Origin of the sequence: Enterobacter cloacae complex sp. IR53030, from assembly GCF_049238365.1 — a bacterium.
Classification (GTDB): Bacteria; Pseudomonadota; Gammaproteobacteria; order Enterobacterales; family Enterobacteriaceae; genus Enterobacter; species Enterobacter kobei.
This window is the reverse complement of sequence record NZ_JBMKHA010000001.1, coordinates 1-114,557: the sequence shown is the minus strand read 5'-3', so window position 1 is coordinate 114,557 and position 114,557 is coordinate 1. Positions and strand designations below refer to the sequence as shown.

106 protein-coding genes, 8 tRNA genes and 3 pseudogenes (1 of these 117 running past the window's edge) are annotated in these 114,557 nt (G+C 55.5%); 70 read left to right on the top strand and 47 right to left on the bottom strand.

The window, feature by feature from the left end; genetic code table 11:
- The 4 genes from kdpE to potE all read left to right on the top strand — a co-directional run.
- A protein-coding gene (gene kdpE / locus ACOTXR_RS00585; protein ID WP_008501074.1) for a two-component system response regulator KdpE crosses the window boundary here: on the top strand, positions 1–654 show its 3' portion. It extends 24 nt beyond the left edge of the window; the window shows 654 of its 678 coding nt (coding positions 25–678); the start codon falls outside the window, past its left edge; its stop codon occupies positions 652–654.
- 279 nt (positions 655–933) lie between these two features.
- Positions 934–1,038, top strand: a complete 105-nt coding sequence (gene speFL, locus ACOTXR_RS00580) for a leader peptide SpeFL (RefSeq protein WP_003858645.1) — start codon at positions 934–936, stop codon at positions 1,036–1,038.
- Positions 1,039–1,292: 254 nt separating this feature from the next.
- The gene (gene speF, locus ACOTXR_RS00575; protein WP_014883022.1) at positions 1,293–3,491 is read left to right on the top strand and encodes an ornithine decarboxylase SpeF; all 2,199 of its coding nucleotides are present in this window, start codon (positions 1,293–1,295) and stop codon (positions 3,489–3,491) included.
- Positions 3,488–4,801 (top strand): putrescine-ornithine antiporter, encoded by a 1,314-nt coding sequence (potE, locus tag ACOTXR_RS00570; protein ID WP_022647448.1) that lies wholly within the window; start codon positions 3,488–3,490, stop codon positions 4,799–4,801. Before speF ends, potE begins: the two co-directional genes overlap by 4 nt.
- 104 nt (positions 4,802–4,905) lie before the next feature.
- Here potE and pgm read toward each other — a convergent pair whose 3' ends face one another.
- Complete coding sequence (gene pgm, locus ACOTXR_RS00565) at positions 4,906–6,546, bottom strand: phosphoglucomutase (alpha-D-glucose-1,6-bisphosphate-dependent) (protein WP_050862818.1); 1,641 nt, start codon at positions 6,544–6,546, stop codon at positions 4,906–4,908.
- Positions 6,547–6,570: 24 nt separating this feature from the next.
- Entirely contained in the window at positions 6,571–7,119 is a 549-nt protein-coding gene (seqA, locus tag ACOTXR_RS00560) for a replication initiation negative regulator SeqA (RefSeq protein ID WP_014883019.1), read from the bottom strand.
- A gap of 183 nt (positions 7,120–7,302) precedes the next feature.
- Here seqA and ybfF point away from each other — a divergent pair, with 183 nt between their 5' ends.
- The 4 genes from ybfF to fur all read left to right on the top strand — a co-directional run bounded on the left by ybfF (position 7,303) and on the right by fur (position 9,912).
- A complete protein-coding gene (gene ybfF / locus ACOTXR_RS00555; protein ID WP_032637188.1) occupies positions 7,303–8,076 on the top strand; it encodes an esterase in 774 nt (257 codons plus the stop codon).
- Positions 8,077–8,204: 128 nt separating this feature from the next.
- Entirely contained in the window at positions 8,205–8,492 is a 288-nt protein-coding gene (gene ybfE, locus ACOTXR_RS00550; RefSeq protein WP_014883017.1) for a LexA regulated protein, read from the top strand.
- 155 nt (positions 8,493–8,647) lie between these two features.
- On the top strand, positions 8,648–9,178 hold the full coding sequence (gene fldA, locus ACOTXR_RS00545) for a flavodoxin FldA (RefSeq protein WP_008501067.1): 531 nt from the start codon (positions 8,648–8,650) through the stop codon (positions 9,176–9,178).
- A 287-nt stretch (positions 9,179–9,465) separates the two neighbouring features.
- Positions 9,466–9,912 carry a ferric iron uptake transcriptional regulator gene (gene fur / locus ACOTXR_RS00540; protein ID WP_003858655.1) on the top strand — a complete coding sequence of 149 codons (447 nt, stop codon included), beginning with the start codon at positions 9,466–9,468 and terminating at the stop codon, positions 9,910–9,912.
- Positions 9,913–10,049: 137 nt separating this feature from the next.
- On the opposite strand, the gene chiQ is transcribed toward fur, so the two are convergent.
- The 4 genes from chiQ to nagE all read right to left on the bottom strand — a co-directional run bounded on the left by chiQ (position 10,050) and on the right by nagE (position 16,068).
- A complete protein-coding gene (chiQ, locus tag ACOTXR_RS00535; RefSeq protein WP_014883016.1) occupies positions 10,050–10,376 on the bottom strand; it encodes a ChiQ/YbfN family lipoprotein in 327 nt (108 codons plus the stop codon).
- A gap of 47 nt (positions 10,377–10,423) precedes the next feature.
- Positions 10,424–11,821, bottom strand: coding sequence for a chitoporin ChiP (gene chiP, locus ACOTXR_RS00530; protein WP_014883015.1), 1,398 nt, complete (start codon positions 11,819–11,821; stop codon positions 10,424–10,426).
- A gap of 447 nt (positions 11,822–12,268) precedes the next feature.
- A complete protein-coding gene (gene glnS / locus ACOTXR_RS00525) occupies positions 12,269–13,936 on the bottom strand; it encodes a glutamine--tRNA ligase (RefSeq protein ID WP_023332403.1) in 1,668 nt (555 codons plus the stop codon).
- A 179-nt stretch (positions 13,937–14,115) separates the two neighbouring features.
- A complete protein-coding gene (nagE, locus tag ACOTXR_RS00520; RefSeq protein ID WP_023332402.1) occupies positions 14,116–16,068 on the bottom strand; it encodes a PTS N-acetyl glucosamine transporter subunit IIABC in 1,953 nt (650 codons plus the stop codon).
- Positions 16,069–16,395: 327 nt separating this feature from the next.
- Here nagE and nagB point away from each other — a divergent pair, with 327 nt between their 5' ends.
- The 13 genes from nagB to ACOTXR_RS00455 all read left to right on the top strand — a co-directional run bounded on the left by nagB (position 16,396) and on the right by ACOTXR_RS00455 (position 23,366).
- Positions 16,396–17,196 carry a glucosamine-6-phosphate deaminase gene (gene nagB / locus ACOTXR_RS00515; RefSeq protein ID WP_008501061.1) on the top strand — a complete coding sequence of 267 codons (801 nt, stop codon included), beginning with the start codon at positions 16,396–16,398 and terminating at the stop codon, positions 17,194–17,196.
- Positions 17,197–17,251: 55 nt separating this feature from the next.
- Positions 17,252–18,400 carry an N-acetylglucosamine-6-phosphate deacetylase gene (nagA, locus tag ACOTXR_RS00510; protein ID WP_058689809.1) on the top strand — a complete coding sequence of 383 codons (1,149 nt, stop codon included), beginning with the start codon at positions 17,252–17,254 and terminating at the stop codon, positions 18,398–18,400.
- Positions 18,401–18,408: 8 nt separating this feature from the next.
- The gene (gene nagC / locus ACOTXR_RS00505; RefSeq protein ID WP_014883011.1) at positions 18,409–19,629 is read left to right on the top strand and encodes a DNA-binding transcriptional regulator NagC; all 1,221 of its coding nucleotides are present in this window, start codon (positions 18,409–18,411) and stop codon (positions 19,627–19,629) included.
- Between the two features lie 45 nt (positions 19,630–19,674).
- On the top strand, positions 19,675–20,427 hold the full coding sequence (nagD, locus tag ACOTXR_RS00500) for a ribonucleotide monophosphatase NagD (RefSeq protein WP_008501057.1): 753 nt from the start codon (positions 19,675–19,677) through the stop codon (positions 20,425–20,427).
- A 248-nt stretch (positions 20,428–20,675) separates the two neighbouring features.
- Positions 20,676–22,340 carry an asparagine synthase B gene (gene asnB, locus ACOTXR_RS00495; RefSeq protein ID WP_014883010.1) on the top strand — a complete coding sequence of 555 codons (1,665 nt, stop codon included), beginning with the start codon at positions 20,676–20,678 and terminating at the stop codon, positions 22,338–22,340.
- Positions 22,341–22,564: 224 nt separating this feature from the next.
- A tRNA-Met gene (locus tag ACOTXR_RS00490) sits at positions 22,565–22,641 on the top strand.
- Between the two features lie 8 nt (positions 22,642–22,649).
- Positions 22,650–22,734 (top strand) — tRNA-Leu (locus ACOTXR_RS00485).
- Between the two features lie 23 nt (positions 22,735–22,757).
- Positions 22,758–22,832: transfer RNA gene (locus ACOTXR_RS00480), tRNA-Gln, on the top strand.
- 32 nt (positions 22,833–22,864) lie between these two features.
- A tRNA-Gln gene (locus tag ACOTXR_RS00475) sits at positions 22,865–22,939 on the top strand.
- Between the two features lie 32 nt (positions 22,940–22,971).
- A tRNA-Gln gene (locus ACOTXR_RS00470) sits at positions 22,972–23,046 on the top strand.
- A 17-nt stretch (positions 23,047–23,063) separates the two neighbouring features.
- Positions 23,064–23,140: transfer RNA gene (locus ACOTXR_RS00465), tRNA-Met, on the top strand.
- 40 nt (positions 23,141–23,180) lie between these two features.
- Positions 23,181–23,255 (top strand) — tRNA-Gln (locus ACOTXR_RS00460).
- Positions 23,256–23,291: 36 nt separating this feature from the next.
- A tRNA-Gln gene (locus ACOTXR_RS00455) sits at positions 23,292–23,366 on the top strand.
- A gap of 116 nt (positions 23,367–23,482) precedes the next feature.
- On the opposite strand, the gene ubiF is transcribed toward ACOTXR_RS00455, so the two are convergent.
- A complete protein-coding gene (gene ubiF, locus ACOTXR_RS00450; RefSeq protein WP_058689808.1) occupies positions 23,483–24,658 on the bottom strand; it encodes a 3-demethoxyubiquinol 3-hydroxylase in 1,176 nt (391 codons plus the stop codon).
- 135 nt (positions 24,659–24,793) lie between these two features.
- Here ubiF and miaB point away from each other — a divergent pair, with 135 nt between their 5' ends.
- From miaB to rihA, 10 genes are all read left to right on the top strand, one after another.
- On the top strand, positions 24,794–26,218 hold the full coding sequence (gene miaB, locus ACOTXR_RS00445; RefSeq protein WP_014883008.1) for a tRNA (N6-isopentenyl adenosine(37)-C2)-methylthiotransferase MiaB: 1,425 nt from the start codon (positions 24,794–24,796) through the stop codon (positions 26,216–26,218).
- A gap of 163 nt (positions 26,219–26,381) precedes the next feature.
- Positions 26,382–27,428, top strand: coding sequence for a PhoH family protein (locus tag ACOTXR_RS00440; RefSeq protein ID WP_014883007.1), 1,047 nt, complete (start codon positions 26,382–26,384; stop codon positions 27,426–27,428).
- Positions 27,425–27,892, top strand: a complete 468-nt coding sequence (gene ybeY / locus ACOTXR_RS00435; RefSeq protein ID WP_008501052.1) for an rRNA maturation RNase YbeY — start codon at positions 27,425–27,427, stop codon at positions 27,890–27,892. Before ACOTXR_RS00440 ends, ybeY begins: the two co-directional genes overlap by 4 nt.
- 89 nt (positions 27,893–27,981) lie before the next feature.
- Positions 27,982–28,860 (top strand): CNNM family magnesium/cobalt transport protein CorC, encoded by an 879-nt coding sequence (gene corC, locus ACOTXR_RS00430; protein WP_014883006.1) that lies wholly within the window; start codon positions 27,982–27,984, stop codon positions 28,858–28,860.
- 5 nt (positions 28,861–28,865) lie between these two features.
- Positions 28,866–30,404: an apolipoprotein N-acyltransferase gene (gene lnt / locus ACOTXR_RS00425; protein WP_421766968.1), complete on the top strand. Its 1,539-nt coding sequence runs from the start codon at positions 28,866–28,868 to the stop codon at positions 30,402–30,404.
- A 401-nt stretch (positions 30,405–30,805) separates the two neighbouring features.
- A complete protein-coding gene (locus ACOTXR_RS00420) occupies positions 30,806–31,711 on the top strand; it encodes an amino acid ABC transporter substrate-binding protein (protein ID WP_014883004.1) in 906 nt (301 codons plus the stop codon).
- Between the two features lie 155 nt (positions 31,712–31,866).
- Positions 31,867–32,607: a glutamate/aspartate ABC transporter permease GltJ gene (gltJ, locus tag ACOTXR_RS00415; RefSeq protein ID WP_014883003.1), complete on the top strand. Its 741-nt coding sequence runs from the start codon at positions 31,867–31,869 to the stop codon at positions 32,605–32,607.
- Positions 32,607–33,281 carry a glutamate/aspartate ABC transporter permease GltK gene (gene gltK, locus ACOTXR_RS00410; protein ID WP_032637193.1) on the top strand — a complete coding sequence of 225 codons (675 nt, stop codon included), beginning with the start codon at positions 32,607–32,609 and terminating at the stop codon, positions 33,279–33,281. Before gltJ ends, gltK begins: the two co-directional genes overlap by 1 nt.
- On the top strand, positions 33,281–34,006 hold the full coding sequence (locus ACOTXR_RS00405) for an amino acid ABC transporter ATP-binding protein (protein ID WP_014883001.1): 726 nt from the start codon (positions 33,281–33,283) through the stop codon (positions 34,004–34,006). Before gltK ends, ACOTXR_RS00405 begins: the two co-directional genes overlap by 1 nt.
- Positions 34,007–34,126: 120 nt before the next feature.
- The gene (gene rihA, locus ACOTXR_RS00400) at positions 34,127–35,068 is read left to right on the top strand and encodes a pyrimidine-specific ribonucleoside hydrolase RihA (protein ID WP_058689806.1); all 942 of its coding nucleotides are present in this window, start codon (positions 34,127–34,129) and stop codon (positions 35,066–35,068) included.
- Between the two features lie 79 nt (positions 35,069–35,147).
- Here rihA and ACOTXR_RS00395 read toward each other — a convergent pair whose 3' ends face one another.
- A complete protein-coding gene (locus tag ACOTXR_RS00395) occupies positions 35,148–35,630 on the bottom strand; it encodes a zinc ribbon-containing protein (protein ID WP_014882999.1) in 483 nt (160 codons plus the stop codon).
- A gap of 214 nt (positions 35,631–35,844) precedes the next feature.
- Between ACOTXR_RS00395 and leuS the strand changes: the two genes are divergently transcribed.
- The 14 genes from leuS (at position 35,845) to lipA (ending at position 50,799) form a co-directional block, all read left to right on the top strand.
- The gene (leuS, locus tag ACOTXR_RS00390; protein ID WP_058689805.1) at positions 35,845–38,427 is read left to right on the top strand and encodes a leucine--tRNA ligase; all 2,583 of its coding nucleotides are present in this window, start codon (positions 35,845–35,847) and stop codon (positions 38,425–38,427) included.
- Positions 38,428–38,441: 14 nt separating this feature from the next.
- Positions 38,442–39,011 carry an LPS assembly lipoprotein LptE gene (lptE, locus tag ACOTXR_RS00385; protein ID WP_014882997.1) on the top strand — a complete coding sequence of 190 codons (570 nt, stop codon included), beginning with the start codon at positions 38,442–38,444 and terminating at the stop codon, positions 39,009–39,011.
- The gene (holA, locus tag ACOTXR_RS00380) at positions 39,011–40,042 is read left to right on the top strand and encodes a DNA polymerase III subunit delta (RefSeq protein ID WP_058689804.1); all 1,032 of its coding nucleotides are present in this window, start codon (positions 39,011–39,013) and stop codon (positions 40,040–40,042) included. The genes lptE and holA overlap by 1 nt, the downstream gene beginning before the upstream one ends.
- Positions 40,035–40,700, top strand: coding sequence for a nicotinate-nucleotide adenylyltransferase (gene nadD / locus ACOTXR_RS00375; RefSeq protein ID WP_041163044.1), 666 nt, complete (start codon positions 40,035–40,037; stop codon positions 40,698–40,700). Before holA ends, nadD begins: the two co-directional genes overlap by 8 nt.
- 268 nt (positions 40,701–40,968) lie before the next feature.
- Complete coding sequence (rsfS, locus tag ACOTXR_RS00370) at positions 40,969–41,286, top strand: ribosome silencing factor (RefSeq protein ID WP_003858696.1); 318 nt, start codon at positions 40,969–40,971, stop codon at positions 41,284–41,286.
- A 3-nt stretch (positions 41,287–41,289) separates the two neighbouring features.
- Positions 41,290–41,757 carry a 23S rRNA (pseudouridine(1915)-N(3))-methyltransferase RlmH gene (gene rlmH / locus ACOTXR_RS00365; RefSeq protein ID WP_003858701.1) on the top strand — a complete coding sequence of 156 codons (468 nt, stop codon included), beginning with the start codon at positions 41,290–41,292 and terminating at the stop codon, positions 41,755–41,757.
- Positions 41,758–41,785: 28 nt separating this feature from the next.
- The gene (mrdA, locus tag ACOTXR_RS00360; protein WP_421766967.1) at positions 41,786–43,687 is read left to right on the top strand and encodes a peptidoglycan DD-transpeptidase MrdA; all 1,902 of its coding nucleotides are present in this window, start codon (positions 41,786–41,788) and stop codon (positions 43,685–43,687) included.
- Between the two features lie 2 nt (positions 43,688–43,689).
- On the top strand, positions 43,690–44,802 hold the full coding sequence (mrdB, locus tag ACOTXR_RS00355) for a peptidoglycan glycosyltransferase MrdB (RefSeq protein WP_014882993.1): 1,113 nt from the start codon (positions 43,690–43,692) through the stop codon (positions 44,800–44,802).
- Between the two features lie 16 nt (positions 44,803–44,818).
- Positions 44,819–45,925 carry an endolytic peptidoglycan transglycosylase RlpA gene (rlpA, locus tag ACOTXR_RS00350; RefSeq protein ID WP_058689803.1) on the top strand — a complete coding sequence of 369 codons (1,107 nt, stop codon included), beginning with the start codon at positions 44,819–44,821 and terminating at the stop codon, positions 45,923–45,925.
- A gap of 139 nt (positions 45,926–46,064) precedes the next feature.
- On the top strand, positions 46,065–47,276 hold the full coding sequence (dacA, locus tag ACOTXR_RS00345) for a D-alanyl-D-alanine carboxypeptidase DacA (RefSeq protein ID WP_014882991.1): 1,212 nt from the start codon (positions 46,065–46,067) through the stop codon (positions 47,274–47,276).
- A gap of 105 nt (positions 47,277–47,381) precedes the next feature.
- A complete protein-coding gene (gene ybeD / locus ACOTXR_RS00340; protein ID WP_003858718.1) occupies positions 47,382–47,645 on the top strand; it encodes a DUF493 family protein YbeD in 264 nt (87 codons plus the stop codon).
- A 94-nt stretch (positions 47,646–47,739) separates the two neighbouring features.
- Positions 47,740–48,381: a lipoyl(octanoyl) transferase LipB gene (lipB, locus tag ACOTXR_RS00335; RefSeq protein WP_014882990.1), complete on the top strand. Its 642-nt coding sequence runs from the start codon at positions 47,740–47,742 to the stop codon at positions 48,379–48,381.
- Positions 48,382–48,672: 291 nt separating this feature from the next.
- Positions 48,673–49,626 (top strand): YbeF family transcriptional regulator, encoded by a 954-nt coding sequence (locus tag ACOTXR_RS00330; RefSeq protein WP_014882989.1) that lies wholly within the window; start codon positions 48,673–48,675, stop codon positions 49,624–49,626.
- Between the two features lie 207 nt (positions 49,627–49,833).
- Positions 49,834–50,799: a lipoyl synthase gene (gene lipA / locus ACOTXR_RS00325; RefSeq protein WP_050862827.1), complete on the top strand. Its 966-nt coding sequence runs from the start codon at positions 49,834–49,836 to the stop codon at positions 50,797–50,799.
- Positions 50,800–50,879: 80 nt separating this feature from the next.
- Here lipA and tatE read toward each other — a convergent pair whose 3' ends face one another.
- On the bottom strand, positions 50,880–51,080 hold the full coding sequence (tatE, locus tag ACOTXR_RS00320; protein WP_014882988.1) for a twin-arginine translocase subunit TatE: 201 nt from the start codon (positions 51,078–51,080) through the stop codon (positions 50,880–50,882).
- Positions 51,081–51,205: 125 nt separating this feature from the next.
- Entirely contained in the window at positions 51,206–51,994 is a 789-nt protein-coding gene (locus ACOTXR_RS00315; RefSeq protein ID WP_050862828.1) for a deaminated glutathione amidase, read from the bottom strand.
- Between the two features lie 67 nt (positions 51,995–52,061).
- On the opposite strand from ACOTXR_RS00315, the gene crcB reads away from it, so the two are divergent.
- A complete protein-coding gene (gene crcB / locus ACOTXR_RS00310) occupies positions 52,062–52,445 on the top strand; it encodes a fluoride efflux transporter CrcB (RefSeq protein WP_014882986.1) in 384 nt (127 codons plus the stop codon).
- Positions 52,446–52,664: 219 nt separating this feature from the next.
- Here the strand turns inward: crcB and cspE are convergent, their stop codons facing one another.
- Positions 52,665–52,874: a transcription antiterminator/RNA stability regulator CspE gene (gene cspE, locus ACOTXR_RS00305; protein WP_002439184.1), complete on the bottom strand. Its 210-nt coding sequence runs from the start codon at positions 52,872–52,874 to the stop codon at positions 52,665–52,667.
- Positions 52,875–53,064: 190 nt separating this feature from the next.
- Entirely contained in the window at positions 53,065–53,640 is a 576-nt protein-coding gene (gene pagP / locus ACOTXR_RS00300) for a lipid IV(A) palmitoyltransferase PagP (protein ID WP_014882985.1), read from the bottom strand.
- 432 nt (positions 53,641–54,072) lie between these two features.
- On the opposite strand from pagP, the gene dcuC reads away from it, so the two are divergent.
- Positions 54,073–55,440 (top strand): anaerobic C4-dicarboxylate transporter DcuC, encoded by a 1,368-nt coding sequence (gene dcuC / locus ACOTXR_RS00295; protein ID WP_058689802.1) that lies wholly within the window; start codon positions 54,073–54,075, stop codon positions 55,438–55,440.
- 94 nt (positions 55,441–55,534) lie between these two features.
- A complete protein-coding gene (rna, locus tag ACOTXR_RS00290; protein WP_032637201.1) occupies positions 55,535–56,344 on the top strand; it encodes a ribonuclease I in 810 nt (269 codons plus the stop codon).
- Here rna and ACOTXR_RS00285 read toward each other — a convergent pair.
- On the bottom strand, positions 56,338–56,955 hold the full coding sequence (locus ACOTXR_RS00285; RefSeq protein WP_023336911.1) for a flavin reductase family protein: 618 nt from the start codon (positions 56,953–56,955) through the stop codon (positions 56,338–56,340). The genes rna and ACOTXR_RS00285 overlap by 7 nt on opposite strands.
- Positions 56,956–57,224: 269 nt before the next feature.
- On the opposite strand from ACOTXR_RS00285, the gene rnk reads away from it, so the two are divergent.
- The 3 genes from rnk (at position 57,225) to uspG (ending at position 58,442) form a co-directional block, all read left to right on the top strand.
- Positions 57,225–57,635 (top strand): nucleoside diphosphate kinase regulator, encoded by a 411-nt coding sequence (rnk, locus tag ACOTXR_RS00280; RefSeq protein ID WP_014882981.1) that lies wholly within the window; start codon positions 57,225–57,227, stop codon positions 57,633–57,635.
- A 139-nt stretch (positions 57,636–57,774) separates the two neighbouring features.
- Positions 57,775–57,864: a small membrane protein YldA gene (gene yldA / locus ACOTXR_RS00275; RefSeq protein WP_350028918.1), complete on the top strand. Its 90-nt coding sequence runs from the start codon at positions 57,775–57,777 to the stop codon at positions 57,862–57,864.
- Positions 57,865–58,013: 149 nt separating this feature from the next.
- Positions 58,014–58,442 carry a universal stress protein UspG gene (gene uspG, locus ACOTXR_RS00270; RefSeq protein ID WP_014882980.1) on the top strand — a complete coding sequence of 143 codons (429 nt, stop codon included), beginning with the start codon at positions 58,014–58,016 and terminating at the stop codon, positions 58,440–58,442.
- Positions 58,443–58,481: 39 nt separating this feature from the next.
- Here uspG and ACOTXR_RS00265 read toward each other — a convergent pair whose 3' ends face one another.
- The 6 genes and pseudogenes from ACOTXR_RS00265 to ahpC all read right to left on the bottom strand — a co-directional run bounded on the left by ACOTXR_RS00265 (position 58,482) and on the right by ahpC (position 65,151).
- A complete protein-coding gene (locus tag ACOTXR_RS00265) occupies positions 58,482–59,249 on the bottom strand; it encodes a dimethyl sulfoxide reductase anchor subunit family protein (protein WP_058689801.1) in 768 nt (255 codons plus the stop codon).
- The gene (locus ACOTXR_RS00260) at positions 59,249–59,806 is read right to left on the bottom strand and encodes a 4Fe-4S dicluster domain-containing protein (protein WP_421766966.1); all 558 of its coding nucleotides are present in this window, start codon (positions 59,804–59,806) and stop codon (positions 59,249–59,251) included. Before ACOTXR_RS00260 ends, ACOTXR_RS00265 begins: the two co-directional genes overlap by 1 nt.
- Positions 59,803–62,078, bottom strand: a pseudogene (locus tag ACOTXR_RS00255) (molybdopterin-dependent oxidoreductase). The gene ACOTXR_RS00260 and the pseudogene ACOTXR_RS00255 overlap by 4 nt, the downstream one beginning before the upstream one ends.
- A complete protein-coding gene (locus ACOTXR_RS00250; protein ID WP_063433613.1) occupies positions 62,075–62,650 on the bottom strand; it encodes a TorD/DmsD family molecular chaperone in 576 nt (191 codons plus the stop codon). The pseudogene ACOTXR_RS00255 and the gene ACOTXR_RS00250 overlap by 4 nt, the downstream one beginning before the upstream one ends.
- Positions 62,651–62,836: 186 nt before the next feature.
- A complete protein-coding gene (ahpF, locus tag ACOTXR_RS00245; RefSeq protein WP_014882975.1) occupies positions 62,837–64,402 on the bottom strand; it encodes an alkyl hydroperoxide reductase subunit F in 1,566 nt (521 codons plus the stop codon).
- Between the two features lie 185 nt (positions 64,403–64,587).
- Complete coding sequence (gene ahpC / locus ACOTXR_RS00240) at positions 64,588–65,151, bottom strand: alkyl hydroperoxide reductase subunit C (RefSeq protein WP_014882974.1); 564 nt, start codon at positions 65,149–65,151, stop codon at positions 64,588–64,590.
- Between the two features lie 616 nt (positions 65,152–65,767).
- Between ahpC and citR the strand changes: the two genes are divergently transcribed.
- From citR to ACOTXR_RS00225, 3 genes are all read left to right on the top strand, one after another.
- A complete protein-coding gene (gene citR, locus ACOTXR_RS00235) occupies positions 65,768–66,670 on the top strand; it encodes a DNA-binding transcriptional repressor CitR (protein ID WP_023332380.1) in 903 nt (300 codons plus the stop codon).
- A 166-nt stretch (positions 66,671–66,836) separates the two neighbouring features.
- Positions 66,837–68,060, top strand: coding sequence for a phosphoadenosine phosphosulfate reductase (locus tag ACOTXR_RS00230; protein WP_023332379.1), 1,224 nt, complete (start codon positions 66,837–66,839; stop codon positions 68,058–68,060).
- Positions 68,045–68,671, top strand: coding sequence for an IbrB-like domain-containing protein (locus ACOTXR_RS00225; RefSeq protein ID WP_014882971.1), 627 nt, complete (start codon positions 68,045–68,047; stop codon positions 68,669–68,671). Before ACOTXR_RS00230 ends, ACOTXR_RS00225 begins: the two co-directional genes overlap by 16 nt.
- On the opposite strand, the gene ACOTXR_RS00220 is transcribed toward ACOTXR_RS00225, so the two are convergent.
- On the bottom strand, positions 68,672–69,832 hold the full coding sequence (locus tag ACOTXR_RS00220) for a pyridoxal phosphate-dependent aminotransferase (RefSeq protein ID WP_014882970.1): 1,161 nt from the start codon (positions 69,830–69,832) through the stop codon (positions 68,672–68,674).
- Positions 69,833–69,953: 121 nt separating this feature from the next.
- On the opposite strand from ACOTXR_RS00220, the gene ACOTXR_RS00215 reads away from it, so the two are divergent.
- The 3 genes from ACOTXR_RS00215 to ACOTXR_RS00205 are packed head-to-tail and all read left to right on the top strand — an operon-like array spanning position 69,954 to position 71,793.
- On the top strand, positions 69,954–70,568 hold the full coding sequence (locus ACOTXR_RS00215; protein WP_058690356.1) for a methylthioribulose 1-phosphate dehydratase: 615 nt from the start codon (positions 69,954–69,956) through the stop codon (positions 70,566–70,568).
- Complete coding sequence (mtnC, locus tag ACOTXR_RS00210; protein WP_014882968.1) at positions 70,565–71,254, top strand: acireductone synthase; 690 nt, start codon at positions 70,565–70,567, stop codon at positions 71,252–71,254. The genes ACOTXR_RS00215 and mtnC overlap by 4 nt, the downstream gene beginning before the upstream one ends.
- Positions 71,251–71,793, top strand: coding sequence for a 1,2-dihydroxy-3-keto-5-methylthiopentene dioxygenase (locus ACOTXR_RS00205; RefSeq protein ID WP_032637209.1), 543 nt, complete (start codon positions 71,251–71,253; stop codon positions 71,791–71,793). The genes mtnC and ACOTXR_RS00205 overlap by 4 nt, the downstream gene beginning before the upstream one ends.
- Positions 71,794–72,235: 442 nt before the next feature.
- On the opposite strand, the gene ACOTXR_RS00200 is transcribed toward ACOTXR_RS00205, so the two are convergent.
- A complete protein-coding gene (locus ACOTXR_RS00200) occupies positions 72,236–72,721 on the bottom strand; it encodes an SRPBCC family protein (protein ID WP_047344410.1) in 486 nt (161 codons plus the stop codon).
- Positions 72,722–72,763: 42 nt separating this feature from the next.
- A complete protein-coding gene (gene mtnA / locus ACOTXR_RS00195) occupies positions 72,764–73,780 on the bottom strand; it encodes an S-methyl-5-thioribose-1-phosphate isomerase (protein ID WP_023336906.1) in 1,017 nt (338 codons plus the stop codon).
- Between the two features lie 104 nt (positions 73,781–73,884).
- Here mtnA and mtnK point away from each other — a divergent pair, with 104 nt between their 5' ends.
- Entirely contained in the window at positions 73,885–75,084 is a 1,200-nt protein-coding gene (gene mtnK / locus ACOTXR_RS00190; protein WP_032637211.1) for an S-methyl-5-thioribose kinase, read from the top strand.
- Between the two features lie 62 nt (positions 75,085–75,146).
- On the opposite strand, the gene ACOTXR_RS00185 is transcribed toward mtnK, so the two are convergent.
- The 4 genes from ACOTXR_RS00185 to ACOTXR_RS00170 are packed head-to-tail and all read right to left on the bottom strand — an operon-like array spanning position 75,147 to position 79,963.
- Positions 75,147–76,388 (bottom strand): LVIVD repeat-containing protein, encoded by a 1,242-nt coding sequence (locus tag ACOTXR_RS00185; RefSeq protein WP_050863292.1) that lies wholly within the window; start codon positions 76,386–76,388, stop codon positions 75,147–75,149.
- Positions 76,385–77,449: a sugar ABC transporter substrate-binding protein gene (locus ACOTXR_RS00180; protein ID WP_058690357.1), complete on the bottom strand. Its 1,065-nt coding sequence runs from the start codon at positions 77,447–77,449 to the stop codon at positions 76,385–76,387. The genes ACOTXR_RS00185 and ACOTXR_RS00180 overlap by 4 nt, the downstream gene beginning before the upstream one ends.
- Positions 77,450–77,468: 19 nt before the next feature.
- Positions 77,469–78,464 carry an ABC transporter permease gene (locus ACOTXR_RS00175; protein WP_023332366.1) on the bottom strand — a complete coding sequence of 332 codons (996 nt, stop codon included), beginning with the start codon at positions 78,462–78,464 and terminating at the stop codon, positions 77,469–77,471.
- Entirely contained in the window at positions 78,461–79,963 is a 1,503-nt protein-coding gene (locus tag ACOTXR_RS00170; RefSeq protein ID WP_047624558.1) for a sugar ABC transporter ATP-binding protein, read from the bottom strand. Before ACOTXR_RS00170 ends, ACOTXR_RS00175 begins: the two co-directional genes overlap by 4 nt.
- Positions 79,964–80,122: 159 nt before the next feature.
- Between ACOTXR_RS00170 and ACOTXR_RS00165 the strand changes: the two genes are divergently transcribed.
- The 4 genes from ACOTXR_RS00165 to ACOTXR_RS00150 all read left to right on the top strand — a co-directional run bounded on the left by ACOTXR_RS00165 (position 80,123) and on the right by ACOTXR_RS00150 (position 82,879).
- The gene (locus ACOTXR_RS00165; protein ID WP_045281623.1) at positions 80,123–81,211 is read left to right on the top strand and encodes an oxidoreductase; all 1,089 of its coding nucleotides are present in this window, start codon (positions 80,123–80,125) and stop codon (positions 81,209–81,211) included.
- Positions 81,212–81,270: 59 nt separating this feature from the next.
- Positions 81,271–82,014 carry an SDR family NAD(P)-dependent oxidoreductase gene (locus ACOTXR_RS00160; RefSeq protein ID WP_014882958.1) on the top strand — a complete coding sequence of 248 codons (744 nt, stop codon included), beginning with the start codon at positions 81,271–81,273 and terminating at the stop codon, positions 82,012–82,014.
- 183 nt (positions 82,015–82,197) lie between these two features.
- Complete coding sequence (locus tag ACOTXR_RS00155; RefSeq protein ID WP_023336900.1) at positions 82,198–82,494, top strand: type II toxin-antitoxin system RelE family toxin; 297 nt, start codon at positions 82,198–82,200, stop codon at positions 82,492–82,494.
- Complete coding sequence (locus tag ACOTXR_RS00150; protein WP_023336899.1) at positions 82,475–82,879, top strand: helix-turn-helix domain-containing protein; 405 nt, start codon at positions 82,475–82,477, stop codon at positions 82,877–82,879. The genes ACOTXR_RS00155 and ACOTXR_RS00150 overlap by 20 nt, the downstream gene beginning before the upstream one ends.
- Here ACOTXR_RS00150 and ACOTXR_RS00145 read toward each other — a convergent pair.
- From ACOTXR_RS00145 to entC, 7 genes are all read right to left on the bottom strand, one after another.
- The gene (locus tag ACOTXR_RS00145) at positions 82,876–83,073 is read right to left on the bottom strand and encodes a YbdD/YjiX family protein (protein WP_014169079.1); all 198 of its coding nucleotides are present in this window, start codon (positions 83,071–83,073) and stop codon (positions 82,876–82,878) included. The genes ACOTXR_RS00150 and ACOTXR_RS00145 overlap by 4 nt on opposite strands.
- A 59-nt stretch (positions 83,074–83,132) precedes the next feature.
- A complete protein-coding gene (gene cstA / locus ACOTXR_RS00140; RefSeq protein WP_058690359.1) occupies positions 83,133–85,238 on the bottom strand; it encodes a pyruvate/proton symporter CstA in 2,106 nt (701 codons plus the stop codon).
- A 149-nt stretch (positions 85,239–85,387) separates the two neighbouring features.
- Positions 85,388–85,801, bottom strand: a complete 414-nt coding sequence (entH, locus tag ACOTXR_RS00135; RefSeq protein WP_023332361.1) for a proofreading thioesterase EntH — start codon at positions 85,799–85,801, stop codon at positions 85,388–85,390.
- On the bottom strand, positions 85,802–86,557 hold the full coding sequence (gene entA, locus ACOTXR_RS00130) for a 2,3-dihydro-2,3-dihydroxybenzoate dehydrogenase EntA (protein WP_045281625.1): 756 nt from the start codon (positions 86,555–86,557) through the stop codon (positions 85,802–85,804).
- A complete protein-coding gene (locus ACOTXR_RS00125) occupies positions 86,557–87,411 on the bottom strand; it encodes an isochorismatase (protein ID WP_014882952.1) in 855 nt (284 codons plus the stop codon). The genes entA and ACOTXR_RS00125 overlap by 1 nt, the downstream gene beginning before the upstream one ends.
- 10 nt (positions 87,412–87,421) lie before the next feature.
- A complete protein-coding gene (gene entE / locus ACOTXR_RS00120) occupies positions 87,422–89,032 on the bottom strand; it encodes a (2,3-dihydroxybenzoyl)adenylate synthase EntE (RefSeq protein WP_058690360.1) in 1,611 nt (536 codons plus the stop codon).
- 9 nt (positions 89,033–89,041) lie between these two features.
- Complete coding sequence (gene entC / locus ACOTXR_RS00115; protein ID WP_048997041.1) at positions 89,042–90,217, bottom strand: isochorismate synthase EntC; 1,176 nt, start codon at positions 90,215–90,217, stop codon at positions 89,042–89,044.
- A 187-nt stretch (positions 90,218–90,404) separates the two neighbouring features.
- On the opposite strand from entC, the gene fepB reads away from it, so the two are divergent.
- Positions 90,405–91,364 carry a Fe2+-enterobactin ABC transporter substrate-binding protein gene (fepB, locus tag ACOTXR_RS00110; RefSeq protein ID WP_421766965.1) on the top strand — a complete coding sequence of 320 codons (960 nt, stop codon included), beginning with the start codon at positions 90,405–90,407 and terminating at the stop codon, positions 91,362–91,364.
- 83 nt (positions 91,365–91,447) lie between these two features.
- Here fepB and entS read toward each other — a convergent pair whose 3' ends face one another.
- Positions 91,448–92,683: an enterobactin transporter EntS gene (gene entS, locus ACOTXR_RS00105; RefSeq protein WP_149410276.1), complete on the bottom strand. Its 1,236-nt coding sequence runs from the start codon at positions 92,681–92,683 to the stop codon at positions 91,448–91,450.
- A 108-nt stretch (positions 92,684–92,791) separates the two neighbouring features.
- On the opposite strand from entS, the gene fepD reads away from it, so the two are divergent.
- From fepD to fepC, 3 genes are read left to right on the top strand one after another with little or no spacing between them, the layout of a single operon-like run.
- Positions 92,792–93,796, top strand: a complete 1,005-nt coding sequence (gene fepD, locus ACOTXR_RS00100) for a Fe(3+)-siderophore ABC transporter permease (RefSeq protein ID WP_058690363.1) — start codon at positions 92,792–92,794, stop codon at positions 93,794–93,796.
- A complete protein-coding gene (gene fepG, locus ACOTXR_RS00095) occupies positions 93,793–94,785 on the top strand; it encodes an iron-enterobactin ABC transporter permease (protein WP_047027592.1) in 993 nt (330 codons plus the stop codon). Before fepD ends, fepG begins: the two co-directional genes overlap by 4 nt.
- Positions 94,782–95,576, top strand: a complete 795-nt coding sequence (fepC, locus tag ACOTXR_RS00090; RefSeq protein WP_047027593.1) for an iron-enterobactin ABC transporter ATP-binding protein — start codon at positions 94,782–94,784, stop codon at positions 95,574–95,576. The genes fepG and fepC overlap by 4 nt, the downstream gene beginning before the upstream one ends.
- An 82-nt stretch (positions 95,577–95,658) precedes the next feature.
- Here the strand turns inward: fepC and entF are convergent, their stop codons facing one another.
- Genes entF through fes form a run of 3 tightly spaced genes read right to left on the bottom strand, consistent with a single transcriptional unit; the run spans position 95,659 to position 100,932 of the window.
- The gene (entF, locus tag ACOTXR_RS00085; protein WP_058690364.1) at positions 95,659–99,516 is read right to left on the bottom strand and encodes an enterobactin non-ribosomal peptide synthetase EntF; all 3,858 of its coding nucleotides are present in this window, start codon (positions 99,514–99,516) and stop codon (positions 95,659–95,661) included.
- Positions 99,513–99,725, bottom strand: coding sequence for an MbtH family protein (locus tag ACOTXR_RS00080; protein WP_014882944.1), 213 nt, complete (start codon positions 99,723–99,725; stop codon positions 99,513–99,515). The genes entF and ACOTXR_RS00080 overlap by 4 nt, the downstream gene beginning before the upstream one ends.
- 10 nt (positions 99,726–99,735) lie before the next feature.
- Positions 99,736–100,932 carry an enterochelin esterase gene (gene fes, locus ACOTXR_RS00075; protein WP_058690381.1) on the bottom strand — a complete coding sequence of 399 codons (1,197 nt, stop codon included), beginning with the start codon at positions 100,930–100,932 and terminating at the stop codon, positions 99,736–99,738.
- Positions 100,933–101,077: 145 nt separating this feature from the next.
- Between fes and ACOTXR_RS00070 the strand changes: the two genes are divergently transcribed.
- Both ACOTXR_RS00070 and entD read left to right on the top strand, forming a co-directional pair.
- Positions 101,078–103,318: a TonB-dependent siderophore receptor gene (locus ACOTXR_RS00070; protein WP_047626522.1), complete on the top strand. Its 2,241-nt coding sequence runs from the start codon at positions 101,078–101,080 to the stop codon at positions 103,316–103,318.
- A 59-nt stretch (positions 103,319–103,377) separates the two neighbouring features.
- Positions 103,378–104,052 (top strand): enterobactin synthase subunit EntD, encoded by a 675-nt coding sequence (gene entD, locus ACOTXR_RS00065; protein ID WP_047626524.1) that lies wholly within the window; start codon positions 103,378–103,380, stop codon positions 104,050–104,052.
- On the opposite strand, the gene ACOTXR_RS00060 is transcribed toward entD, so the two are convergent.
- The 4 genes from ACOTXR_RS00060 to ACOTXR_RS00045 are packed head-to-tail and all read right to left on the bottom strand — an operon-like array spanning position 104,006 to position 107,416.
- Positions 104,006–104,845 carry a metal ABC transporter permease gene (locus ACOTXR_RS00060; RefSeq protein WP_014882940.1) on the bottom strand — a complete coding sequence of 280 codons (840 nt, stop codon included), beginning with the start codon at positions 104,843–104,845 and terminating at the stop codon, positions 104,006–104,008. The two genes, entD and ACOTXR_RS00060, sit on opposite strands and share 47 nt — an antisense overlap.
- Positions 104,842–105,699 carry an iron/manganese ABC transporter permease subunit SitC gene (gene sitC, locus ACOTXR_RS00055; RefSeq protein WP_032637232.1) on the bottom strand — a complete coding sequence of 286 codons (858 nt, stop codon included), beginning with the start codon at positions 105,697–105,699 and terminating at the stop codon, positions 104,842–104,844. The genes ACOTXR_RS00060 and sitC overlap by 4 nt, the downstream gene beginning before the upstream one ends.
- The gene (sitB, locus tag ACOTXR_RS00050) at positions 105,696–106,502 is read right to left on the bottom strand and encodes an iron/manganese ABC transporter ATP-binding protein SitB (protein ID WP_032637233.1); all 807 of its coding nucleotides are present in this window, start codon (positions 106,500–106,502) and stop codon (positions 105,696–105,698) included. Before sitB ends, sitC begins: the two co-directional genes overlap by 4 nt.
- 2 nt (positions 106,503–106,504) lie before the next feature.
- Positions 106,505–107,416 (bottom strand): metal ABC transporter substrate-binding protein, encoded by a 912-nt coding sequence (locus tag ACOTXR_RS00045; protein ID WP_058690366.1) that lies wholly within the window; start codon positions 107,414–107,416, stop codon positions 106,505–106,507.
- Positions 107,417–107,572: 156 nt separating this feature from the next.
- Between ACOTXR_RS00045 and ACOTXR_RS00040 the strand changes: the two are divergent.
- Positions 107,573–107,702, top strand: a pseudogene (locus tag ACOTXR_RS00040) (putative oxygenase MesX); the annotation flags it as partial.
- Positions 107,703–107,720: 18 nt separating this feature from the next.
- Positions 107,721–108,039: pseudogene (locus tag ACOTXR_RS00035) on the top strand (methionine synthase); the annotation flags it as partial.
- Positions 108,040–108,144: 105 nt separating this feature from the next.
- Here the strand turns inward: ACOTXR_RS00035 and ACOTXR_RS00030 are convergent.
- The 6 genes from ACOTXR_RS00030 to ACOTXR_RS00005 all read right to left on the bottom strand — a co-directional run.
- A complete protein-coding gene (locus tag ACOTXR_RS00030; protein WP_251844006.1) occupies positions 108,145–109,125 on the bottom strand; it encodes a fimbrial protein in 981 nt (326 codons plus the stop codon).
- Between the two features lie 76 nt (positions 109,126–109,201).
- Complete coding sequence (locus ACOTXR_RS00025; RefSeq protein ID WP_032628756.1) at positions 109,202–111,565, bottom strand: fimbria/pilus outer membrane usher protein; 2,364 nt, start codon at positions 111,563–111,565, stop codon at positions 109,202–109,204.
- 172 nt (positions 111,566–111,737) lie between these two features.
- Entirely contained in the window at positions 111,738–112,418 is a 681-nt protein-coding gene (locus ACOTXR_RS00020; protein ID WP_226856261.1) for a fimbrial biogenesis chaperone, read from the bottom strand.
- A 57-nt stretch (positions 112,419–112,475) separates the two neighbouring features.
- Complete coding sequence (locus tag ACOTXR_RS00015; protein WP_045281639.1) at positions 112,476–113,030, bottom strand: fimbrial protein; 555 nt, start codon at positions 113,028–113,030, stop codon at positions 112,476–112,478.
- A gap of 115 nt (positions 113,031–113,145) precedes the next feature.
- Positions 113,146–113,721 carry a hypothetical protein gene (locus ACOTXR_RS00010; protein WP_226856270.1) on the bottom strand — a complete coding sequence of 192 codons (576 nt, stop codon included), beginning with the start codon at positions 113,719–113,721 and terminating at the stop codon, positions 113,146–113,148.
- Between the two features lie 427 nt (positions 113,722–114,148).
- Positions 114,149–114,557: hypothetical protein (locus ACOTXR_RS00005; protein WP_421766964.1), on the bottom strand; the 409-nt coding region annotated here is incomplete at its 5' end.

Genomic DNA, 114,557 nt, shown 5'->3' with positions numbered 1-114,557 from the left:
GATGAGATCGCCATTAGCCGTTTTCTGCGCGCTGCGCTGGAAGGAGACGGTCTGCGCGTTCACGATGCGGGTACGCTTCAACGGGGTTTAATTGAAGCCGCCACCCGCAAGCCGGACCTGGTGATCCTCGATCTTGGGCTGCCGGATGGCGACGGCATCGATTTTATTCGTGAGGTTCGTCAGTGGAGCCAGATGCCGATTCTCGTGCTCTCTGCCCGTACTGAAGAGACGGATAAAATCGCCGCGCTGGATGCCGGCGCCGATGACTATCTGATTAAACCCTTTGGCATTGGCGAATTGCAGGCTCGCCTGCGCGTGGCGCTGCGTCGTCATAGCGCCACCACGCCTGCCGACCCAACCTACACGTTTGGTGATATTCGGGTTGACCTCGCCGCACGGCGCATTGTGCGCGGTGAAGAGGAAATCCATCTTACCCCCATCGAATTCCGCCTGCTCGCCGTGCTGCTTAATAACCACGGCAAGGTTCTCACCCAGCGCCAGCTGTTGAGTCAGGTGTGGGGACCCAACGCGGTGGAACATAGTCACTATTTGCGCATATATATGGGTCACCTTCGTCAGAAACTGGAAGTCGACCCCGCTCGCCCTCGCCATTTATTAACTGAAACCGGTATCGGTTATCGGTTTATGCTTTGAATAACTATTCATATTATTTTCTAAATAATCAAAAACCCTCCCGATCAATATTAAAAAAATAATCAATACATTATTCCATGGATTATTTTTGCTCGTTTAAAACATTAACAAAACCAATCATTAACACTTCAACAACAAATCAGCATTTTGATCTGCGTTATTCATCAAAAACGACTAATTATTTCTGAAATGATCGGTTAAGGGTGATCTGATTCACAGTTAATCCCTTTTTCCTGGATAAAATGACCATGCTTTCAATTACTGAAAGGAAAATGAAACATGGAAAACAACAATCGCTTAATGCCCCATATAAGGCGGACAACACATATCATGATGTTTGCCCACCGAAACTGCTTTGACTTTCACCTCTTTAATGCCCGGTAGTCCTGCGACTTCTGGCGCACTCACTTACAGGTTATCCTGAAATACCTTATTTTACAGGCCATTGCCTGTGAAGTCGTGCGCTCATTCCACTTAATTCAGACTCATCTGCAACCGGGCGGACTGAATTTCAATCATCAAAAAGCAATTTACTGATTTTAATCAGCGGCCACACTTTGCTTTTTTTCCGGAAAATTATCGATTTCTTTCTGACAAGAAATCGAAGGACGCTTATTACCTAAAATAAAGAGAGAAAGATGAAAAGTTTAAAAATCGCGGCCAGCCGTGCATGTCCGGACTGCTTTACCACCCAGCGTGAGCTTGTGGATGTCCGCGCTTCAGATTATATCGACGTCGCGGCCATTGTTCTGGCCGTTAGCGATATTTCCAGCGGCATACTGGAAGAAATAGAAGCCACCGGATTTGGCATTCCCGTCTTTGTCGCAACGCATAAAGAAGAGATCATTCCGGCAGATTATTTATCGCGCATTCACGGCGTATTTGAGCATTCAGACACCAGCAACGATTTTTATGGCCGCCAGCTGGAAGCGGCGGCCCAGAAGTACGAAACCCAGCTGCGACCGCCGTTTTTCCGTGCCCTCGTAGACTACGTGAAACAGGGTAACAGCGCATTTGACTGCCCGGGGCATCAGGGGGGGCAATTCTTCCGCCGTCATCCTGCGGGCAATCAGTTTGTCGATTTCTTTGGTGAAACGCTTTTCCGTTCCGACCTGTGTAACGCCGACGTGGCGATGGGCGATCTGCTGATCCACGAAGGCGCCCCGTGCATTGCGCAGCAACATGCCGCAAAGGTCTTTAATGCCGATAAGACCTACTTTGTGCTGAATGGGACCTCCTCATCCAACAAAGTGGTCCTTAACGCCCTGCTCACCCCTGGCGACCTGGTGCTGTTTGACCGTAATAACCACAAATCGAACCATCACGGCGCCCTTCTTCAGGCTGGCGCGACACCGGTCTATCTGGAAACCGCGCGCAACCCGTACGGCTTTATTGGTGGCATTGACGCGCACTGCTTTGAGGAAAGCTACCTGCGCGAGTTGGTAGCCGAGGTGGCGCCAGGTCGTGCACGCGATGCACGCCCGTTCCGTCTGGCGGTGATCCAGCTGGGTACCTACGATGGCACCATCTATAACGCCCGTCAGGTGGTGGATAAGATTGGGCATCTGTGTGATTACATCCTGTTCGACTCGGCCTGGGTAGGTTACGAGCAGTTTATCCCGATGATGGCAGATTGCTCGCCGCTGCTGCTGGAGCTGAACGAAAACGACCCGGGAATTCTGGTCACCCAGTCGGTACATAAACAGCAGGCAGGCTTCTCGCAAACCTCACAGATCCACAAAAAGGACAGCCATATCAAAGGCCAGCAGCGCTATGTACCCCACAAGCGGCTGAATAATGCTTTTATGATGCACGCCTCCACCAGCCCGTTCTACCCTCTGTTTGCTGCGCTGGATATTAACGCCCGTATGCATGAAGGTCAGAGCGGTCGCAATATGTGGATGGACTGCGTGGTTAACGGTATCGAAGCGCGCAAACTGATCCTGGAGAACTGCCAGTACCTTCGTCCGTTTGTGCCGGAGACGGTGGATGGCCGTCCGTGGGAAAGCTTCGACACAGCGGAAATTGCCACCGATCTGCGCTTCTTCCACTTCGTACCGGGTGAAAACTGGCACGCTTTTGAGGGCTATGCCGAGCACCAGTACTTTATCGACCCGTGCAAGCTCCTGCTGACCACGCCAGGTATTAACGCCCGCACCGGCGAGTATGAGGATTTCGGCGTGCCCGCCACCATCCTCGCCAACTTCCTGCGTGAAAACGGCATCGTGCCGGAGAAATGCGATCTCAACTCAATCCTGTTCCTGCTCACCCCTGCGGAAGATATGGGCAAACTGCAGCAGCTGGTGGCGCAGCTGGTGCGCTTCGAAAAACTGCTCGAGAGCGATGTTCCGCTGAAAGAGGTCCTGCCTTCTCTCTACAAACAACATCCGGAACGTTACGCGGATTACACGCTGCGCCAGATTTGCCAAGAGATGCACGATCTCTATGCCCGCCATAACGTGAAGCAACTGCAAAAAGAGATGTTCCGCAAGTCTCACTTCCCGCGCGTGATGATGAACCCGCAGGAGGCAAACTATGCGTATCTGCGTGGTGAAGTCGAACTGGTCTCCCTGCGCGACGCGGAAGGCCGCATTGCCGCTGAAGGCGCCCTGCCTTATCCGCCTGGGGTGCTGTGCGTTGTCCCGGGCGAAGTCTGGGGCGGCTCCGTGCTGCGCTACTTTGCCGCGCTGGAAGACGGTATCAACCTGCTACCAGGCTTCGCGCCTGAGCTGCAGGGCGTATACGTTGAAGAGTGTGAGGGTCGCAAACAGGTTCGCTGTAACGTCATCAAACAACCCGCTGCTCAGCCCGCGCTGCTGAAAGGAGAGACATTATGAGTAAATCCAATAAGATGGGCGTGGTGCAGCTGACCATCCTCACCATGGTCAACATGATGGGGTCCGGGATCATCATGCTGCCCACCAAGCTTGCCGAAGTGGGCACCATTTCGATTATCTCCTGGCTGGTGACGGCGGTGGGGTCAATGGCGCTGGCGTGGGCATTCGCCAAATGCGGGATGTTCAGCCGCAAGTCCGGCGGGATGGGTGGCTATGCGGAATACGCTTTTGGTAAGTCCGGCAACTTTATGGCCAACTACACCTATGGTGTATCGCTGCTGATCGCCAACGTGGCGATTGCCATTTCCGCCGTGGGTTACGGGACGGAACTGTTTGGCGCCACGCTCACCCCGGTACAAATTGGGCTGGCGACCATCGGGGTGCTGTGGATCTGCACCGTGGCGAACTTCGGCGGCGCGCGTATCACCGGACAACTGAGCAGCATCACCGTCTGGGGCGTGATTATCCCGGTCGTCGGTTTATGCATCATCGGCTGGTTCTGGTTTAGTCCTACGCTCTACGCCAACTCCTGGAACCCGCATCATGTGCCGTTCTTTACCGCCGTGGGCTCTTCTATCGCCATGACGCTGTGGGCTTTCCTCGGACTGGAATCGGCCTGCGCGAATGCGGAAGTGGTTGAGAACCCGGAAAAGAACGTGCCAATTGCGGTACTTGGCGGAACGCTGGGGGCGGCGGTGATCTATATCGTCTCAACCAACGTGATTGCCGGGATTGTGCCGAATATGGATCTGGCTAACTCCACGGCACCGTTCGGGCTGGCTTTCGCCCAGATGTTCACCCCGGAAGTCGGGAAGGTGATTATGGGTCTGATGGTAATGTCCTGCTGCGGTTCGCTTCTCGGCTGGCAGTTCACCATCGCGCAGGTGTTTAAATCCTCGGCTGACGAAGGTTATTTCCCCAAAATCTTCTCCCGCGTCACCAAAGCGGACGCACCGGTGCAGGGCATGCTGGCCATCGTGATTTTCCAGAGTGGATTGTCGCTGATGACCATTAGCCCGTCGCTGAACAGCCAGTTCAACGTGCTGGTCAACCTGGCGGTGGTGACGAACATCATTCCGTACATTCTGTCGATGGCCGCGCTGGTGATTATTCAGAAGGTCGCGAAGGTGGATCCGCGTAAAGCACGAGCAGCGAATATCGTGGCGCTCATTGGGGCGATTTACAGCTTCTATGCGCTCTACTCTTCCGGTCAGGAAGCGATGCTCTATGGGGCAATGGTGACCTTTATGGGCTGGACGCTGTACGGTCTGGTGTCACCACGGTTTGAATTGAAGAATAAGCATAGTTAGGTAAAAACAAAACGGCAGCCCGAGGGTTGCCGTTTTTATTGTTTTCTCCCTCTCCCCGTGGGAGAGGGCCGGGGTGAGGGCATCAGCCCGCACCGATAACGCACTTACGCGTTCTTCAGCACTTCGCTGACAATCTCTACGGCTTCTTTCTCAATCTGCTGACGGTGCTCAGCGCCGAGGAAGCTTTCGCAATAGATTTTATACGCGTCTTCCGTACCGGATGGACGTGCAGCGAACCAGCCGTTGTCGGTCATTACTTTCAGCCCCCCGATAGACGCGCCGTTACCCGGTGCAGCCGTCAGACGCGCGGTGATCGGATCTCCTGCCAGGGTGCTAGCACTGACCATCTCCGGAGAGAGTTTAGACAGCGCCGCTTTCTGGGCTGAGGTCGCGCTCGCCTGAATACGGTTGTAGCTTGGCGCACCAAAACGTGCCGCCAGGTCGTTGTAATGTTCCTGCGGGTTCTTACCGGTGACCGCGGTGATCTCCGCCGCCAGCAGGCACATGATGATACCGTCTTTATCGGTTGACCATGGCGTGCCGTCGAAACGCAGGAAGGATGCCCCGGCGCTCTCTTCACCACCGAAGCCGAAGCTGCCGTCGTGCAGACCGTCAACAAACCATTTGAAGCCCACCGGCACTTCCACCAGCTTGCGGCCCAGCGCGTCGACCACGTGGTCGATCATCGCGGAAGAGACCAGCGTTTTACCAACAGCCACCTCTTTGCCCCACTGCGGACGATGCTGGAACAGGTAGTTGATCGCCACAGCCAGATAGTGGTTCGGGTTCATCAGCCCGGCAGGGGTGACGATACCGTGACGGTCATAATCCGGGTCGTTCGCAAACGCCAGATCGAATTTGTCGCGCAGCGCCAGCAGGCCCGCCATCGCACACTCGGAGGAGCAGTCCATACGGATCGCGCCGTCTTTATCCAGGTGCATAAAGCGGAAGGTCTGATCGACGTGATCGTTCACGATGGTCAGATCAAGCTTGTAATGCTCGGCAATGCGTTTCCAGTACTCGATACCGGAACCGCCCAGCGGGTCCACGCCCAGCTTCAAACCTGCTTTCTGAATCGCCGCCATGTCGACGATATCCGCCAGCCCTTCCACGAACGGCTGAACCAGATCCTGCTCTTTTACGTGACCGGACGCCATTGCTGCATCCAGAGAGATGCGTTTCACGCCTTTCAGACCGTCAGCCAACAGCGCGTTTGCGCGGTCTTCTACCACTTTGGTGACGTTAGTATCTGCCGGGCCACCGTTAGGCGGGTTGTATTTAATGCCCCCGTCTTCCGGCGGGTTGTGGGATGGAGTGATAACAATCCCGTCAGCCAGCGCGCCACCTTTTTTGTTGTGCACCAGGATAGCGTTAGACACCGCCGGCGTTGGCGTGAAGCCGTTATTCTCCTGCACAATCACGTCGACGCCGTTTGCCGCCAGCACTTCCAGCACAGAGATGAACGCCGGTTCAGACAGCGCATGGGTATCTTTCCCCACGTAGCACGGACCGGTAACGCCGTTTTTAGCGCGCTCTTCCGCAATGGCCTGAGCAATGGCCAGAATGTGCGGTTCGTTAAAGCTATGGCGTGCCGCGCTACCGCGGTGACCAGATGTACCAAACTTCACTGCGTGTTCTGCGTTGCCCACGACCGGTTTCAGCACGTAATACTGCGCGGTCAGCTGAGCGACGTTAATCAAATCGCTTTGTTGTGCAGGTTGGCCTGCACGGCTGTGATTTGCCATTACCGGGTCCTTCTGATGCAAGGGTTAAATTGTACCGCAAACCTTTTCAATCAATTCCGCCGGGAACTGCATGGACTGCATGATGTGTTCAATCATGCTGCACTTGCGGCCCGTATTGGTATTGGTGATCACCCAGTATGGGGTGCCAGGGACATGTTTAGGTTTGGTTTGGTTGCCATTTTGCAGCAGCGTTTGCTCGTCACCCGCGAAATAGACGCGAGTACGACCGTGCAGCGACTCGGTCGCTTCAGCAAACGCTTTGTTATCCAGGGAGTAAAGTGTAGACAGCACCAGCATAAAGCGGTTAACCGCCTTTTTCTGCTCCGCATACTCGTCGGACAGCAGCAGCTCGCGCATCGCGCGTACTTTATCTTTTACCGGCGTCACGGCAGGCTTTGCTTGTGCAACAACGCTCGGCTGAGACACGACATCTTTGGTGACTGGGGTAGCAGGCTGTGAAGCGGCGGAAATTTTAAGCATGCGCCGTAAAATGTCGGACGCGCTCTCCCCGATATGCCGCGTTTGGCTGGCAATATACTGATAGAGTTCGTCATCAACTTCGATTGTTTTCATCTTAATCCAGTGCGATATCTTATCTGAATACAAGTCATTGGGATTATAAGGTCAAATCCCAACAGCGGATAGCGTCAAACCAGGTTGGCGGCAAAAGTCAGATTAAACTGGAACCTTGCGGCCGGGCGGCAGAATGGTCAACATGATACCCTAACCTGACAAACGTAAAAAAAGAACTTTGCCATGAAATTGAATACCCGAGCGCAAACTGCACAATCGCCGAACAATAATTCTCCCATCGTACTGGTTCATGGACTTTTTGGCAGCCTGGATAACCTGGGCGTGCTGGCGCGCGATCTGGTTACCGATCACGATATTTTACAGGTCGATATGCGCAACCACGGACTTTCCGGGCGCGCAGACGAGATGACCTACGCGGCAATGGCGCAGGATCTCCTGGATACGCTCGACGCCCACAACCTGCAGAAAGTGACCCTCATCGGGCATTCGATGGGTGGTAAAGCGGTCATGGCGCTCACGGCACTGGCACCTGAGCGAATTTCCGGGCTGGTGGTGATTGATGTCGCCCCAGTGGATTACGACGTTCGCCGTCACGATGAGATCTTCGCGGCAATTAATGCGGTGACGGAGGCCGGCGTTTCCACCCGTCAGCAGGCAGCAGCCGTGATGCGTGAGCATCTTGATGAAGAAGGCGTGGTGCAATTCCTGCTGAAGTCGTTTGTTGAGGGGCAATGGCGTTTTAACGTCCCGGTGCTGTGGGACCAGTATAATAACATCGTTGGCTGGGAGGCCGTCCCCGCCTGGCCGCATCCTACCCTCTTCATTCGCGGCGGTAACTCGCCTTACGTTACTGATGCTTACCGCGACACGCTGCTGGCACAATTCCCGCAGGCGCGCGCCCATGTAATTGCCGGTGCCGGGCATTGGGTACATGCGGAAAAACCTGATGCAGTCCTGCGCGCCATTCGTCGCTATCTCACTGATACGGCAAATTGATTAAAAAGAGAGCGACTGGAAGACGACGGGCTTCCAGTCGTTGGCGTGCCGTTTTTGCTGATGTATGATGGCGCGCTTATCGCCCGGGCATTAGCAGGGCGGCGTGTTTCCCCCGAAGTCTCTGAATCATGGCCAAAGAACAAACGGACCGTACGACACTAGATCTGTTCGCGAATGAGCGTCGACCGGGACGACCGAAAACGAATCCGCTTTCGCGCGACGAACAGCTGCGTATTAATAAACGCAACCAGCTTAAACGCGATAAAAATCGTGGGCTTAAGCGTGTCGAATTGAAGCTCAACGCTGACGCTGTCGATGCGCTTAACGAGCTGGCGGAAGCGCGTAATATCAGCCGCAGCGAGCTCATTGAAGAGATGCTGATCGCCCAGCTTGAGACATTGCGCAGCCAGGCATAAGTCTGAAAAACCCCTTTTTTACCCTTTTCATGTAGCACAGAGTGCAGTCCTGCGCGATAGCGGTTTCCGCAGGGTTGCCTGTTCTGCTATTATTGCCCTTATCCGTGGCCGAATTGCGCCACCATACCATTAAGTTTCAAGAGGTTATTTTACTCATGGCAATCATCGGCATTTTCTTCGGCAGTGATACCGGCAATACCGAAAATATCGCAAAAAACATTCAGAAACAGCTCGGTAAAGACGTTGCTGATGTGCATGACATCGCCAAGAGCAGCAAAGAAGATCTCGAGGGCTACGACATTCTGCTGCTGGGTATTCCAACCTGGTACTACGGTGAAGCACAGTGCGACTGGGATGATTTCTTCCCAACGCTGGAAGAGGTGGACTTCAACGGCAAGCTGGTTGCCCTGTTTGGCTGTGGCGATCAGGAAGACTATGCCGAGTACTTCTGCGACGCGCTGGGCACCATCCGCGACATCATTGAGCCGAACGGCGCCGTTATTGTCGGTCACTGGCCCACTGCCGGTTACCACTTTGAAGCCTCCAAAGGTCTTGCCGATGACGATCACTTCGTGGGTCTGGCCATCGACGAAGACCGTCAGCCTGAGCTCACCGCTGAGCGCGTAGAGAAGTGGGTTAAGCAGATCCGTGAAGAACTGCACCTGGACGATATTCTCAACGCCTGATTTTCGCGGCGCAACGGCGGTTGCGCCCGTTTTCCAGGTAAAACCGATTAAATTAATTGCTACAAACTTTTAACTTTTTCGCTCAGACCTGTACAATGTTTCCCTGGTAAAATGTGGTTTTCATTTCACAAGTTTGTCGGTGATACCCCATTTTTATAAGCATACTTTGCCTGAGACTTGCAGTTTTCATTTAGCCGTGGCAGTTCTATAATGAGACGCAATATCCAAGGTGCATTTTCTGTCACTTCTTTCAGAAGTGAATCGTTTAGCAACAGGACAGATTCCGCATGACTGACAACAATACCGCATTAAAGAAGGCTGGCCTGAAAGTAACGCTTCCTCGGTTAAAAATCCTCGAAGTGCTTCAGGGTCCAGACAACCACCATGTCAGTGCGGAAGACCTCTATAAACGTCTTATCGACATGGGTGAAGAGATTGGTCTGGCCACCGTTTATCGCGTGCTGAACCAGTTTGATGACGCGGGCATTGTTACCCGTCATAATTTCGAAGGCGGTAAATCTGTATTCGAACTGACCCAGCAACATCACCACGATCACCTGATCTGCCTCGATTGCGGCAAGGTCATTGAATTCAGCGATGATTCCATCGAATCGCGTCAGCGTGAAATCGCCGCTCGTCATGGCATCCGCCTGACCAACCACAGCCTGTACCTGTATGGTCACTGCGCTGAAGGTGATTGCCGCGAAAATGAACACGCGCACGACGCAAAATAAGTCACGTTCATACTCTGAGCCAGCCGTAAGGCTGGCTTTTTTTTGCCTTAAAAAACCCGGTGGCGCAGCGCCTGGGCCTACGGACTATGACGCCTTTGTAGGCCCGGTAAGCGCAGCGCCACCGGGCGTAAAGCAACTTAATTATTGTTATTGCGTATCTCGTTCCAGATCTTATCGCAACGCTTCGCGACTTCCTGATCGTTACCCGTTTTACGCGCCTGGATACAGGCCTGATAATCCATCACACGAATATTCTCCTGCGTCGCGAATTGCTCATGCGCCTTCTCTTTCTTCAGCACATTCAGTACGCTCTGACAGGCTTCAATTTTCTCCGGCGAGCCTTGTGCGGTATTAATACAGGCGCTGTAAGCCTCCTTTAGCCTGGAATCTTCCTTCGGTGCCTGAGGCTGAGCGCAGGCCACCAGCCCCGATGCAAGCATCGCGACAATTACGATTTTTTTCATCATATGCAGTCTCCGGTCCGGCGGGCCTTAACCCGCCGGAAGATTCATCAGAAGATGGTGAATGGGGCAATAACCATGAATTTCACGTCACGTTCATCCTGGAAGATGTTGCCGTAACCGCCCGCATAGCTCGGGATATCGGAGTGGTTGTCATACTGAGTGAAGTGCAGTTTGAACATCGTGCCCTTCGCGCGCCCATCCTGCAGGGTATAGATAGCATCCAGGCTGTAGGAGGACTCTTTCAGGCGATAGTTTGGATCGTAGTACGCATCCGGCGTGGCCATGTCGCCAGGTTTTGCGTCCCAGGCGTAAGCGTAAGAAGCGCCCACTGCCCAACCCGGCAGGTTCCAGTTTTTCAGATCATACATTGCGCCGAAGAAGACCGCTTTTTCACCATCGGCGTTGAAGTCTGAGCGGTTATCCCACCAGATATCCAGACGACCGTTAGATGACGCGTAAGTTGGCGTCATACGTTGCAGGAAGTAGCCCTGCTGCCCTTCCGCCTTCACCCATGTCCCTTCCAGGCGTAAATCAACCTGGCCCACTTTATAGCCGAAAGTCAGCGCCTGCAGCCACGCGGTGCCGTCATAAATGTCGTTGACGCCGCCATCGCTGACCTTGTCACGCGTACCATAGAACTGGTAGCTGGTGCTCAGCGGACTTCCTGCGATATCAAATTTGTAGCTGGCTTTAGCAAAATACTGATCGATATAGCCTTCCGCCTGACCAAATGCGGCTTCCAGTACCAGATCGTTTTTAAAGTCGTATTTCGCGCCCAGCGAGTGGAGATAATCGACTTTGGTTTTCTTATCGTTCTGGTAGAACTTGTCCATTTCAATGTGCCATGGAGCCTTATACTCGTTGGTCCACATATAGGAGAAGCTCAACGCACCCGCATCACCATAGTCAAAGTTCGCCCCGGCTTCTGCGCCCTGATAGGTACCTGGCATGAAGCTCCAGTGTGGTGCTAACAGCGTCTGGCCGGTTGGCTGAATATACCCTCCACGCGCCCAGACCGGGCCGTATTTAAATTTCGCTGCGGCCTTGTACAGGCTGATACCACTCTTATCACCGGACCAGTCTTCATCGTAAGCTTTGTTGCTGGAGGAGAAGGCAATTTCGTTAGGGTGGCCGCTGTCGCCGTTTTCCGCCATTTCAATCGCGGTGAATGCAGCGATATCCAGGCCGAACATATCTGCGGCATAGCCTGACTGGAAGTCCAGGTTGGCGTTCCATGTGGAGTGAGAAAGGTTGGTTTTATATTTGTCTTCGGCGACGTCTTTACGGTCACGTTCACGCTGCCAGTAATAGATGCCGCCCGTGAGGGTAGAATCGTCGATGAAACCCGCAGCTTTCGCCTCAGGTGTAACAACCAGGCCAGACATTGCTGTCACACCGGCAATAGCCAGCGCCAGCGCACTACGTTTGCCACTGAACGTACGCATAGATTATTCCTCTTTGACGAATTAAAGCGCCTAAAACGGCGAAAATAAAAAAGACCAGGCGGTCAGGGGTAGTTATAAATACCCTCGAATTAACTACCGTCTTTAGGTTATTTTTCGCGACGCGAATTATCAATGCTTTTCATCAGGCAAAAGTCAGGATTATGACGAAGTGCACATAATTGGTAGTGCTTTGTAACATTTGGCCGGAAGCGTGATTTGGCGGGGGTATAGCAGCGTATTTCAGGGTATTAGAACATTAGAAATCGCGTATTTTGCGAAATTTGCCATTTTCAAAAACAGACAAAATTTTTTAAAAAAAATAAGTAGCACCACATTGACCAAAAATAACGGCGGACATTTTTACAACGCCACTTTAACGATATGATCATTAATAAAAAAAACGCCGCAATAAACGGCGTTTGTTTCTCATTGACCAGAGCGGCGTTATTATTCGCCGATCTTGGTCCAGGTGTCACGCAGACCGACGGTGCGGTTAAATACCGGTTTTTCCGCAGTGCTGTAACGGCTGTCCAGGCAGAAGTAACCTTCACGCTCGAACTGGAACGCTTTACCTGCTTCAGCTGTTTTCAGCGATGGCTCAGCATAACCCTGTTTGATCACCAGAGATTCCGGGTTGATCGTCGCCAGGAAGTCTTCCGCCGCACCCGGGTTAGGCACGCTGAAAAGACGATCGTACAGACGGATTTCTACCGGCAGCGCGTGAGAAGCGCTTACCCAGTGGATAACGCCTTTCACCTTGCGACCATCGGCAGGATCTTTGCTCAGCGTTTCGGCATCGTATGAACAGAAGATGGTGGTGATATTCCCTTCTGCATCTTTCTCTACGCGCTCGGCTTTGATCACGTAGGCGTTACGTAGACGGACTTCTTTACCCAGCACCAGACGCTTGTACTGCTTGTTGGCTTCTTCACGGAAGTCAGCGCGGTCGATCCAGATTTCACCGCTGAACGGTACGTCACGGCTTCCCATTTCCGGTTTGTTCGGATGGTTAGGCATGGCAACCAGTTCACTCGCACCCTGAGGATAGTTTTCGATAACCAGTTTTACCGGGTCGATAACTGCCATCGCGCGCGGGGCATTTTCGTTGAGGTCTTCACGAATGCAGGACTCCAGCGATGCCATTTCAATGGTGTTGTCCTGCTTGGTCACGCCGATGCGCTTGCAGAACTCACGAATAGAAGCAGCGGTGTAGCCACGACGACGCAGACCAGAAATGGTCGGCATACGCGGGTCGTCCCAGCCCTCAACGTGCTTGTCAGTCACCAGCAGGTTCAGCTTACGCTTGGACATCACGGTGTATTCCAGATTCAGACGAGAGAACTCGTACTGACGCGGATGCACAGGGATGGTAATGTTATCCAGCACCCAGTCGTACAGGCGACGGTTGTCCTGGAACTCAAGCGTACACAGCGAGTGGGTAATGCCTTCCAGCGCATCGCTGATGCAGTGGGTGAAGTCGTACATCGGGTAGATGCACCACTTGTTACCGGTCTGGTGGTGTTCAGCAAACTTAATGCGGTACAGCACCGGATCGCGCATCACGATGAACGGAGAAGCCATGTCGATTTTGGCACGCAGACAGGCTTTGCCTTCTTCAAAGCCACCCGCACGCATTTTTTCAAACAGCGCCAGGTTCTCTTCCACGCTGCGATCGCGGAACGGACTGTTTTTGCCAGGCTGCGTCAGCGTACCGCGGTATTCACGGATTTCATCCGCGGACAGTTCATCGACGTACGCCAGACCTTTGTTGATCAGCTCAACCGCGTAAGCGTACAGCTGATCAAAATAGTCAGAGGAGTAGCAGATATCGCCAGACCAGTTGAAGCCCAGCCATTGCACGTCGTTCTTGATGGACTCAACGTATTCGATGTCTTCTTTTACTGGGTTGGTGTCATCGAAACGCAGGTTGCACTGCCCCTGATAGTCTTGCGCAATGCCAAAGTTCAGGCAGATGGATTTCGCATGACCAATATGCAGGTAGCCGTTCGGCTCCGGCGGGAAGCGGGTATGCACCGTGGTGTGCTTACCACTGGCCAGATCTTCATCGATGATCTGACGAATAAAGTTACTCGGGCGGGCTTCAGCCTCACTCATCGTGGATTCCTCAAAGCGTAAACAACGTATAACGGCATATGATCTTATAAGCCGGACGTAGTGACAACCCTTAGTTACGGAAAATACGTATCAGATGAAAATAATGGGGGCATTTGCTGCAAAAAAAAGCGGCGGAGGATATCCCCCGCCGCTTAAGGCATGACTCTACTCAGGAGCGATTACTTGCCTTTAATCTCATACAGCGGCGTTTGACCTGCAACCACCTGACCTTTTGCCTGAATAACCAGGCCACTGAAGTCGTCGATGTTGCTGCAAACAACCGGACTGATCATGGAGCGTGCATTGGCGTTCAGGAAGTCCAGATCCATCTCCAGAACCGGCTGCCCGGCCACCACTTCAGCGCCCTCTTCCACCAAACGAGTAAAGCCTTTACCCTCCAGCGCAACGGTATCGATGCCCATGTGGACAACAATCTCCGCGCCATTTTCGGTTTCGAGGCAGAACGCGTGGTTGGTGTTGAAAATCTTCACGATAGTACCCGCAGCAGGAGAGACGACGGTTTTGTCCGTTGGTTTCACCGCCACGCCGTCGCCTACCGCTTTACTGGCGAACGCTTCGTCAGGCACTTGTTCAAGGTCAACGACCTCACCCGTTACCGGAGAGACCAGAGCCGCCACCGTCACGGCGTTAGGCACGGCCTGTGGCTTCGCGGCCGGAGTCGCCGTTGCCGCAGGTGCGCTGTCAGCTGATGCCGCTGCGACCGGGCCACGCGCAACCACTTTCTTCATTTCGTCACCGATGGATTCCGCTTTGGCGCCCACGATAACCTGGATAGTTTGTTTGTTCAGTTTAACGACGCCAGATGCGCCAAGGCGTTTACACATTGCATCGCTTACGCGAGCGGAGTCACCCACGGTCAGACGCAGACGGGTAATACAGGCATCAATGGCTTTCAGGTTGTCGGTACCGCCGACTGCGGCAATGTAGCTGGTTGCCAGCTGAGTTAAACCTTCTTCGGTATTGCTGTTGGCTTCACTGGTCACGACGTCATCAGTGGTATCTTCGCGGCCCGGCGTTTTGAGGTTAAACATACGGATAACCGCGCTGAACAGAACGAAGTAGATAACGAAGAAGGCCGCACCCATCACCACCAGCATCCAGACGTTCTTGCTTGCCGCTGGCAGGTTGTACATCAGCACGTAGTCGATCGCGCCTGCAGAGAAGGAGAAGCCCGCATGGATGCCCAGCAGAGTCGCCACGAACAGGCTGATACCGGTTAACACCGCGTGCATCAGGTACAGCAGCGGAGCCAGGAACATGAACAGGAATTCCAGAGGCTCGGTCACACCGGTCAGGAATGCGGTAATGGCGACTGACAGCAGCATACCGCCGACCATTGGACGACGCGCTTTCGGCGCAGCCAGGTACATGGCCAGCGCAGCGCCCGGCAGACCAAACATCATGATTGGGAAGAAGCCGGACATAAACATGCCCGCGGTGCCATCACCCGCGTAGAAGCGGTTAATGTCGCCGTGGAAAACGGTACCCGCCGCATTGGTAAACTCACCAATCTGGAACCAGGCGATGGTGTTCAGAACCTGATGCAGACCGGTTGGGATCAACAGACGGTTAATGAAGCCGAAGATGCCCGCACCCATCGCACCCGCAGAGACGATCCACTCGCCGCCCGCATGGATAGCATGCTGCACTGGCGGCCAGACGTAGCCAAAGATCGCGGCGAGAACCAGACAGAAGAAGCCGGTCGCGATTGGCACGAAGCGTTTGCCACCAAAGAAGCTGAGGAAGTCTGGCAGCTTGATGTTTGCCCAGCGGTTATATACCGCACCGCCGACCAGACCGGTAATGATACCCGCCAGTACGCCCATGTTGATTTCCGGGTTAATCGTTACCATCGCTTTCGTCAGGATGAAGTAACCGACCGCCCCTGCCAGCGCTGCGGCCCCCGCACTGTCTTTAGACCAGCTGGAAGCAACGCCGATGGCGAAAATCAGCGCCAGGTTGTCAAAGATTGCGCCGCCAGCCTGGGCGATAAACGGCACGTTGAGAAGATCGGGTTGCCCGAATCGCAGCAGCAGCGCTGCAACCGGTAGCACGGCGATAGGGAGCTGCAAAGCCCTACCGAGGCGCTGGAAAAAACCTAAAATATTCATCCTATTCCCCCTACGAGACCCTTTCCAGGCTCGCGCATTAACTATGTTTTTATTGTGTTGCTAACGATAAGTACCGTCGATAATTCACTGGCAGTGTGAGTGTGTGAAAAATTAATTCGTATCGCAAATTAAACACCCATTTTTTGTGATTTTTGTCACCAAATATCGTATTAAGCCCTCCCTTTCACTGGCTAACAGCGAAAACTTATTTTATCATTCAAAAAATCAAGACGGATTGATCCAGCCTGAAAGGTTCCAGGTTACGCTTAAGTATCAGGTTCCGGTAGCCATCCGCCCACTCTTCTACTTTAACTCTTGAGGTGAACAATGAGACTGATTCCCCTGGCAACTGCTGAACAAGTCGGTAAATGGGCCGCTCGCCATATCGTTAACCGCATTAATGCCTTCAAGCCTACCGCCGATCGTCCTTTCGTTCTTGGCCTGCCAACCGGCGGTACTCCGCTGACGGCGTATAAAGCCCTGGTTGAAATGCACAAAGCGGGCCAGGTTAGCTTCAAACATGTTGTGACCTTCAATATGGATGAATATGTCGGCCTGCCAAAAGACCACCCGGAAAGCTACCATAGCTTTATGCACCGGAATTTCTTTGATCACGTTGATATCCCAGCGGAAAATATTAACCTGCTGAATGGAAATGCGCCTGATATTGACGCAGAATGCCGTCAGTACGAAGAAAAAATCCGTTCTTACGGTAAAATCCACCTGTTTATGGGCGGCGTGGGCAACGATGGTCATATCGCGTTTAACGAGCCGGCATCGTCCCTGGCTTCCCGCACGCGTATTAAAACGCTGACCCATGACACCCGCGTGGCAAACTCCCGCTTCTTTGACGGTGATGTGAACCAGGTTCCAAAATACGCCCTGACCGTTGGCGTAGGCACCCTGCTGGATGCCGAAGAAGTGATGATTCTGGTGCTGGGTGGCGTGAAAGCGCAGGCGCTCCAGGCTGCCGTTGAAGGCAACGTTAACCACATGTGGACCATCAGCTGCCTGCAGCTGCATCCAAAATCAGTCATCGTCTGCGACGAACCGTCCACGATGGAGCTGAAAGTGAAAACGCTGAAATACTTCAACGAGTTAGAAGCCGAGAACATCAAAGGTCTGTAATTGATTAACCGCCTCTTCTCAAAGAGGCGGCCGCTTTTTTTAACCGGGGGTCGTTATGTACGCTTTAACCCACGGTCGGATTTATACCGGCCACGAAATTCTGGATGACCATGCGATTGTTATCGCTAATGGCCTGATTGAACGTGTTTGTCCGCTGGCAGAGCTGCCGCCAGGGATTGAACAGCGCTCACTCAATGGAGCAGTAATCTCCCCCGGTTTCATCGACGTACAGCTGAACGGCTGCGGCGGTGTGCAATTCAATGACACTGCCGACGCGGTGACGGTTGAAACGCTGGAAATCATGCAGAAAGCCAACGAGAAATCGGGCTGCACCAGCTATCTGCCAACCCTCATCACCAGCAGTGATGACCTGATGAAACAGGGTATCCGCGTGATGCGCGAATACCTCGCCAAACACCCTAATCAGGCGCTCGGTCTGCACCTGGAAGGGCCATGGCTGAATATCGTGAAGAAAGGCACTCATAACCCGGATTACGTGCGCAAGCCTGACGCTGAACTGGTCGACTACATGTGTGCGAACGCCGATGTGATCGCTAAAGTGACGCTGGCACCAGAGATGACCGGCACTGACGTGATCAGCAAACTGGCTGCCGCCGGGATTGTGGTTTCAGCAGGGCACTCAAACGCCACGCTGAAAGAAGCCAAAGCGGGCTTCCGCGCGGGCATTACCTTCGCCACGCACCTTTACAACGCCATGCCTTATATCACCGGTCGCGAACCGGGTCTGGTCGGGGCGATTCTGGACGAGCCAGACGTCTACTGCGGCATTATTGCTGATGGTATGCATGTGGATTACACCAACATTCGTAATGCCAAGCGCCTGAAAGGTGACAAGCTTTGCCTGGTTACCGATGCCACTGCACCAGCAGGTGCAAATATTGAGCAGTTCATTTTTGCCGGTAAAACAATATACTACCGCAATGGACTGTGTGTGGATGAAAACGGTACGCTGAGCGGTTCCTCTTTAACCATGATTGAAGGGGTGCGTAACCTGGTTGAGCACTGTGGGATTGCGCTTGATGAAGTCCTGCGTATGGCTACCCTTTATCCGGCTCGCGCAATCGGCGTGGATAAACAGCTTGGCGGAATTGCACCGGGTATGGTTGCAAACCTGACGGCATTCACACACGATTATAAAATTATTAAGACCATCGTTAATGGTAACGAGGTCGTCACTGAGTAAGTAAAAGTATGACACCAGGCGGACAAGCTCAAATCGGTAATGTCGATCTCGTTAAACAACTTAACAGTGCGGCGGTATATCGCCTGATTGACCAACACGGGCCAATCTCTCGAATTCAGATAGCCGAACAAAGCCAGCTTGCTCCCGCCAGCGTGACAAAAATTACCCGCCAGCTTATTGAGCGCGGTTTGATCAAAGAAGTCGATCAGCAGGCCTCTACCGGGGGCCGCCGCGCTATCTCCATTATTACCGAAACCCGCAATTTTCAGGCGATTGGCGTTCGGCTCGGCCGTCATGACACCACGCTCACGCTCTACGATCTGAGCAGCAAAGCGATTGCGGAAGAGCACTATCCCCTTCCCGAGCGCACCCAGGAGACGCTGGAGCACGCGCTGCTGAATACCATCGCGCACTTTATTGAGAGCTGTCAGCGTAAGATCCGCGAGCTCATTGCAATTTCAGTGATTTTACCCGGTCTGGTCGACCCGGAAAGCGGCGTGATTCGCTACATGCCGCACATTCAGGTGGAAAACTGGGCGCTGGTCGATGCGCTGGAAAAACGCTTTAAAGTGACCTGTTTTGTCGGCCACGATATTCGTTCTCTGGCACTGGCAGAGCACTACTTTGGTGCGAGTCAGGACTGCGAAGACTCTATTCTGGTGCGTGTCCACCGCGGGACAGGCGCAGGTATTATTTCTAACGGTCGGATTTTTATTGGTCGCAACGGTAACGTCGGCGAGATCGGCCACATTCAGGTCGAGCCGCTGGGCGAACGCTGCCACTGCGGTAACTTCGGCTGCCTTGAAACCATTGCCGCCAACACGGCCATTGAGCAGCGCGTTCGCCATCTGCTTGAACAAGGTTACCAGAGTCGCGTCACGCTGGCTGATTGCAAGATAGGCACCATCTGCAAAGCCGCCAATAAAGGCGACGCGCTGGCCTGTGAGGTGATCGAGCAGGTTGGGCGCCATCTGGGGAAAACTATCGCCATCGCCATTAACCTGTTTAACCCACAAAAAGTGGTGATAGCCGGAGAAATTGTTGAAGCAGAAAAGGTGCTGCTCCCCGCGATTGAAGGCTGTATTAACACCCAGGCGCTGAAAGCATTCCGCCAGAATCTCCCTGTGGTTCGTTCAAAACTTGACCATCGCTCGGCAATTGGCGCTTTTGCGCTGGTGAAACGCGCCATGCTCAACGGTATTCTGCTGCAGCATTTGCTGGAAAGTTGATCGGACCTTATAGTAACGCCTTCTTTTTTTGATGTCGGAACGTCCATGACCATTAAGAATGTAATTTGTGATATCGACGGCGTGCTGATGCACGACAACGTTGCCGTACCAGGTGCTGCGGAGTTTCTTCACCGCATCATCGACAAAGGAATGCCTCTGGTTCTTCTCACGAACTACCCTTCTCAGACCGGTCAGGATCTGGCAAACCGCTTTGCGACGGCGGGCGTCGACGTCCCGGACAGTGTGTTTTATACCTCGGCGATGGCAACGGCGGATTTTCTGAAACGTCAGGAAGGCAAAAAAGCGTATGTGGTCGGCGAAGGCGCGCTGATCCACGAGCTGTATAAAGCGGGCTTTACGATTACCGATGTCAATCCGGACTTCGTGATTGTGGGTGAAACGCGCTCCTATAACTGGGAGATGATGCATAAAGCCTCGTTCTTCGTTGCCAACGGCGCGCGCTTCATTGCCACCAACCCGGATACCCACGGTCGAGGTTTTTATCCGGCCTGTGGCGCGCTGTGTGCCGGTATTGAAAAAATCTCCGGGCGCAAGCCATTCTATGTCGGCAAACCAAGCCCGTGGATCATCCGCGCCGCGCTCAATAAAATGCAGGCCCACTCAGAAGAAACGGTTATTGTCGGCGATAACCTGCGTACGGATATTCTGGCCGGCTTCCAGGCGGGTCTGGAAACCATTCTGGTGCTGTCCGGCGTCTCGCAGCTTGATGACATTGATTCGATGCCGTTCCGACCAAGCTGGATTTACCCCTCCGTCGATGAAATTGACATTATCTGATACCAAACCACGCTCAGGGCGTGGTTTTTCATTTTTAGCCCTTACAAATAAAACCATATCTAACAAAAAGCGCACTTTATTGCATAATCATCAATAAAAGTGTTCATGGCGTACTCTTTTTTCACTATTCCGCAATCACCATTGCACTATTTCCGTTTTCGCCCGTAAATCTCTTGCGCCCCTTCTCCCTTTGCGGCATTTTCATAAGCAAGCAACATTACAAAGCAACAGGGTTAACGGAGAAGGTTATGTGTTCAATTTTTGGCGTACTGGATATTAAAACTGACGCGGGCGAACTGCGTAAAAAAGCACTCGAACTGTCCCGCCTGATGCGCCATCGCGGCCCGGACTGGTCAGGCGTTTACGCCAGTGATAAAGCGATTCTGGCTCACGAACGTCTGTCTATCGTAGACGTCAACGCCGGTGCACAGCCGCTGTATAACGAGAAAAAAACGCACGCGCTGGCTGTTAACGGTGAAATCTATAACCATCAGGCACTGCGCGCCGAGTACGGCGACCGCTACGCCTTCCAGACCGGGTCTGACTGTGAAGTGATTCTGGCGCTCTATCAGGAGAAAGGTCCGGAATTCCTGGACGACCTGCAGGGTATGTTTGCCTTCGCCCTGTACGATAGCGAAAAAGACGCGTATCTGATTGGCCGCGACCATATCGGCATTATCCCGCTGTACATGGGCCACGATGAACACGGCAACTTCTATGTTGCCTCTGAAATGAAAGCCCTGGTACCGGTCTGCCGCACCATTAAAGAGTTCCCGGCAGGCAGCTATCTGTGGAGTAAAGACGGTGAGATCCGTCCGTACTACCAGCGCGACTGGTTCGATTATGACGCGGTTAAAGACAACGTGACGGATAAAGCCGAGCTGCGTCAGGCGCTGGAAGATTCCGTGAAAAGCCACCTGATGTCAGACGTACCTTATGGCGTGCTGCTCTCCGGCGGTCTGGACTCCTCCGTGATCTCCGCGATCACCAAGAAATTCGCCGCTCGCCGCGTGGAAGATCAGGAGCGCTCCGAAGCCTGGTGGCCGCAGCTGCACTCCTTTGCCGTGGGTCTTGAAGGGGCACCTGACCTGAAAGCTGCGCAGGAAGTGGCAAACCATCTGGGCACCGTGCACCATGAAATTCACTTCACCGTGCAGGAAGGCCTGGATGCAATCCGCGATGTGATCTATCACATTGAAACTTATGATGTTACTACCATTCGTGCCTCAACACCGATGTACCTGATGTCGCGTAAGATTAAAGCGATGGGCATCAAGATGGTGCTGTCCGGTGAAGGTTCTGACGAAGTGTTTGGAGGCTACCTGTACTTCCATAAAGCGCCAAACGCCAAAGAACTGCATGAAGAGACCGTGCGTAAATTGCAGGCACTGCATATGTTTGACTGTGCACGTGCCAACAAAGCAATGTCGGCATGGGGAGTGGAAGCGCGTGTCCCGTTCCTGGATAAGAAATTCCTCGACGTGGCGATGCGTATCAACCCACAGGACAAAATGTGCGGCAACGGTAAAATGGAAAAACATATCCTGCGCGAATGTTTTGAATCATACCTGCCCGCGAGCGTGGCGTGGCGTCAGAAAGAGCAGTTCTCTGATGGTGTAGGTTACAGCTGGATCGACACCCTGAAAGAGGTGGCAGCAAAACAGATTTCCGACCAGCAACTGGAAACGGCAAGCTTCCGCTTCCCGTACAACACGCCGGGCTCGAAAGAAGCGTATCTGTACCGTGAAATCTTTGAAGAGCTGTTCCCGGTGCCGAGTGCGGCAGAGTGTGTTCCGGGTGGCCCATCCGTCGCCTGCTCGTCTGCCAAAGCGATTGAATGGGATGAATCTTTCAAAGCGATGAACGATCCATCAGGCCGCGCGGTAGGCGTTCACCAGTCTGCCTACAAATAATCGCGACGATTCTAATCAGGCCCCTCTGGGGCCTTTTTTTTGCCTTGCATTTCACTCTCGAAAAACGATTAATAACCAATAATTGCCGAATATTCGGTCACGCTGTTCGCAACCTAACCAAACAGTCACATTCCGGCTATTTTCGTTGAAAAAGGTGTTGACGCTGCAAGGGTCTATACGCATAATGCGCCCCGCAACGCCGATAAGGTAACGCGAAAAAAGATGGCTACGTAGCTCAGTTGGTTAGAGCACATCACTCATAATGATGGGGTCACAGGTTCGAATCCCGTCGTAGCCACCATCTTTTTTGCGGGAGTGGCGAAATTGGTAGACGCACCAGATTTAGGTTCTGGCGCCGCAAGGTGTGCGAGTTCAAGTCTCGCCTCCCGCACCATTCCCAGGTAAGCGTTGCACGGATGGGGTATCGCCAAGCGGTAAGGCACCGGTTTTTGATACCGGCATTCCCTGGTTCGAATCCAGGTACCCCAGCCATATTTCTTCGATTTTGCGGTTCTCCGCGGTATTGGGGTATCGCCAAGCGGTAAGGCACCGGTTTTTGATACCGGCATTCCCTGGTTCGAATCCAGGTACCCCAGCCATATTTCTTCGATTTTGCGGTTCTCCGCGGTATTGGGGTATCGCCAAGCGGTAAGGCACCGGTTTTTGATACCGGCATTCCCTGGTTCGAATCCAGGTACCCCAGCCATCGAAGATTGCAGTACTGGCTACGTAGCTCAGTTGGTTAGAGCACATCACTCATAATGATGGGGTCACAGGTTCGAATCCCGTCGTAGCCACCAAATTAAGATTGTCGATTTTTCGGTAATCAAGACAAATTGTTGGGGTATCGCCAAGCGGTAAGGCACCGGATTCTGATTCCGGCATTCCGAGGTTCGAATCCTCGTACCCCAGCCAATTTAAAAAGTCGTTAAGCAGTTTGTTTAACGCAATTGGGGTGTCGCCAAGCGGTAAGGCTCTGGTTTCTGATACCAGCATTCCGGGGTTCGAATCCCTGCACCCCAGCCACTTAAAAACAAATAAGCCCGCTCTGCGGGCTTTTTTGTTTTTGTTGTTTGTGCGGCCTGATGCCCCCTCACCCTACCCCTCTCCCCAAAGGGGCGAGGGAATAGTTGAAGCAGCGATTAAAGTCCGAGAGCGTATTTCAGGGCCTGACGTTTCAACCCACCGGCACGTTCCGCCGCCATTAGGCCAATGTTACGCAGAATACGTACTGGCGCTAAGTCATTGCTGAACCCGGCATAGAACAGATCCATTCCCGACTGCATAATAAAATTATCCGCCATACGTCGCGTCTGGTAACGCTTCAGTACCTGATGGCTGGACCACGCTTCCGCATGCCCGCGCGCATGACTTAAAACGTCCAGTAACGCGTCAACGTCACGATACCCAAGATTTACCCCCTGCCCGGCCAGCGGGTGTATGGTGTGTGCCGCATCCCCCACCAGCGCCAGCCCGTCACGGGCATACTGCAAAGCGTGACGTCGCGTGAGCGGGAATGCGCCAGCGGCGACTGGCGTGATATGCCCCAGACGGCTCGGGAAGTGCAGCAGGATCTCGCGCTGCAGTTGTTCCATTGAAAGCCCTTGTAGCTGGCGAATGCGCGCCGGTTTGTCGTACCACACCAGTGACGCCCAATGATCAAATAGCGGTAAAAAGGCATGCGGGCCATTCGGCGTAAAGTGCTGCCAGGTGCTCTCACCCGGCGAATTCTCACACTGGACGGTAATCAGCATACAAGACTGCTCATACTGCCAGGCATGTACCCCAATACCTGCCATCTGTCTGACCTGAGAATTGGCACCATCCGCCCCGACGACCAGCTTCACAGCCAGCTCATCACCGCTGTCGAGCGTCAGCAAATAGCCGCTTTCGTGAGTATGAAGTGCCTTAAGTGACGCAGGAATACGCAGCGTCACCTTCGGGTGCGCCTCCAGGGCCTGCCAGAGCGCCAGCTGGAGCACATTGTTTTCCACCATGTAGCCCAGGCGCGGCAGCTTCAGCTCCGCAGCATCAAACGCAACGTGGGCATTTTCCCACTCCCAGGTTTCAAGACGGCTGTAGGGATGCGCACGCATCGCCTGCACCGTTTCCCAGACGCCCAGACCGCGCAGCAGATCGACTGACGCCGCGCTGATAGCAGAAATGCGCACATCCGGCTTGCTGGCGGGATCGAATGCCGGCGGTGCAGCCTGTTCAATTACCGTTACCTCAAATCCCTGCTGCGCCAGCCCCAGCGCCAGTGCGCCGCCGACCATACCGCCGCCGACAACGGCAACTTCGGTGTGTTGGAGTGTCATGGTCATTTTTCCTTATTGGAGAATCCCTTAAGTTTACCGGATTTTTGCGGTCCTGAGACACATAACCTTCATACTGGTCACAACCCCACCAAAGCATTACAATACGCGGCTTGCAATCCTGAGCTGAGCAAGTCGATGACTAAAAAACTCCATATAAAAACCTGGGGCTGTCAGATGAACGAATACGATTCATCCAAGATGGCCGATCTGCTGGACACCACCCACGGATACCAGCTGACTGAAAATCCGAAAGAAGCCGACGTGTTGCTGCTGAACACCTGTTCAATTCGTGAAAAAGCGCAGGAAAAAGTCTTCCACGTGTTAGGCCGCTGGAAACTTCTCAAACGAAAAAATCCGGACCTGATCATCGGCGTGGGCGGTTGCGTCGCATCACAGGAAGGTAAGCTGATCCGCCAGAGAGCCCCCTATGTGGATATCGTCTTTGGCCCGCAGACCCTGCACCGCCTGCCGGAGATGATCAACCAGGTTCGCGGTAATCGTAGCCCGGTCGTTGACGTCAGCTTCCCGGAGATCGAGAAATTTGACCGTCTGCCAGAACCGCGCGCAGATGGCCCGACCGCTTTCGTTTCCATCATGGAAGGCTGCAACAAATACTGCACTTACTGTGTGGTGCCTTACACCCGTGGCGAAGAAGTCAGCCGCCCGGCAGACGATATTCTGTTTGAAATCGCGCAGCTTGCCGCGCAGGGCGTTCGCGAAGTGAACCTGCTGGGCCAGAACGTTAACGCCTGGCGTGGGGAGAACTACGACGGCACCACCGGCACCTTTGCTGAACTGCTGCGCCTGGTGGCCGCGATTGACGGTATCGACCGTATTCGCTTTACCACCAGCCATCCGATGGAATTCACCGATGACATCATTGATGTCTATCGCGATACGCCAGAGCTGGTGAGCTTCCTGCATCTGCCGATTCAGTGCGGCTCTGACCGCGTTCTGAACCTGATGGGCCGTCCGCATACGGTTCTGGAGTACAAATCCACCATCCGTAAGCTGCGTGAAGCGCGTCCGGATATCCAGATAAGCTCCGACTTTATTGTCGGCTTCCCAGGTGAAACCGCGGATGACTTCGAGCGCACCATGAAGCTCATTGGTGAAGTGAATTTTGACGTCAGCTACAGCTTTATCTTCTCCGCGCGTCCTGGTACCCCTGCGGCCGATATGGTTGACGATGTGCCGGAAGAAGAGAAAAAGCAGCGTCTGTATATTCTGCAGGAGCGCATCAACCAGCAGGCCAACGCCTGGAGCCGCCGTATGCTCGGCACCGTCCAGCGCATACTGGTAGAAGGCACCTCGCGCAAGAGCATTATGGAACTCTCCGGTCGTACAGAAAACAACCGCGTGGTGAATTTTGAAGGCACCCCGGATATGATCGGTAAATTTGTGGACGTTGAGATTGTCGAAGTGCTCACCAACTCACTGCGTGCGAAAGTGGTCCGCACTGAAGACGAAATGGGCCTGCGTATTGCCGAGTCACCGGAATCCGTCATTTCGCGTACCCGCAAAGAAAACGATTCTGGCGTGGGGATTTACCAGCCTTAATCCTTCGGGCCTGCCGCTTCGGCAGGCCTTGTATTTCCTCTCATCGTCCCCAATATCATCTGCAATGCTTGCGCCTTTATTCTATGGCGTGAATAATTTCGGTAATGACCGTTTTATTACGCCGGGTGGCAGCGGGTCAGCTAACCAATCAAAGAGGAACAGTTTGAACATAGATACGCGTGAAATCAGCCTAACGCCCGCAGACAACGCTCGCCTGCTGAGCCTGTGCGGACCGTTTGATGACAACATCAAACAACTGGAGCGACGTCTGGGTATCGAAATCAATCGTCGCGATAATCACTTCAAACTTACCGGACGCCCTATCTGCGTCAATGCGGCTGCAGATATCCTGCGCAGCCTGTATGTCGATACCGCCCCGATGCGCGGCGAAATTCAGGATATCGAACCGGAACAAATTCACCTCGCCATTAAAGAGGCGCGCGTGCTTGAGCAGAGCGCGGAAAGTGTGCCGGACTACGGTAAGGCCATCAACATCAAGACCAAGCGTGGCGTCATTAAGCCGCGTACGCCAAACCAGGCGCAGTACATCGCCAATATTCTCGACCACGACATCACCTTCGGCGTGGGGCCGGCGGGTACGGGTAAAACCTATCTGGCCGTTGCCGCGGCGGTGGATGCGCTTGAACGTCAGGAAATCCGCCGTATCCTGCTGACCCGTCCGGCGGTGGAAGCGGGTGAAAAACTGGGCTTCCTGCCGGGCGACCTGAGTCAGAAGGTCGACCCGTATCTGCGTCCTTTATACGATGCGCTGTTCGAGATGCTCGGCTTTGAGAAGGTCGAAAAGCTGATTGAGCGTAACGTGATTGAAGTGGCCCCACTCGCCTACATGCGTGGTCGCACGTTAAACGACGCGTTCATCATTCTTGATGAAAGCCAGAACACCACCATCGAACAGATGAAGATGTTCCTGACGCGTATTGGCTTTAACTCGAAAGCGGTCATTACCGGTGACGTTACCCAGATCGACCTGCCGCGCAGCACCAAATCGGGCCTGCGCCACGCCATTGAAGTGCTGGCCGAAGTCGATGAAATCAGCTTTAACTTCTTCCACAGTGAAGACGTGGTACGCCATCCGGTGGTTGCGCGCATCGTTAACGCCTATGAAGCCTGGGAAGAGGCGGATCAAAAACGCAGGGCCGAACTGGCCGCAGAACGTAAGCGCGACGCGCAGGAGCAAGAACAGAAATGAGTCAGGTGATCCTCGATTTACAGCTGGCCTGTGAAGACAATTCCGGTATGCCAGATGAGGCACAGTTTCAGAAATGGCTGGATGCCGTTATCCCCCAGTTTCAGGAAGAATCAGAAGTGACGATTCGCCTGGTGGATGAGGCAGAAAGCCATGAGCTTAACCTGACTTACCGTGGGAAAGATAAGCCAACCAACGTGCTCTCTTTCCCGTTCGAAGCCCCGCCGGGTATCGAGATGCCGCTGCTGGGGGATCTGATCATCTGCCGTCAGGTGGTTGAACAGGAAGCCAAAGAGCAGCAAAAGCCGCTGGAAGCCCACTGGGCGCATATGGTGGTGCATGGCAGCCTGCATCTGCTTGGCTACGATCATATTGAAGATGACGAAGCGGAAGAGATGGAGTCCCTCGAGACAGAGATAATGCTTGCTCTGGGCTATGAGGATCCGTACATTGCCGAGAAAGAATAGTCAGTTAACTTACTGACGACTATGCCGCCGCGCAGGGAATTCGCGTGGCGGTAAATGTTGAACTAACAAGAGAACCCTTAACAAACGCCATGAGCGACGACAATTCACACAGTAGCGACACGACAAACACTAAAAAGGGATTTTTCTCCCTCATTCTGAACCAGCTTTTCCACGGCGAACCCAAGAACCGTGATGAACTGCTGGAGCTGATTCGTGATTCCGGGCAAAACGACCTTATCGACGAAGATACGCGCGAAATGCTCGAAGGGGTGATGGACATTGCTGACCAGCGTGTTCGCGATATCATGATCCCCCGCTCGCAGATGATCACCCTGAAACGTAACCAGACCCTGGACGAGTGCCTCGATGTGATCATCGAATCCGCCCACTCGCGTTTCCCGGTCATCAGCGAAGATAAAGATCACATCGAAGGGATTTTGATGGCGAAAGATCTGCTGCCGTTTATGCGCAGCGATGCCGAAGCCTTCAGCATGGAAAAAGTGTTACGCCAGGCCGTGGTTGTGCCGGAAAGTAAACGTGTGGACCGGATGCTGAAAGAGTTTCGCTCTCAGCGTTACCACATGGCGATTGTTATTGATGAATTTGGCGGCGTTTCCGGACTGGTCACGATCGAGGATATTCTTGAGCTGATCGTGGGTGAAATCGAAGATGAGTATGACGAAGAGGAAGATATCGACTTCCGTCAGCTCAGCCGCCACACCTGGACCGTGCGCGCGCTGGCCTCGATTGAGGACTTCAACGACGCTTTCGGCACTCACTTCAGTGATGAAGAGGTCGATACCATTGGCGGGCTGGTGATGCAGGCCTTTGGCCACCTTCCGGCGCGCGGTGAAACCGTTGACATCGACGGTTACCAGTTCAAAGTGGCAATGGCCGACAGCCGCCGTATTATACAGGTTCATGTCAGAACGCCGGACGACTCACCGGTGCCAAAACTGGAAGATTAATGTAAATGGCATTTGCCCCATTACTTGAACGCCAGCGCGTCCGTTTGCTGCTGGCGCTGTTACTCGGAGCCAGCGGTACGCTGGCTTTTTCTCCTTACGATATCTGGCCTGCGGCTATTCTCTCCCTGATGGGGCTCCAGGGTCTGACCCTGAACCGGCGTCCGGTACAGGCTGCCGCCATCGGTTACTTCTGGGGACTGGGGCTCTTTGGCTCCGGCATTAACTGGGTCTACGTCAGCATCGCCCAGTTTGGCGGTATGCCGGGCCCGGTTAACGTCTTCCTGGTCGTCCTGCTCGCGGCATATCTCTCACTGTATACTGGTCTGTTCGCAGGGATCCTTTCCCGCCTGTGGCCTAAAACCACCTGGCTGCGCGTCGCCATTGCCGCGCCGGTGGTCTGGCAAATCACCGAATTCCTGCGCGGTTGGATACTGACCGGCTTCCCGTGGCTGCAGTTCGGCTACAGCCAGATTGATGGCCCGCTGAATGGCCTGGCCCCGGTCATGGGCGTTGAGGCAATCAACTTCCTGCTAATGGTGGTCAGCGGCCTGCTGATCCTGGCGCTGGTCACGCGTTGCTGGAAACCGCTGGCCGTGGCGCTGGTGCTGTTTGCCCTGCCCTTCCCGCTGCGGTATATCCAGTGGTTCACGCCTGAGCCTGAGCGCACCATGCAGGTTTCTATGGTGCAGGGAAATATCCCGCAATCTATGAAGTGGGATGAAAAAGAGCTGCTGAACACGCTGAAGATCTACGCCAACGCCACCGAAGAGGTGATGGGTAAATCGCAGCTGATCATCTGGCCGGAATCCGCCATTCCCGATCTGGAGATCAATCAGCAGCCGTTCCTGAACATGATGAACGACTTGCTGCTGGCTCGCGGCAGCACGCTGATTACCGGGATTGTCGATGCGCGTCTGAATCAGCAGAACCGTTATGACACCTACAACACCATCATTACGCTCGGCAAAGACAGCGAATACAGCTACAACTCCACGGATCGGTACAACAAGAACCACCTGGTGCCGTTTGGTGAATTTGTTCCGCTGGAGTCAATTCTGCGCCCGCTGGCGCCGTTCTTTGATCTGCCGATGTCCTCCTTCAGCCGTGGCCCGTACGTACAGCCCCAGCTGCATGCGCACGGCCTTGCCCTGACGGCGGCCATCTGCTACGAAATCATTCTCGGCGAGCAGGTTCGCGATAACTTCCGCCCGGATACCGACTACCTGCTGACCATCTCCAACGATGCGTGGTTCGGTAAATCTATCGGCCCGTGGCAGCATTTCCAGATGGCGCGTATGCGTTCTCTGGAGCTGGCTCGCCCATTGCTGCGCAGCACCAACAACGGCATCACCGCCGTGATTGGTCCACAGGGTGAAATCCAGGCCATGATCCCGCAGTTTACCCGTGAGGTGTTGACCACAAAAGTCACACCAACCACCGGCCTGACGCCGTATGCCCGCACCGGCAACTGGCCGCTGTGGATCCTGACCGCGCTGTTCGGTTTCGGTGCCGTGCTGATGAGCCTGCGTCAGCGTCGTCGCTAATCTTACCTTCTGTTGCCGGGTGGCGCTAACGCTTACCCGGCCTACATTTTGACTCCCGTAGCTCGGGTAAGGCGTAGCCGCCACCCGACAAATTCCTTCCAGTGCCAAATCTGGCACGCCTGTTGCTTTGTATATTCACGCAAACGCAGTTTGGCTTAACGTGCAACCTTGTCGCACCAGCGTAGATCATCGGTAGCACCGAAACGGTGCAACGGGAGATATTTGCCTCTGAATGGTGCGGCGCGCTTCGCAAAAATAAACAATAACGCAGCAAAATCTTTACATTAAGCCAGACTAAATGTTAACAAGCTTGCATAACACTGCACTCGCATCGCGCGAGATATAACAACATCACAATGGGTATCAATGCGTCACTGGCGCTGATAAGAAAGGAGTTGGGTATGCAATTACGTAAACTGGCCACAGCAATGCTGGTTATGGGAATGTCTGCCGGCGTGGTTCACGCTGAAGATGCTCCGGCAGCAGGCAGTACTCTCGACAAGATTGCCAAAAACGGCGTCATCGTGGTCGGCCACCGTGAATCTTCCGTCCCGTTCTCTTACTACGACAACACGCAAAAAGTCGTGGGCTATTCACAGGATTACTCCAACGCCATCGTTGAAGCTGTGAAGAAAAAGCTGAACAAACCTGACCTGCAGGTGAAGCTGATCCCAATCACTTCACAGAACCGTATTCCACTGCTGCAAAACGGCACCTTTGATTTTGAGTGTGGCTCTACCACCAATAACCTCGAGCGTCAGAAACAGGCCGCTTTCTCTGACACCATCTTCGTCGTGGGCACCCGTCTGCTGACGAAGAAAGGCGGTGATATCAAAGATTTTGCTGACCTGAAAGGCAAAGCGGTCGTCGTAACGTCCGGTACCACCTCAGAAGTGCTGCTGCACAAGCTGAACGACGAGAAGAAAATGGATATGCGCATCATCAGCGCGAAAGACCATGGCGACTCCTTCCGCACCCTGGAAAGTGGCCGTGCCGTCGCGTTTATGATGGATGACGCCCTGCTGGCGGGTGAGCGTGCGAAAGCGAAGAAACCAGACAACTGGGATATCGTCGGCACCGCGCAGTCAAAAGAAGCTTACGGCTGCATGCTGCGTAAAGACGATCCGCAGTTCAAGAAGCTGATCGATGACACTATCGCCCAGGTACAAACTTCCGGCGAAGCGGAAAAATGGTTCGACAAATGGTTCAAGAACCCGATTCCACCAAAAAATCTCAACATGAACTTTGAACTGTCTGATGACATGAAAGCGCTGTTCAAATCTCCAAATGACAAGGCTCTTAACTAATTAGAACAACAGGGGCGGGATCTCCTGCCCTCTCGATTGTCGGGAAGCATGGACAGACTATACGTTGAGTGGTCGTTCCCCACTCAGCGCGAAAAATGAGCTTCTCACCAATCTTCGAGGGTAGCGCTGCTACCCTTTTTTTTCTGGAGTTTATTATGTCAATAGACTGGAACTGGGGCATATTCCTGCAACAAGCCCCGTTCGGCAACACCACCTATCTTGGCTGGCTGTGGAGCGGCTTCCAGGTCACCGTGGCACTATCGATAACAGCGTGGATTATCGCGTTTCTTGTCGGTTCGCTGTTCGGTATTCTGCGCACCGTCCCTAACCGTTTTCTTTCAACACTGGGCACGCTCTATGTGGAACTGTTCCGTAACGTTCCGCTCATCGTGCAATTCTTTACCTGGTATCTGGTTATCCCGGAACTGCTGCCGGAAAATATTGGCATGTGGTTCAAGTCGGAGCTGGATCCAAATGTGCAGTTCTTTGTCTCCTCCATGATGTGTCTGGGGCTGTTTACCGCTGCGCGCGTTTGTGAGCAGGTGCGTGCCGCCATTCAGTCATTACCCCGCGGACAAAAAAATGCGGGTCTGGCGATGGGTCTGACCCTGCCGCAAACCTACCGCTACGTGCTGCTGCCTAATGCCTACCGCGTTATCGTGCCACCGATGACCTCGGAGATGATGAACCTGGTGAAAAACTCGGCCATCGCCTCCACTATCGGCCTGGTCGATATGGCGGCCCAGGCGGGCAAGCTGCTGGATTACTCCGCTCACGCGTGGGAATCCTTCACCGCGATCACGCTCGCGTATGTTCTGATTAACGCTTTCATCATGCTGGTGATGAACCTGGTTGAACGCAAAGTACGCCTGCCGGGCAATCTGGGGGGCAAATAATGTACGAATTTGACTGGAGTTCTATCGTTCCTTCCTTACCTTACCTGCTGGATGGCCTGGTGATTACCTTAAAAATCACCGTTATTGCCATCATCATTGGTATCGTCTGGGGCACCCTGCTGGCGGTGATGCGCCTGTCGAGCTTTAAGCCACTCGCCTGGTTTGCGACCGCCTACGTTAACGTTTTCCGCTCCATCCCGCTGGTGATGGTGCTGCTGTGGTTTTACCTGATTGTTCCGGGCTTCTTACAGAACGTGCTGGGACTGTCGCCGAAAACCGATATCCGCCTGATCTCGGCGATGGTGGCGTTCTCAATGTTTGAGGCCGCTTACTACTCAGAGATTATCCGCGCGGGCATTCAGAGCATCTCCCGCGGGCAATCCAGCGCCGCGCTGGCGCTGGGGATGACGCACTGGCAGTCCATGCAGCTGATTATTCTGCCGCAGGCGTTTCGCGCCATGGTTCCGCTCCTGTTGACCCAGGGCATTGTGCTGTTCCAGGATACCTCGCTGGTGTATGTCCTGAGTCTGGCAGACTTCTTCCGTACCGCGTCAACCATCGGTGAACGTGATGGTACGCAGGTCGAGATGGTGCTCTTCGCGGGCGCGGTCTATTTTGTGATTAGTTTAAGCGCGTCGCTGTTGGTCAGCTGGCTGAAGAAAAGGACGGTATAATGATTTCCCTGAAAAATGTTTCTAAATGGTATGGGCACTTTCAGGTGCTGACCGACTGCTCCACGGAAGTGAAAAAAGGCGACGTGGTGGTGGTGTGCGGCCCGTCCGGTTCCGGTAAGTCCACGCTGATCAAAACCGTTAATGGTCTGGAACCTGTGCAGCAGGGCGAAATTGTTGTTAACGGCACCAAAGTGAACGACAAAAAAACCAACCTTGCCCAGCTTCGCTCTCACGTTGGCATGGTGTTCCAGCACTTTGAGCTGTTCCCTCACCTCTCTATCATCGAGAACCTGACGCTGGCGCAGGTGAAAGTGCTTAAGCGCGATAAAAAAGCATCGCGTGAGAAAGGCCTTAAGCTTCTGGAGCGCGTTGGGCTTTCTGCACATGCCGATAAGTTCCCGGCGCAGCTTTCGGGTGGTCAGCAGCAGCGTGTCGCGATCGCACGCGCGCTGTGTATGGATCCGGTGGCAATGCTGTTTGATGAACCGACGTCGGCGCTCGATCCAGAGATGATCAACGAAGTGCTCGACGTTATGGTCGAGCTGGCGCACGAAGGGATGACCATGATGGTGGTGACGCACGAAATGGGCTTCGCCCGTAAAGTGGCCAACCGCGTCATCTTTATGGACGAAGGGAAGATCGTGGAAGACTCGCCGAAAGAAGAGTTCTTCGCGAACCCGAAATCCGAACGTGCAAAAGATTTCCTCGCCAAAATCCTGCATTAATCTTCTCAGTGCGCAATCTGCGGATTGCGCACTGCCTCACGCTTTCGCGCTCTTGTTCTCGTCGGCGTCACATTGCAGCGTTAACCTTGTCACAAAATAACGCTACGTATGGAGAACGCTATGGCACAGCCTATTATTCTCGATTGCGATCCGGGTCATGATGACGCCATTGCTCTCGTCCTCGCTCTTGCCTCCCCTGAACTGGACGTAAAAGCGGTTACCGCATCCGCCGGAAATCAGACGCCGGATAAAACCTTGCGCAACGTGCTGCGCATGCTGACCCTGCTCAAACGCACCGATATTCCTGTCGCCGGCGGCGCCGTGAAACCGCTGATGCGCGAGCTGATCATTGCGGATAACGTTCATGGCGAAAGTGGACTGGACGGCCCTGAACTGCCGGAACCGGGCTTCGCGCCACAAGGCTGCACCGCCGTTGAGTTGATGGCGAAGGTGCTGCGCGAAAGTGCAGAGCCCGTGACGCTGGTGGCTACAGGTCCGCAGACGAACGTGGCCTTGCTGCTTAACAGCCATCCAGAACTGCACGGTAAAATCGCCCGGATCGTCATCATGGGCGGCGCAATGGGGCTCGGAAACTGGACGCCTGCCGCGGAGTTCAATATCTATGTTGACCCTGAAGCCGCAGAGATCGTTTTCCAGTCCGGTCTGCCGATTGTGATGGCGGGGCTGGATGTGACGCATCGGGCCCAAATTATGGCAGACGATATTGAACGCTTCCGCTCTGTGGGTAATCCGGTGGCAACGACTGTGGCAGAACTGCTCAACTTCTTTATGGAGTACCACAAAGCCGAGAAATGGGGCTTCCATGGCGCACCGCTGCATGACCCGTGCACGATTGCCTGGCTGTTGAAACCTGAGATGTTTACCACGGTTGACCGCTGGGTTGGTGTGGAAACGCAGGGGAAATATACCCAGGGAATGACGGTGGTGGATTACTACTCGCTGACGGGGAACGAGCCGAATACTGCGGTGATGGTGGATATCGACCGGGAAGCGTTTGTAGATTTGCTGGCGGAAAGGCTGGCTTACTATAGTGCGGCCTGATGCCCTCACCCCAACCCTCTCCCACGGGGAGAGGGAGCAAACACTAAAAACGGCAACAGGGTTGCCGTTTTGCTTTTACCTAGGGCTCAAACGGCCGGCGCTGGAACTGGTCGTGACCGCATTTCGGGCACAAGGGCAGCACCTCCGGCGTATACACCGCGATGTGGTGATGACATTTCTCACACACCAGATTTCCCAACCCTACCACTTCGCCGCTGTGGTACACACCGTGATGGTTCAAATCCTGAAACACCTCGCGCCACTCAAGCTGCGTTTTATCGGTGATATCCGCCAGCTCCTGCCACAGGCTCTCTTTGATCACCCGCATAAACACGCTGTCCGAGACCTCTTCCTGGCTCTCCTGATAGCTACGCGCAAACTCTTCCAGGTCACGACGTACCGCACGCGTCACCTCTTCCACTTCGGTTCGCGTTAACTCACCCGTTTGCGTCACGCGGGCACGCGCCTGTTCGACCAGCGCATCAATATCACGCTCGCCGTTACGCAGCCGCTCCGTCAGTGTCGCCACCAGCTCGCGGTAAAATTGAGCAACCTTGTTCATCATTTTGCCTCCCGGGTAAGTAACTAACTCTAATAATAGACCTTATTTCACCGCCGCTTTGTCAGGTGAAGCACAGACCCGGTAAATTCCTGCAAAGTGCTTTTGTGCGAAAGGCTGTTTTGACGCGGACGTTTGGGCTATGCTATGCGGATCTGAATTACCACATCCATTGGCTACATTTGTAGCTGTATTAAAAACAGGACCACTGGCTGCCATGCAAGAGCAATACCGCCCGGAAGAGATAGAATCAAAAGTCCAGCAACACTGGGACGAGAAGCGCACCTTTGAAGTAACCGAAGACGAGAGCAAAGAGAAGTATTACTGCCTGTCGATGCTTCCCTATCCTTCTGGTCGACTACACATGGGCCACGTGCGTAACTACACCATTGGTGATGTGATCGCCCGTTACCAGCGTATGCTGGGCAAAAACGTGCTGCAGCCTATCGGCTGGGATGCGTTCGGCCTGCCGGCAGAAGGCGCAGCAGTAAAAAACAATACGGCACCGGCACCATGGACGTACGACAACATCGCGTACATGAAAAACCAGCTCAAAATGCTGGGCTTCGGCTATGACTGGAGCCGCGAGCTGGCGACCTGCACCCCGGAATATTACCGCTGGGAGCAGAAATTCTTCACTGAGCTGTACAAAAAAGGCCTGGTGTACAAGAAGACGTCTGCGGTTAACTGGTGCCCGAATGACCAGACCGTTCTGGCAAACGAGCAGGTTATCGACGGCTGCTGCTGGCGCTGTGACACCAAAGTTGAGCGTAAAGAGATCCCGCAGTGGTTTATCAAAATCACCGCTTACGCTGACGAACTGCTGAACGATCTGGATAAACTGGATCACTGGCCTGACACCGTTAAGACCATGCAGCGCAACTGGATCGGCCGTTCTGAAGGTGTGGAAATTACCTTCAACGTTGAGAACTACGACCAAACGCTGACCGTCTACACCACCCGTCCGGACACCTTCATGGGAGCGACCTATCTGGCCGTGGCCGCAGGTCACCCGCTGGCGCAGAAAGCGGCAGAGAACAATCCGGAACTGGCAACTTTCATCGACGAATGCCGCAACACCAAAGTGGCTGAAGCCGACATGGCGACGATGGAGAAAAAAGGCGTTGATACCGGCTTTAAAGCGATTCACCCGCTGACGGGTGAAGCTATTCCTGTCTGGGCGGCGAACTTTGTGCTGATGGAATACGGCACCGGTGCGGTGATGGCCGTTCCGGGACACGATCAGCGCGACTATGAGTTTGCCACCAAATATGGCCTGACCATTAAGCCGGTTATCCTGGCCGCAGACGGTTCTGAACCCGACCTGTCTGAGCAGGCATTGACCGAAAAAGGCACCCTGTTCAACTCCGGCGAATTTAGCGGACTGAGCTTCGAAGAGGGCTTCAATGCCATCGCTGACAAGCTGGCCTCGCTGGGCGTAGGTGAGCGTAAAGTCAACTTCCGTCTGCGCGACTGGGGCGTTTCCCGTCAGCGTTACTGGGGCGCGCCAATTCCAATGGTGACCCTTGAAGACGGCACCGTGATGCCGACGCCAGAAGATCAACTGCCGGTGATCCTGCCGGAAGATGTGGTCATGGACGGCATCACCAGCCCGATCAAAGCCGATCCTGAGTGGGCGAAAACCACCGTTAACGGCCAGCCTGCGCTGCGTGAAACCGACACCTTTGACACCTTTATGGAGTCTTCCTGGTATTACGCACGCTACACCTGTCCTCAGTATCAGGAAGGCATGCTGGATTCTGACGCGGCCAACTACTGGCTGCCGGTAGACATCTACATCGGTGGCATCGAACACGCCATCATGCACCTGCTCTACTTCCGCTTCTTCCATAAGCTGATGCGCGATGCTGGCATGGTGAATTCTGACGAACCAGCCAAACAGCTGCTGTGTCAGGGCATGGTGCTGGCTGATGCCTTCTACTACGTTGGCGCGAACGGCGAGCGTAACTGGGTGTCTCCGGTGGACGCGATCGTAGAGCGCGACGAGAAAGGCCGTATCGTGAAGGCGACAGACGCTGAAGGTCATGAGCTGGTTTATACCGGCATGAGCAAGATGTCCAAGTCGAAAAACAACGGTATCGACCCGCAGGTGATGGTTGAGCGTTACGGTGCAGATACCGTGCGTCTGTTCATGATATTTGCCTCTCCGGCTGACATGACGCTGGAGTGGCAGGAATCCGGTGTTGAAGGCGCGAACCGCTTCCTGAAACGCGTCTGGAAACTGGTTTACGAACATACCGCACAGGGTGATGCTCCGGCGCTGAACGCTGCTGCCCTGACGGAAGATCAGCAGGCGCTGCGTCGTGATGTTCATAAAACAATTGCAAAAGTCACCGATGATATTGGTCGTCGTCAGACCTTCAATACCGCAATTGCGGCTATTATGGAACTGATGAACAAGCTGGCGAAAGCCCCGCAGGATGGCGAGCAGGATCGTGCCTTAATGCGTGAAGCGCTGCTGGCCGTCGTTCGCATGCTGAACCCGTTCACGCCACACGTCAGCTTTACTCTGTGGCAGGAACTGAAAGGCGAAGGCGATATCGACAACGCGCCGTGGCCGGTTGCGGACGAAGCAGCAATGGTGGAAAACACCACGCTGGTGGTAGTCCAGGTCAACGGCAAAGTGCGCGGTAAAATTACCGTGGCGGTCGACGCAACCGAAGAACAGGTTCGCGAGCGTGCAGGCCAGGAACCTCTGGTCGCGAAATATCTTGAGGGCGTTACCGTACGTAAAGTGATCTACGTACCCGGTAAACTGCTCAATCTGGTCGTTGGCTAAGCGCGGGAGGAAACGTGCGACAACTGGCAACAATACTCTTATCACTGGCGGTGCTTGTCACCGCTGGCTGTGGCTGGCACCTGCGCAATACCACGGCAGTGCCTGCTGAGATGAAAACGATGATTTTCGACTCATCAGATCCGAATGGCCCATTCAGCCGGGCGGTTCGTAACCAGCTGCGCCTGAACGGTGTCGAACTCATTGAGAAAGACACGCTGCGCCAGGATGTACCGTCTCTCCGCGTTCTGGGGACGACCCTGAGCAAAGATACAGCGTCTATCTTCCAGGATGGCCGTACCGCAGAGTATCAGATGGTAATGACTGTTAACGCAGCCGTGCTGATCCCGGGTAAAGACATCTATCCGATCAGCACAAAAGTGTACCGTTCGTTCTTTGATAACCCGCAAACGGCGCTGGCGAAAGATGCCGAACAGCAGATTATCATCAACGAAATGTACGACAAGGCAGCGGAACAGCTGATCCGTAAACTGCCAGGTATTGCCGCGTCGACAAAAGAAGGCTCTGACATTATTGAAAAACCGGATGCCAGTACGCCCCCGGTTTCTACCTCTATGGGTAACTGATGATCAGGCTGTATCCTGAACAACTCCGCGCGCAGCTCAATGAAGGGCTGCGCGCGGCGTATCTGCTGCTTGGAAACGATCCCTTACTGCTGCAGGAAAGCCTGGATGCCGTGCGACATACTGCAGGTGCTCAGGGCTTTGATGAACACCATACCGTCCAGGTGGATAACAATACCGACTGGGACGCCCTCTTCTCACTCTGTCAGGCGATGAGCCTTTTCGCGTCGCGTCAGACAATTCAGATCCTGCTGCCGGAAAACGGCCCTAACGCGGCCATCAATGAGCAGCTTGCCACTCTGGTGAGCCTGCTACACAGCGATCTGCTGTTAATTGTCCGCGGCAATAAGCTCACCAAAGCGCAGGAAAATGCCGCGTGGTTCACTCAACTGGCGACCCACGCGGTGCTGGTTACCTGTCAGACACCTGAGCAGGCGCATCTGCCAAAATGGGTGGCCGCAAGAGCAAAGCAGAACAACCTTCAGCTGGATGATGCGGCAAATCAACTGCTCTGCTACTGCTATGAGGGTAACCTCCTGGCGCTGGCACAGGCGCTGGACAGACTCTCCCTGCTCTGGCCGGATGGCAAACTGACACTCCCCCGCGTCGAGCAGGCCGTTAATGACGCCGCGCACTTCACGCCGTTCCACTGGGTGGATGCATTGCTGGCCGCGAAAAGTAAACGCGCCCTGCATATCCTTCAGCAGCTGCGCCTGGAAGGCAGCGAGCCCGTTATTCTGCTGCGTACGCTGCAGCGTGAACTGTTGCTGCTGATTACGCTCAAGCGACAGTCTGCCCATACGCCGCTGCGCGCGCTGTTTGATAAACACCGGGTATGGCAAAATCGCCGCGCAATGACCACCGAGGCCGTCAACCGCCTGAGCCATGAACAGCTTCGTCAGGCTGTCCAGCTTCTGATGCGCGCTGAGCTCACCTTAAAACAAGATTTCGGCCAGTCGGTCTGGGCGGAGCTGGAAAGCCTTTCCCTGCTGCTCTGCCACAAGGCGCTGGCTGACGTATTTATTGATGGATAGTATGCACTCTTTACAGGCCCTGTATGGCGGCACCTTTGACCCGGTACACTACGGGCATCTTAAGCCGGTGGAAATTCTGGCGAATTTGATCGGCCTGCAGCGCGTCACCATTATGCCCAATAACGTTCCGCCGCACCGCCCTCAGCCTGAGGCAACCAGCGAGCAGCGAAAAGAGATGCTAACGCTTGCCATTGCGGATAAACCGCTTTTCAGGCTTGATGAACGGGAATTGCGTCGCGACACCCCCTCGTGGACGTCGCAAACGCTGCAGGAGTGGCGAGCCGAGCAAGGGCCTGACCAGCCGCTGGCGTTTATCATTGGTCAGGATTCTCTGCTCAACTTTCCCACGTGGCACAAGTATGAAACCATTCTGGAGAACAGCCACCTGCTCGTTTGCCGCCGCCCAGGTTATCCGCTGACCATGCGTGAAGAGCAGTATCAGCAATGGCTTGAAGACCATCTTACCGATAACGTAGAGGATCTTCACAACCAGCCCGCCGGGAAGATTTATCTGGCGGAAACCCCGTGGTTCGATATCTCCGCCACCCTTATTCGTGAGCGTTTACAACACGGTTTAACGTGTGACGATCTGCTGCCTGCCCCGGTGCTGGCGTATATTCATACGCACGGGTTGTATCAGAAAAGCGCAGATGTTTAGTCAGGCGTCATAAAAAGCGGCTTATTGATTCTCCTGCCTTGACAGGTTAAGCCATACTGTTATCCTCCGCTGCCAGACTTTCCCGCCAGTCATTGCTTTACAGAAATTGTTTTACAAAAATGGCGATGCAATCTCTGGCAGAGGGTGGGATGATACCCGCCTTCAAAATCCCGGCCGGTGACATTTGTCCCGACAAGGGCGCCAGTTCAGGTATACTGTCTGGCTACAAATTCATAGTTGCACCATCTTATTCACCCAGGGGGAAAACTTGCAGGGTAAAGCACTCCAGGATTTTGTTATCGACAAAATTGATGACCTGAAAGGTCAGGACATCATCGCTATCGACGTTAAGGGTAAATCCAGTATCACCGACTGCATGATTATCTGCACCGGGACGTCTACGCGTCATGTTGTTTCGATTGCCGACCATGTGGTTCAGGAATCGCGTGCAGCAGGACTGTTACCGCTTGGCGTTGAAGGTGAAGCGACCGCTGACTGGGTGGTGGTTGACCTCGGCGATGTGATTGTCCATGTCATGCAGGAAGAGAGCCGTCGCCTGTATGAGCTGGAAAAACTCTGGGGTTAATGCGTGAAGTTGCAGCTGGTCGCCGTCGGCACCAAAATGCCGGACTGGGTACAAACCGGTTTTACTGAATATCTGCGTCGTTTTCCAAAAGACATGCCGTTCGAACTGGTGGAGATCCCTGCCGGGAAGCGCGGTAAGAACGCGGATATTAAACGTATTCTCGATAAAGAGGGCGAACTGATGCTGGCTGCCGCTGGCAAGAACCGCATCGTCACCCTCGATATCCCGGGTAAACCCTGGGATACGCCGCAGCTGGCGCACGAACTGGAGCGCTGGAAGCAGGATGGCCGTGACGTTAGTCTGCTGATTGGCGGACCTGAAGGGTTGTCCCCTGCCTGCAAAGCGGCAGCAGAACAAAGTTGGTCTCTCTCCGCGCTGACGCTGCCCCACCCGCTCGTTCGGGTCCTGGTGGCAGAAAGTCTGTATCGCGCGTGGAGCATTACTACCAACCACCCCTATCACCGCGAGTAATGACTGACCAGGGTAGATTAAGCAGCGGATGAAACTACAGAATTCTTTTCGCGACTATACGGCTGAGTCCGCGCTGTTTGTGCGCAGGGCACTGGTCGCCTTTACGGGGATTTTGCTGCTTACCGGCGTGCTGATCGCCAACCTTTATAATCTGCAAATCGTCCGCTTTACCGATTACCAGACGCGTTCAAACGAAAACCGCATCAAGCTGGTGCCTATCGCGCCCAGCCGCGGCATTATCTACGACCGTAACGGCACCCCTCTGGCGCTAAACCGCACCATCTATCAAATCGAGATGATGCCGGAAAAGGTCGATAATGTTCAGGACACGCTGGAGGCGCTAAGAAGCGTTGTCGATCTCAACGATGACGATATCGCAGCCTTCAAAAAAGAGCGCGCCCGTTCCCACCGATTTACCTCCATTCCGGTGAAAACCAATCTGACGGAAGTTCAGGTGGCCCGTTTTGCGGTGAACCAGTACCGCTTCCCCGGCGTGGAAGTGAAGGGTTACAAACGTCGCTACTATCCTTACGGCTCCGCGCTGACGCACGTTATTGGCTACGTTTCCAAGATTAACGACAAAGACGTTGACCGCCTTGATAAAGACGGCAAGCTGGCGAACTATGCCGCGACGCACGATATCGGCAAGCTCGGGATCGAACGCTACTACGAAGATGTCCTGCATGGGCAGACCGGCTATGAAGAGGTTGAGGTTAACAACCGTGGCCGCGTCATTCGACAGCTGAAAGAAGTTCCGCCTCAGGCGGGGCATGACGTCTATCTGACGCTCGACCTCAAACTGCAGCAGTATATTGAAACCCTGCTGGCGGGCAGTCGCGCCGCCGTCGTGGTCACCGATCCGCGTACCGGGGGAATTCTGGCTATGGTGTCCATGCCTAGCTATGACCCGAATCTCTTTGTTGACGGCATCTCCAGTAAAGACTATTCCGGCCTGCTGAATGATCCCAATACGCCGCTGGTCAACCGCGCCACGCAAGGCGTTTACCCGCCGGCATCTACGGTAAAACCGTATGTGGCGGTCTCGGCGCTGAGTGCGGGTGTCATCAACCGTAATACCAGCCTGTTTGACCCGGGCTGGTGGCAGCTACCCGGGTCTGAAAAACGCTATCGCGACTTGAAAAAATGGGGCCACGGCCATCTGAACGTGACCAAATCTCTGGAAGAGTCAGCGGATACCTTCTTCTATCAGGTCGCCTATGACATGGGGATTGACCGCCTGTCAGAATGGATGAGCAAGTTCGGCTACGGGCACTACACCGGCGTCGACCTTTCAGAGGAGCGATCCGGCAACATGCCGACGCGCGAGTGGAAGCTGAAGCGCTTTAAGAAGCCGTGGTATCAGGGTGATACCATTCCGGTGGGTATCGGCCAGGGCTACTGGACCGCAACGCCGATTCAGATGAACAAAGCGATGATGATCCTCATTAACGATGGCGTGGTCAAAGTCCCTCATCTGCTGCAAAGCACCGTTGAAGACGGCAAAAAGGTGCCGTGGGTACAGCCCCATGAAGCGCCCGTGGGTGACATTCATTCCGGCTTCTGGGAAATCGCGAAAGACGGTATGTACGGCGTAGCAAACCGTCCGAACGGTACCGCGCACAAATATTTCGCCGGAACGCCGTATAAAGTGGCTGCAAAATCCGGTACGGCGCAGGTCTTTGGCCTGAAAGCCAACGAAACCTACAACGCACACCGCATTGCTGAACGTCTGCGTGACCATAAGCTCATGACAGCATTTGCCCCTTACGATAACCCGCAGGTGGCGGTGGCGATGATTCTGGAAAACGGCGGCGCTGGCCCGGCGGTAGGGACCATCATGCGCCAAATCCTCGACCACATTATGCTGGGTGATAACAACACCGAACTGCCGGCTGAAAACCCGGCCGCCGCTGCGGCGGAGGACCAATAATCATGACGGATAATCCAAACAAAAAATCGTTGTGGGATAAAATCCACATCGACCCAGCCATGCTGCTGATCCTGCTGGCTCTGCTGGTTTACAGCGCCCTGGTTATCTGGAGCGCCAGTGGCCAGGACATCGGTATGATGGAACGCAAAATCGGCCAGATCGCGATGGGTCTGGTCATCATGGTGGTGATGGCGCAGATCCCACCGCGCGTCTATGAAGGCTGGGCGCCCTATCTCTATATCTTCTGTATTATTTTGCTGGTGGCAGTAGACGCGTTCGGCGCCATCTCAAAAGGGGCGCAGCGCTGGCTGGATTTGGGCGTTGTTCGTTTCCAGCCCTCGGAGATTGCCAAAATTGCCGTCCCCCTGATGGTGGCGCGCTTTATCAACCGTGATGTCTGTCCGCCGTCGCTGAAAAACACCGCGATCGCGCTGGTGCTGATCTTCCTGCCGACGCTGCTGGTTGCTGCGCAGCCTGACCTCGGCACCTCGATCCTTATCGCGCTCTCCGGTCTGTTTGTCCTTTTCCTGTCGGGCTTAAGCTGGCGTCTGATTGGTATCGCTGTGGTGCTGATTGCGGCGTTTATCCCTATCCTCTGGTTCTTCCTGATGCATGATTACCAGCGCCAGCGCGTTATGATGCTTCTCGACCCGGAAACTGACCCGCTCGGTGCGGGCTATCATATTATTCAGTCCAAGATTGCGATTGGCTCCGGCGGCCTGCGCGGTAAAGGCTGGCTGCACGGTACCCAGTCGCAGCTGGAATTTTTACCGGAACGTCACACCGACTTTATCTTTGCGGTGCTGGCTGAAGAGCTGGGGCTGGTTGGTATCCTGATTTTGCTCGCGCTCTACGTGCTGCTGATCATGCGAGGATTGTGGATTGCCGCCCGGGCGCAAACCACCTTCGGCCGCGTCATGGCAGGCGGATTGATGCTGATTTTATTCGTTTATGTCTTCGTAAATATTGGTATGGTGAGTGGTATTCTGCCGGTAGTAGGCGTACCGCTGCCGCTGGTCAGTTACGGAGGCTCGGCACTGATCGTGTTGATGGCCGGGTTTGGGATCGTGATGTCGATCCATACCCACAGAAAAATGTTGTCAAAAAGCGTTTAAAAATAAGGGGATCGGAATGCGTAAGCAGTGGCTGGGGATCTGCATCGCGGCAAGTTTACTTGCGGCCTGCACAAGTGATGATGGTCAGCAACAGGCAACCGTCGCGCCGCCGCAGCCTGTGGTGTGTAATGGTCCGATCGTTGAAATCAGTGGGGCCGATCCCGTTTATGAACCGCTGAATGCCAGCGCGAATCAGGATTACGAGCGCGACGGCAAAAGCTACAAAATCGTGCAGGACCCTTCCCGCTTCAGCCAGGCGGGCTTTGCTGCCATTTATGATGCAGAACCGGGCAGTAACCTCACGGCATCCGGTGAAACATTTGACCCCATGCAGCTCACTGCCGCGCACCCAACGCTGCCGATTCCAAGCTACGCGCGTATCACTAACCTGGCTAATGGTCGCATGATCGTCGTGCGTATTAATGACCGTGGTCCGTATGGTAATGACCGGGTGATTTCTCTGTCCCGCGCGTCTGCCGATCGCCTGAACACGTCGAACAACACCAAAGTTCGCATTGACCCGATTATCGTGGCGCAGGATGGCTCGCTGTCCGGGCCGGGTACCGCCTGTACGACGGTGGCGAAGCAGACCTATGCTCTGCCAGACCGCCCAAATCTTGACGGCGGAATGGGCAGCGTCTCTTCTCCGGCAGAGCCTTCTCAGCCGGCGGGAGAAATACGTCCAATCAGCAATGATACGCTGCAAAGCGATGATTCCACTGGCGCACCGGTAAAAAGTAGCGGCTTTTTAGGCGCACCGACGACCTTAGCGACGGGCGTGCTGGAAGGCAGTGAGCCGACGCCAGCCCCGGTTGCGGCTCCGGTGACGCAGCCAGCGCCGGTAACAGCGCCAGCGACCACGCAAAGCGCGGCAGCCGCTGCGCCAGCAGCAGCCAGCGGCGGCTTTGTCGTTCAGGTGGGGGCAGTGAGCGATCAGGCCCGAGCCCAGCAGTATCAACAGCGTCTAAGCCAGCAGTTTGGCGTACCTGGACGCGTTGAGCAGAACGGCGCGGTCTGGCGTATTCAGATGGGGCCTTTTGCCAGTAAATCGCAGGCAGCGTCTCTGCAACAGCGTTTGCAGAGCGAAGCACAACTGCAGTCCTTCGTCACTGTTGCAAAATAATTAATCGGCGGTATCCGAAATGTCAGTTTGTGTAAAACGCATTCACAAACTCATGCTTAAAGTCGGATGCCTGCCTGAATAGCATTTGCTATAGTAAGGCACTTTTTTTAATTCCATCACGGATGTCGTAGTTCTGACCATGAAGACCACTTTTTCTGCTCGTTTTGTGCAGCGCATGGCGCTGACCACGGCCCTTTGCGCAGCAGCACTCTCTGCTGCTCATGCCGATGACCTGAATATCAAGACCATGATCCCTGGCGTTCCGCAAATCGACGCGGAATCCTACATCCTGATCGATTACAACTCTGGCAAAGTTCTGGCAGAACAGAACGCCGATGCCCGCCGTGACCCGGCCAGCCTGACCAAAATGATGACCAGCTATGTTATCGGCCAGGCCATGAAAGCCGGTAAATTCAAAGAAACGGATCTGGTCACCATTGGTAACGATGCGTGGGCAACCGGGAACCCTGTGTTCAAAGGTTCTTCTCTGATGTTCCTGAAGCCCGGTATGCAGGTTCCAGTTTCCCAGTTAATCCGGGGTATTAACCTGCAGTCAGGTAATGATGCCTGCGTAGCAATGGCTGATTTCGCCGCCGGTAGCCAGGATGCCTTCGTCGGTCTGATGAACAGCTACGTCACCGCGCTGGGTCTGAAAAACAGCCATTTCCAGACCGTACACGGCCTGGATGCAGACGGTCAGTACAGCTCCGCACGTGATATGGCACTGATTGGTCAAGCCCTGATCCGCGACGTACCGAACGAATACTCCATCTATAAAGAGAAAGAGTTTACCTTCAACGGTATTCGTCAGACCAACCGTAACGGCCTGCTGTGGGATAACAGCCTGAACGTTGACGGTATCAAAACAGGTCATACCGATAAAGCCGGTTACAACCTGGTGGCCTCTGCCACTGAAGGCCAGATGCGTCTGATCTCTGCCGTGATGGGCGGTCGTACCTTTAAAGGTCGTGAAACCGAAAGCAAGAAACTGCTGACCTGGGGCTTCCGTTTCTTCGAAACCGTGAATCCGCTGAAAGCAGGCAAAGAGTTCGCGTCTGAGCCAGTGTGGTTCGGCGACAATGACCGTGCTTCCCTCGGCGTGGATAAAGATCTGTACCTGACCATTCCTCGCGGTCGTATGAAGGATCTGAAGGCCAGCTACGTCCTGAACAGCACCGAACTGCATGCCCCGCTGCAGAAAAATCAGGTCGTGGGTACCATCAACTTCCAGCTGGATGGCAAGACTATCGATCAGCGTCCGCTGGTTGTTCTGCAGGAAATTCCTGAAGGCAATTTCTTCGGCAAAATCATTGATTACATTAAATTGATGTTCCATCACTGGTTTGGCTAAAAATCGAACACTTGAAAGTGTGATTTTGATCCCCATATACTAAGTATCCTGATAACTCCCACCTGACGTGGGAGTTATTCTTTTTGACGTTACGCCGGAGCTGACATGAAAACCAAACTTAACGAACTGCTTGAATTCCCTACCCCATTTACCTACAAAGTAATGGGTCTGGCGAAACCTGAGCTGGTTGATCAGGTGGTTGAAGTGGTACAGCGCCATGCGCCCGGTGATTACTCTCCGTCAGTAAAACCAAGCAGCAAGGGCAACTACCACTCGGTTTCTATTACTATCACCGCGACCCATATCGAACAGGTTGAGACGCTCTACGAAGAACTCGGCAATATCGAAATTGTGCGTATGGTGCTGTAGTCCCTTTGCGGTTACCCGGCTTACCGGGTAACCCTCTCCCCCGCTGTGATATACTCCCCCTCATCGTTGGTTTCTCGTCTTCGGAGACGCTGTTTTGTATCAGGATAAAATTCTGGTCCGTCATCTCGGGCTGCAACCTTATGAGCCTGTCTCCCAGGCTATGCATGACTTCACCGATTCACGCGATGACACGACCCCTGATGAAATTTGGCTGGTTGAACACCTGCCGGTATTTACCCAGGGTCAGGCCGGTAAAGCGGAACATTTATTAATGACGGGCGATATCCCGGTGATCCAGAGCGATCGGGGTGGACAAGTAACTTATCACGGCCCGGGCCAGCAGGTGATGTACGTCCTGCTTAATCTGAAGCGCAGAAAGCTTGGCGTGCGTGAGCTGGTGACGTTGCTGGAACAAACCGTCGTCAACACGCTGGCGGAATATGGTATTGACGCGCATCCGCGGGCTGATGCACCAGGCGTCTATGTTGGCGAAATGAAGATCTGCTCGCTGGGGCTACGTATTCGTAAAGGCTGTTCCTTCCATGGTCTGGCGTTGAATATTAATATGGATCTGACGCCTTTCCAGCGCATAAATCCCTGCGGCTACGCCGGTATGGAAATGACGCAGATGCGCCAGTGGGTAGATACCGCCACGCCAGATAATATACGCCCTGTTCTTCTGAAGAATGTGTTAGCGCTACTTAACAATCCACCGCATGAATATATCCCTGCTTAATATATCATACAGGGGAGCCCGTTAATTTGACGGGCAACTATTTATTTACCGCTTTTACGCTTTACAATAATCCGCAGATTCTATATTTTCGAAGCGCCCGAATATTGCCGTTACATATTATTTAGCCTCCGGACAGCACGGCATACACAGGCTAAGTAACGTGAGTGATAATCACACAACTGTTTGTTTTTGATAAACAAGTGAAACAAAACCAACACTTTACGAATCTCTACAAGCATAATAAATAAATTCAACTATCATTCATGTTGTGAATGTATACGGAGTGAAAGCGTGGAGTCTACTAATTTACCAGCCAAACGACTGAATGAACCCGGTGGCGAAGACAAGCCACAAATTTTTCGGACTTTACGTAATATTGATCTCAATTTACTGACTATTTTTGAGGCAGTATATGTCCATAAGGGTATCGTTAACGCTGCGAAAATTCTTAATCTCACGCCATCGGCAATAAGTCAGTCGATTCAAAAGCTACGCGCTATATTTCCTGACCCGTTATTTATCCGTAAAGGCCAGGGCGTCACGCCGACGGCCTATGCGACCCACCTCCACGAATACATCAGCCAGGGGCTGGAGTCGATTCTGGGTGCGCTGGATTTAACCGGGAGCTATGACAAACAAAGAACGATCACCATCGGCTGCTCTCCTTCAGTGGGCGTGCTGGTCATGCCCGCCATCTACCAGGCCGTGAAAGAGCATGCTCCCCAGCTTCTGTTGCGCAATGTGCCACTCAACGAACCTGACGTTCAGCTTGCCCAGTTCCAGACGGATCTGGTTATTGAGAGCGGCAGCTTCAGCGCCAGAGCGCTGGGGCAAAACGTGCTTTATGCCGATAATCTGGTTTTGGTTTGCCGCCAGCAGCATCCCGCGCTCAGCGAGCCGTTAACCATTGAGAACCTGCGCAATTACGACCACTCGTCTTTCATGACCGAAGGGCAGTCCAACCATGGTCTGCGCCAGCGCATTGATGAAATTTTCCCGGAACGTCAGATCAGTTTCAGCAGTTACAATATGTTTACCACCGCCTCCCTGATTGGCAGCAGCGATATGCTGTGCATCATGCCTTCACGCCTGTATCACCTGCTGCGGAAATGCTGGTCGCTGGAGAGTATTCCACTCAGCCAGCTCAATGCGGAATCTATCGAGATTTCACTGCATTACAACAAACTCAGTTTGCGCGATCCGGTACTGGAAAACGTCATCCGCATTATCCGTCAGGCCTTCTGACAGCGAGTGTCAGCACAAGCCCCTGCCACAAGCAGGGCGAAAGGCACAAAACAACAACTATTTTACAAATTGGCGACGTGGCAGGCTGCTTTCATGGCCGTTTCAATGATATACTGCCTGTCGTTCGTTCAAAAATAGTTGATAAATACAACATTCCCTTGAATTGAAACGCTTTCCTTCGATATTCGCAACTGGAACACGCACGCTATGAGTAAACCCATTGTGATGGAACGCGGTGTTAAATACCGCGATGCCGATAAAATGGCCCTTATCCCGGTTAAAAACGTGGCTACCGAGCGCGAGGCGCTGTTAAGAAAACCGGAATGGATGAAAATCAAACTTCCGGCTGACTCTTCGCGTATCCAGGGGATCAAAGCGGCGATGCGCAAGAATGGCCTTCACTCCGTCTGTGAAGAAGCGTCTTGCCCTAACCTTGCTGAATGTTTCAATCACGGCACCGCGACGTTTATGATTCTGGGTGCCATCTGTACCCGCCGCTGCCCATTCTGTGACGTTGCTCATGGCCGCCCGGTCGCGCCCGATGCTAACGAGCCGCAAAAACTGGCGCAAACCATCGCTGACATGGCGCTGCGTTATGTGGTCATCACATCCGTTGACCGCGACGATCTGCGCGATGGTGGAGCTCAGCACTTCGCTGACTGCATTACTGCTATTCGCGAGAAAAGCCCGAACATTAAAATCGAGACGCTGGTTCCTGACTTCCGCGGCCGTATGGACCGTGCGCTGGACATCCTGACCGCGATGCCGCCAGATGTGTTTAACCACAACCTGGAGAACGTGCCGCGTCTTTATCGTCAGGTACGACCGGGTGCGGATTACAACTGGTCTCTGAAGCTGCTGGAGCGCTTTAAAGAAGCCCATCCGCATATCCCTACCAAGTCAGGTCTGATGGTCGGTCTGGGTGAAACTAATGACGAAATCATCGAAGTCATGCGCGATCTGCGCCGCCACGGTGTGACCATGCTGACGCTGGGCCAGTATCTGCAGCCAAGCCGTCACCATCTGCCGGTACAGCGCTACGTCAGCCCGGATGAGTTTGATGAGATGAAAGCCGAAGCGCTGGCGATGGGCTTTACCCACGCAGCATGCGGTCCGTTTGTTCGCTCTTCTTACCATGCTGACATGCAGGCAAAAGGCGAAGAAGTCAAATAGTGCTGTAATATCCATTTACAGTAATGCAAAAAACCGGCCTGATGAGCCGGTTTTTTTTCGCAAGCCCTCAGGCATTGCTATTACTCTTTGTGAGAAAGCTTCTCTGCCGGGATGTCCTCAGCGCTTTTCTTCGCGGCTGCATCATCGTCGTTCATCGCTTTCTTAAAGCCTTTGATGGCAGCCCCCAGGTCACCACCCAGCGTGCGTAACTTCTTGGTACCAAACAGCAGGACGACCAGTGCGGCAACCACCAGCAGTTTGGTAATACTAATCTCACCCATAGATACCTTCTTTACATAAAACAGGCTGCATTCAGCGCCAAAACCTGACTGTATTAACGGTCATTTGGCGCGTGCACACAATAGCAATCTGTAACAAGGTGAATCAAGCATTGTTGAAAAAAACATCACATTAATTGCGGTGGCGCAAAGCGTCGGTTACGAAGAACAGGTAATTGCTGACGCGCAAGCGCAATTCTTTCTAAAAATATCTCCGTCATCAGCAGCACCGGCGCTTCCGCTGCTGCGGCAACCGTGACTCCCAGTGGATCAACCACCCTGCTCTGCCCGATATTTTTATTGCCACACTCCCCGGAAGCAACGACATAGCAGGTCGTGTCCAGCGCGCGCGCCGCAAGCAGCGTTGCCCAATGCTGCTCTTTCAGCGGTCCCTTAACCCATGCAGCAGGCAATACCAGCACGTCTGCCCCTTGCAGAGCCAGATGCAATGCCAGCTCAGGAAAACGCAGGTCGTAGCAGGTCATTAACCCAACCTTAAACCCGTCAATATCAATTAACGGCGCAACGCGGTCACCAGGGTCAACACGCCGTGACTCCTGAATGCTGAACGCATCATAAAGATGAAGCTTGGCATAGCGCGCGATAATCACGCCATCACGGATAGCCACCAGCGTATTTACGGCGCGCCCCGGCACTGAAGGAACGTGCACTGTTAAGATGGTCGTCATCGCGTTACCCACGCTCTCGGTGAGCAACGGCTGTAAAAAGTCGCCATCAAGCGGCTGCGCGGACTTCACGGACAGATCCGGGTCATTATCATCCCTTGCCAGCAGCGCTTCCGGGAGAACCAACAGCGACGCGCCCTTCTGCCGGGCCTGTGTCATCAGGTTCACGCATTGTAGTGCATTAACCTGCCAGTCAGGCGTGACTGCAAACTGCCCTACCGCCACATACATATTTGTCCCCTCATCATAAACAGCGTTAAACTCGCTACTCTTACACATCAAATAGCAGGTATTTAGCGTGTTACAACTCCTTTTGGCTGTTTTTATTGGTGGAGGCACAGGGAGCGTTGCGAGATGGTTCCTGAGTATGCGGTTTAACCCCCTGCACCAGGCGATTCCCATGGGGACACTGGCTGCCAACCTGATTGGTGCTTTTATCATTGGTATGGGGCTGGCCTGGTTTAACCGGATGACGCACATCGATCCCATGTGGAAGGTCCTGATTACCACCGGGTTCTGTGGCGGTTTAACGACTTTCTCAACCTTTTCTGCGGAAACGGTTTTTCTCTTTCAGGAAGGCCGTATCGGCTGGGCGCTGGTGAATATCGCGATCAACATGCTTGGATCCTTCGCGATGACAGGGATCGCATTTTGGCTATTTTCCTCAGTAAGCACGCATTAACCGTCGGGGCGTTAATGTTGGCTTAATTTTTCTCTGTCACTCTGGAGGCCATACTGAACGAGGGTGACAGAATGAAACAGAATCTGATGAGCGCAGGAATGGTGTTGTTGAGCGTACTGATCGTTGCCAGCTTCCTGAAAATGTACCTGCTTGGCTGATTCATAACGAAAAAAACCCGCTCAATGAGCGGGTTTTGAAATTCTTGCTGACGCGTCTGAATTACAGAGCGATTACGTTAGCAGCAGAAGGGCCTTTGGCACCGTTAGTGATTTCGAACTCTACGCGCTGACCTTCAGCCAGAGTTTTGAAACCATTAGACTGGATTGCAGAGAAGTGTACGAACACATCTTTGCTGCCATCTTCAGGAGTAATGAAACCGAATCCTTTGGACTCATTAAACCACTTAACGTTACCTTTAATCTTAGACATCAAAATTACCTTTACATTAAAAAACGACACAAATGCTGTGTCGGTTACCAGTACAACAATTGTGGGACCTTTTGTCCAGCGGATCTTTGACAAAAAGTGACTAAAGTCGCGTTAATTTTCACTGGCAGATTTTTATCGCTTAGGAATCAATGCCTGCGCGTTTTTTCACCAGCTGGTAACCTTTTTTCAGTCAAAACTGAAAACGCATCCAGGCGAAGTAAACGTTACCGTTGTTGTACGTCCCGGGGATGTAGGTCATCTGGAACGTTGCCGGGCCATAGCCAATCGAGGCCAAAGGCAGCAGCACGGGGATCGGAATGTAGTTCCAGTTATCACGCGCCGTCACCCCTGCGGTATAGCCTAACCCGACGTGGAAATTCTCGTCCGCCAGCGGGCGCCACGTTTTCTCCCAGCCGTAACCCCCAATCGGTTCCCATTTATTAAACGAGTCTTTAAAGGCCATCAGATAGATGCCGTGCCAGTTTCCTTTCTCATCCCAGCGTGACTGACCAAAACCAGCCCCCCACGGGCGCTCGTTGTATTTATCTGTTTTCTCTTTGTCATAAGCAAAGCGCGCATGCCACGTTATTGCCGGTACATAGAGATCATAATGTTCAGGTGCTGACCAGGTCTGCGAAACATTATCCGTAAAAGTAGAGAACCAGCCTTTATTCGTCGCGTTGTCTTCTGCCTGTGCAACAGATGAAAACGTTAACTGACCAAAAATAAACAATAAAAGAGAGAAAAAAGTATTACGTAAGCTCACAATGCAATTACCATTCTTAATATTCGAAGCAAAGTTTACCACACAATAGTTGAACCACGTCTTAACGGCATCAGCACTACTCCTAAATATCAGGCCTCTTTTCGGGAATATTCTTAAGGCAGCGTTCAGGCTGGCCCAAATAAACCCACAATATGTATGACTATAACATTTTCATCCATCCCGATTAACAGGCCGGAAAACACATAATTTTAACATTTTGTTATCATTAAAGAGACATGTTACGCTGTTTCTGGCGGTCAACTTCCTGATGACATAAATGCCTGGGCCATGGCAAAAACGCTGTGATACTGTTCTTTAGTCGTCTATTTATTGATTTTAATCAGCAAGGGCAGGCCATTAATTCGGCACATTTTCATCCTTCTTATTTTATTAATTTTTTTGTACCTCAGGGCATAGGATACAGGGGAAATCATGCTTACGTTTATCGAACTCCTTATTGGGGTCGTCGTCATTGTCGGTGTAGCCCGCTACATCATTAAAGGGTACTCAGCCACGGGCGTTTTATTTGTTGGCGGCTTAACACTCCTGAGTGTCAGCGCATTAATGGGGCATCAGGTATTACCTGCCAGCGCAGCCAGCACGGGTTTTACTGCCACGGATATTGTTGAATATATTAAAATACTGCTCATGAGCCGTGGCGGCGATCTCGGTATGATGATCATGATGCTGTGCGGTTTTGCCGCCTACATGACCCATATCGGCGCTAATGACATGGTGGTTAAGCTTGCCTCGAAACCCCTGCAGTATATTAACTCCCCGTATCTGTTAATGGTTGCCGCCTATTTCCTCGCCTGTCTGATGTCGCTGGCCGTTTCATCGGCCACCGGTCTTGGCGTACTGTTAATGGCCACGCTGTTCCCGGTGATGGTGAACGTGGGCATCAGCCGCGGTGCAGCGGCAGCCATTTGCGCATCACCGGCCGCCATTATTCTTTCCCCAACCTCTGGCGACGTTGTGCTAGCCGCCAAAGCAGCCGAGATGTCGCTGATCGACTTCGCCTTTAAGACCACGCTGCCGATCTCGATTGTCGCCATTGTGGGAATGGGGGTCGCGCATTTCTTCTGGCAGCGCTATCTCGATAAAAAAGAGAACATCAGCCATGAGATGATGGATGTCAGCGAAATCACCACCACCGCTCCAGCGTTCTACGCCATTTTGCCGTTCACACCGATTATCGGCGTGCTGATTTTTGACGGCAAATGGGGTCCACAGTTGCACATTATTACTATTCTGGTCATCTGTATGCTGCTGGCTGCCGTGCTGGAATTCGTGCGCGGTTTCAACACGCAAAAAGTCTTCTCCGGCCTGGAAGTGGCGTATCGTGGAATGGCGGATGCCTTCGCGGGCGTGGTGATGCTGTTGGTTGCGGCAGGCGTGTTTGCCCAGGGTCTGAGCACGATTGGCTTTATCCAGAGCCTGATCTCCATCGCCACGTCGTTCGGCTCAGCCAGTATTATCCTGATGCTGGTGCTGGTCGTTCTGACCATGCTGGCGGCGATGACCACCGGTTCTGGTAACGCGCCGTTTTACGCTTTCGTTGAGATGATCCCTAAGCTGGCTCACTCCTCTGGCATCAACCCGGCTTACCTGTCTATTCCGATGCTTCAGGCCTCAAACCTGGGTCGCACCATCTCTCCTGTTTCAGGCGTGGTCGTTGCGGTTGCGGGTATGGCAAAAATCTCTCCGTTTGAGGTCGTCAAACGCACGTCAGTCCCGGTGCTGGTTGGCCTGATCATCGTCATTATTGCTACCGAAGTGCTGGTTCCCGGCGCTGCCTAAGTAAAATTCCTGATTTCCAAAAAGCGCCTGCTGGCGCTTTTTGTGCTTTAATAACTCCCAAAAATTAATCGAGCACAACCAATCAGGAAATCACATGTTCAGGAAGGATATCGTTATCTCGTCTGGCGCAGTTGCGCTTGCACTCAGTGTCTTCTCCGCACAGGCAGAACCGCTCAACGCTACGCAATATGGCGATTTCGATCGCTATGTACTGGCGCTGTCCTGGCAAACCGGGTTTTGTCAAAGCATGGTTGAGCGTAACCGCAATGAACCGGATGAATGTCGTCTGCAAAAAGAGAGCGAAAATAAAGCCGATTTTCTGACCGTCCACGGGTTATGGCCTGGTCTGCCGAAATCGATAGCGGCACGAGGCGTGGATGAACGTCGATGGATGCGATTTGGTTGTGCCACGCGTCCCATCCCGAATATGCCGGAAGCAAAGGCCAGCCGCAAATGTGCTGCTGCCGAAACCGGGCTGTCGCTTTCCGGTGCGGCAAAACTTAACGAGGTGATGCCGGGCGCGGGCGGAAACTCCTGCCTGGAACGGTACGAATACGCCAAGCATGGCGTCTGTTTTGGTTTTGATCCCGATGCCTATTTCGGCACCATGGTGAGAATGAATCAGGAAATGAAAAACAGTGCCGTCGGTCAATTCCTCGCGGCTAACTACGGTAAAGCCGTCAGTCGTCGTGATTTTGACAACGCCATTGCCAAAAGCTGGGGCAAAGAAAACATCAAAGCCTTTAAGCTGACCTGCAATGGCAACCCGGCGTATCTCACTGAGATGCAGATTTCGCTGAAAGCAGACACCATTAACCAACCGCTTTCCGCAACGTCCTTTGCCCCGCAGCCACATCCTGGTAACTGCGGAAAACAATTTGTCATTGATAAAGCCGGTTATTGACCCACCACCGGGCGCACCATATCGAACCGGTGTTCATCACTGATCCCATAGTACGCCGTCGGCCCACCCGCTCGCAGGATGGGCTGCGCTTTCGCCGTCTGGTATATCCCCTCTTCCAGTAGCGTTTCCGCTATATGGATCCCCACCACTTCACCCAGCACCAGCCAGGTATCAACCGGGGTGCCATCGGCTCCGGTAAGCTGAATGCACTGAGAAAGGCGGCACTCAAAATTGACCGGGCTTTCCGCCACACGAGGAGCACTCACCAGTTGGCTTGCGGCGGGGGTTAATCCTGCAAAGGTAAATTCATCCCGATCGTGAGGAAGCGTAGCCGAGGTTTGATTCATGGCATGTGCCAGATCGCGCGTCGCCAGATTCCAGACAAACTCCTTTGTCTCGTGAATATTTCGCACGCTGTCTTTCCAGCCGTTGCTGGAAAAACCGATGATCGGCGGGCGATAGTTAAAACAGTTAAAGAAGCTATACGGCGCGAGATTCAACTGACCGGCCCGATCGCAAGAGGAGATCCAGCCAATCGGACGGGGACCAATAATGGCGTTCAGCGGGTCATGCGGCAGGCCGTGCCCCTGAGACGGTTGATAGAAATACATAGTGCTCTCTCGTTGATGGGGCAGACACGCATAATGCTTCGCGCAACACCCGGGTTCAGGATACTCAGCGTAACGCAATCCGCCTGGAATTAAGACTGAATAAATTTCAGCGAAAATTCATATGGGACATGAATGTGACCTTCATCACTTCAAACTTGAGCGTTCAGCCAGTATCATCGGGTAAGTTAAACCCTCGCTGCCAGACGGCGAGGGTTTTCTTTTGGATTGGTTTCTGCGTTAGACGCAGCATTAACGACATGGAGTAAAAAATGTCCAGACCCACCATTATCATCAATGAACTCGACGCAGAACGTATCGACCGATTGCTGGAAAAAGCCGAATTCGCCTCACTTCCGGTGGCCGATGCCCTGAATGAGGAACTCGACCGCGCGCAGATGTGCACACCTGAGTCAATGCCGCATGACGTGGTCACCATGAACAGCCGGGTAAAATTCCGCAACCTGACCACCGGTGAAGAGCTGACCCGCACGCTGGTTTACCCGGCTCAGATGACTGACAGCAGCGCGCAGCTTTCGGTTCTTGCCCCTGTCGGCGCCGCACTGCTGGGACTGCGCACAGGAGATACCATCCACTGGGATTTACCGGGCGGGGCCTCCACTCATCTGGAAGTGCTGGAACTGCTCTACCAGCCAGAAGCTGCGGGCGATTACCTGCGTTAATCCCTTCTGAACAAGCGCCCACTCGCTTTGCACAGAGGATGCACCCGCATCCTCTTTCCGCAAATTCACCTGATTTTCCTATATCACCCTTATTCCCCTTAATACACGCTTAATCTGTTTTGGTGCCGTGGGGACGGTCATGGGTGAGATAGTGGTTATCACATTCATTTTTTTACTTTTTGTGGCCATCATCGTCTCGGCTGTGCTTTACCTTGAACGCCACTGGTGAACGCTCACGTCACCGCTCTGCCCCGCACGCTGCGCAATGATTTTTTTCGCGGCATCACGATCGTCATCAAAATTGACGGAGTGATTACAGAATCCATAACTATTTTGTGGTTGAATGATTTCAGCGTTTATAAACAAGGAGAAACGGGTATGTATCAGAGAATCATTATGCCGGTTGATGTTTTTGAAATGGAACTGAGTGACAAAGCAGTGCGTCACGCGGAATTTCTCGCACAGCAGGACGGTATTATTCACCTTTTACATGTCTTGCCGGGCTCCGCCAGCCTGAGTCTGCACCGCTTTGCCGCCGATGTGCGTCGCTTCGAAGAGCACTTACAGCACGAAGCCGAGACGCGCCTGCAAACCATGGTCGGGCATTTCAGCATCGACCCGTCGCGCATCAAAACCCACGTCCGGTTCGGTAGCGTACGCGATGCCGTCAATGAACTGGCCGCGGAGCTGAATGCAGACGTAGTGGTGATCGGTTCACGCAATCCTTCCATCACCACTCACCTGCTAGGGTCAAACGCCTCCAGCGTGATCCGCCATACCCACATTCCGGTGATGGTGGTTCGTTAACTGCCCATAAAAAACCCCGCTTGCGCGGGGTTTTGTTTATCAGTACAGATGACCAATATTGACGATGGTACTGACGGTATCACCGAAGAAGGTCAGGCGGCTGAGCACCACGCCCACCAGCAGGATAACAAATACGGCTTTCTGCATCGGATGGCGCCTTAGCGACAACGTGAACCCCACGACGCAGCACAGCAGGCAGCCCAGATAGAGCGGCGAGCTTAACCAGGCGTGAGCGGTCATTTTCATGATGGTGCCGCCGCTGAGCCAGAGTACCGGTGCGGCAATCAGCAGCGCCATCAGGGCGATAATGCCCTGACGCAGTGCGACAGCTGACGCTTTCATCCCGAGCAGCGGTGTAGCTGCACAGCCCAGCACCCAGACGGTGGCAAAGAACAGCATCATGGTGATGCCGTTGGCAATGGCCTGCATCGCCGGCGCGGCGTAGGTCATCCCCTGCACCACCACCAGCAGTATCCCGAACAGGGACGCCAGCAGCGCTGCGCCTTTGTTGCCTTTCGTAAGGAAAGCCAGGCCAATTGTGCCGCCATACAGCATCGCGCCGAGAATCTCACGGCTCAGCCAGGCATGTTTCAGGTTGATTAACGCATTATAAGCGTGTTCCGGGTGCGCCAGATGCAATACCGCGGCGATGGAGGCAACCCCCAGGATCAGCCCCGTGATCAGCCAGTGAAGACGGTTGCCCTGCACTTCGCCACGCAGCGTGCGCCAGCTCAACAGGAGCGTCATCCCAACGGACATCTGGCTCAGCACGGTAAAAATCACTAACGGCAGTTCGTACTTTTCCATTATTTATCCCCCGGCTGTTTAGGCTGACGGGCCAGAATGAAGCGCGTACCCGGATTAAGCTGCGGCATTTTTGGGAAGCACGGCGGATACTGAACGGAATTATTTGGCAGCGGATCGGCATCCAGATCGATCAGGGTCAGCGCCCCAACCGGACAGGCGTTAACGCAGGCAGGATTTAAGCCGATATCCAGACGTTCGTAGCACATGCTGCACTTCTCGGCCTTCTGCGTTTCCTCATTGAAGCGCGGAGCGCCATACGGACAATTGCGGATACAGTTTTTACAGCCGATGCAGCGCTCAGGCTTATGCACCACCACGCCATCATCACGTTTGGTGTAGGCTTCCACCGGGCACGCCGCCAGACAAGCGGGGTTTTCACAGTGGTTACAGGCCAGCGAAAAGAACGCACGCTCCTCATGCGGGTAAATTTCTTTATCCAGCGGGTAGACATAGCGCCAGAAACGTTCGGGTTCGAGCTGGTTGAAGCTCTTACAGGCCATGGCGCATCCGCGGCAGCCAATACATTTATCACTGTTCACTAAAAATGCGCGTCTCATGCGTCCGCTCCTTCATTGGCAATGAGGACAATATCGACAAACTGATCGTGAATAGCCGCGCCCGGTGCACCGGTGGCCATTTTACCCATATCGGCCGGGGTATCTTTCACCACGTTCTGCACGTTATAGCTAAGCTTGTTGAACCAGGATTCGTACATGACCAGGAAATCTTCCGGTACATTGGTGGTCACTTTGGCACGCAGTTGAACCTCGCCGATCTCGTTGAATACCCGCACTGTCGCCAGGTCACGGATCCCCTTTGTCTTCGCAGCAACCGGGTGGATATAGACAAAGGGCTCCGGCCAGAAGACCTGCATCCAGTCAAGGTTAACGAACTGCGAATGCAGGCCGTACTGCAGGTGCGGCGTAAAGAGCTGGAACGGCAGTTTACCTTCTGCGGCTGGCAGATATTCCGGCAGCGCTTTATGGCCGTTCTCTTCGCAGCGCGCGGATAAAAACTCATACTTGCCTGACGGCGTTTTGAACTTCCGATCGTGCCAGGCTGCGCTGCTCGGCATTTTGGCCTTCACCGGCCCCTTCAGCAGATCGTCCCAGGAGCTGATGCCAAACTGCTTCGCCAGCCCGTCGTTGAATTCCAGATCCAGCCATTTTTTCTGGTCAACATCCTGTGGGAAGGTGCAAGAGCCCGGTTCCATTTTGTTGATGGTACGGGAGAGCAACACGGCAATATCCAGGTCGCTCTTGCATTCGTACATCGGCTTGATGGCAGGTTCGTTTACCGTCAGCCAGTAGTGCCAGTAAGACGAAGAGGCGCTCCAGTGCTCGAAGGTGGTGGTGACAGGCAGAACGATATCCGCGTGCTGAACCGTCTCGTTAAAGAACTGATCCACGCACACCACCATTTCCAGCTTGTCGAACGCTTTTTTCATCTTGTTGCGGTCGAAGTCCTGGGCAAACGGGTTCTTACAGGCCACCCACAGCATGCGGATAGGGGGATCGTTGGCGTCCAGAATGCTTTGCGCAGTCTGGTTCAGGTTGAGCGCGCGGTCAGAGTACTTGCGCTTTTCGCCGCTATCGCTGACAAACTCGCCCACCGGGCCTGATACCCCTTCCATCCCTACAGAACCCACCGGGGGTGTCTGCGTCATTGCATGGTAGTTATAGCCCCAGGTCTGCAGATGGCCGTAGCGAGCGCCACCGCCTTCTACGCCGATATTGCCGGTCATGGCGACAAAGGCATCAATCGCACGCACGTTCGCACCGCCGTTCACGTGGCGCTGCATACCGTAGCCAATCCAGACGGTGGAGGGCTTAACCGCCGTGAACTCCTCGGCAAGCTGGCGAATCACATCCGGCGCCAGACCACAAATTTCCGATGCCCACTCTACCGTGATGTTGTTGAGCAAGTACTGCTCAAACTCCGGATACCCGTGCGCGAAATGATTGACGAACTCCTGGTCCACGCGGCCGGTGTCCACCAAATGGCGCGCCATACCCAGCGCCAGCGCACCGTCTGAACCTGAACGCACGCGCAGATAGAGGTCGGCTTTCGCGGCAGTTTGCGAGAACAGCGGATCGATAACCACCACTTTCGCCCCTTTCTCGCGGGCCTGATAGATGTACTTCATGGTGTGCATGGAGCACCAGGCCGGGTTCGCCCCCCAGAGGATAATGTATTTGGCTTTAACCAGATCTTCCGGGTCGTTACACCACATGTCGCCCATGTCGTAGTGCTGTGCGTCAATGCCCGCAGGCCAGCACGGCGTACCGGCAAAACGCGTGGTGTAGCCGAGCGAGGACATCATCCCCTCCACGGCATAGCTCATCACCCCCAGGTTGCCGGAATATTTGGTCAGCGCCAGGCCAAGCAGGGAGCCATCTTTCTTTTTGATCTCCAGCATCTTGCTGGCGATCCGCTGCATGGCCTCATCCCAGGAGATGCGTCGCCATTTGCCGCTGCCGCGTCCGTCCTGAATCATCGGATATTTTATACGGTCCGGCGAGTAGACCCGGCGCGGGTAGGTCAGCCCTTTCACGCACGGCGCACCGTGGGTAAAGGTGGATTCGCTTGCCCCCTCGACGAAGGTAATCACGTCATCTTTCACCCACGTTTTTAAGCTGCAGGTGTCATAGCAGTTACGCGGACAGGCGTTACGGAAGATTTTGTAGGTTTTCGGGTTAAACGGAATGGGCGGTTGTGCCATGGCACATCGGGAGGATAATAATCCGCCGGGTAATGCGGCGACGGTACCTAGCGCAATCAGTCCTTTTAAAAGGAGCGCCGGTTAAGCTGCCCTTTATCAATAGTCATAATATTACTCTCGTTTTTAATTCATCAAACCAATTAGTCAGTAGCACGGCGAGGCATTTAATTACGGCTGTTTTCGCACAATCCTTTATTTTTGCGATAAATGCCGGGAGCCATAATTCGAGATGCGCGCGGACAAAACGGGTAAGTGCTTCATGATATTGCGGTGAATGTCTGGCATGCACTAATAGCATTACGGCCAGTTCAATTTCATAGCTGATATGGTCGTCGGGGACGCTATTTTCCGCGGTGACGGACAGCCCAATGCTCTGCAGGAATTCGCGCACGCTCAGCGTCGTCGCCCCCATCAGCAGAGGCTCCTCGTCCAGATAAACCGAGGCATAAGGTGGCGCCAGCAGCGTCGCCGGGCCGACAAACAGCGCATTAAAGTCATACTCGACGTTTAACGCCTCATCCTGCGGCCAGGACTCACTCTCAGGGAAAAAATAGCGTAACGAGGCGCATCGCGAGGTCATATCCGCCGCGTTGAAGAAATCACGAAACATCAACCCCTTTATTTCAAAGGGTGTTAACGCCTCATATATTGAAGGTGTGAATATATCTTTATCATTCATGTTAAATATAAATATTTATCAACAGAAAACGACGAGATATTATCAGCAGGCTTATTAATTTCTTTGATCGAAGCAGGTAGTTAACGCATGAAGCGTTCAATCACGACAATAATTGAGAATAAAAAAAACCAATAAAAAAGCCACCCCATGATGAGGTGGCTACTGCAGGTATCGTCTTACTTTTTTTTATGCTGTTTTGGTGCGAATCAGATAGTCAAACGAACTCAGGGACGCTTTCGCACCTTCGCCCGTGGCAATGATGATCTGTTTGTACGGCACGGTCGTACAGTCACCTGCGGCGAAGACGCCTTTTACGCTGGTTTCACATTTCGCATCAATGATGATCTCGCCCATACGGTTGCGCTCAATCGCGCCTTCCAGCCAGGTGGTGTTTGGCAGCAGACCAATCTGCACGAAAATCCCCGAAAGCTGAACGCTGTGCACGTCGCCGCTGATGCGGTCACGGTATTCCAGGCCGGTCACTTTGCTGCCGTCGCCCTTCACTTCGGTGGTCTGCGCGTTCAGGATGATGTCGACGTTTTTCAGGCTGCGAACTTTATCCTGCAGAACCTGGTCGGCTTTCATCTCTGGAGCGAACTCCAGCAGGGTCACATGTTCCACAATCCCCGCCAGGTCGATAGCCGCTTCCACGCCGGAGTTACCGCCGCCGATCACCGCTACGCGTTTACCTTTAAACAGCGGACCGTCACAGTGCGGGCAGTAGGTCACACCTTTGGTGCGGTACTGATCTTCACCTGGAACGTTCATGTTGCGCCATTTCGCGCCGGTGGCAATGATAATGCTACGCGCTTTCAGCACCGCGCCGGATGCCGTTTCAATCTGGTGTAAACCGCCTTCGACCGCAGCAGGAACCAGCTTGCTGGCGCTCTGGCTGTCGATGACATCCACGTCATAGTCGCTGACGTGCGCTTTAAGTGCGCCAGCCAGTTTCTGGCCTTCGGTTTTCGGCACGGAAATGTAGTTTTCGATGTCCACGGTATCCAGTACCTGGCCGCCAAAGCGTTCACCCATCAGACCGGTACGGATCCCTTTACGCGCGGAGTAAACCGCCGCTGCCGCGCCCGCCGGGCCGGAACCGACGATCAGCACATCGTAGGCATCACGTTTGTTCAGCGCTTCTGCTGCGCGTTTTTCTGCGCCAGTATCCACTTTGGCAACAATTTCCGTCAGCGTCATGCGGCCCTGACCAAACTCCTGACCATTCAGATAGACCGCCGGCACGCCCATTACGTTACGCTCGGTGATCTCATTCTGGAACGTACCGCCGTCAATCGCCGTGTGTTTGATGCGCGGGTTCAGCACCGACATCAGGTTCAGCGCCTGCACCACGTCCGGGCAGTTGTGACAGGAGAGTGAGTAATAGGTTTCAAACTCGAAATCACCGTCGATATCGCGGATCTGCTCCAGCAGAGCCTGCGCTTCTTTAGACGGATGCCCACCGGTCCACAGCAGCGCCAGCACCAGTGAGGTAAATTCATGCCCCAGCGGAGAGCCGGCAAAGCGCGGCCCCTGATCAGAACCCGGGTTGGCGATCAGGAAAGAAGGCTTACGGACTGCAAGCGTATTGTCTTCTTTGAAGGTCACTTTCGGTGACAGTTCAGCGATCTCTGCCAGCAGTTCCTTGATCTCTGCCGATTTCGCGCTGTCATCCAGCGTGGCAATCAGCTCAACAGGTTTGGTCAGTTTCTCAAGGTAGGCCTTGAGCTGGGTTTTCATATTCGCGTCGAGCATTGTTCTTCCCTCTCTTAAGACGTCATCATGCAAGCTGCCTTATAGGGGCGGCCTGAATGCAACTTGCATCATGGTGCTAATGAAATGGGCGCGGGCGCGCCCATGGATTGCCGGGTGACACTTCGTTTACCCGGCCTACGATACTGTAGGCCTGTGCAAACGCGGCGCCGCCAGGCTTTGCCGACTTAGATCTTGCCGACCAGGTCTAAAGATGGAGCCAGCGTCGCTTCGCCTTCTTTCCATTTCGCCGGGCACACTTCGCCTGGGTGGGAAGCCACGTACTGAGCGGCTTTCACTTTACGCAGCAGGTCAGACGCATCACGGCCGATACCTTCAGCGGTAACTTCGATAGCCTGGATAATGCCCTGCGGGTCAACAACGAAGGTCGCGCGGTCGGCCAGACCTTCATCTTCACGCATATTGTCGAAGTTACGGGTCAGGGCGCCAGTCGGGTCGCCGATCATCGCGTATTTAATTTTCGCGATGGTTTCAGAGCTACTGTGCCACGCTTTGTGGGTGAAGTGGGTATCGGTAGAGACAGAGTAAACGTCTACGCCCAGCTTCTGCAGTTCTTCATAGTGGTCAGCCACGTCACCCAGTTCGGTCGGGCAAACGAAGGTAAAGTCAGCCGGATAGAAGAAGAACACGCTCCAGCGACCTTCAGTATCTTTCTCAGTGACTTCAATGAACTCACCGTTTTTGAACGCCTGGTTTTTGAAAGGTTTAATTTTGGTATTAATCAAAGACATCTGTACTTCCTCCGTGTTTTCGTTGAGATGTAAGGTAACTAACTTTGCTCATCGGGGCTAATGCGTTTGCTTTATCAAATCAATCAGCCATACCTAACAACATCAACAAGACAGTAAGGTGAACCTTTTAAAGGAAACGCCAAAAGTAAAAAGGCCGCCTCTACGGGCGGCCCTTTTACCTGAATTCCCCGCAGGTACATTCAGTGCCAGCTTAAGCTGGCGTTGCGTTGCGCTCTACGCCCTTAACATCAAGGTGGTAACAGCCGTTTAATTACACCATCCGTGCCAGGCTTGAGCAATCCACGGGAGAGGCATTCCTGCCTATGGCTGTGATAGGCAGTTTCGAACATAATGACGGGGCGTTATAAATTAATTTTTATTATAAAAATAACTCAATATATAAATGACAATTGTCAATTAAAGTGCCTCTTAGCGAGATAAAATTATCTTAATCATCTTTGAAGTACTATTTTAATAATCTGACGTCGTGATATATTAAGACGCGTTTAATTTAAAATTAAGAGAGTTAACCGAAAGGATTGTAAATGGTTAACTTCAAACTATAGTTATCAGTGATATGATAACCCATGCAAACACGGCATCCTCAGGACGACACATGGCAAATCTCTACGATCTTAAAAAATTTGATCTCAACCTGCTAGTCATTTTTGAATGTATCTATCAACATTTGAGTATCAGTAAAGCGGCTGAGACGCTCTATATTACCCCCTCAGCAGTGAGTCAGTCACTGCAACGTCTGCGCGGACAACTCAACGATCCCTTGTTTATCCGTTCAGGTAAGGGCATCACCCCCACTACGGTTGGCGTCAACCTTCATCATCATCTTGAACAAAACCTCAATCAGCTTGAGCAAACCATCAATATGATGCACAGCAACGGGTTGAAGAAGAGCTTTGTCATTTACGGTCCGCAGTTTATGACGCCTAAAATCATGCTGGATCCGATGAAAATCCTGATCGAGAAATATAACTATCAGGTTGAGCTGCATGATGTCTTCCTTGCCCCGGACTCAGCAGAAGACCTGCTGGCATACCGGAAAGCGGACCTTGTCTTCTCTTTTGCCCCGCTGAATAGCCGTTCAACGGCCTGCTGCTTGTTCCAGCAGATGTCTTTTACGCTGGTTTGCCGTCAGGATCACCCCCGTCTGGGTTTACAGGCGACGCGTGACGAAATTCTTCAGGAAAAATTTACGGCCTACCTGAGTGATGAGTTGAGCGTAAAGAATTTTCAGGAGCATACTGAGCAACTGCTTCCCGAACGAAATATCCTGTTCCGCAGCGACTCGTTTATCTCACTGCTGTCGATGATAGGCAATTCCGATCTGATTGGATTAGCCCCTACGCCAGCCTATGAGCAGTATGGTCCGGCATTAAATCTCCGTAAGATTGAGACTGACATTACCTTCCCGACAGTCCCGGTTTATATGATGTACAATCGCTCAGCACTGAATAATGCTTCCTTCTCCAATTTTATTGATGACTTAAACTTACCACAATAATTATAACTGACTGTTTTCAGCAGTCAGTCCTTTTTATATATTCACAAGGGAAATGTATTTGGCGTAATTATATGATTAATTTTTACCTATAATTATCTTCTCTCTAAGAGTATTATCCCCATTATTCATGCGCCATCTGATAAGTATCACTCAGTAATGGATTGATATGTCACTTTACAAATTTCCATTGAATCAAAACGTAGTCGATGCCACGCAAGAGCGAATAAAATGGACCCTGGAGAATTTATCCAGGGTGTGTGTCTCTTTTTCAGGGGGAAAAGATTCCACCGTCATGTTACATCTGACGGCATTATGCGCCCGTAAAATGAAACGCAAAATAGACGTTCTCTTTATAGACTGGGAAGCGCAATTTACTTACACCATTAATCATGTCGAACATATGCGCGCCTTATACAGCGATGTCATCGATCGTTTCTGGTGGGTAGCGCTTCCCCTCACCACGCAAAATTCCCTGTCGCAATTCCAGCCAGAGTGGCAATGCTGGGAACCCAATACCGAGTGGGTACGGCAACCGCCTGACGATGCCATAACAGATCCCGCCTTTTTCCCCTTTTACCAGGGGGGAATGTCTTTTGAGACCTTTGTGCGCAGTTTCTCGGACTGGTTCTCTCTCAACCGCCCGGCCGCCGTCATGGTCGGGATACGCGCCGATGAGTCATACAACCGTTTTCTGGCTATCGCATCAGCGCGTAAACAACGCTTTGCCGATGATAAACCCTGGACGACCGTCGCACCGGGTGGGCATGCCTGGTATATCTATCCTCTCTACGACTGGAAAACCGCGGATATCTGGACCTGGTTTGCAAAAACCGGCAATAGCTATAACACACTCTATGACCTTATGTATCAGGCCGGCGTACCACCGCGCTATATGCGCATCTGCGAACCTTTTGGCCCGGAACAGCGTCAGGGCTTATGGCTCTATCATGTTGTAGAGCCCGAACGCTGGGCGACCATGTGCGCACGTGTCAGCGGCGCGCGTAGCGGCGGAATTTACGCCGGGCACGACAACCATTTTTACGGTCACCGCAAAATACTCAAGCCGGACCATCTTTGCTGGCGGGAATATGCCCTGCTGCTTCTCGACAGCATGCCGCAGAATACGGCCGAGCATTACCGCAATAAAATCGCCATATATCTGCACTGGTACCAGAAGAGGGGCATGGAGGATATTCCCGATACCCAGGAGGGCGATATCGGTGCCAAAGACATCCCTTCATGGCGCCGCGTTTGTAAGGTTTTACTTAATAACGACTACTGGTGCAGAGCGCTGTCTTTCAGCCCAAACAAACCCAAACATTATCAGCGCTACAGCGACAGAGTGAAGGCAAAACGCAAGGAGTGGGGCATTTTATGCGACAAAGAATAATCAACGAAATCGAAACGTACCTTCAGTCACTTCCTGAAGAGGACCAAATTAACGCCATTAATGCCTTTCGCCAGGCACTGCATAAATATAGCCCGTTTAACGATCAACCCATCGACTGCGTATTGTGGATCAAACAGGACGCTATCACGGCTAACGATTACAACCCCAATAATGTTGCCCCACCGGAAAAACGGTTGCTCATTAAGTCGCTGGAACTTGATGGATTCACCCAGCCTATTGTTGTAACAGAAAACGAACCACAACATTATGAAATTGTGGATGGTTTTCATCGTCATGAGATTGGCAAAAGTCGGGCTGCGTTAAAGCGCAAGCTGAAGGGTTACCTGCCTGTCACGTGCCTGCGTCAGGAACGACTCGGTAAATATGACCGCATGGCCTCGACCATCCGACACAACCGCGCACGCGGACGGCATCAAATCAACGCGATGTCTGAAATCGTTCGAGAACTTGCGCAGCTTGGCTGGAGCAATGAAAGAATTAGCGAAGAGCTCGGTATGGATGGTGACGAGGTGCTGCGTCTCAAACAAATCAACGGCCTGCTGGAACTGTTTGCAGACCGTCGTTACTCAGAAGCCTGGACGGTGAAATAATCAGAGCGTGTTCAAACGCTCTGCCGCAGCCAGTAGCGTCGATTCCTGCTTCGCAAAGCAGAGACGAATCAGTTTATGCGGAAAAGGATCGGCGCAGAACACCGACAACGGAATAGCGGCCACGCCGACTTCTTTTGTCAGCCACTGGCAGAAACTGACATCATCCAGATCGGAAATGGCGCTGTAGTCAGCCAGCAGGAAGTACGTCCCCTCGGAAGGCAAAATTTCCAGGCGACTTTGAGCCAGTGCGGTCACAAACAGATCCCGGCGTGCACGGTAAAAATCCGGGAGGTCGCGATAATGCTGTGGTTCATCGCGTAGCATGTCCGCCAGCGCCAGCTGAGCCGGGGTATTCACCGCAAACGTCAGGTACTGGTGTACCTTACGTAATTCAGCGCTGATGGCGGCAGGTGCCACGCAATACCCCACCTTCCAGCCGGTCATATGGTACGTTTTGCCAAATGACGACACGGCCACGGCACGTTCACGAAGCTGCGGATGGGCCAGCACGCTGGCGTGCCCTTCTTTAGTAAAACAGATGTGCTCATACACCTCGTCGCTCAGGACATAAATTTCACGTTCGGCAATGGCCTGCCACAGCGCGGCAAAATCGGCTTTCTGCCACACGCTCGCAGACGGGTTATGGGGCGTATTCAGGATCACCAGCCGCGTTTTATCGCTCAGCAGCGCAGCGAACGCCCGCCAGTCCGGGCGGAAATGCGGCGGCTGCAGCGCCACGCGTTTCACCACGCCGCCAGAGAGTTCAACCGCAGGCGCGTAGCTGTCGTAACTGGGGTCAAAACAGATGACCTCATCGCCCGCGCGCACCAGCGCGGTGATGGCCGCATACAGCGCTTCGGTCGCCCCTGCCGTCACCGTGATGTCGCTATTCGCATCCGGTTTATGGCCATACAATTCCGCCGTTTTATCCGCAATGGCTTCCCGCAGCGCCTGCACGCCCGTCATCGGCGCATACTGATTTGCTCCCTGCGCAACGTGGTACGCCAGTCGTTCCTGCAACCAGGCCGGTCCGTCAAAATCCGGGAATCCCTGAGAGAGATTAATGGCGTTGTGCTGCTGTGCCAGAGCGCTCATCTGCGTAAAGATGGTGGTGCCGAGATTAGGAAGTTTACTCTGAGGAATCAATGCGTTATTACTCATTATGCGGTGCCTGCATGTAATACTTATGTTGCTGCCACTATAACACGATGTTACCATTTGGCAATCAAGACGCTTAGACGTCTATACCATATCAATATTCCTGGTCGAGAGGTAAAAGGCAATGGCAGACAACCTGCAACTCACACAACTTGTCGACGCCTGCCGCTGGATTGGCGCCAAAGGCTGGGCACCCGCCACCGGTGGCAACATGTCTGTGCGAGAGGATGAACACCTCTGCTGGTTGAGCGAATCCGGTAAAGACAAAGGCAGCCTGACCACGGCGGATTTTCTGCAGGTCGAGATCGCCACAAACCGTGCGCCGTCAGGCCGCAAGCCGTCGGCAGAGACCGGGCTACACACCCTCATTTATCGCCTGTTCCCCGAGGCCAACGCTGTCCTGCACGTTCACACCGTCAACGCGACGGTGCTGTCACGTCTGGTCAGGGAAACCGAGCTGAACATCAGCGGCTTTGAGATGCAAAAATCGCTTACCGGACAGGCCACCCATCTGGATACCGTCTCCATCCCGGTGTTTGATAATGACCAGGATATCGACGCCCTCGCCTCGCGAATCGCCCATTACGCGCAGGAACGCCCGCTTAATTATGGTTTTCTTCTGCGCGGTCATGGCTTAACCTGCTGGGGACGCGATGTGGCCGAGGCCCGCCGTCATCTGGAGGGACTGGAATTTCTTTTTGAATGCAAAATGCGTTTACGACAACTGGAGAGAGTATGATTCGCGCAATTGTGACGGATATTGAAGGGACCACCAGCGATATCCGTTTTGTCCACGATGTTTTGTTCCCCTACGCGCGTGAGCGGCTGGCGGCGTTCGTCACCGCGCAGCAGTACGCCGAGCCGGTCAAATCCATTCTGGACAATCTGCGCGATGAAATCGGTAACCCGCACGCCAGCGTCAGCGAGCTTATTGACGCCCTCTTTGCCTTTATGGATGAAGACCGTAAATCCACGGCGCTCAAAGCGCTGCAGGGGATCATCTGGCACGATGGCTACGTGAATGGCGACTTTACCGGCCACCTCTACCCGGACGTCCTGCCTGCGCTGGAAAAATGGAAAGCGCAAGGGATTGATCTCTATGTTTATTCCTCGGGATCGGTCGCCGCACAGAAACTGTTATTTGGCTACAGCGACGAAGGTGATATTACTCATCTGTTCAGCGGCTATTTTGATACCCACATCGGCGCCAAGCGCGAGGTGGCGTCTTACCAGAACATTGCGGCCCAAACGGGTATCGCGCCGTCGCAGATCCTGTTCCTGTCAGATATTCATCAGGAGCTGGACGCGGCTGAACAGGCAGGCTTTCGTACCCTGCAGCTGATTCGCGGCGATGATGACGGGGCAAGCCATCACCATCAGGTCCACCAGTTTGACGAGATAAACCCGGAGCAGATCCCTTCATGAGCGCATTAACTGTCTATTCTGATAAAGACGCCAGTCAACCAAAGTGGCACAGCACCGACGTCGCCGAGATCGCCCGGCAGCTCAACGCCAAAGGCGTACGTTTTGAACGCTGGGACGCGGACCGCGATTTAGGTCAGGATCCCGCCCCGGAGGCAGTGATTGAGGCTTACCAGCATGCGATCGACAAACTGGTGGCAGAGAAAGGTTATCAGAGCTGGGACGTCATCAGCCTGCGGGCCGATAACCCACAAAAAGACGCGCTGCGCGCAAAGTTCCTGAGCGAACATACTCACGGCGAAGATGAAGTGCGCTTCTTCGTGGAAGGCGCGGGATTGTTCTGCCTGCACATTGGCGATGAGGTCTATCAGGTTTTGTGCGAGAAAAACGATCTGATCTCCGTACCCGCGGGTACGCCGCACTGGTTTGATATGGGTTCAGAGCCGAACTTTACCGCGATCCGTATTTTCGATAACCCGGAAGGCTGGGTTGCGCAGTTTACCGGTGATGCGATCGCGGATGCGTATCCACGTCTGGCATAATCTTTTCTCCCTCTCCATGTGGGCTGAGGAATCCCCGGTAATTTGTTAGCAGAAGCAATAAGCTGCTTTCAGAATGACTGAAGGCTTTCAGCGATGCCCTGGTCCGGCTGTAAATCGCCGAAGCGTTTCCGTAAGGCCGGGGCGAGGCGCACGGATGCGCCGAGAGGGCCTGGCCTGCAGGGATGCAGGCTCATGCCCGACCCGATAGCCTGAAGGAATAAGCTGAGGGCACCGCGACGCGGCGATTTACCGCCGGGAGCCCGGGTTGCCAGGGTGGTGGCGATTGAGCCACCCTAGCACGTTCACCGGTCATGTCGTTACAGAGTAGCAAAGAACATTACGTGAACGGAATGACCACTAAAGCCGTATGTTCCCCTCACCCTAACCCTCTCCCAAAGGGAGAGAGGATTGTTCCGTGCTGACATAATTTTGTGGGGAAATCTCAACCCTTTGGGAGAGAGGTTCTAAGCCCTTTCACATACCCCACCAGCTGATCCAGCACAATCCCCCACCCTTCGTGGAAGCCCATCTGTTCATGCTGCTCACGAATTTCCTTCGTCGGGTGGCGCGCAATTGCCGTATAGCGGGTTTTGCCCTCGCCCACCTCCTCCAGCAGCAAAATCGCCGTCATAAACGGCTTCTCGGCCGGTTTCCAGCCTTCCGTATAACCGTCGGTAAAGACCAGTTTTTTTCCCGGGTCGATTTCAAGAAACACACCCCGGTTATCCATCCGCTGTCCGTCCACCTCAAATACGGTATTGAACCGACCGCCCACGCGCAGGTCGAGGTCGCATTCGGTCACTTTATGGGGAGCAGGAATAAAGAAGTTTTTGATGTGCTCGGGCGTGGTCCAGCAGAGCCACAGCAGGTCGCGCGGTGCATCCACCACGCGCTCCAGTTTTAAGTCAGTATCAGGATCAAGCGTCACGATATCGTCCTCTAAAGGGAACCCCTTAAAGGATAGCCGGACTCAGGCGAATTTCCCGTTTGCCACTTCTTCCGGCGTCACTACGCCCGTATCCAGCACCCAGCCGCTAATCAACGAGGCTGGCGTAACGTCAAACGCTGGGTTATAGACCAGGGCGTTTTCCGGCGCCCACTGCACCGCCCCAAAACTTCCCGCAACGCCCGTCACCTCACTGGCGGCGCGCTGCTCAATCGGGATCGCGTCCCCGTTCGGGCAGTCCGGATCGAGGGTCGTTTGCGGCGCGGCCACGTAGAACGGAATGCCGTGGAATTTCGCCAGCACCGCCAGGGAATAGGTGCCGATCTTGTTCGCCACGTCGCCGTTAGCGGCAATGCGATCGGCCCCTACCCACACGGCGTCGACCTGTCCTTTGGCCATCAGGCTTGCCGCCATGGAGTCGGTAATCAGCCGATACGGCACGCCCAGCTCGCCCAGCTCCCACGCGGTCAACCTGCCCCCCTGCAGCAGCGGACGGGTTTCATCCACCCAGACGTTGCTGACATTTCCCTCCTGATAGGCGCGGGCAATCACGCCTAGCGCCGTCCCCACGCCCGCCGTTGCCAGCCCGCCGGTGTTGCAGTGGGTCAGCAGGCGGCTACCGGGCGTCACCAGCGCGCTGCCCGCGCGGGCGATAGCGTCACACAACTGCCTGTCTTCAGAAATCAGGCGCAGCGCTTCAGACACCAGCGCCGAAACGAAATCTTCCTGCCAGAGCGCCAGCTTCATACGGTCAAGGTTGTTCATCAGGTTCACCGCCGTCGGGCGGGACGCGCGCAGGGTTTCCAGCGCCACGGCGAGTTCATCACGGCTTTTGCCGCTTTCCGCCAGCAATGCCAGCAGCAGGCTTGCAGAGAGACCAATCAGCGGCGCACCGCGCACGCGCAGAGCATGGATATGCCCGACCAGCGTCTCTACCGTGGAGGCCTCAAGCCAGCGTTTCTCCTGCGGAAGCGCCTGCTGGTCGAGAATAAAGAGCTGATTATCCGCCACCCGCAGGCTGGTCGTCTGTAATGTCTGCATGTCGTTAATTCCCTGTTGCGTTGTTGTAGCACATTGTGTCAGGATGAAATCCAGATGTATAGACGTCTACATGTCTTTATTAGCAAACTCGTGAGGAGCAGGCCATGTCGCAATACCGTACCTTTACCGCTCAGGACGCCGTGGAGTATGCCAGGCAGTTTGGTGGACTCGACGATCCTTCCTCGCTGGTGGAGGCGCAGGAAGTGGGCGACGGCAACCTCAATCTGGTTTTCAAAATTTTTGATGCCCAAGGCACAAGCCGCGTCATCGTCAAACAGGCGCTGCCCTACGTGCGCTGCGTCGGCGAGTCCTGGCCGCTGACGCTGGACCGCGCCCGTCTGGAGGCGCAAACCCTGGTCGAGCATTACCAGCACAGCCCGCAGCACACCGTGAAAATCCACCACTTTGACCCGGAACTGGCGGTGATGGTGATGGAGGATCTCTCCAGCCATCGCATCTGGCGCGGCGAGCTGATTAAAAACAATCACTATCCTCAGGCCGCGCGTCAGCTGGGTGAATACCTCGCATACACGCTGTTCCACACCAGCGATTTCTACCTGCATCCGCACGCGAAAAAAGCGCAGGTAGCGAAATTCATCAACCCGGAGATGTGTGAGATCACCGAAGATCTGTTCTTCAACGATCCGTACCAGATCCACGAACGCAACAACTACCCGGTCGAGCTGGAAAATGACGTCGCCGCCCTGCGCGACGATGCCCAGTTGAAAATTGCCGTGGCCTCCCTGAAGCATCGCTTTTTCTCACACGCTGAAGCGCTGCTGCACGGGGATATTCACAGCGGCTCTATTTTTGTGGCGGACGGCAGCCTGAAGGCCATTGACGCCGAGTTCGGCTACGTTGGCCCGATTGGCTTTGACGTCGGCACTGCCATTGGCAACCTGCTGCTCAACTTCTGCGGCCTGCCGGGGCATCTGGGTATTCGCGATGCCGCCGCCGCCCGCGAGCAGCGCCTGATCGACATTCAGGCGCTGTGGAACACCTTCGCGGAGCGCTTCCAGGCATTAGCAAACGAAAAAACGCGAGACGCCGCGCTCAGTGCGCCGGGCTATGCTTCCGCGTTTCTGAAAAAGGTCTGGCATGACGCCATTGGTTTCTGCGGCACCGAACTGATTCGCCGCAGCGTCGGGCTTTCCCACGTCGCGGATATCGACACCATTCAGGATGACGCCATGCGCCACGAATGCCTGCGCCATGCGATTACCCTCGGCAAGGCGTTGATTGTCATTGCCGAGCGCATCGACAGCGCGGAAGAGCTGGTGGCACGCGTGCGGCAGTACAGCTGAGTGCTTCTGGTTTTCTCCCTCTCCCCGTGGGAGAGGGTCGGGGTGAGGGCACCAAACCGCACTCACCCTAAATACTCAATCACCGACAACCCACCGTTATAATCCGTGCTGTAGATAATCCCCTGAGCATCCACAAACACGTCGCAGGACTGGATCACCTGCGGGCGATTCGGCCGCGTATCCATCATTCTTTCCGGCGCAGCTGGCACCAGCGCACCGGTCTCCACCGGGCGATACGGGTTGGAAATGTCATACGCGCGTACGCCCGCGTTCTGGTAAGTGGCAAAAATCAGAGTCGAGCTGACAAAACTCCCCGGCCGGTTCTCGTGCAGGTTGTGCGGCCCAAAGTGCGCCCCTTTCGCCACGTAGTCGGTTTCATCCGGCTGCGGGAAAGTCGAGATACTCACCGGGTTCGACGGCTCGCGGATATCAAACAGCCAGATCAGCTTCTCCCCATCCTCCTGGTTATCCAGCACCGCTTCGTCGAGCACCACCAGCAGGGAACGGTCCGGCAGCGGCAGCGCGGTATGCGTCCCGCCACCAAACGGCGGGCTCCAGTTGCGATGGCTAATCAGCTTTGGTTGAGTGCGGTCTTTCACGTCCAGCAGCGTCAGGCCACCGTCGCGCCAGCTCCCATAGGCGGTATCGCCGGCGATAATCGCGTGGTGCAGCGCGTAGCGCTTCCCTTCGGGCCAACTGGGCTTTTCCCCTTCGGCCTGGTTCATCCCGGGCAGCCACCAGCGCCCCGCCACTTCAGGCTTGCGCGGGTCGGCCAGGTCGATGGTCAGAAAGATATAATCGGTAAAGCCGTCAATCAGCGCCGACACGTACGCCCAGCGCCCGCCGACGTACCAGATGCGGTGGATCCCGATGCCGTTCAGCGAAAGAAAGCCGATTTCACGCGGCTTGTCCGGGGTAGAGATATCAAACACCCGCAGCCCGGCGCTCCAGCCTTTGTCCCGCACGTCGCTGACGGTCTCCCCCACCTGACGGGTGTAGTAAACCTTCTCATCGGCAAAGCGGGCATCGGCAAACAGATCCCGGGCGTTGATCACCAGCAACAGATCGTCATGCGCCTGCAAATGCACGTTCCAGGTGCCGGGCGGCGCGGGAACATAACCTGCCGCTTTCGGGTTTTTCGGGTCGCGCACATCGACGATGGAAAAACCCTGCGACACCATATGACCGATATACGCGAAACCGTGATGCACCATCAGCTGCACGCCGTCCGGGCGACCGCCCTGGTCGCTATGGCCAATCAGCCGCATATTGCGGCTGTATTCGGGCGTAGGGAGCACACTCATTTATTTTTAGCTTCCAGCGTCGCAAACCACGGCGCGATAAAATCGTCCGTCTGGCCCCAGCCCGGAATGATTTTCCCAAGCGACGCCACGTTCACCCCACCCGGCTGGGCGGTCAGCAGCGCCTGCGGAATGGCAGCGGCTTTAAAGTCATAGGTTGCCGGGGTCGCTTCTCCGGCAATCTTATTGGCGATCAAACGCACGTTGGTTGCGCCAATCAACTTCGGATCCACCGCCACGCTTACCTTCCACGGGCTACCCGGCTCGCGCATCAGCTGCAGATCCTGGTTAGATATATCGATGCTGTAGAGTTTGATCTCGGTGCGCCCGTTCTCTTTCAGCGCCTTATACGCGCCCTGGCTGAAGGCATCCCAGGTGCCCCAGATAGCGTCGATTTTTCCTTTCGGGTATTTCGCCAGGATAGCGCCCACCTTGTTGGCGGTATCCCCCTGCACGTCAGAGGAGACCGCACCAATGGATTCCAGCTCTTTGATCTCCGGATACTGTTTTTGCAGTTCCTTGAACGCCGCCTGACGACGCTCCATCGGCGGGAAGCCCGCCACCCACAGCTTGACAATATTGGCCTTGCCGTTGAAATCTTTCGCCAGCTGGCCGAAGGAGAGGTTCGTCAGCGAAGCATCATCCTGCTGAGTAACGGTCACGCCCGGGATCTCGCCGTTCACCGCCGTATCAAACACGGCGACTTTAATCCCGGCATCCACCGCCTTCTTCACCAGCGCGGTGGAGTACGGATCGCGCCCCTGAGACAGGATAATCCCGTCGTACTTCTGGCTGATTGCCTGGTTCACGAAGTCCTGGAATTTGGCATCGTCCCCGTTGCTTAAAAAAGTGCTGACCTTAAAGCCGAGTTTCTTCCCTTCCTGAATCGCCCCCGCCACAAACTGCGTGGTGTTGTCGTCGGAGCCGAGGTTGCGGATCACCGCGATGCGGATCGGACCCTCGTGGTTCGCAATGGCAGCCGGCACCGGTGCGGGCGTGGCCGCGAAGCCTGGCAGCGCAGTCAATAATCCAAGTGCTACCAATGAGCGTGCAATTTTTTTCATTTTTTATCCTGTTGTGTTATCAGCGTTTTTGTATGTAGGTCATCGCCAGCGCCACCGCGAGCACCAGCCCTTTTATAATGTCCATGGCGTAATACGGCACGGAGAGCATCACCAGCCCGTTCGACAGCACGCCGAGAATAACTGCCCCAACCAGCGTCCCCAGCGCGTTCGGCTTGCCGGAACCCGCCAGCGAGAAGCCGATCCACGCCGCGGCCACCGCATCCATCAGATAACCGCCCCCGGCATTCACCTGCGACGAGCCAATGCGCGAGGCCAGCAAAATCCCGCCCAGCCCCGCCAGCAGCGAGGCGATCACGTAAGCTGCCACCTTGTAGCGCGTGGTGCGAATACCGGAGAGGCGCGCGGCTTCCGGGTTGCCGCCGATGGCGTACATGCGTCGGCCATGCGTGGTGAGGGACAGTCCCAGCTGCGCGAGAACCGTCACCACCAGCATGATGATGACGATGGTCGGCACCTGCCCCAGCAGGCTGAACGCCGCCGGAATGGTCCCTTCCGCCATATCACCGCTCGGCAGCACCATGTTTTCGGTAATCGACCCGCCATAGCTGTAAGTCATCGCCACGCCCTGGATCACAAACAGGCTGGCGAGGGTCGCGAGCATGTCCGGAATACGCAGGATGACGATCAGAAACGCGTTGAACAGCCCCACCAGCGTGCAGAGCGCAAGGGTAATCAGAATCGACTCGGTAGTGCCGAAGCCGTGCCAGACGAAAAGCGATATCACCAGCGCGTTTGCCAGCGACGCGGTGGATCCCACGGAGAGATCGAACCCGCCGACGGTCAGCGAAATCGATACGCCAATGGCAATCACCGTCACGATGGCGATCGCCCGCAATATGTTGATGATGTTGTTCGGATCGAGGAAGTTGTCCGAGGCCAGGCCAAACACCGCCACCAGCGCGACGACGGTCAGCAACATGCCCCACTTGTAGAGAAAATCGAAAATATGCTGACGGCCTGACGCCGCCGCAGTCACTGAAAGGGCCTTACTCACGACGCCGATCCTCCGGTTGAATAATAAAGTAGTGTCTCTTCACGGGCCTCGGCCCCGGCGATTTCCGCCACGATACGTCCGTCCCACAGCACGCAGATGCGGTCGCACAGCCCGACCAGCTCGGCAAATTCACCCGAGGCATAAATCACCCCTTTGCCCTCGCGCGCCAGGCCGTCAATCAGCTGGAACAGATCGGTTTTGGCTTTCACGTCCACGCCCTTCGTCGGCTCATCGAAAATCAGCACGCTGGCATCATTACGCAGCCATTTACCGATGGCGACCTTCTGCTGGTTGCCGCCGGACAAACGGCGCAGCACCTGCCCCGGCCCCCGCGCACGCACGCCGACGCGGGCAATCACCTCTTCTGCCCAGCGCCACGCCTGACGATGACCAAACAGGCTCCAGCGCGAGAAGCTGTTATCGGCGCACACGGCAAGGTTCATGCTCACGGGCTCGTCGATAAAAATGCCCTCCTTGCGCCGCTCCTCCGGCACCAGCGCCAGCCCGCGCAGCACCGAGTCGGCCGGGTCGCGCGGTTTCCAGGGCTGATGATTCAACTCGCCTTGTGCCACCCGGCTTTTCGTGGCGCCAAACAGCGCCTTGCAAAGTTCGGTTTTGCCCGCGCCCGCCAGCCCGGCAATGCCCAGAATTTCGCCTTTGCGCAGGTGAAGGGAGATATCATTCAGCAGCGCGTCATCGTGCAGACCCTCTACGCGCAGCAACGTTTCGTCGCTGTGCGGGGGGCGAGCAGGCGGGTAAATATCGCTCAGCACGTGGCCAAGCATCTTCTCAACGATCGCTTCGCCGCTGAGATCGGCCATCGGGCCGGACTCAATCAGCTTGCCGTCACGCAGCACCGTCAGGGTGTCGCAGATGGCTTTCAGCTCGTGAATACGGTGCGAGATAAACACTACGCCGATGCCCTGCTGCTGCAGGCGTCTCACAACCGCAAACAGGCGCTCGCTTTCGTGTGCATCCAGCGGTGCGGTGGGTTCATCCAGAATTAAAAAACGGCAATGATGGGACAGCGCCCGCGCCAGCAAAATCTGCTGTTTTTCAGCAAGCGTGCAGCTGTCGACCGATCGCCGAACATCCATGGACACGTCCAGTTGCGCCAGCGCCTGTCTCGCCTGGTGACGAACCGCACGCCAGCTGAAGCGGTGCCCGGGCTGCGCAAGCTGGTCGAGCATGATGTTCTCGGCAATGCTCAGCCCCGGGATCAGCGCCACGTCCACTTCCTGCTGCACAAGGTGAATGCCCAGCCGCTTGGCGTCCAGCGGCTCGCGGATAGTCACCGACTGGTTGTTAATGCAAATCTCGCCTTCATAGCGATCGTGCGTTCCGCACAGCACCGCCATCAGCGTCGATTTCCCCGCGCCGTTGGCGCCGGTCAGCGCATGCACCGACCCGCCGCTCAGGGTAAAGTCCACCCGTGACAGCGCCTGAAAGCCGGAAAAGGCCAGGCTTATACCACGCATCTCAAGGCGACTGGAAACCATCCGCGTAAATCCTTCATTACTCTTCTGATTTATCGAATTTTTCACAGCGCCGGTTGACTGACAACGACGGAAAAGGCATAAGATAAAGCGAAATATTATTAGCCATCCGGATGTCCAGACATAAAATCGGGTTAGCGCGTGCTAAAAAAGGACAACACCATGAGCAATACCGATATCCGCGTCGTGCCCGGCCCGGCGAACTACTTCTCCCACCCAGGCAGCCTTGCGCATCTCAATGATTTCTTCACGCCGGAGCAGCTTTCCCGCGCGGTGTGGATTTACGGCGAGCGCGCCATCGAAGCCGCGCGCCCTTTCCTGCCAGCGAGCTTTGACGCGCCGGGGGCAAAACACCTGCTGTTTAAGGGCCACTGCAGCGAGCGCGACGTCAGCCACCTGGTGAATGAAGCCGGCAGCGACGTCAGCGTGGTGATAGGCATCGGCGGCGGCGCGGTGATGGATACCGTCAAAGCCGTGGCGCGCCGTTCAGGTGTACCGTTCGTGGGCATCCCCACCATCGCCGCGACCTGCGCGGCGTGGACCCCGCTCTCCGTCTGGTACAACGATGAAGGCCAGGCGTTGCAGTTTGAGATTTTCGACGACGCGAACTTCCTGGTGCTGGTGGAGCCGCAGATCGTTCTCAATGCCCCGGCGGAATACCTGCTGGCGGGCATCGGCGACACGCTGGCGAAGTGGTACGAAGCGGTTGTGTTGGCACCTGAGCCGGAAAACCTGCCCCTGACCGTGCGGCTGGGCATCAACAGCGCGCTGGCGATCCGCGACGTGCTGCTGGAACGCAGCGAGGAAGCGCTGGCAGACCAACAGCGTGGCGAGTTATCGCAGGCGTTCCGGGACGTAGTGGATGCGATCGTTGCCGGCGGTGGAATGGTCGGCGGTCTGGGCGAGCGCTACACCCGCGTGGCGGCGGCGCATGCCGTACATAACGGGTTAACCGTGCTGCCGCAGACGGAAAAATACCTGCACGGCACCAAGGTGGCCTACGGCATTCTGGTGCAAAGCGCCCTGCTCGGCCAGGACGACGTGCTGGCGCAGCTGGTGGCGGCCTATCAACGCTTTAACCTGCCGACCCGGCTACGCGAACTGGACGTTGATATTAATAACCGCGACGCGCTGGATAAGGTTATTACCCACACTCTGCGTCCGGTGGAGTCGATTCATTATCTGCCCGTTGAGTTAACCCCTTACGTTCTGCGCGCCGCGTTTGAGAAGGTGGAAACATTCCCCCGTTAAATGCGCCGACCGTCTATACCTAATGATGATTCTCACCACTCTCTCGCAACGAGGTCATCATGCAGATCGATTTAACAGGTAAGAAAGCGCTGGTTACCGGCGCCAGCCGTGGGTTGGGCCGTGCGATAGCCCTGTCGCTGGCCCGCGCCGGTGCCGATGTGGTTATAACGTATGAAAAATCAGCCGATAAAGCCCAGGCGGTCGCCGATGAGATAAAAGCGCTTGGCCGATACGGTGAAGCCGTACAGGCTGACAGCGCCAGCGCGCAGGCGATTCAGGATGCCGTCACCCATGCGGCGCGCGCGCTCGGCGGGCTGGACATTCTGGTCAACAACGCCGGGATCGCGCGCGGTGGTCCGCTGGAGTCCATGACGCTGGCTGACATTGACGCCCTGATCAACGTCAACATCCGCGGCGTGGTGATCGCCATTCAGGAAGCGCTGGTGCACATGTCTGACGGCGGGCGCATCATTAACATCGGCAGCTGCCTGGCAAACCGCGTGGCCATGCCCGGTATTGCCGTTTACTCCATGACCAAGTCGGCTCTCAACTCTCTTACCCGCGGCCTGGCGCGCGATCTCGGCCCGCGCGGCATCACCGTCAACCTGGTGCATCCCGGTCCGACCAACAGCGATATGAACCCGGAGGACGGGGAACAGGCGGAAGCCCAGCGCCAGATGATTGCGGTCGGCCATTACGGTCAGCCGGAAGACATCGCGGCGGCAGTCACTTTCCTCGCCAGCCCGGCCGCCGGGCAGATCTCCGGTACCGGTCTGGACGTGGACGGCGGTTTGAACGCCTGATCGCATATTTTCTGCAAGCCTCTGTCACCCGGCAGAGGCTCTTCCGGGCCGCCTCGACGGTTTGCGTTTTGCCGCTTTCTCGCGGTTTTTCGCCGCTCTACAGTACCCCATTAGAAATTCGGATTTTATCTAATAGTCTTATTATTTCCTTATATTTTGTGTGGGCGTACAGTGGAGGTACGGATGAAGATTGTCTGGTCAAAGAATGCAAAGAAAGAGTTTTCCAAAATCGATGGCCGATATCAGCGAAGAATCAAAGTTAAACTTTCTGAGCTAGACGATCGCTCAGCTCCCCGGCCCGATATCAAAAAAATATCGGCGACAGAAAATCATTTCCGGCTACGCGTTGGCGATTACCGCATTCTGATTACACTTCGGGACGATCCCGATAAACATTGTTATGTTTTGGCCGTCAAGCACAGAACATCAACGACCTACCTTCACGAGGAGAAAGCCCCCTATGGCTGTTCAGCTAATTAAGGACGATGACGGAAAAACGCAGTACGTGGTTATTCCCTATGATGAATACTTTCGTATGTGCTTACAGATGGCAGAAATCGACGACGAAACCGACGATGATCTGGAGGATATTGAAGTCGAACACGATTGTTATGATGACGTAGGTTTACCGGGGGAAGTGTGCGACATCATGCATAGCGAGAACGTCAGCCTGCAGGCCGCGTGGCGCATCCATTGCGGGTTATCCCAGCAGGAGGTGGCGCAGAAACTCGGCATCACCCAGTCCGCCGTCTCACAGCTGGAAGCGCTGGACTCCCGTCCGCAAAAGCGCACCCGCGAAAAGCTCGCGGCAATTTACGGCTGCAAGCAGGAACAGATCAGCCTCTATTTACCGAAAGAGGGTTAACAGCACTTCGCCCCGCCCTTGCCGCCGTAGCGGGCGTCCTGGCGGTCGCGGAAAAAGGCTTCGTAGGTCATGGGCGTCTGGTCCGGGTGGTTGACGCGCATATGTTCAACGTAGTTGTCGTAGTCCGGCACACCAATCATCATTTTGGCGGCCTGGCCCAGGTACTTACCTGCTTTGGAGAGGGTGTCGAACATCGTTCTGGTCTCACAGGAAATGTAGGCCGGGTAAGCGCTAGCGCCACCCGGCACACTGGTTAATGCGCCCCTTTCGCCTGGGTGACAATCTCTTCCAGGTTTTCAGGCATTGGCTCATACGGTGTCTCTTTCGCCGTTGGCTTATCCACTTTCAATGCTGCCAGCGCGGTTTTAAGAGAATACAACGCCAGCACCACGACCACCACCATAAAGAAGATGGTCAGCCCGGCATCCAGACGGTTATTAAACACCAGCTGCGACAGCTGAGACTCGGTGTACTGCGCCGGGATCTTGCCGCTGTCGATCATCGCCTGGAACTTGTTGGCAATCGCCAGGAAGCCCACTTTGTTATCCGGGCTGAAGGCTTTCTGCCAGCCTGCCGTCAGGGTACAAATCAGCAGCCACGCGGTCGGCACCAGCGCCACCCACGCATAGCGCTGGCGCTTCATTTTGAACAGCACCACCGCGCAGAGCATCAGCGCCATGCCTGCCAGCATCTGGTTGGCAATACCGAACAGCGGCCAGAGCGTGTTAATGCCGCCGAGCGGATCCACCACGCCCTGATGCAGGAAGTAGCCCCACGCCAGCACGCACAGCGCCGTCGCCAGCAGGTTTGCCGGGAGCGAATCGGTACGCTTCAGGTTCGGGGAGATCACCCCCAGCAGATCCTGCAGCATAAAGCGCGCCGCACGCGTACCGGCATCCACCGCCGTCAGGATAAACAGCGCCTCGAACAGAATGGCGAAGTGATACCAGAACGACACGTCCATAAGCCCACCCAGCGCACCGTGGAGAATGTAGGCCATACCCACCGCCAGCGTTGGCGCACCACCCGCACGGGAGATAATTGACTGCTCGCCCACCTCATTAGCGATATGCGTCAACGTTTCAGGGGTAATCGCAAAGCCCCAGCCGCTGACCACCTGCGCAGCAGACGCCACGACGTCAGCGGTCCCGGCCGGGGACAGTACCGCCATCGGGCTGTTCATCGCGAAGTAGACGCCCGGGTCGATAATACAGGCGGAAACCAGCGCCATAATGGCGACGAAGGATTCCATCAGCATACCGCCGTAGCCAATCAGGCAGGCCTGATTTTCATTCGCCAGCATCTTCGGCGTGGTCCCGGAGGCAATCAGCGCGTGGAAACCAGACACCGCACCGCAGGCGATGGTGATAAACAGGAACGGGAACAGGTTGCCGGTCCAGACCGGGCCGGTACCGTCGATGAACTTAGTCAGCGCAGGCATGGTCAGGGTCGGACGCATAATCAGAATGCCGATCGCCAGCCCGACGATGGTACCGATTTTCAGGAACGTAGAGAGGTAGTCACGCGGGGCCAACAGCAGCCACACCGGCAGCACCGCCGCCACAAAGCCATACCCCACCAGCATCCAGGTCAGCTGTATACCGGTAAAGTCGAAGAACGGTGCCCAGGTCGGGCTTTCCGCCACCCAGCCGCCGGAAATAATGGCGAACACCAGGAACACCAGGCCAATCACCGACACTTCACCAATGCGGCCCGGGCGCAGGTAGCGAATGTAGATCCCCATAAACAGCGCCAGCGGTATGGTGAACGCGACGGTGTACGTCCCCCACGGGCTGTGGGTCAGCGCTTTCACCACAATCATCGCCAGCACCGCGAGGATGATCACCATGATCATAAAGGTCGCCACCAGGGCAATCACCCCGGCGGTTGCCCCCATCTCCTCTTTCACCAGCTCGCCCAGCGAGCGGCCGTCGCGGCGGGTGGAGACGAACAGCACCATGAAGTCCTGCACCGCGCCCGCCAGCACCACGCCCGCGAGGATCCAGATCATCCCGGGCAGGTAGCCCATCTGGGCCGCCAGCACCGGCCCCACCAGTGGGCCCGCCCCGGCAATCGCCGCAAAATGGTGACCGAACAGCACTTTTTTGTCGGTCGGGACGTAGTCCAGACCGTCATTATGACGTACGGCAGGCGTCATGCGCGTCGCATCAACGCCCAGGACGGTTTTCGCGATATAGCGGCCATAAAAACGATACGCGATCAGATAAATGCAGACGGAGGCGACAACGATCCAGAGCGCATTGATCTGTTCCCCCCGGTTGAGGGCGATATAGCCCAGGGCAAAAGCTCCCACAACGGAGAGCCCTGCCCATGTAAGGTATTTCCCTGAGTTGTTCATCGTGGTTATCCGTTGTTGTGAAACAGTGAGATGTTACATTTTGTTTCTAGAACAACGGCAAATATTTAACAACTCTGAAACGCAATAATGTGTGGTCAAACCAGAGATTTACACCACAGTGTTAAGCCGATCACTTTCAGCTAAATGACTTACCCCAACACCATCGTACTCAACCTGCAGGTACAGCATCGTCGTCCCTGCTCGTCGAAAACCACGATTTCCCAGCTCTGGTTGGTTCTCCCCAGATGCAGCGGCTGGCACACCCCACGCACCTTCCCCTGCGCCACGGCACGGTGGTGTGTGGCGTTCAGTTCGGTGCCCACGACGCTTTGCCCGTCACGGGTCATCAGAAATCCGGCCATCGACCCCAGCGTTTCCGCCAGCGCGGCTGAGGCGCCGCCGTGCAGCAGGCCAAACGGCTGATGGGTACGCCCATCCACCGGCATCTCGGCCTCGAGCGTGTCGTCGCCGAGGCGGGTATAGACGATGCCCAGATGCGCCACCAGGGTGTTCATGCTGGTCGCGTTCAGCTCGTCGAGCGATAAATGACGTTTCCAGATCATTTACGCCCCCAGCGTGGAGCCGCCGTCCACCACGATATCCTGCAGAGTGATATGGCTGGCGGCATCGGAGGCAAGGAACAGCACGGTACTGGCAATCTCCTGCGGACGGGCGATTTTGCCAAGCGGAATACCAAGCTTGAACTGCTCGCCAAAACCGCGAATGCGCTGCTGCTGTGCATCGTCGTTCGTCCACAGGGTGCGCTGCATATCGGTGTCCGTTGACCCCGGCGACACCAGGTTACAGCGTACGCCGCTGCCCGCCAGCTCCAGGCCGACGGTCAGGGCGAGGCTTTTCAGTGCCGCTTTCGAGGCGCCGTAGGCGCTCATCCCGATACGCGGCGTATGTGCCGCGTCAGAGGCGACGGTGACGATCGCCCCGCCCTGCTGACGGCGAAACTGGCCCATCGTCTGCTGGAACAGGTTGAACGCGCCGCCAACGTTAACCGCGAAGGTCTGCTGCCAGTCCTCCTGCGAGAGCTGGTCCGTCGCCCCCATACGCAGAATACCCGCCGCGTTGACCAGCACGTCCAGGCGTTCAAGCGAAGCCAGCACGCGGCCACACACGTCACTCACCTGCGCGGCATTTGCTACGTCCAGCGTTTCAGTCGCGAAGGGGTAGTCGTCCTGCGGGAAGGCCAGATCGAACCCGGTCACCTGCGCGCCCGCGTCAACAAACGCCAGCGCCGTCGCGTAGCCAATCCCCTTCCCCGCGCCCGTCACCCAGACGGTTTTGCCGCTGAAATCAAATCCCGACATCACTTCACCTCGCGGGAGAGCAGCGCCCACCAGGCGTCGAGGGTAGGATTTTTGGCCAGCATCACGAAGTCGATATCGCCATGCACTTTGCGCCAGCGGGCGGCCAGCGCCATCATGCGCACCGAGTCCAGACCATAGTCGATCAGGTTTTCGTCATCCATCGGCTCATCGGACTCGTCCAGCAGCGGCAGGATCAGCGCGCGCAGCGCCGTTTTCGATGCCGGAATGGACGGCAGCAGCTCGTCGGTCATCACCACGCGGCCTGAACGCCCGGCAACGTAGTTGAGGGACATCAGGTGCTCGTCGCGGGTGAAATCCGCCAGCGCGTCGGCGATAAAGAACGGCTTGATGTCGCGCATAAAGGCATCGGTCGCGGTGGTCATACAGCCGATGTGGGCGTACACGCCGGTAATCAGCAACTGGTTGCGGCCGGTCTCTTTCAGCATCTGCTCCAGCGGCGAACGATGGAACGCGCTATAGCGCCACTTCACCAGCACGGTGTCCGCTTCGTCCGGCGTCAGTTCGGCCACAATACGCTGCTGGTCCGGCGAGCGGGTCAGGCCCGGCCCCCACATGTCGTTCAGCAGGGCGCGGTCCTCATCGCTCTGCTCTTTTGGCTGCGCGGTGTAGTACACCGGAATATTGTGCGCTTTGCAGTACGCGCGAAGTCTGGCGATATTCGCCACCACCTGTTGCATCATGGCGCTGTTTTCGCCCCAGAAATTCAGGAAATACTCCTGCATGTCGTGGATCAGCAGCGCGGCACGTTCTGGCTCGAACGCCCAGTTCACTTTATTGGCTGGCAGTTCTGCAGCGGTCGGCAGCGCGTAAGCGGTTAATTTTGGAATGGCCATACTCTGTTCCTCAGCCCTGTGCCCGTTCAGCCAGCCACAGGCGCAACTGTTTCTTATCAACTTTGCCGACCGGCGTCAGCGGGAGCGCATCCACGCTCTCCACGCGGTCCGGCAGTTTAAACTCGGCAACGCCCTCCTCGCGAAGGAAGCGGCGCACCTCGACCGCGCGCAGGGGCTTTTTCACCACCAGATACGCGCAGCTCTTTTCGCCCAGCAGGCTGTCCTCCATGCTCACCAGCGCGGCGTGGATCACCGACTCATGGCGCAGCAGCAGGTTTTCGATCTCTTCCGCGGCGATCTTCTCTCCGCCGCGGTTGATCTGATCTTTCTCGCGCCCCTGCACGGTGATATAGCCCTGCTCGTCGATGGCGATCAGATCCCCGGAGCAGTAAAAACCTTCTGCATCGAAGGCGCTGGCGTTGTGTTCCGGGCTGTTAAAATAGCCGCGGAAGGTGTACGGCCCGCGCGTCATCAGACGCCCGACTTCCCCGCGCGGCAGCGGATTGCCGTGTTCATCTGCCACCCACACTTCGTCGTCCGGACACATCGGGCGGCCCTGGGTATTGATGATGCGTTCCGGGGCGTCGTCGAGCGCGGTGTAGTTCACCAGCCCTTCCGCCATGCCAAACACCTGCTGAAGCTGACAGCCGATTTCCGCCGGAATGCGCGCGGCAAGCGTGGCGGAAAGGCGCGCACCGCCCACCTGCAGGAGCTTGAGAGATTTAAGCTGTGCGTTCCCCGCGCCGTCGGCAATCGCCTGCAACCACAGGCTGACCGCCGGTGGCACCAGCGAGGTGACGTTGATCTGATGTTGCTCAATTAACGGGAAGCAGAGCGTGGCGCTCGGGTCGCTCGCTAACACCACACAGCCACCCGCCGTGAAAACGCCTAACGATCCCGGCGAACTCATGGCGTAGTTATGCGCCGCGGGCAGCGCGTTCAGATAACGGGTCTTCGCGGTAATGCCGCAAATCTCGTTGCTGCGGCGGATGCTGTAGTCGTAATCGTTGTGCGTGCGCGGGATCAGCTTCGGCGTGCCGGTGCTGCCGCCGGAGAGCTGGAAGAAGGCCACTTCATCGGCGGGCGTCGGGTTCGGGATGAAATGGTCCGCCGGGCGGGCAATCGCCGCGTCCAGGGCGTGTTCGCCCTTATCGCCGCGCAGGAGCACAACGCGTACCGACCGATGCGCATCCACGAAGGTGTTGAGGAAATCATCGCCCGCGAACAGCGCGTGATCGCGATCGGCAATCAGCACGGCGGGTTTGATCTGCATAGCGTAGGCGTTCAGTTCGCTGCGCTGATGGCTAAAGAGCGCGTTGACCGGCGCGACGCCAATGTGCAGCAGCGCAAAGAAGGTCATGTAGAACTCAGCCACGTTGCCGAGCTGTACCAGTGCGGTCTCGCCACGGTGCAGCCCCTGCGCCTGAAGTGCGGACGCGAGGTTGTTCACCGCCTGATTAAAGTTACAATAGGTGATGCGCCGATCGCCGTCGATAATCGCCACGGCATCGCTGTCCGCATGGTCCGTCAGGATGTGGGTCAGCGGCAGATCCTGCCAGTAGCCTTTTTCTCGGTAGCGACGGGCAAAATCCTCCGGCCAGCGGGTAAAGGGAATGGTCATCAGTCTTCCTTAGTGCAAACCAAACACGTTGAGCATGGTGGAAAGCTTCACACCGGTTTCACGCCATTCGCCCACCGGAGAGGAGGCAGGCACAATGCCCGCGCCGGCAAACAGGCGAACGGTATTGTTATGCAGACGCGCGCAGCGGATGGTCACCACCCACTCGCCGTTCCCTTCGCTGTCGCACCAGCCGACGATGCCGCCGAACAGCTCGCGATCAAACGGTTCCAGCTCGGCAATCAGCGCTTTCGCCGCCTGATGCGGGAAGCCGCTCAGGGCCGGGGTCGGGTGCAGCAGGCAGGCCAGCGTCAGGGCGTTCTCGTTTTCACGCGCCTCGCCCTCCACCGGCGTTGCCAGGTGCCACAGCGTTGGCGTGGTAATGAGCTGCGGAGAAGACGGCATGCTCAGGTGATGGCTGCGCGGTTCCAGAATCGCTTTCATCGCCTGGGTGACCAGGTCGTGCTCGTGGCGATCTTTTTCGGACGCCAGCAGCTTATTACCCGCCTCGCGATCCAGTACATCGTCCGGCTGACGACGCGCGGAGCCTGCCAGCGGCAGCGAGCTAAAGTGCGCGCCCTCTTTGCGCAGCAGCAGTTCCGGACTGGCGCCGAGCAGCACGCCCCCGTCCTCCAGCGGTACGTGGAAGTTAAAACTGGCCGGATTCTGGGCGATAAGGCGCTCCATCAGGGCGCCGCTGTCCAGCTTTTTGTCAGCCGCGATATCAATCAGACGCGACAACACCACCTTGTTCACCCGCGGGGTGGCGGTGAGCGACGCTGCACGCGCGACCATCTCTTCAAACACGGACTGCGCAGGGATCTCGGTGCGTTGTTGCACCTTCAGCGCCTGTGAACCGGAGAAATAACGTGCGGATTGCTGACGCGCAGGACGGGAAAAGGTCTGCCAGCGTTGCGGAATAAACAGCGACGACGGCTTGCGGGTATCAAAGGGAATGGCCCCCACCATCACCGGATGGGCAATGCCGCTGGCTTTCGCATTCCGGAAAGCCTGGGCTAATTTTTGCTGGAAGTGACCTGCCGGATCGTCGCCGCCGACGGCGGGTTCACTGAAGCGGGCAAAACAGCCGGAGGTGGTAAAACTGCGGTAAGGCGACATAAAGAAAAAGCTGTCTGATGGCAGCGTGGTCGCGGTGTGCTGAACTTCCTCAGCCAGGGACGTGTCCATATCATCCTCCACAAACGATAAAAGAAGCAATAATGATTATCATTTATATTTTCGTCGGCTAACCTAATCCCACAGCGACCCGCTGTCAACCGCCGGACAAATAACTTGTTCGACAAACGCTTGCATCCCTCCCCGGCAACCATGAAAATGAGAAGCATTATCTTCAATAAAAACAGGATGCCGCTCTGTGAAACTCCTTGCCATATGCCGCAATGCCCTTCTTCTGACAGGATTTTTTGTTTTAGGACTAACCTCAGCGGTCGCCGCCGACTGGCCGCGTCAGGTCACCGACAGCCGTGGCGTTCATACCCTTGAGCACAAACCGACGCGCATTGTCTCCACCAGCGTGACCCTGACCGGCTCCCTGCTGGCAATTGATGCGCCGGTTATCGCCAGTGGTGCGACCACGCCGAATAACCGCGTCGCGGATGCGCAGGGTTTCCTGCGCCAGTGGGGAGACATTGCGAAACAGCGTAAGGTTGCGCGGCTGTATATTGGTGAACCCAGCGCAGAGGCGGTGGCCGCCCAAATGCCGGATCTGATTTTGATCAGCGCCACCGGCGGGGATTCGGCGCTGGCGCTGTACGATCAGCTCTCGGCCATCGCGCCCACGCTTATCATCAACTACGACGACAAAAGCTGGCAGGAACTGCTGACGCAGCTGGGCACGATGACCGGACACGAAAAGCAGGCCGCCGAGCGCATTGCCGCATTTGATGAACAGCTCGCCCAGGTAAAGCAGCAGATGACGCTGCCGCCGCAGCCAGTAAACGCCATCGTCTATACCGCCGCCGCACACACGGCGAACCTGTGGACCACGGAATCGGCCCAGGGCAAGCTTCTGCACCAGTTGGGCTTTACGCTGGCGGACCTGCCTGCCGGGTTGCATACCTCGAAAAGCCAGGGGAAACGCCACGACATTATTCAGCTAGGCGGGGAAAACCTGGCGACGGGGCTAAACGGCGAAGGGCTGTTTGTCTTTGCCGGCGACCAGAAAGACGTGGATGCGATCTACGCCAACCCGCTGCTGGCGCATCTGCCAGCTGTGCAGAACAAGCGCGTCTGGGCGCTGGGAACGGAGACGTTCCGCATGGATTATTACAGCGCGATGTTGGTGTTACAGCGTTTAGAGTCAATTTTCAGGTAATAACTGCGCCCGGTGGCGCTTCGCTTACCGGGCCTGCGGGTGCAAAATGTAGGCCGGGTAAGGCGCAGCCGCCACCCGGCAAATCACACCGGAGCACTCTCCTGCCTGAACCGACGCAACTCCACCAAAACCGCCAATAAAATCACGCCAACAACGGCTAACACTAACCCGCTGCTGCTCGCCGAGGCCACCGGGCTCATGACGGCTCCCAGTCCGCCAAGGATCGCCGCACCGATCGCATCCCCCGTCACGTTCTGCGCGGTCCACAAACCGTTAATGCGCCCGAGCATCCCCTCCGGCGTCTGGGTCTGGATCAGGGTGTACTGTAAAAGCGAGCTGATGGCGCTCAGCCAGCCAAAAATCGTCAGACACATCACCCCGAGCGCCCACACCGGCATCAGGCTGAAGAAGCCAATGGCAACAAACGAGGCCAGCGTGGCAAGCAGCATAATCAGCCCCGGACGCGCGCTCTGCGCCAGATGACCGCTGGTCAACGCGCCGCACGCCGCGCCGAGCGGAATGGCGGCGTAGAGAATACCGATTTCCGAGGCGCTCATCTGCCACTCGCCCGCCAGCGCCGGGTACAACACGCGCACCGCACTCGCCATGGTCAGCAGGCCACCGAGCAGCGCAATGCCGCCAATCAGCGGGTTGCTGAACAGAAAACGAATGGCCGCCATCAGGGACTTCAGCGGATGCTCACGCGGCTGCGGCGGAGGTGGCAGCAACGGCAGGCGCAGCAGCGTCAACGTGGTAATGAAGGTTCCCGCCGCCGCCAGCCCGTAGTTCCACGCCACGTTGCCGGTGGCCAGCAGCAGGCCACCCACCATCGGCGAAATCACCGAGCCGAGGCGCACGGTGAGCATGGTGATCGCCCCCGCCTGCATCAGATTCTCACGCCCCACCAGCGCAGGCGTCGCCGCCAGCAGCGCCGTCACGCCTAGCGAGGCAAAAAAACCGTCCCACAGCCCCAGGGCGTAAATTGCCATCAGCGACGGCTCCGGCAGCAAAGCGTTAATACACAGCCCGATAAAGCCCACGCCACAGGTGCCGCGCGCCAGCAGGATCAGTTTTTTACGCTCGTAGCGGTCCGCCAGCACGCCGCCGACCATCAGGCCGATAAACATTGCGCTGCCGGTTAACGTAACCGATAACCCCACCAGCCAGCTGGAGTGCGTCATGGCCTGGATCTGGACCGGCACCGCCACGCCGAGCAGCCCGAGGGACAAAATGGAGATAAAGCGCGCGATAAAAATGGCGCGATACGCCGGGTGCGTTTTGAGCAGGCTGAGGTTGAGCAGCCAGGATTTTTGATTCATGACAAAGCCTTGAGTCTATTTCTACCCATTCCATGGGCGCACATGCTAACATAGCCAAATAAGATAGATAACGATAATCACTATCATTATCAAATCATGGATGTTGCTATGTCGTTTTCCTCTTCTACGGTGCGCGCCATTGCCGTGCCCGTATTATTGCTGCTGTTGATCCTTGCGATTGCACTCAGTCTGCTGGTTGGCGCGAAGTCCCTGCCCGCATCCGTTATTGTCGATGCGCTCTCCGGAAGCTGCCAGAGCGCCGACTGCGTTATCGTGCTCGACGCTCGTCTGCCCCGAACCCTCGCCGGACTGCTGGCCGGTGGTGCCCTCGGTCTTGCCGGGGCCCTGATGCAAACCCTCACCCGTAACCCGCTGGCGGACCCCGGCATTCTCGGCGTGAACTCTGGCGCCAGCTTTGCCATCGTGCTCGGCGCGTCGCTGTTCGGATTGACGTCACCTTCTGAGCAACTGGTGATGGCCTTTTGCGGCGCGCTGGCCGCCTCGCTGGTGGTCGCGTTTACCGGCAGCCAGGGCGGCGGACAGCTAAGCCCGGTACGCCTGACGCTGGCTGGCGTAGCGCTCGCAGCGGTGCTGGAAGGCTTATCCAACGGCATCGCCCTGCTCAACCCGGACGTCTACGACCAGCTGCGCTTCTGGCAGGCCGGCTCGCTGGATATCCGTACTCTCGACACGCTGAAAGTGGTGGCGCTCCCGGTCATTATCGCCGCCGCCGTGGCGCTGTTGTTAAGCCGGGCGCTCAACAGCCTCAGTCTTGGCAGCGACACCGCGACCTCACTCGGCAACCGCGTGGCGCGCACGCAGCTGGTTGGCCTGCTCGCCATCACCGTCCTGTGCGGCTGCGCGACCGCCGTGGTCGGCCCGATTGCCTTTATCGGCCTGATGATGCCGCACATGGCGCGCTGGCTGGTGGGGGCCGATCACCGCTGGTCATTGCCGGTCACCTTGCTTGCCACCCCGGCCCTGCTGCTGTTTGCAGATGTGCTCGGGCGTCTACTGGTGCCAGGCGAACTGCGGGTTTCGGTGGTCAGCGCCTTTATCGGCGCGCCGGTGCTGATCGTCCTGGTACGACGCAGACGCGGAGGTGGCGCATGAGGGTTCTGTCCCGTCGTTTAATAACCAGCGTATCTCTGCTGGTTATCGCCACGGTTATGCTGGCGGTCTGGAGCCTGCAAAGCGGTGCGGTCACGCTCGATTTCGTGCAGGTCTTCCACGCCCTCACGGGCAGCGCCCCGCGCAATATCACCCTGGTGGTCACCGAATGGCGACTGCCGCGGGTGGCGATGGCGATTCTGGTGGGCGCAGCGCTCGGGGTCAGCGGCGCGATTTTCCAGTCGCTGATGCGCAACCCGCTCGGCAGCCCGGACGTAATGGGCCTGAATACCGGAGCCTGGAGTGGCGTACTGGTGGCGATGGTGCTGTTCGGCCAGCACCTGACAGCCATCACCTTTACGGCGATGGCGGGCGGTATTCTGACGTCGCTGGTTATCTGGCTCCTTGCCTGGCGCAACGGCATCGATACCTTCCGCCTGATCATCATCGGTATTGGCGTGCGCGCCATGCTGATGGCCTTTAACACCTGGCTGTTACTGCAGGCCACGCTGGACACCGCGATCTCCGCCGGGCTGTGGTATGCCGGTTCACTCAACGGCCTGACGTGGGGCAAAACCTGGCCCGCCGCGCCGTTGATTTTGCTGATGTTTATCGGCGCGCTGCTGCTGGTGCGCCGCATGCGGCTGCTGGAGATGGGCGACGACAGCGCCTGCGCGCTGGGCGTGAGCGTTGAGCGCTCGCGCCTGATGCTGATGCTGGTGGCCGTAATACTGACCGCCGCCTCCACCGCCATCGCCGGGCCGATATCTTTTATTGCGCTTGTCGCCCCGCACATCGCCCGGCGTCTTAGCGGCACCGCGCGCTGGGGATTAACCCAGGCGGCGCTGTGCGGATCGCTGTTACTGCTGGCCGCCGATCTCTGCGCCCAGCGGCTGTTTATGCCTTATCAACTGCCGGTGGGCGTGGTAACCGTCAGCCTCGGCGGGATTTACCTCATCGTCTTGCTCGTTCAGGAGTCACGCAAGAAATGACAGACACAACAACCCGCTTGCGCGGCGAAAACCTTACCCTTGGCTACGGCAAAAAAATCATTGCCCGTGATTTAACCGTCGCTATTCCGGACGGCCACTTCACGGCGATTATCGGCCCGAACGGCTGCGGCAAATCAACCTTGCTGCGCACGCTGAGCCGCCTGATGACCCCGGTTCAGGGCAGCGTGTTTCTGGACGGAGAGCAGATCCAGCGCTTCGCCAGCAAAGAGGTGGCCAGGCGCATCGGGCTGCTGGCGCAAAACGCCACCACGCCGGGGGACATCACGGTGCAGGAACTGGTCTCGCGCGGGCGCTATCCGCACCAGCCGCTGTTTACCCGCTGGCGTAAAGAGGACGATGAAGCGGTAAACCGCGCGATGCAGGCGACGGGGATTACCGCTCTCGCCCAACAAAGCGTCGATACCCTTTCCGGGGGCCAGCGCCAGCGCGCGTGGATTGCGATGGTGTTAGCGCAGGAAACCTCCATTATGCTGCTGGACGAGCCAACAACGTGGCTGGATATCAGCCATCAAATTGACCTGCTGGAGCTGCTGAGCGAGCTGAACCGCACCCAAGGGTATACGCTGGCGGCGGTGCTCCATGATTTGAACCAGGCGTGCCGCTACGCGACGCATCTGATTGCCTTGCGCGACGGTGAGATTGTGGCGCAGGGCGCGCCGAAGGAGATTGTGACGCCGGATCTGATCGCGCAGATCTACGGTATGCGCTGCATGATTATTGACGATCCGGTGGCGGGGACGCCGCTGGTGGTTCCATTGGGTCGGCGGTAACTGCCGGGTGGCGGCTACGCCTTACCCGGCCTACATTCAGCTCCCGTAGGCCCGGTAAGCACAGCGCCACCGGGCATTTGCACTATCCCAACATTTCCCTCAACACCGGCCCAATCTTCTCAAACGCCTGCGGCGAAATGATATCCACGTGGGCGCAATCCTGGCTATGCACCTCAAGCTCCGCCACCCACGGTGCCCAGGCGACCTGCGGATCCATCGTGCGCGTGCGCTCGGCGACAAACAGCGTCGCTTTGCCGTCAAACCGCGCGCTGTGCGCCGTGGTGAGCAGGCGCACCGCATCGGCGTAGTTGCCCTCGATGGCGCCAAACAGTTCACTGCTGCCCTGCCCCTGCTGCGCAGCGATAAACGCCTGCCGCTCGCGCTCAATTTCCGCCAGCACTGCCGGGTCGAGGCCGTTGGCCTCTTTCTCCGCCCAGTTCTGGGTTTCCGGTGGCCAGGTATCCAGCAGGCCAAGGAACGCCACCTCTTCACCCTGCGCGCGCAAACGAGCGGCAATCCCCTGCGCCAGCGTGCCGCCGAGGGAATAGCCGAACAAATAATACGGCCCCTGCGGCTGCTGCTTACGCAGCGTATTCAGGTGATGATCAATCACCCCATCCAGATCCGCACACTGCTGCATCGGCCCTTCCGGTCGGGGAGACTGAATGCCGGTGATAGACCAGCGCGGGCTGAGGTGGCGCGCCAGCACGCTGAACTGCCAGGCAAAACCGGACGCCGGATGGAAGCAGAACAGCGTCGGGCCATGGCTTTCACGCAGCGGCAGAACGGCTTCATGCCCCAGACGCTGCGCCTGCTCGTCGTTCATTTTTAAGTCCAGCAGCGCACTGAGCTTGCTCACCGTCGAGGCGACCATAATCTGCCCCGGCGTGATCTTGCGGGCGAACGTGCGGCTGAGCTGCGCCGCCAGCCGCATCGCCAGCAGCGAGTGGCCGCCGAGGGCAAAGAAGTCGGCTTCGATATCGTTCACCTCGCAACCCAGCAGCGCGGCAAACGCCTGCGCCACGCCGATTTCGGTGTCCGTTTCCGGCGCGCGTCCGGTGGTTTTGCTGGTCAACTCCGGCAGCGGCAGCGCCTTGCGGTCGAGTTTGCCGTTCGCGCTGAGCGGCAGCGCGCTGAGTTGCAGCAGCACCACCGGCACCATATGCGGCGGAAGCTGCGCCTTAAGCGATTCCAGCAGCGCATCGCGATCCAGCGGTAAACCGGATTCGGAGACAACGTATCCCACCAGCTGGCGGGCATCACCCCCCGTTGCCGCCGCCTGGTTGAACACGCAGGCATGCGCCACGGCCTGCGCCACGTCCGGCAGCGACAGCATCGCCCGGTCGATTTCGCCCAGCTCAATACGCTGGCCGCGAATTTTTAGCTGATCATCGCTGCGGCCCAGATATTCTACCGCCCCGTTATCCAGCCAGCGGGCGACGTCACCGGTGCGATACATCCGCTCGCCCGGCGCGAACGGGTCGGCGATAAAGCGGCTGGCGGTGAGATCCGGACGCCCCAGATATCCCTGCGCCAGCTGAATGCCGGTGAGATACAGATCCCCCGCCACGCCGAACGGCACCGGGCGCATCAGTGCATCCAGAATGCGCAGCCCCGTGTTCCACACCGGGAAACCAATCGGCACGCTATTGCCTTCAACGGCCGCCAGCTCAGGGCCAAACGCCGGATACCAGCTCACGTCCACTGCCGCTTCGGTCGGGCCGTAGAGGTTGTGCAGCGGCGCACGGGTGAGCTGTTCCCACTCGCGGCACAGCCCGGTCGGCAGCGCTTCGCCGCTGCAGAACACCTGCTTAAGCGTCCTGCAGCAGTCGACGTTTTCCGGCGTCAGCGAGGCGACAAACGCCGCCAGCATCGACGGCACAAAGTGGGTCGTCGTGACGCCATCCCGGGCGAAGAAGCTCTGCATCGCCTGCGGGTCCCGGTGCGCGTCCGGCTCGGCCATCACCAGCTTCGCCCCGGCGATAAACGGCCACCAGAACTCCCAGACCGAGACGTCAAAGCTGCACGGCGTTTTCTGCGCCACCACGTCATTCGCTGTCAGCGGGTAGTGGTTCTGCATCCACTTCAGGCGGTTAACGATGGCGGTATGCCCAACCATCACCCCTTTCGGACGCCCGGTTGAACCCGAGGTAAAGATGATGTACGCCGTCTGCTCCGGTTTCGCCACGCGCAGAGGCTCAGTACCCGCAGCAGGTAAAAGCATGTTGTAACTAAACGAAGCTATGGGCAGTTCGCTAAAGCGCGGAAGCTGCTCATCGGTGGTAATCAGCAGGGATGGCTTTGCGTCCTCCAGCATCATCCGCAGGCGGTCGTCCGGGTAACCGGTGTCCAGCGGTAACCACGCGGCGCCGGCTTCCACAATGCCGTGCAGGGCCAGCGTCAGGAATACCGAACGCGGGAGGGCCACCGCCACGCTGTCGCCCGGCTTCACGCCGCGCGCACGCAGCAGGTTTGCCAGCGCGACCACCTGCTCGCGCATCTGGCGGTAGTTCAGCTCGATGTGCGCATCCGCCAGCGCGGGGGCGTCCGGCGTCCTGCTCGCCTGTTCCGCCACCAGCTCCGCGAGCGTGGTGGAGGGTAGCGCCAGCCCGGTGTCATTGATGCGCGCAAGCTGCGCGTACTCTTGCTCTGACACGGTTTCCACTTCCCCACATCGCAGGTCCGGGTTAGCGGCAAACTGCACCAGCATCGCGTTCAGGCGCGCGACGTGGCCCTTCAGCGTTGTTTCATCGTAACGCTGTTTGCTGGCGAGAATTTCAATACTTAATCCGCCCTGCTCGTCCGGGAACAAGGCCAGCTCGAGATCGTTCACCGGTCCGGTCGCCAGCGTGTGGGTGATGGCCTCTACGCCGTCGAGTTCCAGTTGATAATCGAACACCTTAACGTTCAGCACCGGGCCAAACAGGGCTTCATCACCCGCCGCCTTACCGCTGTCGCGGAGAATTTGCTCCGCGTCGTAGCGCTGATGGCGGCGCATTTTTTTCAGCTGGCTCGCCAGACGCAGAGCCAGCCCAGGCAGGCTCTCCTGCGGATCGATATTCACCGCAAGCGGCAGGACGTTGAGCACCGGTCCAGTTGCGGTCAGCGCGACGGAGCCCATGCGGCGCATAAAGATAAACCCGGCGGCGTAGTCCAGACGCCCGGTCAGGCGGCCCAGCCACAGCGTGACCAGCGCAAGCGCCAGATCGGTACGCTGAGCCTGCCCTGCAGCCTGCGCAAGCTGGCTAAACGCGCTGCTGTCGGCGACGATTTTCAGGCGCAGGATGTCAGTTGTCGCGGCGCGCCCCGGCAGCGGCGCGGAAGAAAGAGAGACCGGAGGAGGAAGCTGTCTGCGCTGCGCTGCCCAGAAGTCACCGTCGCGTGCATACGCCTCGCTTTCACGATAGCGCTGATACTCTTCCACCACCTCGGCGAAGGGTGAAAAAGGAGAAGGTGGCGTGGGGTCGCCCTTTTTCCATGCAGCATAAATGGCGGCAATCTGGCGGGTAATCGCCGGGAAACTGAAGCCATCTACCACTAAGTGATGATAACGCTGATACCAGTACCAGCGTTCTTCCCCCACCTGAATCAGCAGATGAAACGCCAGCGGTTGACCGCTGTCGACGCGCAGGTTCTGGTTGAGATCGGCTTCCATCAGCGCCACGGCGGCATCATGAGAGTCCACGCGAACGATGGACGGTTCCGGCAGCATGACGGTTTCATCCACCCACTGCCACACCTCACCGTTATCTTCGGCAAAACGCATCCGCAGGGTATCGGCCTGCATCATGCCTTCAGCAATGGCTTTTGCCAGCAACGGCGCGTCGATATCGCCCTTTAGCTCAGTGTAGTGCGCCACGCTCCAGGCATTTGGCAGCGCGGACAACTGCTCCGCCATCCAGATACCCGGCTGGGCGGCGACAAGCGGAAGACGGCTCATGCGTTTTCCCCCGCAAAATACGACGGCTCAAGCGTCTGCCAGTGTTCCGCCAGCCACTGCTGGCACACGTCCTGAGGCTGCGCTTCGCATACCACGCGCCAGCCCGCGGGCAATTCGCACTGCTGCGGCCACAGGCTGTACTGCCCCTGGTCGTTTTGCAAAATGACAAACTGTCCCTGCGGATTATCGAAAGGATTGCTGAATTCCATACAGACTCCGTTATTGAATAAGCGGCTGCCAGAGGGTCATCAGCCCCTGCGTCAGCCCACCGCGCCAGCAAAGCGCGTCGTGTCCGCCTTCAACCTGACGCCAGTAAACCTGCTGCGCGTGCAATTCGGCGTAAATCGCCTGATTCACGCGGAAGATAAGCGGTTCGTTGCGCCCGGCCTCAAGGACGATGCGCAGTCCGCGTGCGGTTTTTTCACCCGCTTTAAGCTGCCCGATGAGTAGCCCCTCCTGCTGTGCGCCGCGGTGCGGCCACCAGTAGGAACCGGACTGACTGAGCACGCAGCCAAAGCGCTGCGGCCAGTTGAGGCCCGCATAAAGGGAGGAAAGCCCGCCGAAGCTCTGACCCGCCGCCACGGTACGGTCGGCGCGGTCGCTGAAGGGGGCAATGCATTGTATGTGTGGGAGAAGTTCTTCCTGCACCGCCAGCCAGAAATCGGGGTTGCAGGGCAGCTCGCGGCTGCGGTGTGCGGTATCAATCACATCAATTAAGACATAGACCGCCGGGGGCAGTTTGCCTTCACGGGTAAGCGCGGCCAGCGCGGGCCAGACGGGCATGCTTTCGGCCCAGAACTGGCCATCAAGCAGCACCGCCAGCGGGCGCTCGGGGTTTTCCTCCCCGGTGGTAAAAATCCAGACTCGGCGGCGGTTTTTCAGGCGTGCGCTTTCCCAATCAATGCAGACCGGCGCGTGGTGGGGCGTATCAGGACGATCCCAGCCTGGCTGAACGGGTGCGCCCGGCATTTCCAGCGCCGAAACGGCATGACCGCGGCCACCGCGCCAGCTCTGCGGGTTAAGCGGGTCGGAAACCGCGTGCGGCAGCAGTTTACCCCAGCCTTCGCGCAGCGCCATACGGTCCGGACTCTCGCCTTCAAACACCGCGTCGGCAAAATCGTTTTCATTCACGGAAGGGATAAAACAGTAGCTCCCCCGCCACGCGGGACTGAACTCTCCCTCCCACTGCCAGACGTCGGTATCCGGGATGCGTTTGAGGGACTGCGGGCGGGCATTTTGATGGTGATCGGTCACGCCGGTGATATTGAGCCAGACGTGTTTAATCGGTGACGAGGTCTGCGTTCCCTTCGGATCGCGCCACCAGAACGTGACGCGAAATTTACCGTTTTCAGGTTTCAAGTCAGGCCCGCTTTTCGACTGCCACCACGCTTCATTGCCCGTTGTTAACGCCGTCACCCTTATAACCTCATGTTTAACAGTCTTTTTTGTTTCAGGACAAATTTTATTGATAATATTATTGATAACCATTTGCATTTGCAATAGCGTAATGCCCGCGCTGTGGGAAGCGCGTTCATGAATAACCATAAAAGCGGGACGTACAATGAATAAGAAGATTCACTCTCTGGCCTTGCTGGTCAATTTAGGGATTTATGGCGTCGCGCTGCCCGCCATGGCAGACGACAACACCGCCTCCGCGCAGCACGAAGACACGATGGTGATCACCGCCGCCGAGCAAAATTTGCAGGCGCCGGGCGTATCGACCATCACCGCCGATGAGATCCGTAAAAACCCGCCCGCGCGCGACGTGTCGGAAATCATCCGCACCATGCCGGGCGTGAACCTCACCGGTAACTCCACCAGCGGCCAGCGCGGGAATAACCGTCAGATTGATATCCGCGGCATGGGCCCGGAAAACACCCTGATCCTGATCGACGGTAAACCGGTTACCAGCCGTAACTCCATCCGTCTGGGCTGGCGCGGCGAGCGTGATACCCGGGGCGATACCGGCTGGGTACCGCCGGAGATGATCGAGCGCATCGAAGTGATCCGTGGTCCGGCGGCCGCCCGCTACGGCAACGGCGCGGCAGGTGGCGTGGTCAACATCATCACCAAAAAATTCGACGACCAGTGGCACGGCTCCTGGAACACCTACCTGAATGCGCCGGAACATAAAGATGAAGGTTCCACTAAGCGCACCAACTTCAGCCTGAGCGGCCCGCTGGGCGGCGATTTCAGCTTCCGCATGTTCGGTAACCTGGACAAAACCCAGGCCGACGCGTGGGACATCAACCAGGGCCATCAGTCTGACCGTACCGGCGCCTACGCCAACACCCTGCCCGCAGGTCGTGAAGGTGTAGAGAACAAAGACATCAACGGCGTCGTGCGCTGGGACTTCGCGCCCATGCAGTCCCTGGAGTTTGAAGCAGGCTATAGCCGCCAGAACAACCTTTATGCGGGCGACACGCAGAACACCAATAACGACAACGCGCTGGTGAAGAAAAACTACGGCAAAGAGACCAACCGTATTTATCGCCAGAACTTCGCGGTGACCTGGAACGGCGGCTGGGATAACGGCATTACCACCAGCAACTGGGCGCAGTACGAACACACCCGCAACTCCCGTCTGGGCGAAGGGCTGGCTGGCGGGACGGAAGGTCTGTTTAACAGCGATAAATTCACCGACACCGATCTGGCCGACGTGATGCTGCACAGCGAAATCAATCTGCCGATTGATTTCCTCGTTAACCAGAATCTGACCCTGGGCACCGAGTGGAACCAGCAGCGCATGAAGGATTCGACCTCCTTCACGCAAACCCAGCAGGGCGGCACCATTCCGGGCATGAGCAACGACCGTAGTCCGTACACCTCGGCGGAGATTTTCTCCCTGTTTGCGGAGAACAACATGGAGCTGACCGACAGCACCATGCTGACCCCTGCCCTGCGCTTCGATCACCACACCATCGTCGGCAATAACTGGAGCCCGTCACTTAACCTGTCGCAAGGTCTGGGAGATGACTTCACGCTGAAGATGGGTATTGCGCGGGCTTACAAAGCGCCAAGCCTGTATCAGACCAACCCGAACTATCTGCTCTACAGTAAAGGCCAGGGTTGCTACGCAAGCGGCGACGGCGTCGGCTGCTACATGATGGGCAACGACGATCTGAAAGCCGAAACCAGCATCAACAAAGAGATCGGTCTGGAGTGGAAACGCGACGGCTGGCTGGCGGGCGTGACCTGGTTCCGCAACGACTACCGCGACAAGATTGAAGCGGGCTATGCGCCAATTGGCCACACCTCTTCCGGTAAGGTGCAGACGGATATTTACCAGTGGGAAAACGTCCCGAAAGCGGTGGTTGAAGGGCTGGAAGGCTCCCTGAACGTGCCGGTCAGCGACACGATCAACTGGACCAATAACATCACTTACATGCTGCAGAGTAAGAACAAGGAGACCGGCGACCGTCTGTCGATCATTCCGGAGTACACGCTAAACTCGACCCTGAGCTGGCAGGTGCATCAGGATGTGTCGCTGCAGTCGACCTTCACCTGGTACGGCAAGCAGCAGCCGAAGAAGTACAACTACAAGGGTGAACCGGTGAGCGGGTCTGAGAAAGACGAAGTTAGCCCGTACAGCATTGTTGGCCTGAGCGCGACCTGGGACGTGACCAAAAACGTCAGCCTGACCGGCGGCGTGGACAACGTCTTCGACAAGCGCCAGTGGCGTGCGGGTAATGCCCAGACCACGGGGAATGCCACCACCGGCGCGTATATGTACGGTGCGGGAGCGTATACGTATAATGAGCCGGGTCGCACGTGGTATATGAGTGTGAATACGCATTTTTAAGGCACTGAAGTAAACCTTCCCTCTCCCCTCCGGGGAGAGGGTCAGGGTGAGGGGAAACCATGCACACAACCCACAGCACGTTCATTCTCGCCGATCGCACCGTTCACCGCGTCACCTTCGACCCCACCACTTTTACCGACGCCGATCTCCTCTGGCTTCCCCATCACGCAGAGCTTTCAAACGCCGGACGCAAACGCAAAGCCGAGCATCTTGCCGGGCGCATCGCCGCGGCGCATGCCTTACCGGACCACACCGTACCCGGCATCGGCCCCAGCGGGGAACCGCGCTGGCCACAGGGGTTTTCCGGCAGCATCACCCACAGCGGCACACAGGCCATGGCTGTCGTTATGCGCGAACACCCTGCGCTTATCGGCATTGATTGCGAAACGATCCTCCCCGAAAACGAAGCCCGGGAAATCAAAGACGGCATTATTGATGCGCAGGAAGAGAGTGTCCTTTCCCGCTCGGGTTACTCGTTCACCCTCGCCCTGACGCTGGTGTTTAGCGCCAAAGAGAGCCTGTTCAAAGCCCTCTTTCCGCAGGTGCAGGCCTGGATGGGTTTTGACAGCGCCCGCGTCACGCAGCTCGTCGATAAGACGCTTACGCTGGCATTGACCTGCCAGCGCGCGGGCTATCCCGAAGGCACCGCCTTTACCGTTCACTGGCAACAGCACGGCGAACAGGCGATCACCCTGCTGTCACACTCTCCTGTCGACGGGCCTTCACGCTGGTGACCACAAACGTCACGATAAACACGACCGCGAACAGCACGACGATGGTCGGGGCAGGCGCGCTGTCGAGATAAAACGACGCATAGACGCCGCTTACGGACACGAGCGCGGAAACGGCTACCGCCACCAGCAGCGCCATGTGGAAGCGCCGGGTGATCAGCACCGCCACCGCGCCGGGCGCAATGAGCAACGAAATCGACAGAATAATCCCCACCGCTTTCAGCGTCGCCACGATAGTCAGCGAAACCATGCACAGTAATCCATAGTGCAGCCAGCGAGTGCGCAACCCGCTCGCCTGCGCCTGCTGATAATCAAAGCAGAACAGCAAAAAGTCCCGCCACTTCAGGCCAATCACCAGCGCAATCAGCCCCGCCACAATCCCGCTTTGCAGAATGTCCATCCCGTTAATACCCAGCATATCGCCGAACAGAATATGGTCGAGATGCACCTCGGGTTTGACGGCGATGTAGAGGATCAACCCGGCACCGAACATGCCGGAAAAGACGATCCCCATAACCGTATCCTGCTTGATGCGGCTGTTATCTTTCAGGTATCCGGTGGCGACCGCGCAGAACAGACCGGCAACGAATGCGCCCAGCGCCAGCGGCAGCCCCATCATCCAGGCCAGCACGACGCCGGGAAACACCGCATGGCTCATGGCGTCGCCCATCAGCGCCCAGCCCTTGAGCACCAGAAAAACCGACAGCAGCGCGCAGGGCACGGCGACCAGCAGTGAAATCAGCAGCGCGTTGTTCATAAACGCAAACTGGAAGGGTTCAAGGAGCAGCGCGATCATGGGTGGATCTCCTGCGCCTGACGCGCCCGGCGGCGGCTGGCGAGCAGCCCGTGCTTCGGCGCAAAGACGAACGCCAGCAGGAACAGCAGCGTCTGGGCGACCACGATAATGCCGCCGGTCGCGCCGTCGAGATAATAGCTCGCCCATGCGCCAAGGAAGCTGGTAATGCTACCCATGGCGACGGCAATCATCAGCAGTCGCGGGAAGCGATCGGTCAGTAGCCACGCGGTCGCGCCGGGCGTGACCACCAGACAGATCACCAGAAATGCGCCGACGGTTTGCAGCGCAGCCACGGTGGAAACCGCCAGCAGGGTAAAAAACAGGATTTTCAGACGTTCAGGACGCAGACCGATGGCGCGGGCGTGGTTCTCATCAAAAAAGGTCACCATCAAATCTTTCCATTTGAACAGCAGAACAAGCATCGACACCACGCCGATAATCGCCAGCTGGACAATGTCTTCCGGGGCAATGGCGAGGATATTCCCGAGGACGATAGTCTGAATATTCACCGAGGTCGGGTTGAGTGAGACCATAAACAGCCCGAGACCGAAAAAGGAGGAGAAGATCAGCCCGATGATGGCGTCCTCTTTCAGGCGGCTGCGCTGGTTGAGAAACAGCATGCTGCCCGCCGCCAGCCCGCCCGACAGGAACGCCCCCAGCGAAAACGGCAGCCCGAGCATGTAGGCTCCCGCCACGCCCGGTACGATGGAGTGCGAGAGCGCATCGCCAATCAGCGACCAGCCTTTGAGCATCAAATAGCACGAGAGAAACGCGCACAGCCCGCCCACCATCGCCGAAACCCACATCGCGTTCAGCATGTACTCGTAGCCGAAGGGTTCCAGAAGTACGCTCATTTTACCTCCTGACGGTGCGTCACGAAGGGGCGTTCATCGTCGGTAATAATGCGATCTTCAGAGCCGCTGAGCACCACGTGGCGCAGCACGCCGCTGAAGGCGCGCTCCAGATTTTCGGCGGTAAAGGTAGTTTCCGTCGGGCCGCTTGCCAGCACGGTACCTTTGACCATGACCGTGTAATCGCAAAACCCGGAGACGGAGCCTAAATTGTGGGTCGATACCAGCATGGTTTTGCCCTCATCGCGCAGTTCCCGCAGCAGGCTGATAATTCTGGCTTCAGTTTTAACGTCCACGCCGGTAAACGGCTCGTCGAGCAGGATCACCTCGCCCTGCTGGGCAATCGCCCGCGCCAGAAACACGCGTTTCTTTTGCCCGCCGGAGAGCTCGCCAATCTGCCGATGGCGCAGCTCAAGCATATCCACCCGTTTCAGAGCGTCGGTGACGATCTGCCGATCCAGCGCTTTTGGCCGACGCAAAAAACCCATATGTCCGTAGCGGCCCATCATCACCACGTCTTCCACCAGCACCGGGAACGACCAGTCAACCTCTTCCGACTGCGGCACGTAGGCGACCAGGTTCTGACGGAGCGCCCGGTGAGGCGGTAATCCCAGAATAGTGATCGTGCCGCTTGCCGCCCGTACAAAGCCCATCACCGCCTTAAACAGCGTAGATTTGCCGGAACCGTTCACGCCGACCAGTGCGGCAATCGAACCGCCCGGCACGCTGAACGAGGCATCACGCAATGCGGTATGACCGTTACGGTAGGTCACGGTCAAATCGGTTACGACAATCCCCTTCTGCATGGTTACTCCTTCATGCCGTCACGGATGCCCTGCACCAGCGTGCGGGTCGTGACGTTCAACAGATCGATATAGGTCGGCACCGGGCCGTTTTCTGCGCTCAGGGAGTCGACATACAGCACGCCGCCGTAATGGGTATCGGTTTCCCGTGCCACCTGGCGCGCGGGTTTATCGGAGACGGTACTTTCGCTGAACACCGCCGGAATGCGATGTTTTTTCACCAGATCGATAACCTTGCGCACCTGCTGAGGCGTGCCCTGCTGATCGGCGTTGATCGGCCACAGGTAAAGCTCTTTCAGGCCCAGATCCCGCGCCAGATAGGAGAACGCCCCTTCACTGGTGACCATCCAGCGTTTATCTTCCGGGATCTCCGCAACCTGCTTACGCAGCGGTTCGAGGGTGGCGGTGATCTTCTGCTTATAGGCTTCAGCGTTGCGCTGATAGGTCTGCGCATTCGCCGGGTCGTACTTCACCAACGCGTCACGAATGTTATCGATGTAAATCAGGGCGTTATCCGGAGACATCCACGCGTGCGGGTTGGGTTTGCCGTTATACGGCCCTTCCCCGATCCCCATCGGCGTAATGCCTTTGGTGACAATCACTTCCGGCACGCCGTTCAGATGCTGATAAAACCGCTGGAACCACAGTTCCAGATTCATGCCGTTCGCCAGAATCAGCTGCGCCTTTTGCGCGCGTTTGATGTCGCCGGGCGTCGGCTGATACTCATGGATTTCAGCGCCCGGTTTGGTGATGGAAGTGACTTCTGCGGCGTCCCCCGCCACGTTTTTCGCCATATCAGCGATAACGGTAAAGGTCGTAATGACCTGGAATTTTTCAGCCGCCTGCACACCCGCGGTGGCCGCGGTCAGTAGCAGCGAGCTGAACAACAGACGCTTCAATCCTTGCAGTAGGTGCATCGCAGAACTCTCCTGAAGTGGTTAAAAACATACCGAAATTAGCCTTAGCTATATTGTATAGCACAGGCTATAATCAAATGAAAATAGTTATCATTATTGATTTTGGCGCGACGGGTGACGCTGCGCGAAACTGGTGCCGCCGCCCCGCCCTTTACGATGACAAAACCTTTTGTCTTCACCTTAAAAAGCATTCGTTTCGATGAGACTATAACCCCTTCAAAAAACGCGTATTACCACCAACTTTGCGAATTTAGCGCGCGGAGAAAGCCGTCAGCAAAACCTGCGTTAGGCGCTGAATACCAGCAGGACGCGCCAGCACTTCGCCCCCCCCTTTATTGAACACCTGAACGGCGTGGATTTTGAGAAGCGCGAAGTGGTGAAAATCCGCAATCGCTATGACGCGAGCGTGCCGGCGGTGGTAGGTGCGCTATCGCGCCTGAAGCCGGTCTTCGTTGAAGATGCGAAAGGCTGGCCTGGGAGTTTGCCCGCATCCTTAACCAGGAGGCGAAAGAGCTTGAGGCGGCGGGCGTGGACATTATCCAGTTCGACGAACCGCGTTTAACGTCTTCTTTGACGAGGTGAGAGACTGGAACGCGCGGCAAGCTGGCCACGCTGAGCGCGGGGGCAGAAATTGTGCGCAGGGAGCTGCTGGGGAAATAAGCACAACGTTCAGACAGGGGTAAAGGGGGCCAGATGGCCCCCTTTCGCTTATCGCCGCGAATAATGTGCTAGCGGTAGGTCAGGGTGAAGGACGCCGTGGCGCTCACCGAGCCTGACCGCGCATTCGCTGAAGTCATGTAATACGCGGCCTTGAAGGGAATATTCACCACCTCCCCCGGCGAGGTGGTCGTGCCGTATTTAATTAACTTGCCGAACTGTACCGGCGCATCATTATATTTCAACTGAATGCCCAGGCCTTTTGCCGTCGAGCTACTGTTTAACCCCAGGACGCCGTTGGCAGCATCGGCAAGCGGGCTGACGTTATCCAGCGTTACATTCACCGCGGTCTGTTCACCACAAATAAGCGGGATGGAAAACGTTACCGGATTCTGGGTGCTGCCCACGCCGTTAAACTTCGGCAACAGCGCAATCCCCATATTGATATTCAAATTTTTATCCTGAATCTGACAGGATGCAGTGCTGATGTTCATCGGCGAAAAGATATATTTATAAAGCGGCAGGCGTTTAATATTATTACTGACCGGCGTGCTGTATTCCATATTTAGCGTCAGCGCCGGTATTGAGCCCGTCGCGGGGGTAGTGCTGGTTTTAATCAGCTCGAAGGTATCCGTGAACGTTGATACGCCATTCTGGAGGATCCCTCGCCTCCAGCTCGCATTATTGAGATTCATCCGGGTGACAAACTCGCTGCTTTGCGTGGTGCTGGAAAAGTTCTTCCAGCGGATGCCGATGCCCGGAACCTCCGTCGCCCGCACGTTGCCCAGCGGCGAGGCGCCATAATCCGCATTCGTCCCCGAGAGCTGAATAAACCACGAGCCATCATATCCAATTTGCTGGCCCTCAGGATCGCACGTCATGGGGTTAACGGTGGTTATCGTCGCTAAAACCGTTCCAACGGGCGCATCCCGCTGAACGACAATATTCCGATCTACGTTCACCGCGACGTCGTTTGCAGAACACAGCGCAAAAGCATTCAGAGATATAGCGCTTCCCACTGCAGCCGTCGCGATTTTCATTACGGTAGACATCATATGTTCCTTCATTTAGGTGAGGCTTAGGCCTTCTCTCGCCAAAGTCATCATGCGCATCGAGGCCATGAGAAATTTAACGGCATGCCGCGGTGGTACGCTGAATTTTCCCCGGTAAGGCGTTCAAGGTTATTTTGGCGCGGCAGGTTTTCGCCCCCCACCTTACAGTGATAGTGTCCCCATCATTCAGGCCGCTCATATAAACCTCGCCATCGCTTCCCACAATGCTCATCGTGTCGCTTTCGTTAAGCTTTACCATTGCGCCAAAGGGCACCGGTGAGTTTTGATACAGGAGCGTTATCAAGGCCCTGTACCCCGTTCGCGCGTTGAATGTGGCGCGCACCACGGCACCGCGCGTCGGCACAACGTTGACCACGGATTCGGCCACATCCACGTCCGGTCCCAGCGAGCCGGTGTCTATCGCAATCCGGTTTTCCTGGTAGGCGCTGGCATAGGGCACCACCGCGTAGCCGCGCCAGTCCGTTCTAACGCCGGGGTTGTTGCGTACCCTTACGCCGGGCGCGCCCTGCGCCTCCAGCAGCACAACGGTATCTCCCAGCGGCTGCGAGAAGGTCACGCCGTGTTCATGACCCACGATCCCCCCCTGCAGGCCGAAGTTCAGCTGGCTATTCTGTCGGCTATGGTTGTAACCCGCGCTCACGGTGCCGTAGCCGCCCTTATAGGTTCCACTCACGGCGCTTCTCGACTCCCCGCCCGACGAGGTATAGCCCTGCTGGACCAGATAGCTCAGGTTGTTATCGGCAAGCGCGGTGCCGCTCAGCCCCACCTGATGCGTTTCAGGACCGTTCTTTTGCATATTCACGCTGTAGCTGGCCCAGCTTTGCGGTAGCCATTTGCTCAGCGGCACCTGCAGGCTAAAGGCCAGAATCTGGTCCTTACGGTTTTTGCCCGGCGTTTCACTGTAGGTGTAGCCGAGCGAGTAGTTGATGTCGCTGATACTGGTGTTAAAGCCGGTGCTGACGTTGCGCTCATAGCCTCGCTTGCTCCAGTAGTCCTGCTGATAGGCCGAAATATAAAAGTTTCCCCAGCTCTGCAGCGACTGGCTGAGGTTGAGCTGCAGTCGGCTTCGCTTGTTGTAGCGCTGGCTGCTAAATTCATTCACTTCCTGGAAGGTATAAAACCCTTCCGTAGAGTAGCGATAGCTGGCGAGCGTCACGGTGGTAGCGGTCGTGGCCACCGTTTTCGAATACTGCACGCGATAGGACTGCCCGCGGCTGCGGCGTTTTTTCTCATCATCAAGCTGGCTGTCGGCAACAGTAACGTCAGCCGACAGCGAGCCAATGTCGCCAAAGCTGAGACCCGTACCGAGCACGCCAGACGCATAGTTGCTCGCCCCCAAAACGCCACCGTACAGCGTGAGATGATTGGAGAGGCCATAGGCCAGCGTGCCCAGCCCAAATGAGGGGGTTTCCGCGCCATGCTTCGTTGTTCGATACTCCCCTGCGCTCAGCGCATACTTCACGCGGCCTTCCCGCAGCATGACGGGAACCGCAGAGAATGGCTGCACGAAATGCTGGACGCTGCCGTCGGCTTCGGTGACGACAATGTCCAGATCGCCGCTCGCCGAGGTAGGATAGAGATCGCGAATTTCAAAGCTGCCGGGCGCCACGTAGGTTTGATAAACCGTGTAGCCGTTTTGCTTCACGGTGACCGTGGCGTTGGTGCGGGCGATCCCTCGAATGACAGGAGCGAAGCCGCGCATGCTCTCCGGCAGCATGGTGTCATCAGAAAAAATCTGCGCACCGCGAAACATCACGCTGTCAAACACGTCGCCCGGGGTACTGGTTTCCCCCACCTGGAACTGCCCCCTCAAAAACTGGACGTCGCGGCTCAGGGTCGTATTCAGCGACGAAAACGACTGTTTCCCGTTGTTCTTGGTCACGGTGCTGTAGTTGCGCAGGCGCCACGGCCCCGCGTTAATACCGCTTTGCAGGTTGGTATAAAGCTGATCCTGCGTCTCACCGTCCCGGCTCCAGTTGCGCGACCCGTTGATGCTGTAATTGACCAGCAGCGCAGAAATGCCCTGGTTCCAGAGCGACGGATCAACGGTGCCGCGCGCGCGCGCGTTGAGCGCCGATTGCGGGATAGAGATGTCCAGCCTCTGCCTGTCAAAATCCAGCCGGGCGGTAGCGTCCGGTATGAATGCGCCGGGGTCGGTAATAATCGTCTCGACCGGAAGCATGGCTAATTCAGGAAATGCTTTAACCCTGACGCCGAGCGACTCAAGCTCTCTGCGGTTAAGTTCCGGCGCCAGCCCGATGCCGTTTACAGGAACAAAAGAGATATTTTCCGTTCGGATATAATTTTCATTAAGCCAAATTTCTACCCTGTAGGTGCCGGGTAACTGCTCTCCGCGCTCGAAGCGGCCCAGATCGATGCCCTGGGAAGTCGAGTGTATTTTTTCAAGCGCATCAGCCATAAAATAGAGTTCGCCCGCGCCCGCGGGAAAAACGCCCGAAATAAAAAGCGCTATCGTCGAGAGTCGACTTACGCGGTGAGGCCACGAGCCAGAGAAAAAACCATATCGGGAATAAGAAACAATATTCACTTTGCTTACCTGCGCGAGTGACATAGCGTGTTGTTAATATTTTTTATTTCAGCATCTGGCGCTTTTCTGTCGTTACGCCACCAAAATCATTTATGGCTTTCCACGCCACCTGCTTTCCACTGCCGGCGACCGTTACGGAACTCAAGGGGGAAATCATTGGCGGCGGCGAGATCGTTTTATTGCCAACCGTTAATGAATAAAGAGAAACGTAGAACGGCGTCGGATTATTAATCACCAGGCGTTCGCCGCGCGGTTCAAACGTCAATCGCGTCCATGCCTCACCCGCATTTTCCGACGCCAGAGCCGCAGGCCGGTAGAAAAGCTTCATGCGCGTCTTAACGGCAATAAGCAGCCTGTTCTCATCTGACCGGGTCATTGAGGGAATTGATTTTACGTTAAGCCAAAATACAGACTCTCGGTTTTCAGGCAGCGACGTCTCGCCGGTATAAATGACCCGCAGCGTATTTTCATGACCACCGTCGAGGCGGAACAGCGGTGGCGTGACGATAAAAGGAACCTGCTCCTTCGAGTTTTCGCTTAATTCAATCCATGACTGAATTAAATAGGGGACAGCATCCTTACTGTTACTCACAGGGAGTGAGGCTTCGTTTTCAGCTCCATTATAAATTAAGCGCGTTCCGCCAACGGTTATGCTGGCCTGGCCCGGCAGGGAGAGTAGGCAAGTGCCTAATAATACAATCGTTCGAATAAGTTGACTCATCATACTTCCCCGATATTCCAGCAGGAAAAAATGGGGCGTACCCTGGGTACGCCCGGCTTATTACTGATAGGTAATGGTAAAATCTGACGTTGCGTTTGCCGTACCCGCAACTACGGCAGCCTGCGTTGCCTTATATTTCGCCACGAAGGTCATTTTGTTGCTGTTAGCAGGATCTTCGCCTGTGCTGGTGTCAAGCGTGATGCTCTTAGACTGGGTCGCCAGCGGGATTGCGGTGATGCCATCTTCTTCATAGAACGCCACACCGACGCCTTTAGCCGTTTGACCGCTGTTCAGCGCAAGAATATTGGTGTCGCTGCTGTCCGCCGTGCCGTCAAACTTAACGGAGGCAGAGGTGACGGCCGCAGGGCAGTTATTCAACACAATGCTAAAGCGGGTTGCGGCAGCAACGGCCCCGGCCGCGTTGAACGAGCTCTTTGGAATTTTACCAAGGTTAACGGTCTGGTTCGCCGTATTGGTATCAATCGTACAGGCAGAATCCAGAATGGTGCCTGTAAAGTTGATCTGTCCATCGGCTGCACTGGCGGCAAAGGTTATTCCAGAAACGGCTGCTGCCATAACCATATTTCGAATGACACTGTTTAACTTCATTTGCATAGCTATATATCCTTAGGATTGAAGGTATCTGCGCAACGTTCACTGTTGCGCAGGAAGAGCGGAACTGGACCGCTAAATTTATGTTCGTTTAAGCCAATAAATAGACGTTATATCGTTATGAGCATCTCAGGCTTTGCGATGATAAAAGTAAAATAAGTTGTTTCATCTCCAGACCATTGCCTAACGCCAGTCGACTTCTAACATAGTAATTTTTGTTAATTTCGTATTTATTTTTAATTCGGCACTGGCTCGTCGATTTATCATAAATTTTCAGGAGAAAGTTCAAATGGTCGTCCGACAGTCGCGTCGACAGCCTCTGATACAGCACGTCTTTTAATATGCAGGGGTTTTCATTCGCCCGATGTTTAGAGGCGCGCTCGCACAGCTGCTTGAGATCCTTAAGCGTAGTAACAAGGCGGAAGAATTTTAAAAAGCCGTTCTCCGCATTGTTCTCTGGCGCAATAAAATAGGTAAGGCGCATTAATCCCCTCGCCGCAAGGCGATAATAGAGCCATCGGATATTCTCGCTACTTTCTCCTATTGTATCGATGAGAATGTAAGATTTATCCAGAATGGTCGCGCTTACTAAGAACTCCAGCCGATTGTCAAAATAAAATATTTCTCTATTGGCGGAGTTCAATGTTTTAATTGCCTGCCTCATGGCAAAGTTTCTTGAAAAAACTAATAGCACCGTCAAAACTCATTCCTTATGAAATTTATCATCGTCAATGTGAAGAAGGTTTTACAACATATATCCGTTCTAACGAACCGCAGTCGATTTTGTACGCTTTCCCATAGATTCTGGTAAAAGGATATCGTTCAAAGCCCACGGTATTAAATGCGTTCTGGATTTTCTTCATCATGGACAACAAATAGGATTTCGAGCACCGTAGTCCATAATCATCAAACACGTGTATGATGATGTCATTATCGTAGACAATTTCGTTATCCATCCCCGCCAGGAGATACTCGAACAGTCTTGCTTTCGTCATGCCGAATCTTTTAATACGTCCATTCTTGATATTGATAAGCGTTCTGGTTGAAAGCCGGTACTCAAGATGATGAAAAATCGTGTATCCATACAGAAGCTCGTCAGAGACAAAAGGCACAAAGACTCCTTAGAAGTTTATCATTCTCATTTCCATGTCGGCGTCTTCTCCATTCGAAAGGGTTTCGGTGTTCATCTGATGCACTGAAATGTTATTAAAATGAAGAAAATGTGACAATGAGACTAATTTATCAAAGCAAAACACTGTAAAAAATATTAAATGCGATATAAAAAACCACTTAATTTGATTTTTTAAGTTTAAAAACACAAATGTTTCATTTATGTTTTTCATTGCCGCACACAGAAACAAAAATTTCACATCAATATATTTATCTAAAATTAACGAACAATTAGCAATAAAACCCACAAAAAATAAACATTTATTTATAATCAATAAGTTACAAGGATATCCCACCCCTGTTAAACCTAGTCTTAATAGGGTTAAATTAGGGAAGGTGCGAACAAGTTCCTGATATGAG

What these genes read in the sequence shown, in the direction of transcription:
- entC (WP_048997041.1), bottom strand. Translation starts at nt 90,217, where the DNA reads ATGGACACGTCCCTGGCTGAGGAAGTTCAGCACACCGCGACCACGCTG.
- glnS (WP_023332403.1), bottom strand. Translation starts at nt 13,936, where the DNA reads ATGAGTGAGGCTGAAGCCCGCCCGAGTAACTTTATTCGTCAGATCATC.
- chiQ (WP_014883016.1), bottom strand. Translation starts at nt 10,376, where the DNA reads ATGAAAAAAATCGTAATTGTCGCGATGCTTGCATCGGGGCTGGTGGCC.
- rnk (WP_014882981.1), top strand. Translation starts at nt 57,225, where the DNA reads ATGTCCAGACCCACCATTATCATCAATGAACTCGACGCAGAACGTATC.
- ACOTXR_RS00315 (WP_050862828.1), bottom strand. Translation starts at nt 51,994, where the DNA reads ATGTATGTGGCGGTAGGGCAGTTTGCAGTCACGCCTGACTGGCAGGTT.
- speFL (WP_003858645.1), top strand. Translation starts at nt 934, where the DNA reads ATGGAAAACAACAATCGCTTAATGCCCCATATAAGGCGGACAACACAT.
- ybeD (WP_003858718.1), top strand. Translation starts at nt 47,382, where the DNA reads ATGAAAACCAAACTTAACGAACTGCTTGAATTCCCTACCCCATTTACC.
- ACOTXR_RS00170 (WP_047624558.1), bottom strand. Translation starts at nt 79,963, where the DNA reads ATGGTTTCCAGTCGCCTTGAGATGCGTGGTATAAGCCTGGCCTTTTCC.
- dcuC (WP_058689802.1), top strand. Translation starts at nt 54,073, where the DNA reads ATGCTTACGTTTATCGAACTCCTTATTGGGGTCGTCGTCATTGTCGGT.
- ybeY (WP_008501052.1), top strand. Translation starts at nt 27,425, where the DNA reads ATGAGTCAGGTGATCCTCGATTTACAGCTGGCCTGTGAAGACAATTCC.
- entE (WP_058690360.1), bottom strand. Translation starts at nt 89,032, where the DNA reads ATGACCATTCCCTTTACCCGCTGGCCGGAGGATTTTGCCCGTCGCTAC.
- leuS (WP_058689805.1), top strand. Translation starts at nt 35,845, where the DNA reads ATGCAAGAGCAATACCGCCCGGAAGAGATAGAATCAAAAGTCCAGCAA.
- fepD (WP_058690363.1), top strand. Translation starts at nt 92,792, where the DNA reads ATGTCGTTTTCCTCTTCTACGGTGCGCGCCATTGCCGTGCCCGTATTA.
- ybfE (WP_014883017.1), top strand. Translation starts at nt 8,205, where the DNA reads ATGGCCAAAGAACAAACGGACCGTACGACACTAGATCTGTTCGCGAAT.
- yldA (WP_350028918.1), top strand. Translation starts at nt 57,775, where the DNA reads ATGGGTGAGATAGTGGTTATCACATTCATTTTTTTACTTTTTGTGGCC.
- citR (WP_023332380.1), top strand. Translation starts at nt 65,768, where the DNA reads ATGGCAAATCTCTACGATCTTAAAAAATTTGATCTCAACCTGCTAGTC.
- mrdA (WP_421766967.1), top strand. Translation starts at nt 41,786, where the DNA reads ATGAAACTACAGAATTCTTTTCGCGACTATACGGCTGAGTCCGCGCTG.
- entA (WP_045281625.1), bottom strand. Translation starts at nt 86,557, where the DNA reads ATGTCGGGATTTGATTTCAGCGGCAAAACCGTCTGGGTGACGGGCGCG.
- ACOTXR_RS00185 (WP_050863292.1), bottom strand. Translation starts at nt 76,388, where the DNA reads ATGAGTGTGCTCCCTACGCCCGAATACAGCCGCAATATGCGGCTGATT.
- gltJ (WP_014883003.1), top strand. Translation starts at nt 31,867, where the DNA reads ATGTCAATAGACTGGAACTGGGGCATATTCCTGCAACAAGCCCCGTTC.
- entF (WP_058690364.1), bottom strand. Translation starts at nt 99,516, where the DNA reads ATGAGCCGTCTTCCGCTTGTCGCCGCCCAGCCGGGTATCTGGATGGCG.
- rihA (WP_058689806.1), top strand. Translation starts at nt 34,127, where the DNA reads ATGGCACAGCCTATTATTCTCGATTGCGATCCGGGTCATGATGACGCC.
- mtnC (WP_014882968.1), top strand. Translation starts at nt 70,565, where the DNA reads ATGATTCGCGCAATTGTGACGGATATTGAAGGGACCACCAGCGATATC.
- ACOTXR_RS00150 (WP_023336899.1), top strand. Translation starts at nt 82,475, where the DNA reads ATGGCTGTTCAGCTAATTAAGGACGATGACGGAAAAACGCAGTACGTG.
- sitB (WP_032637233.1), bottom strand. Translation starts at nt 106,502, where the DNA reads ATGCAGAAGGGGATTGTCGTAACCGATTTGACCGTGACCTACCGTAAC.
- fur (WP_003858655.1), top strand. Translation starts at nt 9,466, where the DNA reads ATGACTGACAACAATACCGCATTAAAGAAGGCTGGCCTGAAAGTAACG.
- ACOTXR_RS00250 (WP_063433613.1), bottom strand. Translation starts at nt 62,650, where the DNA reads ATGAATGATAAAGATATATTCACACCTTCAATATATGAGGCGTTAACA.
- ACOTXR_RS00125 (WP_014882952.1), bottom strand. Translation starts at nt 87,411, where the DNA reads ATGGCCATTCCAAAATTAACCGCTTACGCGCTGCCGACCGCTGCAGAA.
- miaB (WP_014883008.1), top strand. Translation starts at nt 24,794, where the DNA reads ATGACTAAAAAACTCCATATAAAAACCTGGGGCTGTCAGATGAACGAA.
- ACOTXR_RS00420 (WP_014883004.1), top strand. Translation starts at nt 30,806, where the DNA reads ATGCAATTACGTAAACTGGCCACAGCAATGCTGGTTATGGGAATGTCT.
- mtnA (WP_023336906.1), bottom strand. Translation starts at nt 73,780, where the DNA reads ATGCAGACATTACAGACGACCAGCCTGCGGGTGGCGGATAATCAGCTC.
- mtnK (WP_032637211.1), top strand. Translation starts at nt 73,885, where the DNA reads ATGTCGCAATACCGTACCTTTACCGCTCAGGACGCCGTGGAGTATGCC.
- fldA (WP_008501067.1), top strand. Translation starts at nt 8,648, where the DNA reads ATGGCAATCATCGGCATTTTCTTCGGCAGTGATACCGGCAATACCGAA.
- speF (WP_014883022.1), top strand. Translation starts at nt 1,293, where the DNA reads ATGAAAAGTTTAAAAATCGCGGCCAGCCGTGCATGTCCGGACTGCTTT.
- nagE (WP_023332402.1), bottom strand. Translation starts at nt 16,068, where the DNA reads ATGAATATTTTAGGTTTTTTCCAGCGCCTCGGTAGGGCTTTGCAGCTC.
- ACOTXR_RS00080 (WP_014882944.1), bottom strand. Translation starts at nt 99,725, where the DNA reads ATGGAATTCAGCAATCCTTTCGATAATCCGCAGGGACAGTTTGTCATT.
- cspE (WP_002439184.1), bottom strand. Translation starts at nt 52,874, where the DNA reads ATGTCTAAGATTAAAGGTAACGTTAAGTGGTTTAATGAGTCCAAAGGA.
- nadD (WP_041163044.1), top strand. Translation starts at nt 40,035, where the DNA reads ATGGATAGTATGCACTCTTTACAGGCCCTGTATGGCGGCACCTTTGAC.
- ACOTXR_RS00155 (WP_023336900.1), top strand. Translation starts at nt 82,198, where the DNA reads ATGAAGATTGTCTGGTCAAAGAATGCAAAGAAAGAGTTTTCCAAAATC.
- nagC (WP_014883011.1), top strand. Translation starts at nt 18,409, where the DNA reads ATGACACCAGGCGGACAAGCTCAAATCGGTAATGTCGATCTCGTTAAA.
- ACOTXR_RS00070 (WP_047626522.1), top strand. Translation starts at nt 101,078, where the DNA reads ATGAATAAGAAGATTCACTCTCTGGCCTTGCTGGTCAATTTAGGGATT.
- ACOTXR_RS00015 (WP_045281639.1), bottom strand. Translation starts at nt 113,030, where the DNA reads ATGCAAATGAAGTTAAACAGTGTCATTCGAAATATGGTTATGGCAGCA.
- ubiF (WP_058689808.1), bottom strand. Translation starts at nt 24,658, where the DNA reads ATGACACTCCAACACACCGAAGTTGCCGTTGTCGGCGGCGGTATGGTC.
- fepC (WP_047027593.1), top strand. Translation starts at nt 94,782, where the DNA reads ATGACAGACACAACAACCCGCTTGCGCGGCGAAAACCTTACCCTTGGC.
- corC (WP_014883006.1), top strand. Translation starts at nt 27,982, where the DNA reads ATGAGCGACGACAATTCACACAGTAGCGACACGACAAACACTAAAAAG.
- fepG (WP_047027592.1), top strand. Translation starts at nt 93,793, where the DNA reads ATGAGGGTTCTGTCCCGTCGTTTAATAACCAGCGTATCTCTGCTGGTT.
- nagA (WP_058689809.1), top strand. Translation starts at nt 17,252, where the DNA reads ATGTACGCTTTAACCCACGGTCGGATTTATACCGGCCACGAAATTCTG.
- uspG (WP_014882980.1), top strand. Translation starts at nt 58,014, where the DNA reads ATGTATCAGAGAATCATTATGCCGGTTGATGTTTTTGAAATGGAACTG.
- ACOTXR_RS00220 (WP_014882970.1), bottom strand. Translation starts at nt 69,832, where the DNA reads ATGAGTAATAACGCATTGATTCCTCAGAGTAAACTTCCTAATCTCGGC.
- nagB (WP_008501061.1), top strand. Translation starts at nt 16,396, where the DNA reads ATGAGACTGATTCCCCTGGCAACTGCTGAACAAGTCGGTAAATGGGCC.
- holA (WP_058689804.1), top strand. Translation starts at nt 39,011, where the DNA reads ATGATCAGGCTGTATCCTGAACAACTCCGCGCGCAGCTCAATGAAGGG.
- tatE (WP_014882988.1), bottom strand. Translation starts at nt 51,080, where the DNA reads ATGGGTGAGATTAGTATTACCAAACTGCTGGTGGTTGCCGCACTGGTC.
- ACOTXR_RS00215 (WP_058690356.1), top strand. Translation starts at nt 69,954, where the DNA reads ATGGCAGACAACCTGCAACTCACACAACTTGTCGACGCCTGCCGCTGG.
- lipA (WP_050862827.1), top strand. Translation starts at nt 49,834, where the DNA reads ATGAGTAAACCCATTGTGATGGAACGCGGTGTTAAATACCGCGATGCC.
- seqA (WP_014883019.1), bottom strand. Translation starts at nt 7,119, where the DNA reads ATGAAAACAATCGAAGTTGATGACGAACTCTATCAGTATATTGCCAGC.
- ybfF (WP_032637188.1), top strand. Translation starts at nt 7,303, where the DNA reads ATGAAATTGAATACCCGAGCGCAAACTGCACAATCGCCGAACAATAAT.
- entS (WP_149410276.1), bottom strand. Translation starts at nt 92,683, where the DNA reads ATGAATCAAAAATCCTGGCTGCTCAACCTCAGCCTGCTCAAAACGCAC.
- entH (WP_023332361.1), bottom strand. Translation starts at nt 85,801, where the DNA reads ATGATCTGGAAACGTCATTTATCGCTCGACGAGCTGAACGCGACCAGC.
- ACOTXR_RS00285 (WP_023336911.1), bottom strand. Translation starts at nt 56,955, where the DNA reads ATGTATTTCTATCAACCGTCTCAGGGGCACGGCCTGCCGCATGACCCG.
- ACOTXR_RS00405 (WP_014883001.1), top strand. Translation starts at nt 33,281, where the DNA reads ATGATTTCCCTGAAAAATGTTTCTAAATGGTATGGGCACTTTCAGGTG.
- ACOTXR_RS00180 (WP_058690357.1), bottom strand. Translation starts at nt 77,449, where the DNA reads ATGAAAAAAATTGCACGCTCATTGGTAGCACTTGGATTATTGACTGCG.
- pgm (WP_050862818.1), bottom strand. Translation starts at nt 6,546, where the DNA reads ATGGCAAATCACAGCCGTGCAGGCCAACCTGCACAACAAAGCGATTTG.
- mrdB (WP_014882993.1), top strand. Translation starts at nt 43,690, where the DNA reads ATGACGGATAATCCAAACAAAAAATCGTTGTGGGATAAAATCCACATC.
- ACOTXR_RS00260 (WP_421766966.1), bottom strand. Translation starts at nt 59,806, where the DNA reads ATGAGACGCGCATTTTTAGTGAACAGTGATAAATGTATTGGCTGCCGC.
- ACOTXR_RS00045 (WP_058690366.1), bottom strand. Translation starts at nt 107,416, where the DNA reads ATGCACCTACTGCAAGGATTGAAGCGTCTGTTGTTCAGCTCGCTGCTA.
- ahpF (WP_014882975.1), bottom strand. Translation starts at nt 64,402, where the DNA reads ATGCTCGACGCGAATATGAAAACCCAGCTCAAGGCCTACCTTGAGAAA.
- ACOTXR_RS00160 (WP_014882958.1), top strand. Translation starts at nt 81,271, where the DNA reads ATGCAGATCGATTTAACAGGTAAGAAAGCGCTGGTTACCGGCGCCAGC.
- sitC (WP_032637232.1), bottom strand. Translation starts at nt 105,699, where the DNA reads ATGAGCGTACTTCTGGAACCCTTCGGCTACGAGTACATGCTGAACGCG.
- gltK (WP_032637193.1), top strand. Translation starts at nt 32,607, where the DNA reads ATGTACGAATTTGACTGGAGTTCTATCGTTCCTTCCTTACCTTACCTG.
- ACOTXR_RS00265 (WP_058689801.1), bottom strand. Translation starts at nt 59,249, where the DNA reads ATGGAAAAGTACGAACTGCCGTTAGTGATTTTTACCGTGCTGAGCCAG.
- asnB (WP_014883010.1), top strand. Translation starts at nt 20,676, where the DNA reads ATGTGTTCAATTTTTGGCGTACTGGATATTAAAACTGACGCGGGCGAA.
- ahpC (WP_014882974.1), bottom strand. Translation starts at nt 65,151, where the DNA reads ATGTCTTTGATTAATACCAAAATTAAACCTTTCAAAAACCAGGCGTTC.
- lnt (WP_421766968.1), top strand. Translation starts at nt 28,866, where the DNA reads ATGGCATTTGCCCCATTACTTGAACGCCAGCGCGTCCGTTTGCTGCTG.
- nagD (WP_008501057.1), top strand. Translation starts at nt 19,675, where the DNA reads ATGACCATTAAGAATGTAATTTGTGATATCGACGGCGTGCTGATGCAC.
- ACOTXR_RS00225 (WP_014882971.1), top strand. Translation starts at nt 68,045, where the DNA reads ATGCGACAAAGAATAATCAACGAAATCGAAACGTACCTTCAGTCACTT.
- ACOTXR_RS00395 (WP_014882999.1), bottom strand. Translation starts at nt 35,630, where the DNA reads ATGAACAAGGTTGCTCAATTTTACCGCGAGCTGGTGGCGACACTGACG.
- dacA (WP_014882991.1), top strand. Translation starts at nt 46,065, where the DNA reads ATGAAGACCACTTTTTCTGCTCGTTTTGTGCAGCGCATGGCGCTGACC.
- ACOTXR_RS00230 (WP_023332379.1), top strand. Translation starts at nt 66,837, where the DNA reads ATGTCACTTTACAAATTTCCATTGAATCAAAACGTAGTCGATGCCACG.
- ACOTXR_RS00165 (WP_045281623.1), top strand. Translation starts at nt 80,123, where the DNA reads ATGAGCAATACCGATATCCGCGTCGTGCCCGGCCCGGCGAACTACTTC.
- entD (WP_047626524.1), top strand. Translation starts at nt 103,378, where the DNA reads ATGCACACAACCCACAGCACGTTCATTCTCGCCGATCGCACCGTTCAC.
- potE (WP_022647448.1), top strand. Translation starts at nt 3,488, where the DNA reads ATGAGTAAATCCAATAAGATGGGCGTGGTGCAGCTGACCATCCTCACC.
- ACOTXR_RS00030 (WP_251844006.1), bottom strand. Translation starts at nt 109,125, where the DNA reads ATGTCTACCGTAATGAAAATCGCGACGGCTGCAGTGGGAAGCGCTATA.
- ACOTXR_RS00145 (WP_014169079.1), bottom strand. Translation starts at nt 83,073, where the DNA reads ATGTTCGACACCCTCTCCAAAGCAGGTAAGTACCTGGGCCAGGCCGCC.
- chiP (WP_014883015.1), bottom strand. Translation starts at nt 11,821, where the DNA reads ATGCGTACGTTCAGTGGCAAACGTAGTGCGCTGGCGCTGGCTATTGCC.
- ACOTXR_RS00025 (WP_032628756.1), bottom strand. Translation starts at nt 111,565, where the DNA reads ATGGCTGATGCGCTTGAAAAAATACACTCGACTTCCCAGGGCATCGAT.
- ACOTXR_RS00060 (WP_014882940.1), bottom strand. Translation starts at nt 104,845, where the DNA reads ATGATCGCGCTGCTCCTTGAACCCTTCCAGTTTGCGTTTATGAACAAC.
- cstA (WP_058690359.1), bottom strand. Translation starts at nt 85,238, where the DNA reads ATGAACAACTCAGGGAAATACCTTACATGGGCAGGGCTCTCCGTTGTG.
- rna (WP_032637201.1), top strand. Translation starts at nt 55,535, where the DNA reads ATGTTCAGGAAGGATATCGTTATCTCGTCTGGCGCAGTTGCGCTTGCA.
- ACOTXR_RS00020 (WP_226856261.1), bottom strand. Translation starts at nt 112,418, where the DNA reads ATGATGAGTCAACTTATTCGAACGATTGTATTATTAGGCACTTGCCTA.
- rlpA (WP_058689803.1), top strand. Translation starts at nt 44,819, where the DNA reads ATGCGTAAGCAGTGGCTGGGGATCTGCATCGCGGCAAGTTTACTTGCG.
- ACOTXR_RS00205 (WP_032637209.1), top strand. Translation starts at nt 71,251, where the DNA reads ATGAGCGCATTAACTGTCTATTCTGATAAAGACGCCAGTCAACCAAAG.